This is a genomic window from Sphaerimonospora mesophila, assembly GCF_001417795.1.
GTDB lineage: Bacteria > Actinomycetota > Actinomycetes > Streptosporangiales > Streptosporangiaceae > Sphaerimonospora > Sphaerimonospora mesophila.
In genome coordinates this window covers 115,344-229,208 of the sequence record NZ_BCBX01000032.1, presented here as the reverse complement: position 1 = coordinate 229,208, position 113,865 = coordinate 115,344, and the positions used below count along the sequence as shown (strand labels likewise).

Below are 113,865 nucleotides of genomic sequence, written 5' to 3'. Positions count from 1 at the left end.
CACGATCGAGACGCTGGTGCTCCTGGTGCCGACGCTCACCTATCTGATCGTCATCGAGGGCAACGGCACGGGTGCGTTCGGCCACCAGGGCGCGGGACACGCGCTGCTGATGGCCACCACCGGCATCGTCACGGCCATTCCGCTGATGTGCTTCAACGGCGCGGCCATCCGGGTCCCGCTCTCGACGATCGGGCTCCTGCAGTACATCACCCCGACCTTGCAGTTCCTGTGCGGCGTGCTGGTGGCCCGCGAGGTCATGCCGCCGAGCAGATGGGTCGGCTTCGCCGTCGTGTGGCTCGCGCTGTGCGTCTTCACCTGGGACAGCCTCCGCGCCGCACGGGCCTCCAGGCGCGCCGACCGTACGGCTCCCGCGTTGGAGACGGTCTGAGCGAGGGTCAGCCGGTGCGCTCGACCACGTAGTCGCACAGGGCGATCAGCGCCGTCCTGGCGGGGATGTCGGGCAGGGTGGACAGCGCGGTCTTCGCCCGGTCCGACCAGCGGATCAGCTCCTCGCGGGCCCGGGTCATCGCCACATGGGCGCGCAGCAGGCCCAGTGCCTCCACCAGGTCCTCCTCGGCCACGGGACCGGACAGCAGCTCACGCAGCCGCGCGTCCGCCGGGTCGGTCGACGCGAGCGCGTGGAGCACCGGCAGCGTGCGTACGCCCTCGCGCAGATCGGTGCCCGGCGTCTTGCCCGAGTCCGACGAGGCCACGTCGATCAGGTCGTCGCCGAGTTGCCAGGCGACGCCGATGGCCTCGCACGCCTCGGTGACGCGGTCGGCCACCTCGGCCGGCGCGCCCGAGAGCATGGCGCCGAAACGGCCGGAGGTGGCGATGAGCGAGCCGGTCTTGTCGGCGAGCACCCGGATGTAGTGGGTGATGTCGTCGATGCCCTCGGCCGGCCCGACCGTCTCCCGGATCTGCCCCCTCACGAGGCGGGAGAACGTGCGTGCCTGGACCCGGATCATCTCGCTGCCGAGGTCGGCGAGGATCTCGGAGGCCTGGGCGAAGAGATAGTCGCCGGTGAGGATCGCCACGGTGTTGTCCCACCGGGCGTTGGCGGACGGCGAACCGCGTCGCACGCGGGCCTCGTCCATCACGTCGTCGTGATAGAGCGTCGCCAGATGGGTCAGCTCGATGACGACGGCCCCGGGCACGATGCCCGGGGCCCCAGGGTTGCCGAACTGGGCGGCGAGCAGGACGAGCATCGCCCGAAACCGCTTGCCGCCCGCCTCGATCAAATGCCTGGACGCCTCTGTGATGAAGGCGTCCTCGCTCTCGACGGACGACCGGAGCAGTTTCTCAACCGCTGCCAGACCGTCCGCCAGGTCCTCGGCCAGCCGCTCATCTACTACGGGGATGTCCACAACGGGCGGCGCGGCCATACGGAAAGCTCCTAACGGACGAACAACGACTGAGCAGCGGAGTGCGCCAGGTCCAGCACCGGCTGCGGGAAGACCCCGAGCACTACGGTAGCCAATGCCGCGAGACCGACCACAGCCGCCGTGCCGCGTGAAGGCAGCACCACGGAGGGGCCGTCGGCCGCCGGATCGCTGAAGAACATCAGCACGATCACGCGGACGTAGAAGAACGCGGCCACGGCCGAGGCCACCGCGCCGACGATGACCAGCGACAGCGCGCCTCCGGTGACCGCCGCCTGGAAGATCGCGTACTTCCCGAAGAAGCCGCTGGTCAGCGGAATCCCGGCGAAGGCGAGCAGGAAGAAGGCGAACACGCCGGCCAGCAGCGGCGAGCGCTTGCCCAACCCGGCCCACCGGGACAGGTGCCAGGCCTCGCCACCCGCGTCGCGCACCATGGTGACCACGGCGAACGCGCCGACCGTGGTGAAGCCGTACGCCACCAGGTAGAACAGGATCCCCGACAGGGCCGAGGTGTTCTGGGCCTGCGCGCTGCCGGTGGCGATCACGCCGATGAGCAGGAAGCCGCCGTGCGCGATCGACGAGTAGGCCAGCATCCGCTTGATGTCGGTCTGCGTGATCGCGAGGATCGCGCCGACCAGCATCGTGAGAACCGCCACACCGTAGAAGACCGGCCGCCAGTCCCAGTCCAGGCCGCCGAGGGCGACCCAGAAGACCCGCACCAGCGCGCCGAACGCGGCGATCAGCGTGCCCGACGCCATGAGCGCGGTGATCGGGGTGGGCGCACCCTGGTAGACGTCCGGCTTCCAGGCCTGGAACGGCGCCCCACCGATCTTGAACAGCAGACCGACGCTGATCATCGCGCCGCCGAGGTAGAGCAGCATGTCCTGGCCACCGACCGTGCCCAGGGTGGCGCCGATCTTCGCCAGGTCGAGCGAGTTGGCGTAGCCATAGATCATGGCGGTGCCGTACAGGAAGAAGGCGGAGGAGAACGCGCCGAGCAGGAAGTACTTCATCGCGGCCTCCTGCGAGAGCAGGCGGCGACGGCGCGCCAGACCGCACAGCAGGTACAGCGGCAGCGACATGACCTCGAGGGCCACGAACGCGATGAGCAGGTCGTTGGCGGCCGGGAACAGCATCATGCCGCCGACGGCGAACAGCACGAGCGGGTAGACCTCGGTGTGGGCCGCCCCCTCGTACAGCGCCTGCTCCTCCTCGGCCGAGCCGGGTACGGCCGCGGCCGAGCCGACGAAGTGCCCCTCGTCATTGATGAGCAGCACGCTGACGAACGCCAGCACCAGGATGGTGCCCCAGATGAACATCGCGGGGCCGTCGACCGCGATCGCGCCCATCGCGGCCGCCTTGGTCGGCACACCCTCGATCCACTGCCAGACGATCAGCCCGAACGAGATCAGCAGCGACAGCAGCGTGATCGGCAGGTGGATCGCGGAACGCAGGTAGCGCGGGGCGAACGCCTCGACCAGCACGCCGACGATCGCCGCGCCGAAGACGACGAGCAGCGGCGCCAGCATGCCGTACTCGATTGTCGGCGCTGGAATGGTGCCGTTCACTTGCCCTCCTTGACACCGGTTGCGGCAGCGGCCTGGTCAGCGGTGACCGAGACGCTGGACAGCGTGTCCTTCACCGCGGGATTGATGACGTCGAGCAGCGGCTTGGGGTAGAAGCCGAAGACGAGCAGCAGGGCCACCAGCGGCGCAACGACCCACTTCTCCCGCGCGTTGAGATCGGGCAGGGTCTTGACGGACTCCGCCGTCGGCCCGTTCATCGTCCGCTGGTACATCCACAGGATGTAGATGGCGGCCAGGATGACGCCGATCGTGGCGATCGCGGCGGCCGGGACGTGCAGTCGGAACGCGCCGGACAGCACCATGAACTCGCTCACGAACGTGCTGAGACCCGGCAGCGAGAGGCTGGAAAGACCCGCCACCAGGAACGTCCCCGCGAGGATCGGGGCGACCTTCTGCACACCGCCGTAGTCCGCGATGAACTGCGAGCCACGACGGTAGATGAGGAAACCGACGATCAGGAACAGCGCGCCCGTCGAGAAGCCGTGGTTGACCATGTAGAGCGTGGCGCCGGCGCCGGCGTCCTGCGCCCCGGGGTTGCCCTTGGTCATCGCGAACACGCCCAGGGTGATCACGCCGAAGTGCGAGACCGAGGTGTAGGCGATGAGCCGCATCATGTCGGTCTGCCCGATGGCCACGATCGCGCCGTAGATCACACCGATCACCGCCAGCACGATCACCAGCGGTGTGAAGTACGCCGAGGCCTCGGGGAACAGCTGCAGGCAGAAGCGCAGCATGCCGAAGGTGCCGACCTTGTCGAGCACGCCGACCAGCAGTACGGCGGCACCCGCCGGTGCCTGGGCGGCGGCGTCGGGCAGCCAGGTGTGGAACGGCCACAGCGGAGCCTTGATCGCGAACGCGATGAAGAAGCCGAGGAACAGCCACTTCTGCGTGTTCACGTCCTGCACGGTGCCGATCAGATCGGAGAGCATGAACGTGTTCTTGCCGGCGATCGAGTAGAGCGCGATCACCGCGACCAGCATCAGCAGTCCGCCGAACAGCGAGTACAGCAGGAACTTGACCGCGGCGTACGACCGCTGCGCCCCGCCGTACGACCCGATCATGAAGTACATCGGGATCAGCATGGCCTCGAAGAGGACGTAGAAGAGGAAGACGTCGGTCGCGGCGAAGACGCCGATCATCATGGCTTCGAGCACGAGGATCAGCGAGAAGTACGTCCGGACCGAGCGCTTGCCCTTCTCGGCGTCATGCCAGGAGGCCAGCACCACGATCGGCACCAGGATCACCGACAGCAGGATCAGCACGAGCGCGATGCCGTCGACGGCCAGGCTGTAGTTGATCCCGAACGCCGGGATCCAGCTGTGGTTCTCCTGGAACTGCCATTGGTCGCCGTTTGGGCTGAACTGCACCGCCATGGTGACGGTCAGCGCCAGGACGATAAGCGAGACCAGCAGGGTGAACTGCTTGGCGAGCTTGTCGTTCCGGATCAGGGTCACACCCAGCGCGCCCAGTACGGACACGCCCATCAGGGTTGAAAGCCAGGGCATCACAGGTTCCCTACGACGAACCAGGCACCGACCAGGACGGCGGCGCCGACGAATATCGACAGCGCGTACGAGCGGACGAATCCGGTCTGGATCCTGCGCACCCGGCCCGACGTGCCGCCGATGAACGCGGCGAGCCCGTTGACCAGGCCGTCCACCCCGCGATTGTCGAAGAACACCGCCAGCCGCGTCAGCCACTGGCCGGGCCGCATGAACAGCGCTTCGTTCAGCGCGTCGCCGTACAGGTCACGGCGGGCGAACGTGGTGAGGAACGAGCCGCGCGGTGCGGTCGCAGGGACCTCGGCCGCGCCGTACCGCATCCAGGCGAACACCGCGCCGACCGCGACCAGCGCGAGCGTGGCGAGCCCGGGGACGCTGAACGGGTTGAAGGCGGGCGAGTGAGCCGGCGCCCCGACCGCGGGCGACAGGAAGATCATGAACCGGTTGCCCAGGATCAGGAACGCGCCCAGGCCGATCGAGCCGATCGACAGCAGGATCAGCGGCCAGGTCATCACGGCGGGCGACTCGTGCGGGTGCGCCTTTGCGTCCCACCTCTTCTTGCCGAAGAAGGTCATGAACACCAGGCGGGACATGTAGAAGCCGGTGATGCCGGCGCCGAGCACGGCCAGCCAGCCGAGGACCGCGCTGTGCTCCATCGCGGTCTCGATGATGCCGTCCTTGGTGAAGTAACCGGACAGCAGCGGGAACCCGATGATCGCCAGGTAGCCGATGAGGAAGGTCGCGAACGTGATCGGCATGACCGTGCGCAGGCCGCCGTACTTGCGCATGTCGACCTCGTCGTTCATGGCGTGCATGACCGATCCGGCGCCGAGGAACAGGTTGGCCTTGAAGAAGCCGTGCGTGATCAGATGCGCGATCGCGAAGGCGTAACCGGCCGGGCCGACGCCCGCCGCGAGCACCATGTAGCCGATCTGCGACATCGTCGACCCGGCGAGGGCCTTCTTGATGTCGTCCTTGGCGGTACCGATGATCGCACCGGCGAGCAGGGTGGCCACACCGACGATCGTCACGACGAGCTGGGCGGTCCCGGTGCCCTCGAAGATCGGACCGGACCTGACGATCAGGTAGACGCCGGCGGTGACCATGGTCGCGGCGTGGATGAGGGCCGAGACCGGGGTCGGGCCCTCCATCGCGTCCAGAAGCCACGCCTGCAGCGGAAGCTGGGCCGACTTGCCGCACGCGCCGACCAGCAGGAGCAGGCCGATCGCGGTCAGCGTGCCCTGCGAGGCGTCGCCGGTCCGGTCGAGCACCCCGCTGAAGGTCAGCGAGTGGAACGTCGCGAAGATCGTGAACATCGCGATCAGCAGGCCGACGTCACCGACCCGGTTGACGATGAAGGCCTTCTTGGCCGCGGTGGCCGCCGAGGGCTTGTGCTGCCAGAACCCGATCAGCAGGTACGACGCCAGGCCCACGCCCTCCCAGCCGACGAACAGGATCAGGTAGTTGTCGGCCAGCACCAGCAGCAGCATCGCCGCCACGAACAGGTTCAGATAGGCGAAGAAGCGCCGCCTGGCCGGGTCGTGCGCCATGTAGCCGATCGAGTAGATGTGGATCAGTGAGCCGACACCGGTGATCAGCAGGCAGAACGAGATCGACAACGGGTCGACCAGCAGGCCCACGTTGTCGACGAGGCCGGGGATGAACTCGAACAGCGTGACCCCGCGGCGGCGCTCGCCCGGCGCGAAGCCCAGCAACTGGACGAAGACCAGCGCGCCGACCACGAAGGACGCGACGGCCATGAGGACGCCCAGCAGGTGGCCGAACTTGTCGGTCCTGCGTCCGCCCAGCAGGAGGACGGCCGCTCCCACCAGGGGCAGGGCGATCATCAGCCAGGCGACGCCGATCGCCCCCCCGGAGTGCTGGGCGATCGATGCGATCTCAGCGGGTTCCACGGCTACCTCTTAGTGCTTCAGCAGGCTCGCGTCATCGACCGACGCGGACCTGCGGGTTCGGAAGATCGTCACGATGATGGCCAGGCCGATGACGACCTCGGCCGCGGCCACGATCATCACGAAGAACGCGATGACCTGCCCGTCGAGGCTGCCGTTCTGCCGGGCGAAGGTGACGAACGCCAGGTTGCAGGCGTTGAGCATGAGCTCCACGCACATGAACACCACGATGGCGTTGCGCCGTACGAGCACGCCGACACCGCCGATGGCGAACAGCAGCGCGGAGAGCACGAGGTAGTGCGTCGTCACTTGGCGTCCTCCTCCACCAGCGGTTCGGTGTCGGCCAGCGGCTCGGTGTCCCCGAGCTCGTCATCGAGCGGCTTGGTCGGCCTCGTGTCGGCCGCCTGCTGCTCGGCGAGCGCCTCCTCCTGGAGGATCCGCGCGATCTCGGGGTCGATGGTGCCCTCGATGGCCTCGTGCCGGGCGATGATCCGGTTGACCGACAGCGGCGAGACGGCGCCGTCGGGCAGCAGCGCCGGCATGTCGATCGAGTTGTGCCGGGCGTAGGTGCCGGGTCCGGGCAGCGGCGCCGGGTTCTTGCCCGTCTTGCCGAAGGCGAGGAACCTGGCCCGCGACAGCTGCTTCTGCGTCGGCTTGCTCTCGGTGCGCTCCCGGTGGGCCAGCACCATCGCGCCGAGCGCGGCGGTGATCAGCAGCGCCGAGGTCACCTCGAAGGCGAACACGTGCCGCGTGAAGATCTGCTCGGCCAGGGACGGCACGTTGCCGGCCGCGGTGACCCCGGCCAGCCCCTTGGGCGCCGTCAGCAGCACGTTGCCGATGCCGAGCCCCAGCAGTACGGCGAAGCCGATCCCGGCGACGATCGCCCAGAACCGCTGGCCCTTGATCGTCTCCACCAGGGAGTCCGAGGAGTCGACGCCCACGAGCATGAGCACGAACAGGAACAGCATCATGACCGCGCCGGTGTAGACGATGATCTGCACGACGGCCAGGAACGGAGCGTCCTGGACCGCGTACAGCACCGCCAGCGAGATCATGACGACGCCGAGCATGAGGGCCGAGTAGACGGCCCTCCGGCTGAAAACGAGTCCGAGTGCGGCGGTCACCGAGACGACCGCGAGCACCCAGAACGTGATGGACTCACCCATTGCTACGACCCAACCGGTAGTAGTCCTCTTCGGTCTCGCCGAGACGCATCGGGTGGGGCGGCTGCTCCATACCTGGTCCCAGCGGCGCGAGGAGCATCTCCTTGGTGAAGATCAGCGATTCGCGGCTGGAGTCGGCCAGTTCGAACTCGTTGGTCATCGTCAGCGCCCGGGTGGGACACGCCTCGATGCACAGGCCGCACAGGATGCACCGCAGATAGTTGATCTGGTAGACGCGCCCGTACCGCTCACCGGGCGAGTACCGCTCGGAGTCGGTGTTGTCCCCGCCCTCGACGTAGATCGCGTCAGCGGGGCAGGCCCATGCGCACAGCTCACAGCCGATGCACTTCTCCAGCCCGTCCGGCCACCGGTTCAACTGGTGCCGCCCGTGGAAGCGCGGCGCTGTGGGCCGCTTCTCCTCCGGGTACTGCACGGTCACCGGCTTCTTGAACATGTGGTGGAAGGTGACGCCGAATCCCTTGATCGGGTTCAGCCAATCAGTTGCTCCCACTGGTCACCTCCTTGGCGTCAGCGTGAAGGCGCGCTTGTCGCGGCACGACTCCGTGGTAGTGCGGGAGGTCGAGCGGCGGCACCGGGAACCCGCCCGCCGTCGGTTCCTCGCGCAGCTGCTCGAACTCCGCCTCCATCTCGGCGGCCTTGGCCTCTCTGCGCCGCTGGTTGACCGTATCGAAGCGCAGCCAGATCGCGAAGGCGCCGACCAAAATCACCGCTCCGATGGCCAGAACCGCGCCGCGGGTGGTCTCCGGCATCCGCATGGCCTTGAAGGTGGCGGCGATCATGATCCAGCCCAGGTTGAACGGGATCAGCACCTTCCATCCGAAGGCCATCAGCTGGTCGTACCGTACGCGAGGCAGCGAGGCGCGCACCCAGACGAAGCACGCGAACACGAGGACCAGCTTGATGAAGAACCACAGCATGGGCCACCAGCCGGTGTTCGCCCCGTCCCACAGTGAGATCGGCCAGGGCGCCCGCCAACCGCCGAAGAACAGCGTGATCGCCATCGCGGACACGGTGAAGATGTTCACGTACTCGGCGAGCATGAACATCGCGAACTTCAGCGACGAGGCGTACTCGGTGTGGAACCCGCCGACCAGCTCGCCCTCGCCCTCCGGGAGGTCGAACGGCACGCGGTTCGTCTCGCCCAGCATCGTGATCGCGTAGATCGCGAACGACGGGGCCAGCGAGAAGACGTACCACGAGGGCGTCGGAATGCTCAGCCCGAAGACGTCCCATGTGCCGCCGTGTGCCTGGGAAGCCACGATCTCCGAGGTGGACAGCGAGCCCGCGTGGAGGAAGACCGCCACGAAGGACAGGCCCATCGCGACCTCGTACGACACGACCTGGGCCGCGGAACGCAGACCGCCCAGCACGGCGTACGGCGAACGCGAGCCCCAGCCGGCGAGCACGATGCCGTAGACGCCGATCGAGGCGGTGGCCAGCACCAGCAGCACCGCGACCGGAAGGTCGGTGAGCTGCAGCGGCGTCTTGTGGCCGAACATCCAGACCATCGGCCCGAACGGCACGACGGAGAAGGCCAGGAACGCCGGCACGGCGATGATCACCGGAGCCAGGAAGTAGATGACCTTGTCCACCGTGCGGGGCATGATGTCTTCCTTCAGCCCCATCTTCAGACCGTCGGCCACCGACTGGAGCAGGCCGAACTTGCCCGCTCGGTTGGGGCCGTAGCGGTGCTGCATGCGCCCGATGAGCTTGCGCTCGGTCCACACGCCGAACAGCACGCCCAGCATCAGGAACACGAAGATCGCGACGGCCTTGATGATGGTGATCCACAGGGGATCGTGGCCGAAGTCGTTCAGCGTGGGTACGTTGTTCACGACACGCTCCCGATCGTTACGACGTCTCCGCCCACGGCACTCAGGTCGCGGGTGACGGACAGGCCGGCGGAGTTCGACGGCACCCAGACCACGCGGTCCGGCAGGTCGGCGATCCGCACCGGCAGGACCACGCCGTCGCCGATGGTGATCTTTCCGCCGTCCACCGCGCCGATCTCGGCCGCGGTTGCCTCCGACAGCAGCGCCGCCGCCGGGCGGGCCGTGCCGGCCAGGTAAGGCTCGCCGTCCTGGAGCCGACCGTCGTCCAGCAGCAGGTGCCAGGTGGCCAGTACGGCCTCGCCGGCGCGCGGCTCACGGACCGGGCGGCCGGTCACCGCCGGGGCGGCCGGCCGGGTGCCCCGCCAGGCCCGCAGCTCGGCCATCTCACGGCGGGCGGCCGCGGCGTCCGGCAGGCCGAGGTGCACGTCCATGTAGTCGGCGATCGACGCGACGACCCGCAGGTCGCTCATCAGGCCGGGGACGGCGGTGGCCACCTCGAACTGGCGGCCCCTGCCCTCCCAGTCGACGAACGTGCCCGACTTCTCGGCCACGGCGGCGACCGGCAGCACCACGTCGGCGCGGTCGGTGACCGCGCTCGCCCGGATCTCCAGGCTGACGATGAACGGCATGTTCTCCAGCGCCGCCAGGGCCCTGTCCGGATCGGGCAGGTCGTAGGGGTCGACGCCGGCGACGACCAGCGCGTCGAGCTCCTCGCTCAGCGCCGCCTCGATGATGCCGGCGGTGTCCCGGCCCGGGGTCTCGGGCAGGGCGGCCACATTCCAGACGCGGGCGACCTCGCCGCGCGCTGTCTCGTCGTCGACCGGGCGGCCGATCGGCAGCAGGCCGGGCAGCGCGCCCGCCTCCAGCGCGCCCCGCTCGCCCGCTCGCCGCGGCACCCAGGCGATCCGCGCCCCGGTGGCCTGCGAGAGCCGTACCAGCGCCGTCAGCGCGCCGGGTGCGGTGGCCAGGCGCTCACCGGCGAGCACGATGGTCCCGGCGGGCAGTGACTCGCCGGAGATGAGGTCGCCGAGCGCCGCGGCCTCCGCGCCGGGGATGGTCCGGATCAGCGTGCCGTTCATCTTGGTCAGGCCGGGCGTCGTGTACGGGGCCAGCGCGTAGACCTTGAGCCCCTTCTTCCGCGCGGCCTTGCGCAGCCGCAGGAAGACGATGGGCGACTCCTCCTCGGGCTCGAAGCCGGCCAGGAGCACCGCCGGGGCGTTCTCCAGGTCGGCGTAGGAGACCTCGATGCCCCGGCCCGCGATGGCGTAGGCGAGGAAGGCCGCCTCCTCAGCCGAGTGCGGGCGGGCCCGGAAGTCGATGTCGTTGCTGCCCAGGGCGATCCTGGCGAACTTGCTGTAGGCGTAGGCGTCCTCGACGGTGAGCCGCCCGCCGACCAGCACACCGGCCCGGCCGCGTGCCCGGGCGAGGCCGTCGGCCGCGACGCGCAGCGCCTCCGGCCAGGAGGTCGGGACCAGCCTGCCCTCCTCGTCGCGGACGAGCGGCGACTTCAGCCGGTCGGGCTGGGTGGCGTAGGTGAAGGCCCAGCGGCCCTTGTCGCAGTTCCACTCCTCGTTGACCTGCGGGTCGTCCCCGGCCAGGCGGCGGGTGACCTTGCCGCGCCGGTGGTCGGTGCGCAGCGCGCAGCCCGAGGCGCAGTGCTCGCACGCGCTCGGCGTCGACACCAGGTCGAACGGCCGGGCGCGGAACCGGTAGGCCGCGCCGGTCAGCGCACCCACCGGGCAGATCTGCACGGTGTTGCCGGAGAAGTAGGACTGGAACGGCTCGCCGTCCGCCACGCCCACCTGCTCCTTGGCGCCGCGCTCGAAGAAGTCGATCAGCGGGTCGCCGGCGATCTGGTCGGAGAACCGGATGCACCGCGCGCACTGGATGCACCGCTCACGGTCGAGCAGCACCTCGCTGGAGAGCGCGATCGGCTTGGGGAACGTCCGCTTCTGCTCCTCGAACCGGCTCTCGCCCTGACCGTTGGACATCGCCTGGTTCTGCAGCGGGCACTCGCCGCCCTTGTCGCACATCGGGCAGTCGAGCGGGTGGTTGATCAGCAGGAACTCCATGACCCCGCGCTGTGCCTTCTCGGCGACCTGCGAGGTGAACTGCGTCTGCACCACCATGCCCTCGGCGACCTCGATGGCGCACGAGGGCTGCGGCTTGGGGAACCCGCGGCCGTTGCCCGCGTCGGGGATCTCCACCAGGCACTGGCGGCAGTTGGCCGCCGGGTCGAGCAGCGGGTGATCGCAGAACCTGGGGATCTGGATGCCCAGCAGCTCGGCCGCCCGGATGATCAGCGTGCCCTTCGGGACGGACACCTGAAAGCCGTCGATGGTGAGCGTCACCATGTCCACCGGCCGCTCGACCGGCCCGGTCGAGGTCGTCTGGATGCTCACTTGGCCCCCCACAGGGTGGAAGCAGCGGGATCGAACGGACAGCCGCCGATCTCGAAGTGCTTGAGGTATTCGTCGCGGAAGTACTTCACCGACGAGTAGACGGGGCTGGTCGCGCCGTCGCCCAGCGCGCAGAACGCGCGGCCGAGGATGTTGTCCGCGATGTCGACGATCTTCGCCAGGTCCTCCTCGGAGCCCTGGCCCTTCTCCAGCCGCCGGAGCATGAGCTTGAACCAGTAGGTGCCCTCGCGGCACGGCGTGCACTTCCCGCAGGACTCGTGCGCGTAGAACTCGCTCCAGCGCAGTACGGCACGCACCACGCAGGTCGTCTCGTCGAAGATCTGCAGTGCGCGGGTGCCCAGCATCGAGCCCTTGGCCCCGACCGACTCGAAGTCGAGCGGGACGTCCAGGTGCTCGGCGGTGAAGATCGGCGTCGAGGACCCGCCGGGGGTCCAGAACTTCAGCTCGTGCCCCGCGCGGATGCCGCCCGCCATGTCGAGCAGCTCGCGCAGCGTGATGCCGAGGGGCGCCTCGTACTGTCCCGGCCGGGTCACGTGCCCGGACAGGGAGAAGATCCCGAAGCCCTTGGACTTCTCGGTGCCCATGCTCGCGAACCAGTCGGCGCCGTTGGCCACGATGCTCGGGATCGAGGCGATCGACTCGGCATTGTTGATCACGGTCGGGCACGCGTACAGGCCGGCGACCGCCGGGAACGGCGGCTTGAGCCTGGGCTGGCCGCGGTAGCCCTCCAGCGAGTCGAGCAGCGCGGTCTCCTCACCGCAGATGTACGCCCCGGCGCCCGTGTGCACGACGAGTTCGAGGTTGTAGCCGGACCCGAGGATGTCGGCGCCCAGATATCCCTTCTCGTACGCCTCCCGGACCGCCGCCTGCAGCCTGCGGATGACGTGGAGCACCTCGCCGCGTACGTAGATGAACGCGTGGGAGGCCCTGATGGCGTAGGCCGTGATGATGACGCCCTCGACGAGCGAGTGCGGGTTGGCCATCATGAGCGGGATGTCCTTGCAGGTCCCCGGCTCGGACTCGTCGGCGTTCACCACGAGGTAGTGGGGCTTGCCGTCGTTCTGCGGGATGAAGCCCCACTTCATGCCGGTCGGGAAGCCCGCGCCGCCGCGGCCGCGCAGCCCCGAGTCCTTGACCATCTGGATGACGGCGTCGGGGTCCATGCCGAGGGCCTTCTTGGCCGCGGCGTACTCGCCGTATCCGTCGATCGTGAACGAGTCCGGCCGGTCCCAGTTCCTGGTCAGCACCGGAGTCAGCCGCGTCATGAGGCGTCGCTCCCCTCGGTCTGCTCGCCCGGCTTGGGGGCCTCCCAGCCGTTGGCCTTGGCGATCTTCAGGCCCTCCAGCGAGGGGCCGCCGGCCGGCGGGCCGTCACCGGCCTGGCCGTCGGGGAACCCGGCGAGGATCCGCGAGGCCTCCTTGAACGTGCACAGCCGCCTCGGCCCGCGGGTGGGCGAGACCTCCTTGCCCGCCTGCAGGTCGTCGACGAGCTGCTTGGCCGACTCGGGAGTCTGGTTGTCGAAGAACTCCCAGTTGACCATCATCACCGGGGCGAAGTCACAGGCGGCGTTGCACTCCAGCCGCTCCAGGGTGATCTTCCCGTCGGAGGTCGTCTCGTCGTGGCCGACGCCGACGTGCTCGCTGAGCTCGTCCCAGATCTGGTCGCCGCCCATGATCGCGCACAGCGCGTTGGTGCACACGCCGACGTTGTACTCGCCGGCCGGCTCCCGCTTGTACATGGTGTAGAAGGTCGACACGCCGACCACCTCGGCCTTGGACAGGCCGAGCATCTCCGCGCAGAACTCATGCCCGTCGTCGGAGATGTAGCCGTCCACCGACTGCACGAGGTGCAGCAGCGGCAGCAGCGCCGACCGCGGCCGGGGGTAGCGATCGATGATCTCCTTGGCGTCCGTCTCCAGACGCTCGCGGACTTCGGGTGAGTACGTCACCGATCCACACCTCCCATGACGGGGTCGATCGAGGCGACCGCCGAGATCACGTCGGCGACCATGCCGCCCTCGCAGGTCGCGGGGATCGCCTGCAGGTTCGTGAAGGACGGGTCACGGAAGTGCACACGGTAGGGGCGGGTGCCGCCGTCGCTCACCACGTGCGCGCCGAGCTCGCCGCGCGGTGACTCCACCGCGGCGTACGCCTGCCCGGCCGGCACCCGGAAGCCCTCGGTCACCAGCTTGAAGTGGTGGATCAGGGCCTCCATCGAGGTGCCCATGATGTGGGCGATGTGGTCGGGCGAGTTGCCGAGACCGTCGGGGCCGAGCGCGAGCTGCGACGGCCAGCCGATCTTCTTGTCGTCGATCATCACCCGGCCGCCCTTGAGCGGGCCGGACAGCCGGTCGAGCGTCTGCTCGATGATCTTCAAGGACTCCTCCATCTCGTCCATCCGGATGAGATAGCGGCCGTACACGTCGCAGGTGTTCTGCGTCGGGACGTCGAACTCGTAGGTCTCGTAGCCCGAGTAGGGCTGCGACTTGCGCAGGTCCCAGGGCAGGCCGGCCGCCCGGAGCACGGGCCCGGTGACACCGAGCGCCATGCACCCCGTGAGGTCGAGGTAGGCGACGTCCTTGGTGCGGCGGGTGTAGACCGGGTTGGCGTCGAGGAGCTTGCGCATGTCCTTGATGCGCTTCGGCATGATCTTGAGGAACTCGCCGACCTTGTCGACCGCGCCGGCCGGCAGGTCGACGCTCACGCCGCCCGGCCGGACGTAGGCCATGTTCATCCGCAGGCCGGTGATGTACTCCATGATGTCGAGCACCATCTCGCGCTCGCGCAGCCCGAAGAGGAACGGAGTGGTCGCGCCCAACTCCATGCCGTAGGTGGCGACCGCCATCACGTGGGAGGAGATGCGCGTGAGCTCCATCATCAGGACCCGGATGGCCTGCGCGCGGTCCGGCACCCGATCGGTGATGCCGAGCAGCCTCTCCACCGCCATGCAGTACGCCGTCTCGTTGAAGATCGGCGAAAGGTAGTCCATCCGGGTGACGAACGTGACCCCCTGGGTCCACGTACGGAACTCGAGGTTCTTCTCGATGCCGGTGTGCAGGTAACCGATCACCGGGCGGACCTCGGTGACGTTCTCGCCGTCGAGCGTCAGCACGAGCCGGAGCACGCCGTGGGTCGACGGGTGCTGCGGGCCCATGTTGACGATCAGGCGCTCCTCGGACGACTCGGTGACGGTCTGCACCAACTCGTCCCAGTCCTGGCCCGCGACGTCGTAGATCCGGCCCTCGGCTTCGGTGGCAGTCACGAGTAAGACCTCCTCTGGTCGGGCGCGGGGATCTCGGCGCCCCGGTACTCGACCGGGATCCCGCCGAGGGGATAGTCCTTACGCTGCGGGTGGCCCTCCCAGTCGTCGGGCATCTGGATCCGGGTCAGTGCCGGATGGCCGTCGAAGATGATCCCGAAAAAGTCGTAGGTCTCCCGCTCATGCCAGTCGTGCGTGGGGTAGACCGAAACCGTGGAGGGAATGTGCGGGTCGGCGTCCGGGCAGGCGACCTCCACCCGGATGCGCCGATTGTGGGTGATCGAGCACAGATGGTAGACAGCACGCAGCTCCCCACCCGTTTCCCCAGGGTAGTGCACCCCGGAGACGCCGAGGGACAGCTCGAACCGCAGCGCCGGGTCATCGCGCAGATGCCTCATGACCTCGGGCAGACGCTCTCGCGCCACGTGGAAGGTGATCTCGCCGCGGTCGACGACCACCCGCTCGATCGCGTCGCCGACGGTCGGCTCCAGGGCGTCGGCCACGTCGTCGAAATACGACCCGTACGGCCGGGCGCTGGACGGCTTCGGCGGGCGCCGTACGACCAGGCGGCCGTAGCCGGAGGTGTCGCCGGTGCCCTTGGCGCCGAACATCCCCTTACGGACGATCGGCTGCTCGCCCTGCACCACGGGCAGATTCGCCGGGCTCGCGTCCTCGGGACGTACGTTCTCGTCGCTCACTTACCGGCCCCCTGATCGATCAGCGGCAGCGTGCGCAGTGCCCGGCGTTCGAGTTCGTCGATCTGCCTGGCCCGGTGCGCGCCGAACTTCACGTTCTGGATCTTGTCGTGGAGCTTGACGATGGCGTCGATCAGCATCTCCGGGCGGGGCGGGCAGCCGGGCAGGTAGATGTCGACCGGCACCACGTGGTCCACGCCCTGCACGATCGCGTAGTTGTTGAACATCCCGCCGCTGGACGCGCAGACGCCCATCGAGATGACCCACTTGGGCTCGACCATCTGGTCGTAGATCTGCCGGAGGACCGGTGCCATCTTCTGCGACACCCGGCCCGCCACGATCATCAGGTCGGCCTGGCGGGGAGACGCGGAGGCGCGCTCCATGCCGAAACGGGCGAGGTCGTGCTTCGGGCCACCGGTGTTCATCAGTTCCATCGCGCAGCACGCGAGGCCGAAGGTGGCCGGCCAGACGGAGTTCTTCCTGGCCCATCCCGCCACCTGCTCGACGGTGGTGAGCAGGAACCCGCTCGGGAGTTTCTCTTCAAGACCCATGGCTAATCCCAATCCAGTCCGCGACGGCGCCAGACGTAGGCGTACGCCACAAGCACGGCGACGATGAACAACACCATCTCGACCAGCCCGAACAAGCCGAGCTTGTCGAAGGCGACGGCCCACGGATAGAGGAAGATGATCTCGATGTCGAACACGATGAACAACATCGCCGTGATCATGTACTTCAGCGGGAAGCGGCCACCGCCGACGGGCTGCGGCGTCGGATCGATGCCGCACTCGTAGGCGTCCAGCTTGGCGCGGTTCCAGCGCTTCGGCCCGGTGAAGGGCGCGATGCTTACGGAGAACACGGCGAACCCCGCCGCGAGGACCGCGAGCACCAGGATCGGCACATACAGCTGCATGGCTACATGTCCTCGCTTGCTCGATGGATCAGGGCGGTCTGAGTGCAGAGAATGTCGTTCATGCGGATGGAGCCACCTTGGACAGGGCGTTGATGATGCGGTCGGAGGCGTCGCCCCGCCGGTCTGTGAGATTAGCCAGAAGCTTGAAGGCGAACCTCATCAGGGTGGGGTGGGGCAGACCGTGCCGCGTGGCGAACTTCATCACCCCAGGTCTGCCGATCGCCTCGACGAACATGCGGCCGAGGGTGAAGTATCCGCCGTATGCGTCTTTGAGGATACGCGGATAGGCGAGCAGCACTCGCTCTCGCTGAGCTGCGGTCCCGCGGGCCAGCGCCTGCACGATGACGTCGGCGGCGATCCTGCCGGTCTCCATGGCGTACGCGATGCCCTCGCCGTTGAACGGATTGATCGTCCCGCCGGCGTCGCCGACGAGCACCAGCCCGCGAGTGTAGTGGGGCTGCCGGTTGAAGGCCATCGGCAGCGCCGCACCCCTGATCGGGGTGGTCATGTTCTCTTCCTTGTAACCCCACTCGGCCGGCATGTTCTTCACCCAGCGCCTGAGCAGGTCGCGGTAGTCGATGCTCTTGAACGCCTCGCTGGTGTTGAGCAGGCCGAGACCGACGTTGGAGGTGCCGTCGCCCACGCCGAAGATCCACCCGTAGCCGGGCAGCAGCCGGTCGCCGTCCCACAGCTCCAGCCAGGTCTCCAGGTAGTCGTCGTCGTGGCGTGGGCTGCGGAAATAGGTCCGTACGGCCACGCCCATCGGCCGGTCGGTCCGCTTGTGCAGACCCATCGCGATCGACAGACGGGTGGAGTTGCCGTCCGCCGCGACCACGAGTCTGGCCGTGTAACTTTCATCCTCACCGTCGCGCCGGACCCTGACCCCGGTGACGTGTCCGCTGCGCTCGTCCAGGATCGGACCGGTGACGTTGGCGCCCTCGATCAGCCGGACGCCCGCGCGTTCTGCATGCCTGACCAGGATCTCGTCGAAGTCCGCGCGGGTGCGCACCATGCCGAAGTCGGGAAAGCTGTGCAGCTCCGGCCAGTCGAGCTGCAGGCGCAGCCCTCCGCCGACGACTCGCAGGCCGCGGTTCCTGATCCAGCCGGGGCCGTCGATGTCGACGCCCATGGCGACGAGCTCCCTGACCGCACGGGGTGTGAGCCCGTCGCCGCAGACCTTCTCCCGGGGGAACCGCGTCTTCTCCAGCAGCAGGACGCTCAGGCCGGACTTGGCCAGGTGAAAGGCGACCGCGGAACCGGCAGGTCCCGCCCCGACGACGATGACGTCGGCGTCGATCCCCCGCTGTACGCGGGCTTCCACGCCACGCCTACTTGTTCGCTCGCTTCGCTCGCCGCGGCTACTTCTTGTTCGCTCGCTTCGCTCGCTCACGGGGACCTGTCCTGTCAGGAAGGAAGGCCTCGGGGGCCCTTCGTGCCTTTGTGAACAACTTCACAAACTGTCGCGCTGCAGTCTAGCCCCTTTCAACTAGACGGTGTCAGACGGGTGGTCGCACCGCTCTATGGAGCGCCACGATGCCGAGGGTCAGGTTGCGCCAGGCGACCCTCTCCCATCCCGCTTCCTGGATGATCTTCGCCAGCGTGGGCTGGTCGGGCCATGCCCGGATCGACTCCGCCAGGTATTGGTAGGAGTCGGGATTCGAGCTGACCAACCGGGCCACCGGTGGCAGCAGCTTCATCAAATACTGATGATAGACCAGGTCAAAGGGCCTTACGACCGGCGTGGAGAACTCACAGACCACCAGTCGGCCACCCGGTTTGGTCACCCGCATCAGCTCTCTCAGAGCCTGTCCCGTGTCCGCCACGTTCCGCAGCCCGAACGAGATCGTCACCGCGTCGAACGTCCCGTCGGCGAACGGCAGCCGCAACGCGTCCCCCGCGACGAAGGTCACACCGCGGACGCCACCGCCGTACAGTCCGGAGCCGCCGCGCCGCGCCACGCCGGTGCGCAGCATGCCGAGGGAGAAGTCGCACGCGATGGCCCGCGCGCCGAGCGCGGTGAACGCCTCGGTCGAGGTGCCGGTGCCGGCCGCGAGATCGAGCACGAGCTCGCCGGGGCCCGCGTCGACGGCTCCGGCCGTGGCCTTACGCCACGCCCTGTCCATCCCGAGCGAGAGGACGTCGTTGACCAGGTCGTACCGCTGGGCCGTGCGATCGAACATCGCGGCGACCTCGTGCGGCTGCTTCTCCAGCGATGCGCGCGTCATGGACGCAAGCCTAGGTGTACGGCCCGCGCCGCGCGGCGGCCGCCATCCGGCCACCGGCGCCCGATGAGCGGAACGTAGTTCGCCGATTACGCTCAGTCTGCTAGAACTTGGGGAATGCGCGCGAGAAACGTACTGGTCACAGCACCGGCGACGGCACCCCTGACGGCACGGGTCGCCCCGACCCCCTCTCCCGCGATCTCACCCGGCGCCCCTGCCGCGCCCGGGAGGCAGCCGGCCCGCCCAGGTCGGGGGCGGGTCGCCCGGCCCCGGAGTCGGGATCATCGATCCCATCACCGGCCGAGCTCCGACTCGGACCCGGACGTGAGAAAGGGGAATCTGGGTAAAGGCGTTCCTGACCGTATAGAAGGAGCTTTTGGTGGGAAGCGACACAAGGAGACTCGAGCATGAGTACCATGCCCGAGTCGGCCTGTTCCTGGCCGCCTAGTCCTCTCTCGCTCTCCGGCGATTCCCGGCGATCCGCTGGCTGACCGCGTCGCGCTGCTTGGACAGCAGCACGTAGCTGGCCAGCCCACTCACCAGGAGGGCCACTGCGAGCAGCAGGAGGCTGCGCATGCCGACGAGATAGAGGACTCCGAGGGCGACGGCGAACAGGCCGAGCCGCGAAAGGGTGTAAACGACAACCGGGTGCACAGCGTCGAGGTTACGTCACCCTGTCGACACGGCTGTCTCTCTTCGCATCTGGTGCGAGCACTGCTAGGGTTCACATCAAGGTGCTTTTGTAAAGAAACACCCATGAGCGCCCCAAAGATGCTCTATCATATAACAATCGGGCACTGAGCCGGTAACAACCCGTGATCTTCTGCGAAAACCACGGATAAATCAGGCTTCGCTCGGCACACTGGTTAACCTGTCCGCCCGCTGCAGGACGCGGGACGCGAGGGGGAGAGATTGTGGAGAGTAGCAGCGAGCGACTGCTGACTCCTGGAGAGGTTGCCGCCCTCTTCAGGGTTGACCCGAAGACCGTGACACGTTGGGCCGCGGCTGGGCGCATCAGCAGTATCCGTACCCCCGGGGGGCACCGGCGCTTCCGCGAATCGGAAGTGCACGCCCTCCTTCGCGGCGAGGACGTTCTGACGGCTGACCGGCCGAACGGCGACTCACCGCGAGTCTGACACAGGTAAGTGGCAGCATCAGGTGATCCTGCGCGGCACCCGGAAGGCGCAGGGTCACCAGGTCAGTCTGCCCGACCGGCATCGTCCTGCTCCCCTGCCGGTCGCCTCGGCTCCGATCACTCCTGGTCTGCCTTGAACGCCAGGAACTCCCGTTCGAGTTCGTCGTTCTCCGCCAGCCAGCGGCTGCGCCGTCGCGCCGCCTCCTCCTCAGTGATCGACTCGGCCGCCCAGCGCTCGTACTCAGGCTCCCCCGGGGCGACCTCCACGTACGCGTTGCCGATCAGGCGGCCGTCATCGCTCGTCAGCGATTGAGGCACCCGCAGCGTGCCGTCACCGAGCCGGATCACATACATCCGAACCACCTTGGGAGTGTCCTGAGGATCTTTGCCGTGGCGAGGATCGGCCAGATGGATGCCTCGCGAGGCCGAGGAGAAGCCCATGGTTGAGCCATGGGTGAGGAGCGGAATGCGGCGAGGCGCCCTCTGGACGGCCCCGGTAGGCCAAGAAGATCCATAGGACACCCCCCTAGATCCCGTAACGCCGGTTGAAGAACAGCATGACGCCCAGCGCCGTCCGCGTGTCGCCGCCGAGCATGTCCACCAGGGCGGGGCGCTGCCGGGACGCGATCGCCGCGAACGCGTCGGCGAAGAACTCCTTACGCCCGAGGCCGCCGGGCTGCCGGTGGAACGACGACGCGAGGAGCGGCAGGCACTCCTCATAGAGGGCGGCGAACTCGGGCGAATCCGACACCCACTCCCCGGAGCCCGCGTCCACGTCGTCCAGCGCGTGCCCCACCTCGTGCATCATCACGTCGGGCGTCGGCGACGGCCGATCTCCCACCACGATCTTGCGATCGCCGTACGCACCGGCGCAGACGTCCCACGTCGCCCGTCCGGACGGCAGCGGCGCACCGCGCAGGTAGCCCATGTCGTCCAGGTCGGGCACACCGCCGCGGCCCACGTAGATGCCGTCCAGCCCGATCGCCAGTTTGGCCTTGAGCTGCTCGGGCAGCCGCGCCAGGCTGTCGATCGCCCGGACGGCGTCGGCCGAGGGAGGACCGTCCACCGCGTCCCACTGCCGGTAGAGGATGCGCTCCAGCGGTCCGCAGTGCCGGCGGCCGTCCCCCAGATCGGGGGCGTCCGGCGGATGCGGCCGTGCCCGCAGGGGCTGGTCGTCCAGTTCGAAGTCGTCCCACGTGTACTGCGGCCGGTCGTCCACCACGGGTGCGGTCACCGTGTGCATCCGCTCGACGGACCGTTCCGCCGGCCGCTTGCCCGGCCACTCGGTCGGCCAATCGCCCGGCCACTCGGCCGCCCAGTCCGCCGATCGCTCAGCGGCCCGTTCCGAGGTCCGCTCCGAGGTCCGCTCCGAGGTCCGCTCCGAGGTTCGTTCTGGGGTTCGTTCGCGCTCGCGTGACCGCTCCGGGACATCGACCCTGCGGTGCGACGACATGTACAGCCCGCGCTGCCACCACCGAACCCCTCGCCGGTGGCGGCCTCTGTCGGCCGGCTCCGCCATCAGACCCCACTTATGCTTGACGATCGTCTCCGCACGCTCTGTACCGGTCCACCGTACGATGCCGACCCGGCCACGTCACCGGGAACGGCTGTTCGGCCCGGGCGTGACGATCACGTGGTGGTATGGCTTACCGTGATGGGCATGCCTAGCGTGGTTATCGGTCTGGCGCTGCTGGCCTTCTGGCTCTACTGCCTGTTCGACGTGATCACGACCCCCGATCAGGCCGTACGAAACCTGCCCAAGGTTCTGTGGGTCCTCATCGTGGTGCTCCTCGTCGACCTGGGCGGCCTGTTCTGGCTGCTCCTCGGCCGTCCGCTCGCCGCGGCCGGCGCCGTACGCGAGCCGAAGGAGACCTTCGGCCCACTGGCCAGCCGGGGAGGTCAGCGCGGCCCGGCCCCGCGTGGTCCGGAGGACGACCCGGAGTTCCTCCGCCACCTGGAACGCCGCCTCCGCGACGAGGACTGACCCCCTACCCGGGAAGCTGCGAGGGACGCCGGTCACATCGAGAGATCGAACTGACGACCGCTGCGCCATTCGACCAGCAGCACGGTCGCGTCGTCCTGCAGCCTGCCGCGCTGATGCCGCAGGATGGCGTGGATCAGGCGCCGGACGGTCTCCGGAGCGGAGATGCCGTCGGCCTCCCGCTTGATGATGAAGTTGGTGAACCGCTCCAGCCCGAACCTTTCCCCCTCCGGGGTCTCCGCCTCGGTGATGCCGTCCGTGTAGAACAGCAGCCGGTCGCCGGGTTCGAGCTGATAACGGGGGAGCCTCCTGGCCGGGCTGAGTGCGAAGCCCATCGGCAGATCGGGCGAGCTGTCCAGCACCGCGGCGACCCGTCCGTGCCGCAGGACCAGCGGAGGAGGATGCCCCCGGTTCACCCAGGTCAGCCAGCCGGTGGGCAGGTCCAGGTCGGCCAGGATGCCGGTGGCGAACCGCGACCCGGCGAACTGCTCGGAGATCGCCTCGTCGATCGCGTCGCTGACCGCGAGCAGCCCGATGTCCCTGCGGCGGTTGTTGCGGTACGACCCGAGGGCGATGGTGGCGGTCAACCCCGCCGAGGTGTCGTGCCCCATCGCGTCGAACACCGCCAGATGCAGGGTGTCGTAGTCGAGGCCGTAGTCGAAGGCGTCCCCGCCCACGGAGTAGGCGGGCTCCAGCGCCGCGCTGACCGTCAGCGTTTCCGTGGCGAAGGTTCTGATCGGCATGAGCGTCCACAGCACCTCGGCGGACAGGTGCATGTCCTCCGTGCGCGCCAGCCGCGCGTAGGCGTCGCTCGGGTCGCGCTTGCTCATCACCATCAGGGCGATCAGGGCGCTCAGCTCGGCCACCCGTCGTTTGGTGGTCTCGTCGACCCTGGGCACCGTGACTCCGAACACGCCCACCCGCTCTGTGCCGTCCAGCAGCGGTGCCCACAGGCGGCGGGCGCTGCCGCTCCCGACCGGCTCGGCGACCTCGGCGACGTCGGGGTCCGTGTCAGAATCGCCGTCGGGGCCGCTGTTGGCGCCGCCGTTGGGGCCGGCGGCGGGACGGACCTGGACGATCTCCACGTTGCGATAGGCGCGCCCCGCCAGAGTCGTGTCGATGGGGACGCGCTTGAGCGGCTCCCCCGACGCGTCGCGCTGGCCGGGCAGCGGTATGAGCAGGCGTCCCTGCAGGTCGGCGACGTAGATCATGACCTCGGTCAAGCCGGCCGACCGGAGACGCTCACCGACCACACGCGCCAGATCCTTGAGCGGGGTCAGGTGGTGCGCGCGCACCAGGTCGCCCAGGATCCGCTCGTTGTCGCATCCGTGCGCGGGCATGCCTTCCCCGCCCACCTGCCTCAGCCCCCCGGCGGATGCCAGTCGGCCAGCAGCACGGCGGCGTCGTCCTGCGGGCCGCCCTGCTGATGGTCCACGACCGCGTGGATCAGCCGACGCACGATCTCCGCCCTCGGCAGCGCGTCCGCCTCGCCGCGCAGGACGAAATCGGCGAAGCGCTCCAGGCCGAACCGCTCGCCGGTGGGCGACCTCGCCTCGGTCACGCCGTCGGTGTACATCAGCAGCCGGTCGCCGGGCTCGATCCGGCGGCGGGCGAGCCCGGACGCCGGGCCCAGGCTGAAGCCCATCGGCGGATCCGGCGGGCTCTCCAGGACGGCGGCGACCCGCCCGTCGCGCAGCAGGAGCGGCGGGGGATGCCCGCGGTTCACCCAGGTCAGCTCGCCGGTGCGGATGTTCAGGTCGGCCATGATGCCGGTGGCGTACCGGGACGTGGAGAACTGGTCGGCGATCGCCTCGTCGATCGCCTCACTGGCCACGATCGGACCGGCCTCCCGACGGCGGCTGTCACGGTACGACCCCAGAGCGATGGCCGTGGTCAGTCCGGCGGAGGTGTCATGCCCGATGGCGTCGAAAATCGCCATGTGCAGGACGTCGCCGTCCAGCGCGTAGTCGAACGCGTCCCCGCCCACGATGTAGGCGGGCTCCAGGGCGGCGCTGACGCCCACCGTCTCGGTGGCGAACGTCCTCGGCGGCATCAGGGTCCACAGCATCTCGGCGCCCACCCGCATTGACCGGCCGCGCACGAGCCGGGCATAGGAGTCGCTGGCGCGATATTTGCTCATCAGCACCAACGTGAGCAGCGTGGCCAGGTCGCTGATCCGCCGCTCTGCGACCTCGTCGGCCTCCGGCGTGGTCACGCCGAGCAGGCCGAGCCGTTCCATGCCGTCCACCAGCGGCACCCACAGCCGTACGGGACCGCCGGACGCGGCCGCCGACGGCTCTCCGGCCACCCGGGCGGGATCGGCTCGCATGATCTCCAGGACGCGAAAGGCCCGACCGGCCAACGTCGCGTCGATGGGAATCGGCTCAAGCGGCTTCCCGTCCGCGTCACGCTGACCGGGCAGCGGCAGCAGCACGAGCCGCCGCAGATCCGCCACGTAGATCATCACCTCGGAGAAGCCGAGGCGCGCGGCATGCTCGGCGGTCACGGCCGGCACGCGTTCCAGGGGGATCAGCGGGTAGGCGCGCACCAGGTCGGCCAGGACCAACGCGGCCTGGTGATCGGAAACCGGATGATCGGCCACAGGAACTCCCCCGACTTCGCTCCTGTCCACATCCTTCCTACCCAGGATTCCCCGGTGGAAGCTACTGGGGCACGTCGGCGTACGAGTGGAGACCGGGCAGGAAGATGTTCACACCGACCAGGTTGAACAGCAGGCACACGAACGCGATGAGCGACACGATGATGGCGGCCTTGCCGCGCCATCCGGCGGTCGCCCGAGCGTGCAGGTAGGCGGCGTACACGATCCAGGTGATGAAGGACCACACCTCCTTGGGATCCCAGCCCCAGTAGCGGCCCCACGCGCGGTCGGCCCACAGTGCGCCGGCGATGACGGCGAACGTCCAGATTGGGAAGGCGATCACGATCGCGCTGTGCGCGATGCGTTCGAGGTCGGCCCTGACGGGCAGGACGGAGGGCCGCCCGTCCCGGCGGATCAGGTAGAGGACCCCGCAGACGCCCGCCAGAGTGAACAGCCCGCTCGCGGCGATGGCAGCGCTGACGTGGATGGCGATCCAGTACGAGTGCAGCGCGGGCATCACCGGCCCGGCCTGGACGTGCAGGAAGAGTACGGCGAAGCCGAGGCCGAGGGCGACGGTCACCGTGACGAACGCGCCGAGGAAGCGGATCGGCCGCCGCACCAGCACCACGAGGAACGTCGTGACCGCGGCGAAGCACAGCGCCACCACGAACTCGTACATGTTGCCCCACGGCCACCGGTCGGCCGCCAGACCACGGGCGAGGATGCCCGCGAGGTGGCCCGCCCACGCGATCCAGGTGAGGACGACCGCCACGACGCCGGCCCGCACCGCCCAGGCGGCGGGCGCCGGCTCAGCATGGTCCTCGGCCTCGTCGGTGGAGGCCGCGTCGGCGGAAGCCGTGTCGGCCGGCCCGCCGTCGACTCCGCCACCGCCGCCGGTCCGGGCACCGGCCCCCACCAGCTCACGTTTCGCGGCGACGGCGGTGGCCGTACGGGCCCGGCCGAAGGCGAGCTCCAACGCGAAACCGATCATGGCGACCAGATAGAGCAGGACGGTGACCAGGATGAGCTGATCGCTCAACGTGGCCAGTCCCTCATTGGTGGGCATATTCGCTACTCCTCGCGAAGCATGGTGACGATCTCGGCGAACTCCGTGGAGAAGGCCGCGCCACTGCCTTCGGTGCGGGTCAATCCTCCCACCGTGACCTTCCCGTCCCTCATCCGCACCCAGACGCGGCGGCGCCGGACGGTCAGCGACAGCACCAGTCCGAGGACCGCGGCGCTCGCGGCCAGCAGTGCGGGCAACCGGCCCGGGTCATAGGTGATCTGGAGACTGATCCACTCCTTGACCCCGGTGAACTGGATCTTCCCGGCGCCGTCGGCCAGTTCGAGGGTGTCGCCGACGGCCAGCGGCTTGGGCTCGGCCGACATCTTGCCCAGCGGCTTCAGCCCGTCGGTGTCGAGCTGGTAGACCGACTGCGGCACGCCCGACTTCATGCCGAGGTCTCCCCCGAACGGGAAGATCTGCACCGTCGGGTTGACCGCGCCGGGGAACACGGAGACCCACGCCTCGCCGTTCGGCACGGTGGTGGGCAGGAAACGACCCAGGAAGCCGAGCTGCATCGGCTCGGCGTCGGGGGCCTTGATGACGCACTCGGACGTGTAGGTGGCCTGATTCTCCGCGAGGCACGGCACCGGCCCCTCATAGGCGACCTGGCCCTTGCCGTCGGTCACCTTGAACGTGGGGGCGTAGCCGTGGCCGATGAGGTAGGTGAGTGTGCCGTTGACGTCCAGCGGCTCGTTCACCTTGAGCTCGAAGTCGCGCGGCGCGGACGTCGGGGAGTCCTGCACCGAGATCTTCGCGCTGTAGTCGATCGGCTGGCCCTGCTTGGCCCCGGCGGCCACATAGCTGGCCTGGAAGTCCTTCAACGTGAACGAGTACGGCTCCAGCGACTCGGCCGACACCCGCTGCCCCGGCATGAACCGGTCGTAGGCCGCCACCGCGTTGGCGAAGCCGTCGCCCTCCACCACGAGCACGTTGCCGCGGTAGCCGTACAACGCACCGGCGCCCACCGCGAACAGCAACGCGAGCAGCGCGAGGTGGAAGAGCAGGTTGCCGGTCTCGCGCAGGTAGCCCTTCTCGGCCGCCACCCAGTCGGGTCCGGTGACGACGCGGAACCGCTTGCGGCGCAGCCGCCTCGCCGCCTCCTCGACGGTCAGTTCGCCCTCGAAGGCCTCGCCGTACGGCAGGCGCAGCAGCTTGCTCGGGGCGGCCGGGGGTTTGCGGCGGATCTCCTTGATGTGCAGCATGGCGCGGGGCAGCACGCACCCGGCCAGCGAGATGAACAGCAGCAGGTAGATCGCGGCGAACCAGGGCGAGCCGAACACGTCGAACAGCCAGAACCTGTCGAGCCATTTCGCCGCGGTCGGATTGTCCTGGAAATACCGCGCGACCTGGCCGGGGTCGACGCCGCGCTGCGGGTAGATCGATCCGGGGATCGACGCGAGCGCGAACAGGAACAGCAGGATCAGCGCGGTACGCATCGAGGTGAGCGTCCGCCAGCCCCAGCGGAGCCAGCCGACCAGTCCCAGCTTGATCGATCCCTGCCTGCCCGGCCTCTGGCCGGAGGGCGGACCTTGCGTGGTGGGCTCGGGTTCCGCCGGCGCCTGCCCGTCCGGTTTCGTCGTCTCGACGTCGCGGGGGGTCGCCATCAGATCACCGGCTCGAATCCGCCGATCCAGCCCTGCAGACCGGCGATCATGCCGCCCCACAGGCCGGTCACGAGCAGCACGCCCACGGTGACGAGCATGGCACCCCCGATGCGAGTGATGAGCGGCGTGTGACGGCGCACCGCCTTGAACGCGTGCAGCGCCTTCCGGTAGACGAGCCCGGCCAGCACGAACGGCAGGCCGAGACCCAGAGCGTACGCGAAGGCGAGCACGGCGCCGCGTACGGCGCTGCCCTGGTCGACCGACAGCGTGAGGACCACGGCCAGCGTCGGCCCGATGCAGGGCGTCCAGCCGAGACCGAAGACGATCCCGAGCAGCGGAGCTCCGGCGAGGCCGGCCGCCGGAAGCCGGTGGATCCGCAGGTCTCGCTGCAGCCCCGGGATCAGACCGAGGAACGCGAGACCGAGGACGATCGTGATCGCCCCGAGCACCCGCGTGATGACCTCGGCGTTGCCCAGCAGCATGCCCCCGAGGCCGCCGAAGAGCGCGCCGCCGAGCACGAACACGGCCGCGAAACCGAGCACGAACAGGGCGCTGCCGAGCACCATCCGCCCCCGCTTGGGGTCCCCGCTCATCCCGGTGACGTACGACAGGTAGCCGGGGACCAGCGGCAGCACGCACGGCGAGACGAACGACACCAGGCCGGCGATCACCGCGATCGGCACGGCCACCAGCAGCGAGCCGGTCGCGACCGTCGTGCCTATGTCACCCATCGTTCACCGGCCGCCCTCGTCGGCCACCTTGGTGACGGCGCCCAGCAGGTCGTTGTACTTGACGGCGCCGAGCGCGCGGGCGGCGATGCGGCCCTTGCCGTCGATGATCAGGGTCGACGGGATCGCGGCCGGGGGCACGGTGCCCTGGAAGGCCAGCAGCACCTTGCCGGTCTTGTCGAAGATGCTCGGATAGCCGGGCTGGACGCTCCGCTCGAACGCCTGGGCGGAGGCCTCGAGGTCCTTGAAGTTGACCCCGACGAACTCCACGCCCTTCGGTTTCATCGCGGCCGCGATGTCCTTGAGCACCGGTGCCTCGGCCCGGCAGGGAGCGCACCAGGACGCCCAGAAGTTCAGCACGTAGGTTCTGCCCGGCTCCAGCTTCGCCGTGCCGCCGTCCAGCGTGGGGCCCTCGACCGCCGGGGCCGCGTGGCGCTCGGCGGCGTCGAAGAACTCGACCCGGCCGTCACCGGCGACGAACCGCGTGTCACCGGATTTGGGCTGGCCGGCCTGGCTGCCGGCGCAACCCGTCAGGGCCGCGGCGGCCGTCACCGCCAGCACTGCGATCACGGTCCGGCTCTGGGCGGACCTGGTGGCGGACCTCTTGGCGGACACTGGAGGAGGATCTCCCTACACTACGACCGGTAGAGCTATCAGCCTACCGATCGACTGCCGTGCCCCATCCGCGAGCCCCGCGTGACGGTCCCGTCCGCGAGCCTGGTCAGCGGCCCCCTGGTACGTACGCCCGGCCCTGTTGTGTACGGCTTCGAGGCGTACGGCCCGGCCGGCTCAGCCGCTCTCTTTGAACAGCGCGGCCTCGCCCTGCGGCGGGGTGCCCCTGAGCAGTGCCCCGGCGGGCTCGCTGTAGCCGACGCTGACGAGGCGGTCCCCCTCGAAGGTGAAGCTGGTGAGGCTCGCCAGCGCGCACTGCCTGCGCCGCGGGTCGTGCCAGAGCCGGCGGCCCTCCGCCGCCAGCCGGGTGACCCAGATGGGCAGTTGGTGGCTGACGAGCAGCGCCTCGTGGCCGCGCGCCTGCGCGCGCGCGTCGTCGATGACCGACTTCATCCGCGCCACGACCTCGATGTACGGCTCGCCCCACGACGGCCGGAAGGGATTGGTGAAGTGGCGATAGCGGCGGGGATCACGGAAGAGCGGGCCGCCCCCGCCGACGCGCACGCCCTGGAAGACGTTGGCCGCCTCGGTCAGCCGCTCGTCGAGGCCGATCTCCAGGCCGAGGGCGCGGGCCGACGGCTCGGCCGTCTCCTGGGCGCGCTCCATCGGAGAACTCCAGACCACGGCGATGTCCCGGCCGGTGACCGCCTTGGCGACCGTCTCCGCCATCCGCCGCCCGAGTTCGGACAGGTGATAGCCCGGCAACCTGCCGTACAGCACACCGGTGGGGTTGTCGACCTCCCCATGGCGCAGGAGGTGGACGACGGTCGTCTCAGTCATCGTCACGACAGCCTACAGCGCACGCGTGACGGAGTGCCTCGACGGCCGCGCGGATGGCGGGTCGGCGGGCCGCGTCGGTCCGCCAGACGGCGTAGATCTGCCTCGTGGGCGGCGGATCGATCTCCAGTACGGCGACGCCCGGCGGCAGCGGGCCGCGCCCCAGCCGGGGGATCAGCGCGCACCCGTGCCCGGCGGCGACGAACGCGAGCTGGGTCGGATACTCGTCGGCGACGCAGACGACCCGGGGTTCCAACTCGGCGGAGCGGAGCAGGAACACCAGGAAATCGTGGCAGATCATGCCCGGCGTCGAGCTGATCCAGTCGTCCCCGGCGAGTTCCGTGAGCGACACCCTGCCCGCGCCCGCCAGCGGATGGCCGGTCGGCACCGCGACGTCGGCGATGTCGTGGAGCAGTGTCGCACGCGACAGGCCGTCGGGCAGCGCCATCGGACGGTTGAGCCAGTCCGGCACCACAGCGAGGTCGATCTCGCCCCGGGAGACCTCGCGGACCTGCCGCTCCGGCTCGCGCTCGTACACGAGCAGGTCGAGGTCGGGATGACGCTCCTTCAGCGTGGACAGCGCACGCGGCAGGATGCCCCGGGCGCCCGTCGGAAAGGCGGCCACCGTCAGCTTGCCGACGACCGTGCCCCGCAGCGCCTCGAAATCGGCCTCGGCTATCTCCACCAGGGCGAGGATGCGCTGTGCGTGATCGGCCAGCAGGCCGGCCGCGTCGGTCAGCCGCACCCCGCGCCCGTTGCGCTCGACGAGCACGCTGCCGGTCTCGCGTTCGAGCTTGGCGATCTGCTGGGAGATGGCCGAGGGGGTGACCATCAGCGCCTCGGCCGCCGCGCCCACCGATCCGTACACCGAGACCGCGTGCAGCGCCTTCAACCGATTCAGATCCAACACATAAGTCACCCTAAATCCAAATCCCGAAAAAATCTCACCGGCACTCAACCGTCGCATGATGGACTCGCCGTGACAGGCCGACCGGGAGACAATGGGGTGTGGACACGGAGATGAGCGGGATGACCACGCAGGGCGACGACGACGCTGTTACCGTGCACGACGTGAGCAGCGCACTCGAGTACTGGCCCGCCCCGCCTCCGTGGGGATGGACAGCGGACGACCTCGATCATCTGCCTTCGGACGGCCCGAACGGCGAGCCCGACTTCTTCAAACACGTCGAACTGATCGATGGAGCCCTGATCTTCATGTCCCCCCAGTGGCGATTCCACGAGTGCCTCATCCGAGGCCTGACCGAAGGGCTCGACTCCCAAGCTCCCGACCACCTGGCGGCAGTGCAACAGATGGATGTCAAGCTCGGCCCCCGGACCCGCCCATGCCCGGACGTGATGATCATCGATGCCGAGGCCGCGGCGGACATGGCCCGCACCTGTTATGAGGTGCCGGAGGTCCATCTCGTGATCGAGATCGTCTCCCCGGAGTCGGTGGAACGCGACCGCAAGCTCAAACCGCCACGGTACGCGGAGGCGGGCATCCCCCACTTCTGGCGGGTGGAGGAGAACGAGGGCAGGCCCGTCGTCTACGTCTACGAGCGTGACCCCGCCACCGGCTCGTACGGCCTTACCGGCATCCACCACGGCCTGCTGACCGTGTCCGTACCCTTCCGGATCGAGATCGATCTCGCTCGGCTGGTGAAGTGAGTTTCAGGCGCCAGTGGCCTGGGCGGCCGCCTTGGCGGCGGTGGGAAGCGCGTCGGCGATTCGACCGATCGCCTCCTCGTCGTGGGCGGCCGACAGGAACCACGCCTCGAACGCCGACGGCGGCAGGTAGACCCCCCGGTCGAGCATGCTGTGGAAGAACGCCCGGTACGCCCCGGAGTCCTGGGCCTTCGCCGAGTCGAAGTCGACCACCGGCCCGTCGGTGAAGAAGATCGAGAAGAGGTTGCCGGCCCGCTGGAGCCGGTGGGGCACGCCCGCCGCGCTCAGCGCCTCGGCGGCGGCCTGCCCGACCGCCTCGGCCGCCGCGTCCACCCTGTCGTAGACGTCCTGGTCGCAGGCCCGGAGCGTGGCCAGCCCGGCCGCGCAGGCCAGGGGGTTTCCGGACAGCGTGCCCGCCTGGTAGACGGGCCCCTCGGGGGCGAGGTGCGCCATCACGTCGGCCCGGCCGCCGAACGCCGCCGCCGGCAGTCCGCCGCCCATCACCTTGCCGAACGTCATCAGGTCGGCCTCGACCGGATCGATTCCGTACCAGCCGGAGGCGGAGACCCGGAAGCCGGTCAGGACCTCGTCGACGATCAGCAGTGCGCCGTGCTCGGTGCACAGCTCCCGCAGGCGCCGGTTGAACCCCGCGGCGGGCGGCACCACGCCCATGTTCGCGGGGCACGCCTCGGTGATGACGCAGGCGATCTCGAACGTGCGGAACGCCTCCTCGACCGCCGGCACCGAGTTGTACGGCAGGACGATCGTGTCGGCCGCCGAGGCCCCGGTGACCCCCGGCGTGTCGGGCAGGCCGAAGGTGACCACGCCGGAGCCGGCGGAGGCCAGCAGCGCGTCCACGTGTCCGTGGTAGCAGCCCGCGAACTTGACGATCTTCGAACGGCCGGTGAAGCCGCGGGCCAGCCGTACGGCCGACATCGTGGCCTCGGTGCCCGAGCTGACCAGGCGGACCTTCTCGACCGGGCCCACGCGGGAGGCGATCTCCTCGGCGAGCAGGACCTCGCCCTCGGTCGCGGTGCCGAACGAGAAACCGCGGGCCACGGCCTCCTCCACGGCCGCCACGACACCGGGGTGCCGGTGACCGAGGATCATCGGACCCCAGGAGCACACCAGGTCGACGTAGCGGTTGCCGTCCACGTCCGTGACGTACGGCCCCTGGCCCGAGGCCATGAAGCGGGGCGTGCCGCCCACGGCGCCGAAGGCGCGAACCGGCGAGTTCACCCCGCCGGGGACGATCTCACCGGCACGTGCGAACAGGGCTTCCGAGGTCTGCGTTCGAGTCACGGCTCCCACATTACGGTCCCGGATCACCGGCCCGGCCCACGGGTCGCTCCCGGGGTCAGTCGCAGAAGTCGGCGAGCAGGTCGAGGACGCGCAGTGGGTCGGGGAGGGGACGGCCGTCCGGCGGCCGGATCCACCGCACGGTCAGGTCGTCGGGCAGCGTCGAGGGCGGCGCCAGGACGTAACTGTCCCGGCAGTGCCAGCGCAGGCCGGGGGTGGCGTCGATGGTCGCGGGCCCGGCGTCCAGGTGGCACGACCACCACTCGTCCTCGTCCTCGGGGGCTCCCCGGGTCGCGACGTAAAAAAGGGCCCGGTCGCCGTTTTCGGCGACCGGGCCCGAGTCGAAGTCGGCGGCGTCCATCGCGGCCAGCGCGGCCGTGCCGACCGTGACGGGTACGTCGAACACGTCGAACACGCGGCCGGTCGGCAGGATCACGTTGGCCTCGGGGTCCTGCCGCCACCATCGCGTGAGCAGCGCGGAGTCCGTCGTGGCCTGCAACTGCCAGGCGGGTGACAGCGGATGCCTGCCCGGATCGGGACAGCCCACCCGGTCACATGAACAGGCCCTGCCGCCCCCGCTCAGCGGATGGGCGCCGGGACAGCTCGGCCAGCCGAGCCGGGCGTAGTCCAGCACCGACGTGATCTTCCCTGATGTCCGGTGCGGACGCCGTTTCGCGCGCCGGGCCAGCGGCACCCCCACCATGCTGCTCCTCCCCACAATGCACTGATGACCAGTCAGGATAGTCGGCGCGCCATCTCGGTCGCCCAGTAGGTCAAAATCAGGTCCGCACCGGCGCGGCGAATCGCGATCAGCGACTCCATGATGATCCGCTCGCGGTCGATCCAGCCGTTCGCCGCGGCCGCCTCGACCATGGCGTACTCACCGCTGACCTGATAGGCGGCGACCGGCACGTCGACCAGGTCGCGCACCTGGTGCAGGATGTCGAGGTACGCCAGCGCGGGCTTGACCATCACCGCGTCCGCGCCCTCGGCGAGGTCGAGCCGCACCTCGCGCAGCGCCTCACCGACCGGCCCCGCCGGGTCCTGCTGATAGGCGGCGCGGTCGCCGAACTGAGGCGCGCACTCCGCCGCGTCACGGAACGGCCCGTAGAACCCGGAGGCGTACTTCGCGGAGTAGGCCATGATCGGGATCTCGGCGAAGCCGTTCGCGTCGAGCGCGGCCCGGATGGCCGCGACCTGGCCGTCCATCATCCCGCTCGGCGCGACCATCTGGGCGCCGGCCGCCGCCTGGGCGACCGCAGCCGCGGCGTAGCGCTCCAGGGTGGCGTCGTTGTCCACCTCGCCGGTGTCGGTCAGCAGGCCGCAGTGGCCGTGGTCGGTGTACTCGTCCAGGCAGGTGTCGGTCATCACGACCAGCGCCTCGCCCACCTCGCCGGCGATGTCCCGCAGCGCGACCTGCACGATCCCGTCGGGGTCGTCGGCGGCAGAGCCGCGGGCGTCCTTGTGCGCCGGGATGCCGAACAGCATGATGCCGCCGACGCCCGCCTCGGCCGCCTCATGGGCGGCCTTGCGCAGGGACTCCCGGGTGTGCTGCACGACGCCCGGCATCGACACCACCGGCTGCGGCTCGGCGATGCCCTCCTTGACGAACACCGGCAGGATCAGGTCGGCCGGGTGCGGCCGCGTCCCCGCGACCATGCGGCGCATCGGCCCGGTACGGCGAAGCCGGCGCGGCCGAACCTGCGGAAATCGAGCGTCCACTGTGGTCTCACCTCACCCTGCGGCGGGCGCCTCGGCGCATCTGGGACGGCCTGCGCGGCACCTCTCCCGCCGAGACGGCCGCGTGCCGCATCTTCGCTCCGTAGTCCGCCAGCGCGGCCGCGAGCGTGGAGGCCGAGGGCTTCTCGGACATCACGTCGACCCGCAGGCCGAACTCCTCGGCGGTCTTGGCCGTCTGCGGGCCGATCGCCGCGATGACCGTGACGTTGTGCGGCTTGCCGGCGATGCCGACGAGGTTCCGTACGGTCGACGACGAGGTGAACAGCACCGCGTCGAACCCGCCGCTCTTGATCGCCTCCCGGATGGGCGCGGGCGGGGGCGCGGCGCGCACGGTCCGGTAGGCCGTCACGTCGTCGCACTCCCAGCCGAGGCGGGTGAGCCCGGCGACGAGCGTCTCGGTCGCGATGTCGGCGCGGGGCAGCAGGACGCGGTTGATCGGGTCGAGCATCGAGTCGTACGGCGGCCACTCGGCCAGCAGCCCTTCCGACGACTGCTCGCCCGTCGGCATCAGGTCGGGCCGCACGCCGAACTCCACGAGCGCCTGGGCCGTGGTCTCGCCCACGGCCGCGACCTTGAGCCCGGAGAACGCCCGGGCGTCCAGGCTGTACTCCTCGAACTTCTCCCGCACCGCCTTCACCGCGTTGGCGCTGGTGAAGGCGACCCACTCGTAGCGGCCGTTGACCAGGCCCTTGATCGCCCGGTCCATCTGCTGCGGCGTCCGCGGCGGCTCGACGGAGATCGTCGGCACCTCCTCGGGCACCGCGCCGTACGAACGCAGCTGCTCCGACAGCCCCTTCGCCTGCTCCTTCGTGCGCGGCACCAGCACCCGCCAGCCGAACAGCGGCTTGGTCTCGAACCACGACATGCGGTCCCGCTGGGCGACGTTCTCCCCTACAATGATCATCGCGGGCTCGGTCATGCCGGCGTGCTTGAGATCGGGACCGAGGCGGCCGAGGGTGGAGACCACGGTGTACTGCTCGATCGTCGTGCCGTCGCTGGTCACCGCCACCGGCGTGGTGTCCGGCATGCCCGCGGCGATCAGCGCCTTGCCGATCGGTACGGCATCCGCCACGCCGTTGTAGATCACCATGGTGCCGGCGCAGGTCGCGTGCGCGGCCCAGTCGTCCACCTGGGCGGCGTCGACGACCCGGAACTCCGGCACGGCGGTGGCCGGCGGGATGCCCGCGTAGGTCGGCACGGCCGTCGCCGGCGGGACGCCGGGGACGACCTCGAACTCGATGTCGGCCTTGGCGCAGGCCGCGACCTCCTCGGTCACCGAGGAGAAGAACGACGGGTCGCCCGGGCACAGCCGCACGACGGTCCGCCCGGCCTTGGCCTCCTGGAGGATCCGCAGCGACACCGAGTTCTCCGCCGTTTCCGCATCGACGATCTCGACGCCCTTCCGGCAGTGGCGCAGCAGCGAGCCGTACGCCTCGCGGTCCAGGACGACGACGTCCGCCTTGCTCAACAGGTCGGCGCCGCGCAGCGTGAGCAGGTTCTCGTCACCCGGACCGGCGCCGACGAACGCGACGAATCCGGACCGGGACTGTGGACTGTGGTCAATAGCGGGGCTCAATGGGCCTGCTCCCCCATCAACGTGCCGGCCCCTTCGGCGATCATGGCGGTCGCGAGGTCGCGTCCCAGTTCCATGGCCGCAGAAGAAGGTCCGGAGGCGGACTTGCGCACCGACCGGAGACCGTCGACGGCGACGACGGCCGCGGTCAGATTGAGAATGTGCCCGTCACCGGAGGCGAAGGCACCTACCGGTGCCGAGCATCCGGCCTCGAGGGCGGCGAGCACCGAGCGTTCGGCCGTCACCGCCGCCCGCGTGCGCGGGTCGTCGAGGACGTTCAGCAGCTCGATGAGATCGGTACGGCTCGCCAGGCACTCGACGGCGAGGGCGCCCTGCCCGGGGGCGGGCAGCACCTCGTCCACCTCGAACACCTGGGAGATGTCGGCGTCCCGGCCGAGACGGCCCAGTCCGGCGGCGGCCATGACCACGCCGTCCAGCTCGCCGGAGGTGACCTTGCCGATGCGGGTGTCCCCGTTCCCCCGGATGGGGACGTACTCAAGGTCCGGCCTGAGCATGCGGAGCTGGGAGACCCGGCGCGGCGAGCCGGTGCCGATGCGCGCCCCGGCGGGCAGGTCGGCGAACTTGACGTTGCTGACGAGCGCGTCCCTGGGGTCGTCCCGCACCGTGATCGCGGCGAGGGCGATCCGCTCGTCGGGGGTCGTGGGGAGATCCTTCAACGAGTGGACGGCGAAGTCGATCTCCCCCTCGATCAGCTTGTTGCGCAGCTCGCTCACGAAGACGCCGGTCCCGCCGAGCTGGGTCAGATGGGCCCGGGAGACGTCGCCGAACGTGGTGACCCCCACCAGCTGTACGGCCCTGCCGGTGCGGGCGGTCAGCCGGTCGCCGACCCGGCCCGACTGGGTGGTCGCCATCACACTCTTGCGGGTGCCCATCCGCAGGGCGGTTTCCGCCACACCGCTCATTCGTCTGTCTCCATCCTGGAAACGGCTTCCGGAGTCGTGGGATCGAGGTCGAACAACTCGCGAAGCGCCTCGGCATAGTGGCCGCCACCGGGCGAAGCCGCCAGCTTCTTGACCCGTACGGTCGGCTCGTGCAGCAGCTTGTCGACCACCCTGCGTACGGTCTGGGTGACCTCGTCGCGCACCCGCCCGTCCAGCTCCGGCAACCGTGACATCAATCGGCCGATTTCGGCCTCCACCACGCCCGCGGCCATGTTACGCAGCGCTATCACGGTAGGGGTCACCACGGACGCCCGCTCGGCGTCCAGGTAGGCCGCGACCTCCTCGGCGATGATGCGCCGGACATCGCAGATCGCCTGGGTCCGTCCCCCGTCGGAGACCGTGCATTCGGGCAGGCCCCGCCCCCCGTCGGCCGATCCGGCGGCGCCGAGTCCGACCTGCTGCATCGACTCCAGATCGACCAGCGTCACGCCCGGCAGCGCTCGCACACCGGGCTCCACGTCGTGCGGCAGCGCCAGGTCGAGCAGGAACAGCGCGTCGTTCCGGCCCCGCATCGCGGCCTCGACCATGTCCACCGTGATCGACCGGTGGCCCGCCCCCACGCATGAGATGACCAGGTCGGCCTCGGCCAGCTCGGCCGGAACAGCCGCCGGCTCCACGGCCCGCCCGCCGACGGTCTCGGCGAGCCGGGCGGCGCGTTCGAAGGTGCGGTTGGCGATCACGATGTCGGTGACGCCGGCCCTGGCCAGGGTCGCGGCGGCCAGCGAGCTCATCGAGCCCGCGCCGATGACCAGGGCGCGTCTGCCCGCGACCGGGCCGATCACCCGCTCGGCGAGGGTCAGGCCCACCCCGACCAGCGAGGCCCCGGCCCGGTCGATGCCCGTCTCCGCGTGGGCCCGCTTGCCGACGCGCAGCGCGTGCTGGGCGAGCTCGTTGAGCATGGTCCCCGCGGTGCCCTCGTCCTGGGCCAGCCGCAGCGCCGAGCGGATCTGGCCGAGGATCTGCCCCTCGCCGATCACCATGGAGTCCAGGCCGCAGGCGACCGTGAACAGGTGCTGGACCGCGCGCTCCTGGTAGTGCACATAGAGGTGATCGGCGAGCTCCCCGGTCGACAGGCCGGAGTGCACGGTGAGCAGGTTCGTCACCGCCGTCACGCCGCCGTGGAAGCGATCGACGGCCGCGTAGACCTCCACCCGGTTGCACGTGGAGACGACGAGCGCCTCGGACACGTTCTCGTGCTGCCGCACGTCGTGCAGCAGCTTGACGAGCGCGTCACCGCTAACCGTGACACGCTCCAGCACCCCCACGGGGGCGGTGCGGTGGCTGAGTCCGACGGCCAGGAGACTCATGAGTTCGCTCCGTTCGATCGCTCACTCACATGACCACCCCGTCCGCCTTGCGCTGCTCATGAAACGCCAGGATCTGCAATTCGATCGATAAATCGACCTTACGTACGTCCACTCCGTCGGGCACGGAGAGGACGACCGGGGCGAAGTTCAGGATGCTGGTGACACCCGCCGCGATGACCCGATCGCACACCTGCTGGGCCGCGCCCGCCGGTGTCGCGATCACCACGATCGACACCCCACGTTTCTTGATGACCGATTCCAGCTCGTCGATGTGCTCGACGGTCAGGCCCGCGATCCGGTCGCCCACCATCTGCGGATCGGCGTCGAACAGGCCCGCGATCCTGAACCCCCTGGACACGAACCCGCCGTAGTTGGCGAGGGCTCGCCCGAGGTTTCCCACCCCGACGATGGCCACGGCCCAGTCCTGGGTGAGACCAAGCTCACGCGAGATCTGATAGATCAGATACTGGACGTCGTACCCAACTCCGCGGGTGCCGTACGAACCGAGGTGGGACAGGTCCTTGCGCAGCTTGGCCGAGTTGACCCCGGCGGCCGCCGCGAGATCCTCCGAGCTGACCGTCGGCGTGCCCCGCTCGGCCAGCCCGTTGAGCGCGCGCAGGTACAACGGCAGCCGCGCCACGGTGGCGTCGGGGATACCGCGGTCGCGTGCTTGCGGGATACGGCGGGTCACGTGCCGGAGCTCCAGGGGTGAGGACGATTGGACATCAGATTAGTGCCTTTGTGAAGGCATGCACAAAGTCGGCCTGTGTCTCCACTGTCCCAGGAGGGGAGCTCGATCGCGAACTCGGCCCGTACCCTTGGGCCCAATAAGCTGGGAGCATGACGAGGATCACGTTGCTCGGGAAGCCCGGTTGCCATCTGTGCGATGACGCCCGCGCCGTGGTCGAACGCGTGGCCGGGGAGCTCGGGGTGGGCTGGGAGGAGCGCGACATCACCCGATCTCCCGACGACCTCGCCAGGTATTGGGAGATGATCCCCGTCGTCCTGGTCGACGGCGTGCAGCAGGGCTACTGGCGCATCGACGAGGCACGCCTGCGCGCCGCCCTGGCCTAGCGGCCTGGAAGAGCGGCGTAGCGGCCCGGACTAGAAGAGCGCGGTCGGGAGGGGGATGACCTTGGCCGCGTTGACGGTGAGTTCGATGACGTTCGCCGCCAGCACCAGCGCCTGCCGTTCGTTGACGAAGCGCTCCATGTGCGGCTGACGCAGGTGCTCGGTGTAGCCCACCTCGTCCCGGTACAGCTCGTAGACGATCCGCTGGAGCGGCGCCGACTTGACCGCGTGGCAGATGAAGACCAGCGTGTCCGGCTCGTTGCGCCGCACGGCCTCGACCGTCTCCTCCGCCAGCTTGTCGAACGCCTCGCCCGACCCGTCGAGCAGCGTGAACACGGTCAGCAGGCCGTAGATCCCGGGCGCGGGCCGCACCGTACGGTCGCCGTGCATGGCCGCCTGCGCCGTCGAATGCGCCCCGGCGGCGTGCGCCCCCGTCGAATGTGCCCCCGTAGCGTGCGGCCCGGTCGGGCGCTGCCTGGCCGAGGCTCCGCCGAAGCCGACCCCGAAATTCGCCGCGAGCTCCTCGGGGATCGGCGGCGCCTCGGGGCCGGCCGGGGCGTCCGGTACGGACGGAGTCCCGGCCGGCATGCCGTAATCGGGCGAGACCATGAACTGACCGGTGGCGGGGCCGCCGAAGTCGTCCGGCTGAGGCTCGTGGGGAGCGAAATCCTGCTGGGGCTGGTGGTGACTGAAATCCTGCTGGGGCTGGTGGTGAGCGAAGTCCTGCTGGCCGTGCCGGGAAGGGAAGTCGCCCTGGGGCTGCCGGGGGGAGAAGTCGCCCTCCTGCGGGTGGTGGCGCATCCTGGCGGCGTAGTCGATCTCGCTCTGCTCGCCGGCCCGATACTCCGCCACGAGGTCGCCCAGGCCGGACCTGCGCGGGAGCGCACCCCCGGGGCCCGCGGGGGAACCCGCCGAAGCGCTCTGCGGGCCGCTCACCGGATGGGCCGCCGACGAGGCGGCCGAACGGGAGGCCCGGGCCCGCCCCTCGGGGACGTCGTAGCCGTCGTCGTCCTCGTCCTCCTCGTCGTCGTACGGCGCGAGCGGCCGGGCCACGGCGTACCAGATCCCGCCGGCGGTCGCGGCCATGAGCGCCACGATCAGGATCCCGGGGAGTGTGAGCTCCAGCGCGGCCGACAGCGCCATGCCGGCCGGGGCGAGCACGACGGACGCGTTCATGTTGTCGGCGTCGTAGTCGTCTCCGTCGCGCCAGCTCAGCAGGGCGATCGCCAGCGAGATCAGCAGCATCAGGATCACGAGCCCGTGGACGCCCCGCAGCAGCCACTCCGGCCAGATGTCCCAGTGCACGGGGCCGTTGGGAAGCTGCTTGGTGAACTCTCCCGCGAGGGGGTCGAGTAGCATGATCACCGCTCCGACCACCGTCACGGAGATGCCGATCAGCCACCCCGCGAACCGGGCCGAGGCCTTCTCGGCCAGCAGTTGCATCACGCCCACCGCCAGCCACAGCGGCGCCAGCAGCGATCCGGTGATCTGGAGCGCCCGGAAGGTCGGCCCGCCGAAGCCCGCGAGGTGACCGATGGCGATCGCACCGAGTGACAGGGTCAGCGCGCCCGTGGTGATGCTCCATGCGATCAGCCAGCCTGCGGGCTCACCTCGCAGGCGGTTGACGAGCACACCGGTCGTTATCCCGGCGAGCAGGGCGCCGGCGAACGCGAGGAGAGCGACAACGAGTTCCATGGTGGAACCCATGCTGCCGGACAATCCCTTTCCATCGGTAGCCGGTGCCGGGTCCCGTACGGGTAGAGTGTTCGAGCACGCCGACTCCCCTTCCCCCAAGGGATACCGGATGCCGAACACGTGGCCGTTGGCCGGGCTGTCCCCACCAGCCGCCGCCGCCCGCCGCATCACCCGCGAGCGTGAGAACGATCGTGACGAGATGCGAACACTGGTGCTGCGCGCCAAGATGGGCGACAGCGAGGCGTTCGGCATGCTCTACGACCGATATCTGGAACTCGTCTATCGGTACGTCTACTTTCGTGTGGGAAGCCACGCACTCGCCGAGGATCTCACCAGTGAAACCTTCCTGCGCGCACTCCGCGGCATCGCCGATTACACCTGGCAGGGCCGCGACTTCGGCGCCTGGCTGATGACGATCGCCCGCAACCTCGTCACCGACCACTACAAGTCGGGCCGCAACCGCCTCGAGGTGACCACGGCGGAGGTGTTCGACACCCCCCTCGACGGTCGGCACATCCCGGAGAACGCCGTCGTCACGAACATGGTCAACGAGCGTGTGATGCAGGCGATCAAGCAGCTCGGGGCGGAGCAGCAGGAGTGCGTGATCCTGCGGTTCCTGCACGGGATGTCGCTCGCCGAGACCGCGTTGATCATGGGCAAGAAAAGTGGGGCGATCAAGGCGCTCCAGTTCCGCGCGATCAAGTCGCTGGCCCGGGCGCTGCCGAAGGATCTCGATTAGACCTGGCGACCTGCCGTAACTCCAGTGGCGTCACCTCGTTGGGCAAGTGTACGAGTGGCCGATCAAACGGGGGATGGCGGAGAGCGTCATGGGCTGGTGGGAGAACTCACGCCGGGTCGCGGCACGCGTCGCCGATCTCGGCGCGATTCCCGGCCCGAGCCCGGACTTCCGCGCCCGGCTGCGCGCCGAACTGCTTCGCGAGCACGCCGCCGAGCAGGCCGGGAACGCCGCCGCCGCGCCAGGAAGGGCCCGGCTCCGGTCCCGGACGGCCCACCGGCGGTCCGGGCTCCGCTCCGCCCTCGTGTTCGTGCTGCTGCTGGCCGGCATGTTCGCCACCGGGTTCCACACCCATCACGCGATGCCGGGCGACCTGCTCTATCCGCTCAAGCGAGGCGCGGAGTCGACGCTGCTGTCCCTGGCGTACGACGACGAGGACCTGGCCCGGCGGGAGATGGCGGCGGCGCATCTGCGCGCGGCGGAGACGGCCTGCCTCATCCACGAGACCGCGCCGCGGGAGTCGGCACCGGAACTGCACCGGCTCATCTCGCAGGCTCTCGACGACATGGACACCACGACCAAGACCGCGCTGAACCATGTCGTACGCGATGATCCCGGGGAGGCCCGCCGCTTCGTGCGGCAGCAGCGCACGATGGTGGAGCCGCTGCTGCCGAAGCTCGACCGGAAAAATCGCGACAAGGCGCAGAAGTACTTGATCTATATCGACACATTCGCGGTTTCCGGACCATGACACGGCGTCGCCGCTCCGGCTGACGCCCGTCTCACGCACTCTCGGCGGTTAAGCTGATGAGCCATGAGGCGGCTATTGCGACGGCGGGAGGCGGCGGAGATGGCCGGTGAGGTGGCGGCCGCAGCGGCCGTCGCGGCCCCGGCGGTCGAGCCCGACCTCACGGCGGCCGCTTTCTTCGACGTCGACAACACGATGATGCGCGGGGCCTCGATCTACCACTTCGCCCGCGGCCTGGCCGCGCGGGGCCTGTTCACCACCAGGGACCTCACGAAGTTCGCCCTCGGCCAGGCGTGGTTTCGGATCCGCGGGAACGAGAATCCGGAGCACATCGCCAAGGCCAAGGAGATGGCCCTCGCGTTCGTCGCCGGTCTGAAGGTCGACGACGTCGTACGGCTGGGCGAGGAGATCTACGACGAGGTGATGGCCGACCGGGTCTGGGCCGGCACCCGCGCCCTCGCCCAGAGCCACCTGGACGCCGGGCAGCGGGTGTGGCTGGTCACCGCCACCCCGGTCGAACTGGCCCGGGTGATCGCACAGCGTCTCGGCCTGACCGGAGCGCTCGGCACGGTGGCGGAGACCTCCGGCGGCGCCTACACCGGCAGGCTCGTCGGCGACCTGCTGCACGGGCCGGCGAAGGCGGAGGCCATCCGGGCCCTGGCCCGCCGCGAGGGGCTCGACCTGTCCCGCTGCTCGGCCTACAGCGACTCGGCCAACGACCTGCCGATGCTCTCGCTGGTCGGGCATCCCCACGCGATCAACCCGGACAGCGAGCTGCGTGAGCACGCCAGGGAGCACGGCTGGGAGATCCGCGACTTCCGGACGGGCCGTAAGGCCACGATGATCGGCCTGCCGATCGCCGCGACCGCCGGGGCCGTCGCGGGCGGCATCGCCGCCGGCATCGCCCTGCGCCGGCACTACCGTTCCACGTTCTGACCTGGGAGAGGGACTCAGAAGATCCCGGAGAAGGCGGGGCCGCGGCGCACCCGCAGTTCGTTCAGCCGCTGCTGCATGGTCTCCCGAATGTGATCGGTCAGCTCGAAGACCACGGCCGGGTCGTCGGCGTCCTCCGTGTCGTACTCGTCGGTGCGGATCGGCTCGCCGAACTCGATCAGCCACTTCGACGGCAGCGGCACCAGCCCGAACAGACCGAGCCAGGGGAAGAACGGGGTGATCGGCAGGTACGGCAGGCCGAGCATCCTGGCCAGCATCGGCATGTCGCCGATCTTGGGGTAGATCTCCTCGGCCCCCACGATCGAGCAGGGGATGATCGGCACCCCGGCGCGGATCGCCGAGGTCACGAAGCCGCCCCGGCCGAACCGCTGCAGCCGGTAGCGCTCGGAGAACGGCTTGCCGATGCCCTTGAACCCCTCGGGGAACACTCCGACCAGCTCTCCCTTGCGCAGCAGCCGGTCGGCGTCCTCAGGACAGGCCAGGGTGTGGCCGCCCTTGCGGGCCAGGTGGCCCAGGACGGGAAGCTGGTAGACCAGGTGCGCGCCGAGCAGCCGGACCGCGCGGTCCGCCTCGTCGTGCAGCGCGACCTGCAGCATCAGCGCGTCGAGTGGCAGCGTGCCGGAGTGATTGGCCACCACGAGGGCGCCGGAGTCAGCGGGCACGTTCGCCATGCCGAGGGTCTCGACCCGGAACCAGTGCCGGTAGAGCGGCCGCAGCAGCTCGATCATGACCCTGTCGTGGAACTCCGGATCGAAGCCGAACTCGTCGATCTCGTAATCTCCGGAGATCCTGCGCCGCAGGAAGGCGAGCAGCTCGGCGGCCGCCTCGCTCGTGTCCCGGCGTGCCCCCGGCTCGCTCATCGCCGCACCGCCAGGAAGTCGTCGAACGCCGCCGCCGTGTCGTACTTCGGCCGATGGCCGAGCTCGACGGCGAGCCGGGCGGCGTCCACCACCCGTCCATGGGTCAGGAACGCCAACTGCTCCGAGGAGAAGCCGAGGAACCGCAGCGCCGGGGACGGCACCGGCAGCACCGGCCGGCCCGCCCGCCGCGCGCACTGGGACAGGAGCAGCACACCGTCCGCGGCCACGTTGAACACGCCGGGGTGGTCCTCCCGTGCCACGCGGGCCAGCACCTCGACCGCGTCGTCCTCGTGGACGAACTGCAGCCGCGGATCGAACCCGAACACGGTGGGCAGCACGGGCCGGGCGAAGTAGCGGGTCAACGGCGAGTCGACGCCGGGGCCCATCAGGGCGGCGAACCGCAGCGTGGTGGTCACCACGTCGGGCCGCCGCCGGGCGAACCCGCGGACGCTCGCCTCGACCTCGACCGCGTCCTTCTCGTAGCCGTGGTGCGACGCCTCGGCCGGCTCGGTGTCCTCGCTGAACACGGCCGGGGCGTTCGGCGACGAGCCGTAAACGGCCGTGGTGGAGCGCACCACGACCCTGCGCACCGTCTCCGATCGCTGGCACGCCGCCAATAACTGCATGGTGCCGATGACGTTGTGCTCCTTGACGGCTGAGCGGCTCTTCGCCGGGCCGCTCACCAGGCTCAGGTGCACGACGGTGTCGACGTCCGCCGCCGAGATGACCCGCGCCACGTCAGGGCTGCGCAGGTCGACGCGGACGAATTCGGTACGGCCGAGCGGCGGCGCGTCGTCTTCCCGCGACGGGGAAGAGGGCGGCACCGTGTCGACGCCGATGACGCGGTCGACGTCCGGGTCCGCTGCGAGAGCGCTCGCCACTCGCCGGCCGATATGGCGGGAGACCCCGGTGACGAGCACGTTGTGGGTCATCGACGCCTCGCATGAGTGTGGAACAGGTGCGCGCTCCGTCCGGCTACTTCTTGTTACGCCGCTGTATGCGCGTCTTCTTGAGCAGCTTGCGGTGCTTCTTCTTGGCCATACGCTTGCGGCGCTTCTTGATCACAGAGCCCACGGGACCCCCAGGTGAAGGTGGCGGATGTCGAACCGGCGCGCGAGCGCACACCGGCTCAACAGCCTACCGGCGATCCACGGTAGATCGCTCCCCCGGGGACCCCGCGTGGCCGCTGACCAGCGAGCCGCTTCATCCGGCTTCGATGAACGCGTCCCTCAAGTAGTCGTGCACCGCCTGCTCCGGCACTCTGAAGGACCGGCCGACCCTGATTGCCGGCAACTCGCCCGAGTGCACGAGTCGGTACACCGTCATCTTGGACACCCGCATGACAGTGGCCACCTCCGCCACCGTCAGGAACTTCACCTCGCTGAGAGGTCTTTCGCCTGCACCCATCGGACGCCTCTTCCGCACGTGTTTCCGGGTTATCCCCACTGGTGCCATCGCTCACGCACGTGTACTGCTGTCAGCGTAAGTCGGGACTCCGAGTAGGCAAACCCCCCACTTTGCCGCCATCCGACGGCCAAATCGGGAAAGTCGCTGGCAGCAGCCGTACCGCCCCTCACATCACAATGTTGGAACGGACCAACGCCTTACCCTTCAGCCTCGCCCAGGATCACCGAAAAGTTGGCAAACGGCGGGGCCAGGGGTGGAAAAGTGGCGGCGAAATACCCGCATTTGGGGTGTCCGGAATGGGATCAGGGCAGCGGATCCAGGCCATGGAGGGGGAACACGGCGTTCCTGGTCGCCATGATCGCCCGATCGATGGCGTCCGCCGGGTCGTATCCCTCGGAGATCTCGCGCCAGGACGGATCTCGCCCGTCGGTCATGGTCAGCGGCGCCGTCTCCCCCGTCCGCTCAGCGACCAGGGTGCGCCAGCTCTGCGGGGTTCCGGTCCGCGGGTCGAGGGGGGCGCCGGCCACCTCCGCGATCAGATGCGTCCACGTGCGCGGCACGACCCGCACGAGTTCGTAACCTCCGCCGCCGACGGCGATCCAGCGGCCGCCCGCGGTCTCGTGAGCCAGCCGGTGCAGCGCCGCGTAAGCCGTACGCTGGCCGTCGACGCTGAGCATGAGGTTGGCGAGCGGGTCGAGCGCGTGGCTGTCGCAGCCCTGCTGGGTCACGAGCACCTCCGGCGCGAACTCGCGCAGCAGCGGCGGCACGACGGCGTGGAAGGCCCGCAGCCAGCCCGCGTCGCCGCAGCCCGCCGGCAGCGCCACGTTGACCGCGCTGCCCTCGGCGCCCGTCTCCTGCGGGAGGCCGGTCCCCGGGAAGAGCGTGCGCGGGCTCTCGTGCAGGCTGATCGTGAGAACCCGCGGGTCGTCGTAGAACATCGCCTGGACGCCGTCGCCGTGATGGACGTCGATGTCCACGTAGGCGACCCTGGAGGCGCCCTGCGCGAGCAGCCAGGCGATCGCCACGGCCGGGTCGTTGTAGACGCAGAAACCGCTCGCCGCCGCCGTCATCGCGTGGTGCAGCCCGCCCGCCACGTTGACCGCGTGCTCGGCCTCGCCCCGCCAGACCGTCCGTGCCGCCTCCAGCGTCGCCCCCGTGACCAGTGCGGCCGCCGCGTGCATGCCGGTGAAGGTCGGATTGTCCTCCGTACCGAGCCCATGGCGCAGATCGGGACGGCCGGTCCTGGATGCGGTCTTGACCGCCTCGATGTAGTCCCGTTTGTGGACCAGTGCCAGCTCGTCGTCGGTGGCCGGAGCGCAGCCGGCCAGCTCCACCCCGCCGAGCACGCCGAGATCGCGGGCGAGGGCCATGGTGAGCTCGACGCGCACCGGCGCCAACGGATGCCCGGGACCGAAATCGTAGGAAACCAGGGCGTCATCCCAGATGACCCGCACCGCCTGACTCATGTCCACGACCGTACCGTGCCGGGCACGGCTCGCTCGGCGCGGAGTGCGACTCACTGGGCGTCGGGTCGACTCACTCGGAGCGGAGTGCGACTCACTCGGCGTCGGGTCGACTCACTCGGAGCGGAGTGCGACTCACTCGGCGTCGGGTCGACTCACTCGGAGCGGAGTCCGACTCACTCGGCGTCGGGTCGACTCACTCGGAGCGGAGTGCGACGACCGGGTCGAGGCGGCCGGCCCGCCGAGCCGGCGCGACCCCGAAGAAGACGCCGACCCCGGCCGAGACCCCGAACGCGAGCGCGATCGACCACCAGGTGATCACGGCCGGCACCGGGGTGAGCGCCCCGATCAGCAGCGCCCCGCCCACGCCGAGGGCGATGCCGATCGTGCCGCCGATGGTCGTGAGCAGCACCGCCTCGATGAGGAACTGCCCGAGGATGTCCCGCTGGCGGGCGCCCAGAGCCTTGCGCAGGCCGATCTCCCTGGTCCGCTCCCGCACCCCGACGAGCATGATGTTGGACACCCCGACGCCGCCGACCAGCAACGAGATGCCGGCGATGGCGGCCAGCACCCCCGTGAGCATGCCGAGCACCGTGCCGATCGTACCGAGGAGCTGCGTCTGGGTGACGGCCGAGAACTTCTCGTCGGGATATCGCTGCTCCAGCGCGGAGACCACCCGGCCGCGCAGCCGGTCGATCTCCTCCGGGCCCGACGCGCCCACCGCGATGCCGTTGATCCGGTCGAGCCCGATGAGCCGCTGCGCCGTGGTGACCGGGATGTGCACCTCCTGGTCGCGAGCGACGCCGAAGGTGGAGCCGACCGTCTCGTAGACCCCGACCACGCGGAACCGCACCCCGGCGATCGTCACCTGACGTCCCACCGGATCGACGTCGCCGAACAGCTTCCTCGCCGCCTCCGCGCCCAGGACGGCCACCCGGCGCCGGGTGTCGACATCGGTCCCGCCGAGGTAGCGGCCGCGATGCAGGGGCCGCTCGAATATGCCCGGCATGTACTCGTCCGTGCCGGTGATCGTGGCGAATACCTCGGTGCGTCCGACCCGGACCGGCTCGCCCGAGTTGACGGCCACCGTCACCTTCGCCGGGTCGCCGACCACCCTCCTCAGATAGGCCACGTCCGCCAGGTCGAGGCGGCTCTGCGTCGGGACGGCCCCCAGGCCCACCTCACCGGGCACCACCAGGATGATGTTGCTGCCCAGCCCGGCGATCTCCTTCTCCACCGCGTTCTTGGCGCCGGTCCCGATGGCGACCAGGATCACCACCGCCAGCACGCCGATGATCACGCCGAGCATGGTGAGCACGGTGCGCAGCCGGTTGACCCGGAGGGCCTCGACCGCCATCCGGAGCGCCTCGGCCGCCCTCACCGCGCACCTCCGTCGTGCCGGGCCGTACGGGCGGCCGTGTCGAGCTCCACGAGCCCGTCGCGGACGCGGATCTGGCGACGCGCCCGGGCCGCGACCTCCTGGTCGTGGGTGACCAGCACGACCGCGACGCCGCCCTCGGTGTTGAGTCGTTCCAGGAGGGCCATCACCTCCTCGCCGTTGCGCGAGTCGAGGTTCCCGGTCGGCTCGTCGGCGAGCAGCACCTGCGGATCGCCCACCAGCGCGCGTGCGATGGCCACCCGCTGCTGCTCGCCTCCGGACATCTGGGACGGCCGGTGTCCGAGCCGGTGCCCCAGCCCGACCGCCTCGAGCGCGGCCCGCGCCCGCGCCCGCCGCTCCGGCTTCGGTACGCCCCGGTAGACGAGCGGCAGCGCGACGTTGTCCAGCGCCGTGGTGCGGGCCAGCAGGTGGAACGACTGGAAGATGAAGCCGATGGCCCGGTTGCGCAGCTCGGCCAGCCGGGTGTCGTCGAGCGTGGACACGTCCACCCCGCCGACCCGGAGCAGCCCGGACGTCGGCCGGTCGAGGCAGCCGAGCAGGTGCATCAGCGTCGACTTGCCCGACCCCGACGGCCCCACGATCGCCACGAACTCCCCCTGGCCGATGCGCAGGGTCACGCCGCGCAGCGCGTCGACGCGGACGCCGCCGTCGAGCGGATAGGAGCGGACGAGGTCGACGGCATCGAACGCCGGCGCGGACTGCAAGATCACGGATGGCTCCGATGCGGGTCGCGCCGTGTCTCTGCGAGAATCTGCAAGATCACCGCACATGTCGCCCCAGGTCACCGGCCTTTCCTGCGAGAAATTGCAAGATCACCACAACGGGGGTCGGTGGTGGTGGGTGTCATGGGAGGGGCTGACCGGGGGTGACGGCGTCGGCGCCTTTGATCACGATGCGCTCGCCCGGCGACACCCCGTCGAGGATCTCGACGACCGCGTCCCCCTGCGCGCCCAGGCGGACCACGCGGCGCTCGGCCCTGCCGTCCCGCACGGCCCAGACGATCGTGTCCCTGTCGCTGGTCGCGACAGCAGAGGCGGGTACGGCCACCGCGTCGGGAGACCGCCGCACGGTGAGCCGGACCACCGCGCTCATGCCGGGCTTCGGATCGGGTGCGGCGGCGCCGCCGTCGTAGGTCCCCTTGCCGAGTTCGAGCCGTACGGGATAGCTGACCCCGCCGGTCGCACCCTCCTTGGGCGAGACGCCGACGCCCACCACGGTGGCGGGGTAGCTCGCACCGGTCACCGCGTCGAGCTCGACCTGGGCCGGGGTCCCCTTGTCGACCAGCAGCACGTCGGTCTCGTCAACGTCGGCGGAGAGCGTGAGCGTGGAGACGTCGGTGACCGTGACGACGGCGTCCCCGGCGGAGACCGGCACCCCGGTGGCGATGACCCCGGCCGATCGGCCGCCGCCCGGAGCCGCCAGGCGGCCGCTCAGCGCGCCGAGGTCGAGTGAGCCGGCCGTCCCGCCGGCGCCGCCGAGCGCGGCGCCCAGACCGCCGATGCCCGCCGTGCCGCCGGCGGAGGGTCCGCCGAGCGTGACCACGCCGCCGAACGGCGCCCGGATGACCAGCGCGCTCACGGTCCGCCTGGCGGCGAGCACGGCCGCCCTGGTCTGCGATCGCGATGCCTCCTGGAGCGACGACAGGGAGGCGGCCAACCCGTTCAGCCCGGATCGCAGCTGCCCGGTCAGCTGTCCTGTCACCTGCGAGAGCGCCTGTTCGAGCGATCGGTTGAGGCCCGCGACCACCTGGTCGAGAGCCCGCCGCTGGGCCCGGTGCCGTTCCTGGGCCTCATCGATCGCGGTCAGCAGCCGGTCCCTCATCACCCGGTCGTCGACCGCCTTCACCGCCTTCCTGGCCTTGGCGAAGGACAGCGCGACCTGTGACTCCAGCGAGGCCGAGGACAGGCTGAGGTGCGGCAGCCGTACGGCCGCCGCCTGGGCGCCCGCGCCCCCCATGGAGATCGGCCTGGCCGCCTTCCTGTCGGCCTTCCGCGCCTCGGCGAGCTGCTCCTTCGCCTGGGGGGAGCTGATCCGCGCCAGGATCTGGCCCTTTTTCACGGTGTCGCCGTCCTGGACGTACAGGGCGGCCACGGTGCCGGAGGCGGGGGCCGTCAGCGTGGCGGCGGCCCGCGCCGCGACGGTGGCGGGGGCCTCGACGACCTCGCTGACCGATGCGCGGGTGACCGTGCCGAGCACCGCCGTCGCCGGTTCCGCCGAGGTGCACCCGGCGACCAGGAGAGGCGCAACGGCGAGCAACGGGAAAAGTCCGCGACGAAGCCTCACCGATCAATGGTAAAGGGAGGGCCAAGAGCCCTCCCCGGGAACCCGCGTACGACGGGGTGGTCAGCCGGAGGCGAGTCGGCGGCTGCGGTCGCGGGCGGCCTCGATGGCGTCCAGGAACGCGGCACGCACCCGATGCCGTTCGAGCTCGGCGATGGCGGAGATCGTGGTGCCGCCGGGCGAGGTCACGGCCTCCCGCAGGATCACCGGGTGCTCGCCCGAGTCGCGCAGCATGATCGCCGCGCCGACGATCGACTGGGTGACCATGTCCAGCGCGGCCGCCCTGGGCATGCCCAGCAGGATCCCGGCGTCGACCATGGCCTCGACCAGGTAGAAGAAGTACGCGGGGCCGCTGCCGGACAGCGCGGTCGCCGCGTCCTGCTGCGATTCGGGGATGCGCAGCACCTTGCCCACCGGGCTGAGCAGCGCCTCGGTCCGCTCCAGGTGCTCCTCTTCCGCGTACGTCCCGGCCGAGATGACGCTCATGGCCTCGTCGACCAGGACCGGGGTGTTGGACATGACCCGCACGACCGGGACCTGTCCCCCCAGGCGGGACTCGACGAACTGGGTGGTGATGCCGGCGGCCACGGAGATCACCAGCCGGTCGGCCGGCACGAAGGGCGCGATCTCGGCCAGCAACGCCGCCATGTCCTGCGGTTTGACCGCCAGGATCAGCGTCTCGGCGCCCTTGGCGGCCTCAGCGTTGCCCGCCACCACCACGCCGTACCGCTCGCGCAGCGCGTCGGCCCGGTCCGGCCGCCGTGCCGTCGCTATGATCTGCTCGGGCCTGAACCCGGCGCGCAGCAGCCCCGAGAGCAGGGCCTCTCCCATCTTGCCGGTCCCGAGAATCGCGATCATGCCTCTACCTCACTACGGGGATCTTCCTCGCGGCTTGCCGAGCCCGTCGAGCTTACCGCCCGCATGACGGAGCGGCCGCGCTCGCGTTGCGATTGCGCAACCAACTGCATGTCGCGGCCGATTCTTACTCACGCTGTCAGGATGATCGCTCGATGGCGTCATAAGTCGGTTCCAACGGAGGAACCGCCGACGCCGAAGGGGTAACCAGGTGAAAAAGATCCTCATCGCGCTGGCCACAGCCGGCCTGGGTCTGAGCGGAGCACTGGTCGCGGGACCCGCGACAGCCGATGCCCGCCGGGCCCCCGAGTACACCCCGCCGACTCCCCAGTGGGCCCAGTGCGAGGACCTCCCGGCGGGAATCGAGTGTGCGATGGTCGAGGTCCCGATGGACCACCGCCGGCCGAACGGCCAGAAAATCAAGATCGCGGTGTCGCGCAAGAAGGCGACGGACACCGCCCACTACCAGGGCGCGCTGCTGTTCAACCCGGGCGGCCCGGGCGGGAGCGGCCTGGCCTACCCGTCCATCATGGGAGCCCGGCTCGGCGACGAGCTCGCCGCGCAGTACGACCTGATCGGCTTCGACCCGCGCGGCGTCGGCGCCAGCGAGCCCTCGCTGAGCTGCGACCCGCACTACTCCGATCCCGTGCGGCCCGACTACGTGCCGGCCGATCTGACGGAGGAGCTCGCCTGGGCCAAGCGGGCGCGCGGCTACGCGACGGCGTGCGGCGAGAAGTACGGCGCGCTGCTCAAGCACATGACCACGGTCGACGCGGCCAACGACATGGACCTGATCCGCAAGGCACTCGGCCAGCGGCAGATCAGCTACGTCGGCTACTCCTACGGCACCTACCTCGGCGCGACCTACGCGACACTGTTCCCGAACAGGGTGCGCCGCCTGGTCCTGGACAGCATCGTCAACCCCGAGCGGATCTGGTACGGCCACAACCTCGACCAGAACCAGGCCTTCGAGGCCAGGGCCAAGGACTTCTTCGCCTGGACCGCGAAGTACGACTCCACCTACCACCTCGGCACCACCGCCGCCGACGTGGAGAAGGCGTACTACGCGGCCCGCGCCAAGCTGAAGGCGACCCCCGCCGAGGACAGGGTCGGGCCGGACGAGCTCGACGACACGTTCCTCGCGGGCGGCTATCTCAAGACCCGCTGGCCGCGCCTGGCCGACGCGCTGTCGCGGTACGTCACGGCCGGCGACGCGGCCCCGCTGGTGAGCACGTTCGGCGTCTACGGCGACAGCAGTGGTGACGACAACACGCTGGCGGCCTACTCCGCCGTCGAGTGCACCGACGCGCGCTGGCCGCGTCAGTGGGCCGCCTGGCATCTCGACTGGTGGCGGTCCTACCGTACGGCTCCCTTCCTGACCTGGGGCAACGCCTGGTTCAACGCCCAGTGCGCCTACTGGCCCGTCCGGGCGACGCACCAGCAGCGCATCGACGGTCGGGGGATCCAGAACGCGCTGTTCTTCCAGGACACCAAGGACGCGGCCACGCCCTATCAGGGCGGTGTCGAGATGCACCGGCTGTTTCCCGCCTCGCGCCTGGTGGTCATGGACGGCGGCGGCAACCACGGCCTGACCGGCCGCGGCGACGCGTGCGTCGACGACATCTGGAAGGCGTACCTGACCGACGGCACACTGCCCGCCGGCCGGCCCGGCCCGGACGTGCACTGCGCGCCGTTCCCCGACCCGGTGCCGCCGTCCGTGTCGGCGACGTTCAAGTCGGCGGCGCCGCAGCCGAGCGACGACTGGGTGCCCGGCGAGCGCTGACGCCCACCCGCCGGAACCACCGGGAGCCCCCGGCCCGTCGCGGGCCGGGGGCTCCGCGCCGGTCATCGGGCCCGGCGTCGGTCATCGGGTCCGGCGTCGGTCATCGGGTCCGGCGAGGCAACGTGGCGGCCCCGAGGACGAGGGCCAGCACGGCGGACCCCGCGACGATGAGCACGTCGCGCCAGAACTCCCCGCTCAGCTCGCCGCCTGCCGCGGCGCCCCGCATCGCGTCGATCGCGTACGACATCGGCAGCACGTCGGACACCCATTGCAGCACGGTGGCCATCTGATCACGCGGCACCAGGATCCCGCCGAGGAACGCCTGGGGGAGCATCACCACCGGCATGAACTGCACGGCCTGGAACTCGGTGCGGGCGAACGCGCTGCACAGCAGCCCCAGCGCGGTGCCGAGCACGGCGTTGAGCAGCGCCACGAGCACCAGCGGCCACACCTTCCCCGCCGGGTCGTAGCCCAGCCACGTGAGCGAGACCACGAGGGCCAGCACCACCTGGACGCAGGCCAGCAGGCTGAACGCGATGCCGTACCCGAGGAGGAGGTCGAGCTTCCCCAGTGGCATCGCCATCAGCCGCTCCAGCGTGCCCGACGAACGCTCGCGCAGCGTGGCGATCGAGGTGACGAGGAACATCGTCAGGAAGGGAAAGACGCACAGCAGGATCGGCGTCCAGTGGGCGAAGGCCCGCTCGTCGCCGATGACGTAGTAGAGCAGGATCATCACCAGCGTCGGCACGAAGACCATCAGCGCGACCGTGCGGTGGTCGTGCCGCAGCTGGGTCATGATCCGCCGGGCCGTGGCGATCGTTATCGCCGCATTCACGCCGCAGCCGTCCTCTCCTCGATCAGGCGCAGGAACGCCTCCTCCAGATCCGTCGTCCTCGTCCGCTCGCGCAGGCCGTCCGGCGTGCCGTCGGCGAGGATCTCCCCCTGGCGCAGCACGATGAGCCGCTGACAGCGCGCCGCCTCGTCCATGACATGGCTGGAGACCAGGAGCGTCACCCCGGCCTCGGCGAGACGGTGGAAGAGCGCCCACAACTCCTGACGCAGCACGGGGTCGAGCCCGACGGTCGGCTCATCGAGGATCAGCAGTTCCGGACTGCCCAGCAGGGCGACGGCGAGACCGGCCCGGCCGAGCTGTCCGCCGGAGAGCGTGCCGCCGAGCTGGTGACCGGCGTCGGCGAGGCCGACCTCCGCCAGCACGCGCTCGACGTCGTCCTTCGGCGCGCCGAGGACGGCGGCGAAGTAGCGGAGGTTCTCCCGGACCGTGAGGTCGCGGTAGATGGCGGGACTCTGCGTCGAGTAGCCGATGCTGCGGCGCAGTCCGGCGCTTCCGGCCGCCTCGCCGAGGACGGTCACCTCTCCCCCGGTGACGACCTGCACCCCGACGATCGCGCGCATCAGCGTCGTCTTGCCGCACCCGCTCGGGCCGAGCAGGCCGGTGACCTGGCCTCTCGGCACGGTGAACGTGAGGCCGTGCAGCACCTCGGCCCCACCCCTGCAGACCCGCAGATCTCGTACGGCTATCGCGGGTCCGGACAAATTCATCATGCGTTGAATTTAGAGGGTGGGCCGTACGCGCGTCAACGGGTGCCTGAACCCGCGGGGCGCCGTGTCCGTTTCACAGGTATGCGAACGCTCTGGCTGGTGACACTCCTGTGCATGGCGGCGGCCTGCGGACAGACCCCGTCCACCTCCACCTCCGCTTCGCCGGGCGGGCCCGACCGGCCGGTCGACACCCAGGCCGCGCCGTCTCCGGCCGTGCCCGTCGGACACACGCTCGACCCACGCAAAGTGCCGTGGAGCAGCGCCACCCCCGGCGAAGGCGGGCGATCGCTGGACGTGGTCTGGTGGTCGGGCGTCGAGCCCTGCCATGTGCTCGACCGGGTCGAGGTCGACGAGCGGACGGACAAGGTGATCGTCACGCTCTACGAGGGGCAGGACCGGCGTTCCCCCGACGCGGTCTGCATCGAGATCGCGATCCAGAAGACGACCAAGGTGGAGCTGCGCTCCCCGCTCGGCGACAGACAGGTGGTCGACGGCGCCAGTTGAGTCCGCTCCGGTCGTCGGCTCGGCGGTGCCTGGACGGATCGCCGATCACGTTGAACCGGGACGCCGCCGGGTCCGTACTAAGGGGCATGCGTACCATCCACGGCATCACCACCACGGTCGCCGGTGTGGCTTTCGCGGCGATCGCCACCGCGGTCGTCACCGTCACGGCCGCGCCCGGGGCGCAGGGCGCGGCGAGACACCTCTCACCCTCGTCCCCGCCCGGGCCGGTCGCCCCCGCTGTGGGCCCCTCGTCCCCCGCCGAAACCGTCCCGACGAAACCGCACGGGCGCACAATCGGCACGCACAAGGTGCGGTGGATCAGCGCCAAGCCCGTCGCTCACGGCAAACGCCTGCGGATCACCTGGTGGTCGGGCGCCGCCCCGTGCACGGTGCTCGACCGCGTCAAGACGAAGGAGACGGCCAAGAAGGTGGTCGTCACGGTCTACGAGGGCGCGGATCCGGCCGCCGAGAACACGATGTGCGCCGCGATCGCCATCAAGAAGTCCACCACCGTGAAGCTGCGCACCCCGCTCGGCAAGCGGAAGCTCGTCGACGGCGCCGAGCCGAAGACCAAGAAGGCCCAGGGGAACTGACCACCCCGGGTCTTCCGGTGGGGAATGCGAAGGGCGACTTCCGGCGCGGGCATGCGAAGGGCGACTTCCGGCGCGGGCATGCGAAGGGCGACTTCCGGCGCGGGCATGCGAAGGGCGACTTCTGGTGCGGACATGCGAAAGGGGGCCGCGTGAACGGCCCCCTTCATTTCGCAGGGATCGCTGGTCAGGGGAGAAGCCGCCGGCCCGTCGCGGCGGCGAAATCGGCCAATGGGCCTGTCGCGGCGGCCCGGGCCAGGGCGGGGGCGGTGATGTCGCCGGGGCTCGACGTGACGACGTCCAGCTGCTCGGTCGACGCCTTCGGATACACCCGGCCCTCACGCTTGGCGCGGCGTGGGGAGGCCGCCGAGTCGGGGGTGGTGGAGGCGGCAGCCGCCCGCCCCTTCTGTCCTGCCTGTCCTGCCCGTCCTGCCCGTCCCGCCTGTCCGGTCTGCTCGGCGGGCCGCTGGCGGCGCTGCCGCTTGTCGCGGGTCGTGGCCGCCTGTGCCGCGCCCGTCTGAGCCGTACCTGACTGAGCCGTACTCGACTGGGCCGTGCCGGGCCGGGCCGCGTTTGATTGGGCCGCGTTTGATTGGGCCGCGTTTGATTGGGCCGCGTTCGATTGGGTGGGGCGCGCGTGCCGCGGGGCCGGCCGGGTCGCGTTCCTCTGCCCGCCGACGGCCTGCGCCTGGTTCGCCTGCTGGTGCGGCTGCGTCGTCTCCGGCTGCGCGTGCGCGCCCCGGTTCCTGCGGTGCGGGCGGTCCTGCGCCTGTCCCGGCAGCGCTCCCGCCGCACCGGCGTCCGCCCTGTGCCGCCCCTCCCCGCGCCTGTGCGGCCGGTTCGCGGCCCCCGTGGAAGCGCCGGTCGCGTCAGCGGCGCCGGCGGCGTTCGCACCGGCCCGGGCTCCCGACTCCCCTGGCGCCTGCGGCTGCCCCGGCTGCGGGTTCGTGATGGGGTGCACCCGATCCTGCGGCCGCGGATGATGCTGGGCCGCGGACATCGGGGCGGAGGGCAGGCAGACCGCGTTGGGCACGCTCGGACGGGCGGGCGCGACGGAGAGGAGCGGCATGAGCGGTGACTTCGCCGCCGGGAGGACGGCGTTCCCGCCGGTGGAAGGCAGGCCCGGGAGGGCCGGGATCGCCGGTGCGCTGCCGGTCGGAAGCGCCCTGGCCGAGCGGCCGGGGAGCGAGGGCATGCCCCGGCCCGCGGCCGCTCCCGCCGCGTCGGCGACGCTGAGCACGCCCGTGGCCGGCGCGAGGGTGGTGCGCCCGGTCCGGGCGAGACTGCTGGGAATGGCCCCTGCCTGGGCGCCCCCTGCCGTCGGCTCGCAGACGAGGTTCGCGGCCGCGCCGTCGCCCGTCACGGCCGACCCGGCCATCGCCGGGCCGGTCGTGAGCCAGCTCACCCCCGCGGTCACCGCCGCCAGCGCGACACACCGCCCTCGTCTACTTCGCGTTGTCCTGGACATCCACGTCCCCCTGATTGCTTGCGGTAGTCCGACGAACGCCGAACGTAGCCAGCGGTGGGGACTCACGGGGTCGGCTTGCCTGAATGGTGGCGAAGACCTTACCTAACGGCGCGGATGCTCAGCGTGTCACCGGCCGGATCTGAGTCGACGATTACCTCGTCGCCGTCGCGGATCGCTCCCGACAGCAGCTCCTTGGCGAGTTTGTCGCCGATCGCCGACTGGATCAGCCGCCGCAGCGGGCGGGCGCCGTACAGCGGGTCGTAGCCGGTCAGCGCCAGCCATTCGCGGGCGGCCGGCGTGACGGTCAGCTTCAGCCGCCGGTCGGACAGCCGTTCGGCGAGCCGCGAGACCTGCAGGTCCACGATCTGGGCCAGTTCCTCGGTGCCGAGCGCGTCGAACAGGATGACGTCGTCGAGCCGGTTGAGGAACTCCGGCTTGAACGCCCCCCGCACCGCGGCCATCACGGCCTCGCGCTTGGCGCCGGCCTCCAGCTTCGGATCGACGAGGAACTGCGAGCCGATGTTGGAGGTGAGGATCAGGATCGTGTTGCGGAAGTCGACCGTACGGCCCTGGCCGTCGGTGAGCCGGCCGTCGTCGAGCACCTGCAGGAGGATGTCGAAGACCTCCGGATGCGCCTTCTCGATCTCGTCGAGGAGCACCACGGTGTACGGCCTGCGGCGGACGGCCTCGGTGAGCTGGCCGCCCTCCTCATATCCGACATATCCGGGCGGGGCCCCGACCAGCCGTGCGACGCTGTGCTTCTCGCCGTACTCGCTCATGTCGATCCGGGTCATCGCCCGCTCGTCGTCGAACAGGAACTCCGCCAGCGCCTTGGCCAGCTCGGTCTTGCCGACGCCGGTCGGCCCGAGGAAGAGGAACGAGCCGGTCGGGCGGTCGGGATCGGCGATCCCGGCCCGGGCCCGCCGCACCGCGTCGGAGACGACCTGTACGGCCTGCTGCTGGCCGATCAGACGCCTGCCGAGCTCGTCTTCCATCCGGAGCAGCTTGGCGGTCTCCCCCTCCAGCAGCCGCCCGGCCGGGATGCCGGTCCACGACGAGATCACCTCGGCGATGTCGTCGGGGCCGACCTCCTCCTTGACCATCGGCTCGTCCTCGGCCTCCTCGCCGCCCCTGCTCTCCGCGAGCTCGGTGGCCTTGGCGAGCTCCTTCTCCAGCCGCGGCACCTCGCCGTACATCAGGCGGGAAGCGGCCTCGAAGTCGCCGTCGCGCTGAGCCCGCTCGGCCGCGCCGCGCGCCTCGTCGAGCTGCTTCTTCAACTCGCCGACCTTGTTGAGCCCGGCCTTCTCCCGCTCCCAGCGGCCGATCAGGCCGTTCAGCTCCTCCTGCTGGTTGGCCAGTTCCTCGCGGAGCTTCTCCAGGCGCTGACGGCTCGCCTCGTCGGTCTCCTTGGCGAGCGCGAGCTCCTCCATCTTGAGGCGGTCGACGCTGCGCTGGAGCTGGTCGATCTCCACGGGGCGCGAGTCGATCTCCATGCGCAGCCGCGACATCGACTCGTCGATCAGGTCGATCGCCTTGTCCGGGAGGAACCGCGCGGTGATGTAGCGGTCCGACAGCGTGGCCGCCGCGACCAGCGCGCTGTCGGAGATCTGCACCTGGTGGTGCGCCTCGTAGCGTCCCTTGAGGCCGCGCAGGATCGCGATCGTGTCCTCGACGGTCGGCTCGCCGACATAGACCTGCTGGAACCGCCGTTCCAGCGCGGGGTCCTTCTCGATGCGCTCGCGATACTCGTCGAGCGTGGTCGCGCCGATCATCCGCAGCTCGCCGCGCGCCAGCATGGGCTTGAGCATGTTGCCCGCGTCCATCGCCCCCTCGGCCGCGCCGGCGCCCACCACCGTGTGCAGCTCGTCGATGAACGTGACGATCTGACCGTCGCTCTTCTTGATCTCGTTGAGCACGGCCTTGAGGCGTTCCTCGAACTCACCGCGGTACTTCGCGCCGGCCACCATCGCGCCGAGGTCGAGCGCGACCAGCCGCTTGTTCCGCAGGCTCTCCGGCACGTCACCGGCCACGATCCGCTGGGCCAGGCCCTCGACCACGGCGGTCTTGCCGACACCCGGCTCGCCGATCAGCACCGGGTTGTTCTTGGTGCGGCGGGACAGCACCTGGACGACCCGGCGGATTTCGCCGTCCCGGCCGATCACCGGGTCCAGCTTGCCGGACCTCGCCCGTTCGGTGAGGTCGACCCCGTACTTCTCCAGCGCCTGGTAGGTGTCCTCGGGGGTCTCACTGGTCACCCTCGCATGGCCGCGAACCTTCTCGAAGGCCTCGAGCAGCGCCTCCGGGCCGGCGCCCTCGGCCTTGAGCAGCTCGGCCACCTGCCCGCCGTCCGTCGCGAGCCCGACCAGCAGGTGCTCGGTCGAGACGTACTCGTCCTCGATCTGCTTGGCACGCTGAGCGGCGGTGTTGAGCGCCGACAGGAGCTGGCGCGAGCTCGACGGGGCGCTCACCGTCGAGCCCTGCGCCTTGGGCAGCCTGTCGAGCAACTCCTCGGTCCGGGTCCGCAGCCGCTTCCAGTCGGCTCCGACCGCGTCCAGCAGCGGTACGGCGACACCGCCGTTCTGGGTCAGCAGGGTTGCGAGCAGATGAGCCGGCGCCACCTCGGGGTTGCCCTCCGCCGCCGCGCGCCGGACGGCCCCGGACAGGGCCTCCTGGCTCTTCTGCGTGAGCTTGTAATCCATGTTGCGATCCCTCGATTCGCGAACGTCAGGCAGGTGGTAGCTCGTAGCGCACGAGCGCGCGCATCATGGTGACCTCGCCCCTGAGCCGGGTGACCTCCTCACGCAGGCGGACGTTCTCGGTTTCCAGTTCGAGGATGCGCTTGATGCCGGCGAGATTGATGCCGTGTTCCTGGGACAGCCGCTGGACCTCCCGGAGCAGCAGGATGTCCCGGGTCGAGTAGAGCCGCCCGCGACCCGCCGTACGACCGGGACTGACGAGGCCGAGTCGGTCGTACTGGCGGAGGGTCTGCGGGTGCAGCCCGGAAAGCTGCGCGGCTACCGAGATGACATAGACGGGTGTGTCGTCGGACAGGTCGAAAAAGTTCGCATCCATCGGCTCACTCGCTTCTGGCCTGCTTGATCAACTCTTCGCGGAGATCGGGGCCCTCGGTCGCGTCGCGGAACTCCTCCAACGCCGCGCGGGCCTTGTCGTCGAGGTTCTGTGGCACCGTGACCTGGACGGTGACCAGCAGGTCGCCCTTGGTCCCGTCCTTGCGCGCGGCGCCTCGGCCGCGCACCCGGAAGGTGCGTCCGTTGGGGGTGCCCTCGGGGATGCGCAGGGTGACCGGCATGCCCTTGAGCGTCGGCACCTTGATCTCGGCGCCGAGCGCGGCCTCCGGGAAGGTCACCGGGACGGTCACCGTCAGGTTCTCCCCGCTGCGGCCGAACACCGAATGCGGTTTCACGTGGACCAGCACGTACAGGTCGCCGGACGGGCCGCCGTTCTCCCCCGGAGCGCCCTTGCCCTTGATCCGGATGCGCTGGCCGTCGCCCACGCCCGCGGGAATCCGGGCCTGGATGGTCCGGGTGCTCTTGCCCCGGCCGCTGCCGTCGCACACGGGGCAGGGGTCGTCGACCAGGAGACCCCGGCCACGGCAGTCGCGGCACGGCTCGGAGAACGCGAAGTTGCCGAGGTTCCGGCTGGCCGCCCCGGTGCCCTCACACGTCGGGCAGACCCTTGGCGTGGTGCCGGCCTTGGCCCCCGTGCCGGAGCACGCCTGACAGGCCGCCGAACTGGTCAACCGGAGGGACACCGTCGTTCCGTCGACCGCCTCGCCGAACGCGAGCGTGACCTCCGACTCGATGTCCTGGCCCCGCCGGGGCCTGCTCGTGGTGGTCGTACGGGCACCGCCACCCCGGTTGAAGAGACCGCCGAACAGGTCGCCGATCCGGTCTCCGGTCCCCCCCGTCCCGCCGGAGAACAGGTCCCCGAGGTCGAAGTTGAAGCCTCCACCTCGGTGGCCGCCGGCTCCGGCGAAGCCGCCGGCACCGGAACCGAACAGCGTGCGAGCCTCGTCGTACTCCTTCCGGCGCTTGACGTCGGAGAGCACATCGTAGGCCTCGGAGACCCCCTTGAACCTGTCCTCGGCCGCCTTGTTCCCCGGGTTGGCGTCGGGATGATACTGCCTGGCGAGCTTCCGATAGGCCTTCTTGATGTCTTCGGATGTCGCGTTCTTGGGCACACCAAGGACGGCGTAGTAGTCCTTCTCCAAATAGTCCTTGGTGCTCATCTATCGCTTCCTTCGCAAGGTTCTCGACTGTCTCCCCCGATCATCGCTGACCGGGGGAGACGTCCTCGAATTCAGTTGTCGTCCGGGTCACCGGACGCGCCGGTTTCCGCTGATCCGGCCGGCTCGGTCGCCTCCGCCGCGCCGACAGAGGCCTCGCCCTCCGGAGGTTCGGCGACGGCCACGCGTGCCGGGCGCAGGACGCGGTCACCGATCCGATATCCGAGCTGGAAGATCTCGACGCATGTCGGCTCGGTCACCTCCGGTGAGTAGCTGTGCATCAGCGCCTCGTGCACCTCCGGGTCGAACGGGTCGCCCTTGGCGCCGTACGGGCTGAGGCCCAGCTTGCCGAGTGTCGCCTCCAGCGACTCGCTCACCTTGGCGAAGCCTCCGGTGAGCTCGCCGTGATCACGAGCCCGGCCGATGTCGTCGAGCACGGGCAGGAGCTCGGCGAGCACGTTCGCGGTGGCCTGCTCCCTGACCGCGACCCGGTCCCGCTCCACCCGCTTGCGGTAGTTGCTGTACTCCGCCTGCAGGCGCTGCAGATCGGCCGTCCGCTCGGCGAGGAGACCCGACACCTCGGTGTCGGTCTGGGCCGCGGCCTGCTCCTCCACACCGGGCTGCTCCGTGACCGACGTGTTCCCGGTCGGCGTGCTCTGCTCGGGCTTATCGACGGACTCGCGGACCTTGCCCGTCTCCGGGTCGATCTTGCGATTGTCGCGGATCACCGGCCCCTCCTCGGAACCGTTCTCACGCGGGGTCACTTGCTGCCGCCCTCCTGCTTCGGCTCGTCATCGACGATCTCCGCTTCGACCACGTCCTCATCGGCCTTGCCCTGCTGGGCGTCGGAGGCCGACGCGCCGTCCCCACCGCTCGCGCCCTGGGACTGGGCGTAGATGGCCGAGCCCATCTTCTGGCTGACGGTCGCGAGCTTCTCGGCAGCGGTGCGGATGGCGGCCGTGTCGGTGCCCTCCAGCGCCTTCTTGAGCTCGGCGAGCGAGTCGTTGACCTCGGTCTTGACGTCGGCCGGGATCTTGTCCTCGTTCTCCCGGAGGAACTTCTCCGTCTGGTAGGCCAGCGCGTCCGCGTTGTTGCGAACCTCGGCCTCCTCGCGGCGCTTCTTGTCCTCCTCGGCGTACGACTCCGCCTCGCGCATCATCCGGTCGATGTCGTCCTTCGGCAGCGCCGAGCCGCCGGTGATCGTCATCGACTGCTCCTTGCCGGTGCCGAGGTCCTTCGCCGAGACGTTCACGATGCCGTTCGCGTCGATGTCGAAGGTGACCTCGATCTGCGGGATGCCGCGGGGCGCCGGCGCGATGCCGGTCAGCTCGAACGTGGCCAGCTTCTTGTTGTACGCGGCGATCTCACGCTCACCCTGGAACACCTGGATCTGCACCGACGGCTGGTTGTCCTCCGCCGTGGTGAACACCTCCGACCGCTTGGTCGGGATCGTGGTGTTACGCTCGATGATCTTGGTGAAGATGCCGCCCTTGGTCTCGATGCCGAGGCTGAGCGGGGTGACGTCCAGCAGCAGGACGTCCTTGACCTCGCCCTTGAGCACGCCGGCCTGGAGCGCGGCGCCGATGGCCACGACCTCGTCCGGGTTGACGCCCTTGTTGGGCTCCTTGCCGCCGGTCAGATCCTTGACCAGATCGGTCACGGCCGGCATACGGGTCGAGCCGCCGACGAGCACCACGTGGGCGATGTCGGAGATCTTGATCCCGGCATCCTTGATCACCTGGTGGAACGGGCCCTTGCAGCGCTCGATCAGGTCTGCGGTGATCCGCTGGAACTCGGCCCGGGTCAGCTTCTCCTCCAGGTGCAGCGGACCCTCGGAGGACGCGGTGATGTAGGGCAGGTTGATCGTCGTCTCGGTCTGGGCGGACAGCTCGATCTTGGCCTTCTCCGCCGCCTCACGCAGGCGCTGGAGGGCCATCTTGTCCTTCGACAGGTCCACGCCGTGCGCGTTCTTGAAGCGGGTCACCAGCTCGTCGACGACGCGCTGGTCCCAGTCGTCACCGCCCAGGTGGTTGTCGCCACTGGTGGCCTTCACCTCGACGAAGCCGTGGCCGTCCTCCTGACCGACGTCGAGCAGGGACACGTCGAAGGTGCCGCCGCCGAGGTCGAAGACGAGGATCGTCTGGTCCTTCTCCTTGTCCAGGCCGTACGCCAGGGCGGCGGAGGTGGGCTCGTTGATGATGCGGAGCACGTTCAGGCCCGCGATCTGACCGGCCTCCTTGGTCGCCTGCCGCTGGGCGTCGTTGAAGTACGCCGGCACGGTGATCACCGCGTCGGTGATCTTCTCGCCCAGGTAGGCCTCCGCGTCCTGCTTGAGCTTCTGCAGAACGAACGCGCTGATCTGCTGGGGCGTGAACTTCTTGCCGTCGATCTCGACGGACCAGTTGGTGCCCATCTCGCGCTTGACCGAGCGGATCGTCCGGTCCACGTTGGTCACCGCCTGCCGCTTGGCGACCTCGCCGACCAGGACCTCCCCGTTCTTCGCGAACGCGACCACGGACGGTGTGGTCCGCGAGCCCTGGGCGTTCGCGATGACCGTGGGCTCGCCACCCTCGAGAATCGAGACGACGGAGTTGGTCGTCCCCAGGTCGATACCTACCGCACGTGCCATGAGTACGTCCTTGTAGTCAAAGTTGAGTCGGTCAGGCTCAATATTCTGTCGCCGACCGGCCTTTGTCAAACGACTTGAGCCTACTGGACTCAACCTCGGAACGCGCAAACTCATTCCCACCCGACCCGGGCGACGGCGACCTCCCGGAGGTCTTCACAAGCGGCGAGACCAGGGAAGACATCGCCGGCGACCGCCAAGTGCAAGATCACCAACGACGGAACGCCTGGTCGTAGCGCCGACGAACGAGTTTCTGCAAGATCACGAAGGGCATCGGCGCAGGTGAACGGCCATCTCTGCGAGCAATCGCAAGATCACGTCTTGGGGTTGGGGGGGAGGGAAGGGGGGTCAGCAGAGCAGGGCGTCGAGGTCGTCCTCGGGCAGGCCGAGATCGACCCTGATGCGGTAACGGGTGCGCAGCAGGGCGTCCCTGATCGTGATCCCGGCCGGACAGGCCAGCACCCCGTCGGTCGCCCACTCGAGGGCGCCGTCCAGATCACCGTAGGCCGCGAGCGTCTCGGCGATGGTGAGCGCGGTGGCCGGATTCCAGCCGCGGGCTCCGACCTCGGCTATCACCTTCCTGGCCTCATCGGCTCGGCCCAGCTCGAACAGGGTGTCGGCGATGCCGGCACGAGGATCGACCGGGACTTCACCGCCGTCTTCGAGCGCGTCGCGGAACCGGTCGAGGGCGGTCGCGGGCCGACCGGCCTGGCGCCACTCCTCGGCGGCGAGGACGAGGATCGCCGCCCTCGACATCTCCCCGGACTCGTATCCCCGGGCCAGTGCGTCGAGCCGACAGGCCAGGGCGTCATGGTCATCGAGCAGCAGAGCCTGATCGAGCAGTCGGTCCAGCTGCTCCCGCGTCACGTGGGCCACACAGCCGAGGCTACCCAGGCGAATCCGCCTTCGCAGGACAACGGCTGGCATTTACGAAGCAACGGTTAGTACACGTTCGACCGCGCATCGTGTTCCTTCGCAGCTAACCGGGCATATTGCCCACGCCTGTCCCACCGTACGAACCCGTCGAGGAGCGATATGCGATGTCCAAGCGCGTGATCCTGGCCCTCGCTTCCGCCGCGGTGCTGTCCGCCGTGCTCCCCGGCATGGCCGGTTATGTGACGGCTCAGTTCCAGGCCCTCGACCGGGCGCACGAGGAGCTCTCCCGGCTCAGAGCCCAGTTGCGCATGATGGAGCTGACCGTGGAGCCGGCGTCCGCGGAGTGCCCCGACCGCCCGTCCACCGGCCGCCGTCAGGAAGAGAACGGCATGCAGGTCCCGACGCCCCCGCGAACGGACAGCAGGCCCTGGCAGGACGCGGCATACGAGCAGCCGGCCGAGGCGCCGACCACGTGGACCTCGCTCGTCGGCCCCAGCCTCGTGGCGCGGCCCGCGCCGCAGCGGCCGCCGTCCCGTCGCCGCGGCGGACCCGGCTGCCCGGTCGCCGGGGCGTACCTCGCTCAGCTCGGGTTCGGCGCCTCCTCGGACAGCAACTGCCGGGAGAGGTAGCCCCGTACCAGCTGCTTCGCCTCCGCGACGATCTCCGGCGCGCCGTTCGGGTCGTGCCTGAAGGCGAGCTTCAGTACGGCGTCGCCTGCCTCGACGGCGACGAGAATGGCACGATCCAGGTCTTCACTGTCCACGAGCCCGAACTCGGCGAGCAGCAGCGCCCGGAGGCGTCCGGCGATCACGGTGTTGTTGTCGGCCACCGAGTCGAGGAGGTTGAGATCGAAGACTTCGCCGAAGTGGAGCGAGCGGAAACCGGGGACGTTCCGGTGCATGTCGACGTACTCGTCGATGATCGCGTCCACCGCGTCCCACCATCCGGCGTAGTCTTCACTGATGAAGCGGCGGCCCACCCTGGCGACGAACACCTCGACGTTCCGCCTCGTCACGGCGTCGTTGAGGGCCCGCTTGTCAGGAAAGAACTGGTAGACGGAGCCGACGGCGACACCGGCCCGCTCGGCGACCCGGGTGGTGGACAGGGCCTCGTAACCGACTTCGTCGAGCAGCTCCGCGCACGCGTCGAGCATCCGCTCCACCCTCCGCGCGCTTCGGCGCTGGGAGGGCCTGCGGCGCAGAGGATCTACCGACCGCTGACTTTCCCCAACAGGCTGGCTGGACATTCATCCATCTTGCCCTCTTCCCGCCGCCTCGGTCAGCGCTTATCCGTCAGCCGCCGGATTTGCCACCGATTGTGTTGCCGACAACCCGGTGCAGCCCCGCAACGCCCGGTAGTTGGCGAGCGCCTGCCGCTTGGCGTCGCCCGTCAGGGGGATCGGGACGCCGCCGTCGATGCGGGCCGGCGTCCACTGGTCGCTGAGCACCTTTCTGCCGTTGATCCGCAGGGTCAGCACGCCGGTCGCACCGGTCTCCGGCCCCCAGTTGTAGAAGACGAAGTTGCCCAGGCCGTACTGGACATAGGCCCGGCCGGAGTATCCACCGCCGAGCAGGATGTGCGCGTGGCTGCCCACGATCACGTCGGCGCCCGCCTTGATGAGCTTGTCCGCCAGGCCGCGCTGCACCGGAGTGGGGCACTTGACCAGTTCGGCCCCCCAGTGCAGGAAGACGATGACCGTGTCGGAGTTCTTGCGCGCCTGCCGTACCGCGCGGATGAGACGGGGCTCGTCCTTCGCCGAGGCCAGGCCCGCCTTGCCCGGCCCCGCCGTCCAGGACTGGATGAACTCGGTGTCGAGCACCTGGGTGGCGCCGATGATCGACACACGGTTGCCCTTCACCGTCGCACGGAACGGGCGGAAGGCCTCGGTGTCGTTCTTGCCGACGCCGATCACCGGGAACCTGGACTTCTTGATCGCGGCGAGCGTGTCGGCCAGACCGCTCTCCATGTAGTCCATGCCGTGGTTGTTGGCCATGGTCACGACGTCGACCCCGGCCGCCTTCAACGCCGTGAAGGCCGAGGCCGGCGCCCGGAACGTGTACTGCTTGCCCGGGGCGGGCCTGCCTCCGGTGGTGATGGCCGTCTCGAGATTGAGCGCCGTGAGATCCGACTTGCGTAGGACCGCGGCGATGGGGCCGAGAGCCGTTCGCGGGTCGCGGTCGAGCCGGGTGCGCAGGATGCCCTCGAAGTGCACGTCTCCGGCGAAGGAGATCGTGTACGGCCGGGGCCGCGGCTTGGGAGACGGCGCGGCGCTGGTCGCCCGCTGTTCCACCGGCGTGGGCGTGGGCTCCCCTTCGGCAGCGGTGCACGCTGTGGCGAGGAGGAGGGCGAGGAGGGTAACGGCAAGGGGCTCACGTCTCACGGCACCCGAGCATGCCATCTCCGGGTCACGACCTGCTCACACCGACGTTCCGCGCGTCGAAAACTTGGTTATTTCCTTTACTTGAACTGTTCAGGTTTGCTGCTAACGTGGACGTGTGCAGGACACCGACCGACTCAGACAGGCCGGGCTCCGGGTGACGGCCGCCCGCCTGGCGATTTTGCAGACCGTGCGTGAGGGCGACCACCTCGATGTGGAGGCCATCCACCGCGGTGTCTGCCGACGGGTCGGACAGGTGTCCCTGCAGGCCGTCTACGACTCGCTGAACGCGCTGCAGCGCGGCGGACTGCTTCGCCGGATCGAGCCCGCGGGAAGCCCGACGCGGTACGAGACGCGGGTGGGAGACAACCATCACCACCTCGTCTGCCGGCGGTGCGCGAGGGTCACGGACGTCGATTGCGCGGTCGGACACGCACCGTGCCTCGAACCGGCGTACGACGCCGGATACCTGATCGACGAAGCAGACGTCATCTATTGGGGCTTTTGCCCCGACTGCCAGCTCACCAGCACCGCTCCAGCCGATTCGACGCCTGTCGAATCCGTTTCACCCCAGCAGAAGCCCCGGAGGACGGCTCTATGACCGACAGGTCGATCACCACGTGATCCATCGGGTCCGTCCTGCATGATCATCGCATCCAGCGGTGAACGAGCACCCCGAACACAACCAAGAGGAGCGACCTTGCCTGCGAACAACCAGAAGCCGCTGACCACCGTCGCCGGCGCACCGGTTCCCGACAACCAGAACTCCCTGACCGCCGGGCCCCGCGGCCCGATGCTCCTCCAGGACGTGTGGTTCCTGGAGAAACTCGCCCACTTCGACCGCGAGGTCATCCCGGAGCGCCGGATGCACGCGAAGGGGTCGGGCGCGTTCGGCACCTTCACGGTGACCAACGACATCACCCAGTACACCTGCGCCAAGATCTTCTCCGAGGTCGGCAAGCAGACCGAGATGTTCGCCCGCTTCTCGACGGTCGCCGGCGAGCGCGGCGCGGCCGACGCCGAGCGGGACATCCGCGGTTTCGCGGTGAAGTTCTACACCGAAGAGGGCAACTGGGACCTCGTCGGCAACAACACCCCCGTGTTCTTCTTCCGCGACCCGCTGAAGTTCCCCGACCTCAACCACGCGGTCAAGCGCGACCCGCGCACCAACCTGCGTGACGCCGAGAACAACTGGGACTTCTGGACCAACCTGCCCGAGGCCCTGCACCAGGTCACGATCGTGATGTCGGATCGCGGCATCCCCGCGTCCTACCGTCACATGCACGGGTTCGGCTCGCACACCTACAGCTTCTACAACGCCCAGGGCGAGCGGTTCTGGGTGAAGTTCCACCACCGCACCCAGCAGGGCATCAAGAACCTCACCGACGCCGAGGCCGGGGCGCTGATCGGCCGGGACCGCGAGTCCCACCAGCGCGACCTCTACGAGGCGATCGAGAGGGGCGACTTCCCGAAGTGGAAGCTCTACGTCCAGATCATGCCGGAGGCCGAGGCCGAGACCTACCGCTATCACCCCTTCGACCTCACCAAGGTGTGGTCGAAGAAGGACTACCCGCTGATCGAGGTCGGCGAGTGGGAGCTGAACCGCAACCCCGACAACTACTTCGCCGACGTGGAGCAGGCCGCGTTCTCCCCGGCCAACGTGGTGCCGGGCATCGGGTTCTCGCCCGACAGGATGCTGCAGGGCCGGCTGTTCTCCTACGGTGACGCCCAGCGTTACCGCCTGGGTGTGAACCACCACCAGATCCCGGTCAACGCGCCGAGGTGTCCGGTCAACTCGTTCCACCGTGACGGCGCCATGCGCGTCGACGGCAACCAGGGCTCCACGCCGGGCATCGAACCGAACTCGTACGGCCGCTGGCAGGAGCAGCCCGCCTACCGCGAGCCGAGCCAGGCCGTCGGGGCGGTCGCCGACCGGTTCAACTACCGCGAGGACGACGACAACTACTACGAGCAGCCCGGCATCCTGTTCCGGAACATGTCTCCGGAGCAGCAGCAGGTGCTCTTCGAGAACACCGCCCGGGCGATCGACGGCGCCTCGCAGGCGACGATCGAGCGGCACATCGCCAACTGCACCAAGGCCGACCCGGCGTACGGCGAGGGCGTGCGCAAGGCGATCGAGGCGCTGGCCGCCGGCCGGATCTGAGGCTCCGCCATCAGCGGATCCCCCTCATCCCGGTGAACACCATCCCGGCGTGGTGCGCGTCACGTGCACCACGCCGGACTCGATTTCGCAGGCGTGATCAGGAGAACACCCATGAGCGGCGGCGGGCCGAGCGGACTGACCCCGGAGCAGGTCGAACGGGTCGTGGCGATCGCCATGGACCTGGCGCGCGGCGGCGACACCGAGCAGCTGATGGAGTTCATCGACCACGGGCTGCCGGTGGACACCGCGGACGCCGATGCCAACACCCTGCTCATGCTCGCGGCCTACCACGGGCACGCGGGGACCGTACGCGCGCTGCTCGCTCGCGGCGCCGATCCTGACCTGCGCAACGCGCGCGATCAGGCGCCGATCGCCGGCGCCCTGTTCAAGGGCGCTGACGAGGTCGTGACCGTGCTTCGCGACGCGGGCGCCGACCTCGATGCGGGCACACCGAGCGCGCGGGCAGCGGCCGCCATGTTCGGCCGCGCTCACCTGCTCGCCGACTGACCGCGACGCCGCGCCACCCCGTCAGAGGCACCCGATCAGAGGTCGAATTCACCGTCCTTGACGCCGCCGATGAACGCGTCCCATTCGGCCGGGGTGAAAACGAGCACGGGGCCGCTCCGGTCCTTGCTGTCGCGCACCCCCACATGCCCGTCGGGCAGGGGGGCGACCTCGACGCAGGCACAGTTATTCGCACTCCGGCTGCTCTTCCGCCAGCCGGACAGCTCAGTTGAATTCATGAAATATCGATCTCCCCGCCGCGGGCTCGTCACCAGCGGCTGATGGTCTTCTCTATACGTTTCCGGGAAGCGCCCACGTCGAGGGCCTTCGTCTCGAGATAGTCGAAGGCGACCTCATAGCGATAGACGATCGCCTCGTCCTCGATCAGACGCCCGCCCAGAAGTGCCTCCAGGTACACGACATCGTGAAACTCCGGCAGCTTGAGGTGGGAGAACGCCCCGGTGTTTATCGGATGCTCCGCGTCCAACGGGAGCACCCGCAGCGCGACGCGCGGGAGTTCGGAGACTTCGACCAGACGCCGGAGCTGTTCCCGCATGACCTCGTCTCCGCCGAACGGCCGCAGCAGGACGGACTCCTCCAGGACGACTGAGATCTCGGGCGGGTTCTCCCCGTGGAGTACGGCTTCCTGACGGGCCATCCGGACCTCGATCCGGCTCCGGAGACCGCCGGGCGGATCCAAGGTGCTCCGCTGTCCGCTCTCCATCATGGCCCGGACGTACGACTCGGTCTGGAACAGACCCGGCACCACCTGGGGTTCCCAGTTGCGTGCCATCACGGCCTCGGCCTCCAGCCCCAGGAAAGTCGTGTATTCCTTGGGCAGGGAGTCCCGATACTCCTCCCACCAGCCTTTTCTGTTGGCGTCCCGATGAAGGGCCAGCAGCTCTTGGCGCTGGTCAGAATCTACCATGTAGATCACCAGAAGCGCCTCTATGTCGCTCTCGCGTGGCGAGGTCCTGGCCGTCTCGATCCGGCTGACCTTCGCGGCCGACCAGCCCAGTCGGGCCGCGACCTGGTCCCCGGTCAGCTCGGCGCGCTCCCTCAACCGGCGGAGTTCCTGACCGAGCCGCCGCCTGCGGACGGTGGGACTGCCATGACCCGGCATCCCGACCGACCCCCTTCGCCGCGCTGCAACTACCTCCGAAGGCTACCCGTTCCCCGTTGGTGCAACTTGCACCGCACGGTACGGCGTACGCCGAGAAGAACCTTGCAAGTTTCCTTTCGTCAAGTATTGCAGCGATATCCGTCCTGCGTCACGATCGGTAGAGGGAAGGTGTCTCGCGGTCTCAACGGGACACGATCGACCGGGGGCACGATCCGATGCGGGGATACGGTCCGAGAACGGTTCCGCGGGGAAGTCGGCACAGTCCCACCGGAAACCGACATGGCCGGGCCGAAGGCCGCCACCTCCGGCCCGGAGAAAGCACATGAGCACTCCACCTCGATGCCACCCGAAAAGGAGTCTCCTATGCATCCCCACGGTAGCAACTGGCTATTACTAATCAAGACCCACATGAATCTGGCAGACCGGGCATTATGCGCGGATCAGGACAGATGGGCGCGAGAGTTGCAGTGGACGGTCAACCGTACCGGCTTCGGTGCCCGCCTCTACCGCGACCCGCGCTTCGACCTGGTCCGTGAGGTCGAGGAGGTCGGCCGCAGCTTCTCCGCGTGATCCAACCGTGAAGGCTCCTCTATCGGGGGTAAGTGCTCGGGTGTTAGGGGGGCTGAAGATGGAAGAGACGACCAGGTCGCGGCGCGCGGGCCGGCCCCGGATGATCCGGTCCGCTGATCTCCTCGACGGGCTCGAACGGACCACCACCCTCGACCGGCCTATCTACAAGATCTCCAAGGCGGTGTGCCGCAGACTCGGCACGGGCAGGTTAAGGGACGTCCTGCACGGGGTCCCGATCGGACACCCCCTGCATCCGGCCGGGGCGATGGTCACCTTCGGCTGCTGGATGGCCTCCGCCATGCTGGACTTCTCCAGGGCCGACCCACGGGCCGCACGGATGCTGATCGCCACCGGACTCGGCTCGGCACTGCCCACGGCGGCGGCCGGTCTCACGGACTGGTCGGCCCTCCACCGGGAGCAGCAGCGTGTCGGCCTGGTGCACGCGCTCACCAACATCACGGCCGCCGCGTTCTACACGGGCTCGCTGCTCCTGCGGATGGCCGGGCGGGAACGGGCCGGACGCTTCCTGGGGTACGCCGGGCTCGGCGCGGCGAGCGCGGGCGGCTATCTCGGCGGTCACCTCGCCTATCGGCAGGGTGCGGGAGGCAACCACGCCCAGCCGGTCAGCCACCTCATGCCGCTCGGCTGGCACGATCTGTGCGCGCTCAAGGACCTGCCCAACGGCCGGCCGGTCCGGCGGCGTCTGGGCTACATCGACCTGTTCGTCCTGCGCCTCGGCGACGGGGTGAGCGTGCTGGCCGACGACTGCGCCCATCTCGCCGGCCCCCTGCACCAGGGGCACGTCACGGTCAACGGGGGCGACCCGTGCGTGGTCTGCCCGTGGCACGGCAGCGTCTTCCGCATCTCCGACGGCTCCGTGGTGCACGGCCCGGCCACCGCACGCCAACCGTCCTTCAAGACGCGCCTACGTCAGGACGGCATCGTCCAGGTGCGTCCCGCCGACTGACGGACGGTCGCTGGTCAAGCCAGCAGTTTCACGATCGCGGCGACTCCGACGACGACGATGAAGCCGCGCAGGACCATCGGGGGGAGCCGACGCCCCAGCCGTGCGCCGAGGAAGCCGCCGACGGCCGTGCCGAGCGCCACCAGCAGCGCGGCCGTCCAGTCCACCGGTGCGATCACCGCGAACAGCACCGCGGCCGTGCCGTTGACGAGCAGCGAGAGCATGTTCTTCGCCGCGTTGATCCGCTGGAGGTCCTCGTCGAGGAAGAGGCCGAGCAGCCCGATGAGCACGACTCCCTGGGCAGCGCCGAAATAGCCGCCGTACACCCCCGCCAGGAGCACGCCCAGCCACAGCCACGGCCCGCCGTTGGGGTGCACCCGCAGCCGGACCAGCCATCGGCTGAGCCTCGGCTGAGCCACGACCAGGACGCAGGCGAGGCCGATGAGCACCGGCACGATCACCTGGAACGCCTTCTCCGGAAGGAACAGCAGCAGCACGCCGCCGACGAGCGAGCCGAGCACCGACGCCGTCCCCAGCCGGATCAGCCGGTCGCGCTGCCCCTTGAGCTCGGGCCGATAGCCCACCACGCCGGTGACGCCACCCGGCACCATGCCCACGTTGTTGGAGACGTTGGCCACGATCGGCGGGAATCCGAGGGCCAGCAGCGTCGGAAACGTGATCAGTGACCCCGATCCCACCACGGCGTTGATGCCCCCGGCCCCTATCCCGGCCGCGAACACCGCGACCACCTCTAACGGCGTCACTGGCTTACTCCCTCATACGTCTTTTCCCGACTCTAGGGAAACATCCGTACGAGAGGTCACTGCGGGCGGGCGTACCAGCGGCCCTCCCGGCCCCGGTCGACGGAGAGGGGCACGCCGAAGGTCTGGGACAGGTTGTCGGCGGTCAGCACCGACTCAAGCGGCCCCTGGTCGACCACCGAGCCGTGCCGGAGCAGCAGCGCGTGGGTGAACCCAGCGGGGATCTCCTCGACATGGTGGGTGACCAGCACCATCGTGGGGGACTTGGGGTCCTTGGCCAGCGCGCCCAGGCGGCGTACCAGATCCTCCCGGCCGCCCACGTCGAGCCCGGCGGCCGGCTCGTCGAGCAGCAGCAGTTCGGGGTCGGGCATCATGGCCCGGGCGATCTGCACGCGCTTGCGCTCGCCCTCGGACAGCGTGGCGAACCTGCGGCGGATCAGATGCGCGCAGCCGAACTGGTCGATGAGTTCCACGGCCCGGGTCACGTCATGTGAGTCGTACTCCTCGGTCCACCGGCCGAGGATCGCGTACGACGCGGTCAGCACGAGATCGATGACCTTCTCGTCCGGCGGGATCCGCTCGGCGAGCGCGGCGCTGGCCAGTCCGATCCTGGGCCGCAGCTCGAACACGTCGGTCTGGCCCAGCCGCTCTCCGAGGATCTCGACGACGCCCTCGGACGGGTAGAGCAGCGCCCCGGCCACCTGCAGCAGGGTCGTCTTCCCCGCGCCGTTGGCACCGATGACGACCCAGCGCTCATCCTCCCGGACGCTCCAGTCGATGCCCCGCAGCAGGACGGCTCCGTCCCTGCGGACGGCCACGTCCTGAAACCGAAGCACCTGACCGCCCATGTGGCCCCCCTCCCAAGGTTCTTTGCCATAAAACTATGGCAGGTGAGCGCATATCGTGGATCGGGTGCGCATCGATTCACCGGTCTCCGCGACGCTGGTCTCCTGGGGCAACTCCTGGCTGGCCGGACATACCGGGCTGGACGACGTGGTGGACCGGCTGGAAGCCGCCGCCGGCCCCCAGGTGACGGCCGGCGACACGGCGGCCGGCGGGGGCGAGTGCACGCTCCGCGCGTTCCTCGCGGACCGGCGGATCGAGGGGCTGCGCGCGCTGCGGCTGGCCCTGCCCGCTCCCGGTGATCCTCTGGGGCTCACCGGTCCCCCCGCGTTCAACGGCATCGCCATCGACGCGGGTCAGGCCGTGATCGCCGTACTGTCCGGCCGGTGCCTCGGCCTGGTGCCGGCCGCTGACCGGCGCGGCTCGTCCTACTCGGGGGTTCGCTGGACCGTCCACGAGGCGTCCGCTGCTCCGCCCGACCTGCCATCGCTGGCGGAGGCGGAACGGGCGCTCTCCACCGCCATGCGGTCGGCCACCGACGCGCTGCTGGCCGTCGCAGGACCGGCGCAGGGCCTCCCGGCGGCCGTCCAGGGCGAGGACGACGCCGAGGTCCCGCTGGCGCCCGGCTATCCGGGGCGGGCCCACCGAGTCGGCGTCCTCGCCGCCCGGCTCGCCCTCGCGCTGCGCCTCGCCGACGAACGCGGGCTGACGGCCGGGCAGATCGCCGCACGCGGGGAGGCACTGCGCGATCTCGACCGGGCCGTACGACGCGCCCGCATCGCGGCCCACCACGCGATCTTCCAGATCTGAACGCACCGGCCTCGCCCCGGCCGGCGACGGCCGTACGGCGATGCCCGCGCGTCGGCATGCCGCGGCGCGTTGTGCACCCCGACATCGGCGAGCCGTCCTGGACGGGTGGGAACACCGCCCATCGCGGGATCGCGGCACTCCTGTCGGCGGCCCGGTCCTGTGAACGACCACATTGATCGAATCGTTATGCGGATCGTAAAAGCTGACGGGCATGCGAAACCTAATCGGCAAGTCCGCGGCGGTTGTGATCGTTCCGCTGGCGGTGGCGCTGGCCGCCCCCGGCCCGGCCGCCGCCGTACCCGTCCCCGCCCACTCCCTCGCCCACACCGGCGCCACGGCCGAGGCCGGAGCGCGTACGGCCGCCGCCGCTCCCGTCCGGATCCAGGTCAGCTATCCCTCTCGGGTGCGTGCCGGGCGCACGGTGTCGTCCTACAAGGTCAAGTTGGTCAACAACCTCAGGACCAGGACTGACGAGATCTTCTTCGCGGTCAAGTTCCCCAAGAACGCCTCGAAGGTGCGGATCTACGTCCCCAAGAACTCCCGTTATCGCGAGAAGTGCACGCGGGAGCTGACCCGGGCCCTTTGCGTGCTCCCCGGCCTCAAGAAGGGCAAGAGCTACACGTTCTGGGCCAAGGTCTGGGTGAAGGGATCGGCTCGCGGAAAGCTCTATGGCTATTTCGGCGGCGCCGTGGTGGACACCCCCCTCAACACCGATCCGGCCGAGCTGATGAGCGAGTTCGGTTCCGACATCCGGTGGGTCAAGACGGGCAGCACGATCGTCCGTTAGCCGGCTACATGAGATCTTGATCTGAAATATCTTTCCGGTCTAGGCAAAAAGATGGTAAAAATCCCCTTTCACGGGGGTTCATCAGCTCCCCCTTGTTTCAGGGAGACAAACCACACATGCACAACCCGATCGGCAAGATAGCCAAGATCGCCTTGGTCGCCCCGCTCGCGGGCGCCGTGTTCCTCACCACCGCGCCGGCCGCCTCGGCCGCTCCCGCCGCGCCTGCCGCGGCGCGGGCGGTGGCCGCGAAGCTCGACGACCCCTACTCCGTTTTCAAGGTCAAGGTGAGTCACCCCAAGGCCGTCAAGGTCAACAGGAAGATCACGTACAAGATCCGCGCCGTCAACACGGGGCCGCACCACGCCGACTACTACTGGATGACCGGAATCCTGCCCAAGGGGGTCAAGAAGGTCTGGTACTCCGGTCCCAAGGACTCGGCCTGTGAAATCGAAGGTCGTGCGGTCGTCTGCTGGAGTCCGTACGTCCTGGAGGTCGGCGACTACGACTGGCTCAACCTCACGATCCAGATGAAGAAGGGCTACCGCGGCAAGGCGGAGGCGACCCTCGGGGCGATCGTCTTCGACGTGCCGACCGGTGCGGAGAACCTCGACCCCCGGGCGCTGAAGGAACTCGGCTACAAGAGCTGGTTCTACGGCAAGAAGGTCACGACCAAGGTCGTGAAGTAGCCGAGTGGCGTGGATGACGTCCTGACGCCGGGCGGTTCGGGCACCTGCTGTACGGTCATGAAAGCCCGCACAGTAACCTCAAACAACGTGAACCAGCGCACGCTCCTGATCACGCTGACGGGTCCGGACCGCCCCGGCGTCACCTCACGGCTCTTCGCCGTACTGACCGCTTTTCCCGTGACCGTAGCCGACGTGGAGCAGGTCGTCATCCGCGGCCGACTCACCCTCGGCGTGCTGGTCGCGTACGCCGGGGGCCCGCCCACCGGCACCGGCGGCACCATCGGCGGCCTGTGGACGGCCGTCGAGCAGGTGGCCGCCGACCTCGACATGGACGTGGAGATCGCGTCGGGCACCGTGTCCAAGGAGAAACGCCGCCGCCGCGGCCGTCTCCACGTCACCGTGGTCGGCGCGCCCCTGATGCCCGCGGCGATGGCCGGGATCACCGGGCGGATAGCCGCGTGCGGCGCCAACATCGACCGGATCGAGCGGCTGTCGAGCTACCCGGTGACCTGCATCGAGATGGCGGTCTCCGGTGCGGACTCGCAGGCCATGCGGGTGGCGCTGGCGGCCGAGGCAGCCGTACAGCAGGTGGACGTGGCCGTCCAGCGCAGCGGACTGCACCGCCGCGCCAAACGGCTCATCGTCATGGACGTCGACTCGACCCTCATCCAGAACGAGGTCATCGAGCTGCTGGCCAAGCACGCCGGCTGTCTCGACGAGGTGTCCCGGGTGACCGAGGAGGCCATGCGGGGCGAGCTCGACTTCGCCCAGTCGCTGGTCAGGCGGGTCTCCCTGCTGGAAGGACTGTCCGACGAGATCTTCGAGAAGGTCGCCAAGGAGCTCGTGCTGACGCCGGGGGCGCGCACGCTCGTACGAACACTCAAGCGTCTCGACTACCGCTTCGCGGTCGTCAGCGGCGGCTTCACCCAGATCACCGACATGCTCGTCCAGGACCTGGGCATCGACTACTCGGCCGCCAACACGCTGGAGGTCGTCGACGGCAGGCTCACCGGCCGGGTCATCGGCGAAATCGTCGATCGGCCGGGCAAGGCCCGCGCGCTGGAGCGCTTCGCCGCCGAGTCGAACATCCCGCTCAGCCAGACCGTGGCGGTGGGCGACGGAGCCAACGACCTCGACATGCTGGCCGCCGCCGGTCTCGGCATCGCGTTCAACGCCAAACCGGTCGTACGGGAGGCGGCGGACACGGCGCTCAACGTCCCCTACCTCGACACGATCCTCTACCTGCTCGGCATCTCGCGCGAGGAGGTCGAGGCGGCCGACGCCGAAGACGGCATGCCGCCCATGCCCGTCTGAAAGGCTCCCGTTCGACCCCGTCCGAAGTTTCAGCCGGCCTCGAAGGCGGAGGGGGCCGCCTCGCACAGCTGGGACGCGTCCGCGTACAGCGAGCGCAATGCGTGGTCCACCGCCGCGAGATGCACCAGCGCGAAGCGTGTCGGCGTCTCGTTCTCGTCCGCCGCGATCTCGGCGAGACGACGCTCCGCGAGTGCCCCGAGCCGCTCCGCCTCTTCGGCGAGCCCGCGGTTCGCCTCGCCTGTCATCGCGTACGGCACCCTGGCCTGTACCGCGTCCGCGGCCTCCGTGATCCGGTCCGCGAGCGTCTCGAGCACGTACGGCACCCCGCCCTCGCCGCCCGTCTGGTCGCGCAGCACCGAAGTCAGCGTGAACATGTCGTCGCGTACGTGCTGTGCCGTGCCGAGCACCTGCTCGACGTCCTCCGACACCTCTTTGCCGCCCGGCGCCCGACCGGCCCGAGTTCTGCCCGCCGGTGCCTTCCCGGTCGGGCTCTTCCGGCCGGGCGCCATCATCCTGGTGGGCTCATGAACGACATAGGTCAGTGAGTCTGTGACCGCGTTCGCGTCCCTCGCCGCCTCGACGATGGCCTCCTCCGCTCGCTCCGCGGCCGTCCTTCCCCGGCTGAGCTGCGCGAGCACACGCGCAGCCGCCGCGTGGGAGTTCATCATGCGGGCGACCCGGTCGGCGAGCCGGGCCGTCTCGCCTCGGGGCCACAGCAGCCGGGTGCAGGCGACCGCGATCAGTCCGCCGATGATGGTCAGTACGATTCGCGACTCGGCCACCACCTCCGTCTGCTGGACCTGGAAGTCGAGCAGCAGCAGCACGCACATGGTCATGAACGTCGCCCAATAGGCCTGATGCGTGGCGGCGAGACCGAAGGCGAACGCCGCTGAGACGCCGATCAGCAGCGCCAGCGGCCAGTGCTCGGGCGCGAGATGCAGAATCACCGCGGCCACCAGCCCGCCGACCGTGCTTCCGGCGATGCGGGCCCACGCCCTCGACCGGGTCTCCCCGTACGTCGGCTGCAGCGTCACCAGCACCGCGATGACCAGCCACTGCGGGAAAGGAGGGCGGTACAGCACGATGATCAGGGTGGCGAAGGCCGTGCCGAGCACGACCCGGAGAGCGTGCCGTACCCGCGGGTTGTCGAAGCCGAGCCGCGATCGCAGCTCCGCGGTGGGCGGGACCGCCAGGTCGGCGATCGCCGGCAGGAAGAGCCCCGGCGCACAGGCCATCCGTGCGCTCACCGCCGACCCGGCCAACGCCTGGTCGATCCGCTCGGCGGCGTGCACGATCTGCCGCAGGATGACGAGTACCAGCATGTCGTGCTCGCTGCCGGCGGATCCGGCTCGGAGGTCGTGCACGCGTACGGCGAAGCCGGAGACCGCTTCGCGCGCCCGGCATGAACGGCGCACCGCATCCGACGGCGTCATGAACGTACGCAGCGCACAGGCGACAGCGGCGGCGAGCTCGCGCATCCCGACCTTGTCCCCCACCCGTCCGGCCTGCCGGTTGAGCGACCCGCACAGCCCATGCAGGGCCGCCACCTCGTGAAACACCCGTCGCAGCGTGGCGACCACATCGTCGACCACCTGCGAGCGTCGCTGCCGGCGGCTGCGTGCCCGCGCCCGCCGGTCCGCGTCGACGAGCGCGGCGGCGGCCCGGCGGCGCAGGACGTCCCATTCATCAGCGGCGAGATCGGGCTGGGCGACGGCCTCGGCCAGCTCGGCCAGCGCATCGGCCAGGTCGGACAGCACCGTGACGAGCGGCCGCGTCTGCCGCCACCACCACGGCAGCGTCAGGATCATGCTCGCCAGCAGTCCCCCGAGCATCTGCAGGGCGGTGTGTGCGAGCGGATCGAGCGGCAGCGGATTCGCCGCGGTCAGCAGCAGGGTGAGCGTGGGCGTGACCCCGATCGACGGGATCAGCCCACTGAGCCCGGCCACGGCCGCGGCGGACAGCACCATGAGCCAGTTCTGACCGGCGACGAGGATCCCCAGCGCGGTGCCGACACCGATCGAGACCACCACACCCAGCAGGTACGGCAGGCGGACGGCGGCCGGGTTCACGACGGCCCGGCCCGTGACCAGCCACGCCCCGAGCCCGACGACCGCACCGCTCGTGGCGTGACCCGTGAGCAGGCCGACCATCAGGGGGATGACCACGCACGCGGCTCCGGTCAGGCCGAAACCCAGCGCGAGGCGTCCGTCCTGTGGCTTGAGCAGTCGCACGACCTTCATGCCGAGAGGCGCCCGCCCTTCCTCAGGTCTCCCCTAGCTCTCTCTCAGGTCGCCTCTTCCCGAAAACGGTCAGGATGGCACATTTCGACCAGCTGTTCTGTGCCGAACCGGACCTCGGCCCACGACTCCCGGAGCCGGATCACGGCGACGGCCCCGGGCGGGAAGCCATCGCCCGTCGTGCCGGTGAGACCCAGGACGAGCTGGTGCACCCCCGGGTTGTGTCCGACCAGGACGAGCGTGTGCACGTCCGGATCGGTACGGCGCAGCAGGTCCAGCAGCTCCTCCGGGTACGCCTCCCAGATCTCCCGCTCGGTCTCGACGGGCGCGTCGAGGCCCAGCAGCTCGGCGGTCCGCAGAGTGCGCACCGCCGGCGAGCAGATCACCAGGTCCGGCTTCAGGCGTCCGATGAGCTCGCCCGCCTCGCGGGCGTCGCGTTCGCCCGCCTCGGTGAGCGGGCGTTCCCGATCCGACAGGCCCGGAACGTGGCCCGCCTCCGCGTGCCGCATCACGACGAGCGTCCTCACCGCACCGCCGTGGCCGGCCCCGCTCACCCGGCCGCCCAGACGGCGAGGCCGATTATCACCGCGAACATCACCGCCATGGTGAGCAGGATCAGCCCCAGAGTCCGCGCGCCGCTCGGCTTGTCCATAGCGACCCAGTCTAGGAAGAAAGGTCCCCCGCTCCGGGAGCGGGGGACCTTTCCTTCGGTCTGCCGATCAGGCGGGACGATCAGCCCGCGACGGCCTCCGAGGCGCGGCTCTCGCGGTCGCCCTCACCGGAGGGGACGATGCCGCTGGAGCGCCGCTTGGAGATGACGACGGCGGCCACCACGATCGCCACCGCGACGACGGTCGCGCTCGCGCGGACCGCGACGTTGTCGGCGTAGGCGACGACGGCCGGGGCGATCAGCAGCGCGACCAGGTTCATGACCTTGATCAGCGGGTTGATCGCCGGGCCGGCGGTGTCCTTGAACGGGTCGCCGACGGTGTCGCCGATCACCGTGGCGGCGTGGGCCTCCGAGCCCTTGCCGCCGTGGTGACCGTCCTCGACGAGCTTCTTGGCGTTGTCCCAGGCGCCACCGGAGTTGGCCAGGAAGACCGCCATCAGCGTGCCGGCCGCGATGGCGCCGGCGAGGAAGGCGCCCAGCGGCGCGTACCCGAGCGCGAAGCCGACCGCGATCGGCGTCAGCACCGCGAGGAGACCGGGCGTGGCCAGCTCGCGCAGCGAGTCACGGGTGCAGATGTCGACCACCCGGCCGTAGTCGGGCAGCTCGCTGCCGTCCATGATCCCGGGCTTGCTACGGAACTGCTCGCGCACCTCGTAGACCACCCGGCCGGCCGCGCGGCCGACCGCGCTGATCGCCAGGGCCGAGAAGAGGAACACCACCGCCGCGCCGACGACCAGGCCGACCAGCACATTCGGCGCGTCCACCGACAGGCTGAAGTCCGCGAACGAGCCGAGTATGTCCTTGACGGCCTGCGTCGCCCGCCCGAGCTCACCCTCCACCGCGGTGCGGAACGCGCCGAACAGGGCGGTGGCGGCCAGCACGGCCGTGGCGATCGCGATGCCCTTGGTGATGGCCTTGGTGGTGTTGCCCACCGCGTCCAGGGAGTTGAGCACGCGGGCGCCCTCGCCCTCGACGTCGCCGGACATCTCCGCGATGCCCTGGGCGTTGTCGGCGACCGGGCCGAACGTGTCCATGGACACGATGACGCCGACCGTGGTCAGCAGGCCGGTGCCGGCGAGCGCGACCGCGAACAGGGCGACGGTGACGTTGCCGAAGCCGAGCAGGAACGCGCCGTAGACCGCACCACCGATCAGCAGTGCCGAGTAGACGGCGGACTCCAGACCGACCGAGATGCCGGACAGGATGACGGTCGCCGGACCCGTGAGGGAGCTCTCGCCGATCTCCTTCACCGGGCGGCGGTTCGTCTCGGTGAAGTAGCCGGTGAGGATCTGGATCGCGCTGGCCAGGACCAGACCGATGAGCACCGCACCGATCGCGATCAGGCGCGGGTCGGAGGTGACCGCCGCGATCTCCTGGCTCACACCGGACAGCTCGGCGAAGGTCGCCGGCAGGTAGGCGAAGGCGGCGACGGCCACCAGGACCGCCGAGATGGCCGCCGAGATGAAGAAGCCGCGGTTGATGGCGGACATTCCGGAGCGGTCGCGGCTGCGCGGCGCGGTGGTAAAGATGCCGATGATCGCGGTGATGACACCGATCATCGGAACGATCAGCGGGAAGACCAGTCCCTCGGTGCCGAAGGCCGCCTTGCCGAGGATCAGGCTCGCGACGAGCATGACGGCGTACGACTCGAACAGGTCGGCCGCCATGCCGGCGCAGTCTCCGACGTTGTCGCCCACGTTGTCGGCGATGGTGGCCGCGTTGCGCGGGTCGTCCTCGGGGATGCCCTGCTCGACCTTGCCGACCAGGTCGGCGCCCACGTCGGCGGCCTTGGTGAAGATGCCGCCGCCGACCCGCATGAACATCGCGAGCAGTGCGGCGCCGAAGCCGAATCCTTCGAGGACCCTCGGCGCGTCGCCCTTGTAGACGAGCACGACGATGGCCGCGCCCAGCAGGCCCAGGCCGACCGTGAACATGCCCGCGACGCCGCCGGTGCGGAACGCGATGCGCATGGCGACCTTCTCGCCGGACTCCCTGGCCGCCGCGGCGACCCGTACGTTGCCGCGTACCGCCAGCCACATGCCGATGAAGCCGGTCAGCGCGGAGAACAGCGCGCCGACCACGAAGAAGACCGAGCGGCCGATCCGCTCGCCCGTCGACTCGGCGGGCAGCAGCAACAGCAGCAGGGGAATGATGACGACGAACGCGGCGAGCGTGCGGAACTGACGCGTCAGGTAGGCCGCCGCTCCCTGCTGTACGGCTCGCGCGATGTTCTGCATGCGTTCGGTGCCCTGTCCCGCGGCGAGCACCTCCCGTACGAGGCCTCCGGCGACGGCCAGGGCCAGGAGGGCCACCGCGGCGACCACGACGACCAGTGTGAGATGAGATCCGTTAAGAGCCACCGCTGCGCCTTCGCCAGCGGCTTGGTAGGCAGACATCCGTCCTCCTCGGCCAGACGGGGTTCGGTTCCTGCCCGGAGGCGCTGCGATGTTGTCTGGCCTTTACGGCGCACATCCGGGTGGTTGGCAATGCCGCTTCCGGTTGCATCCGCAATACCTTGGCCGGTGCCGGGAGTCTACGCAGCGAGGCCGCGGATATGAAGGCCCCCCTGCATGGTAATCGAGACCTCACCCAGTAATGGAACAACATTTGCCGGGTTTTGTCGGCCTCTTGACCGGGTTGGTCAGGCCGCGGACCCACCGACCGTACGGCTGGCCGGAATAACATTTTCAGATGCCCCAAATGTACCCGGACACGCCAAAACCGGGCGCCACCCCGCAGGGCGGCGCCCGGATTCCCGGTCAGGCGGTGGCGGTGACCCCGTCGGAGGACGCCGGCCAACTCATCCGAATGCACATGCCCTTGGGCCCGGGGAGCACCTCGACGTCGTCCGCCAGTCCCGCGATGACCGCGAGCCCGAGACCGGCCATCTCAGGCATGGGGTTGCCGTTCGCCGCGAGGACACGCGGCGCCACGTCATCGCTCGGGGCGACGTCGGTGACGGTCACCTCGAAGCGCCCCTCGTCATCGCGCAACTCGATGCGCACGGGCTCGTCCGGGCAGTGAAGGCGATGCGCCTCCACCGCCCGGGAGCACGCCTCTCCGACGGCGAGCCGCACCTCGTCCAAGATCGCCTCGTCCACCCCGGTGCGCCTGGCGATCGCCGTGGCGACCAGCCGTGCCGTACGCACATGGGCGGGCAGAGCACTGAACGTCAGCTCGACGGTGGCCATGTCGCAGGCTCCTACGCCGTCACTTGTCCCGGCCGTGCATTTCCTTGGCCTCGTCTACAGAGGAGTAGATTCCGAAGACCTTGGTCAGACCGGTGATGCGGAAGATCTTCAGAATGCGCTCCTGGGTGCAGACGAGCTCCAGCGAACCGTCATGCGCCCGCACCCGCTTGAGCCCACCGACCAGCACCCCGAGGCCGGTCGAGTCGAGGAAGTCCACCTTCTCCATGTTCACGAGCAGGTGGAAGTTGCCCTTGTTGACCAGATCGATCAGCAGCTCACGCAGTCTGGGCGCGGTGTAGACGTCGATCTCACCCTCGACATCGACGATGGTGAGATTGTCCTCGGAATGGTGGTCCAACTTCAGATCCACAGATCCTCCAGCGCCTTACGTGCGTTCGTCTCGATGGGGGTCGAGCGGTCCCGGTGGTTCCAGGACCCACGACCCCGACGCGCGGCATTCAACCACGCCCCGACTCCGTGTCTATACGAAATCACGACTCCTGGGCGACTCTCCCCAGAGATGCCAAACTGGAAACCAGTGACTCCGACTTCTTCCTATACCCAGCGAACAGGCACTCTTCTCACCCGCTTGCTCGCAGTTTCCGCGCGCCGACAGCGCGTCACCCACGTGGAGCATGTCCCCGCACGTCAGGCAGGTCAGGTCCGATGGCCGGACTGGGCGCCGAAACCCCTGGTCGCGCAGCTGGAGGACCAGGGCGTCTCGGGCCTGTGGGAGCACCAGCTCGCCGCCGCCGAGCACGTCCACCGTGGCCAAAACGTGATCCTCGCGACGGGTACGGCCTCCGGGAAGACCCTCGCCTACCTGGTCCCGGCGGTCGCGGAGATCTTCTCCGGCGGCACCGTGCTCTATCTGACCCCCACCAAGGCGCTCGCCGCCGACCAGGTCAGGGCCGTCCAGGGACTGCGTCTGACCGAGGTGAGGGCCGCGACCTTCGACGGGGACACCCCGATGGAGGAACGCCGATGGGTTCGCCAGAACGCCAACTACGTCCTGACAAATCCGGATATGCTGCATCGATCGATGCTGCCCCGGCACCAGTCCTGGTCCTCGTTCTGGCGACGGCTGCGGCTCGTGGTCGTGGACGAGTGCCATGGCTACCGGGGCGTTTTCGGGTCACATGTCGCCCAGATCCTGCGCCGGCTCCGCCGGGTCTGCGCCAGGTACGGGGCGAACCCCGTGTTTCTGCTCGCATCGGCGACCGCGAGCGACCCCGCGGTGGCGGGGACACGCCTCACGGGCCTGGAAATGGCCGAGGTGACCTCGGATGCCTCTCCCCGGGGTTCGACCACGTTCGCGCTCTGGGAGCCGCCCCTGACCGATATGCGCGGTGAGGGAGGCGCTCCCGTACGGCGCACGGCCACCGCCGAGGCGGCCGACCTCCTGACCGACCTGGTGATCGAGAACGTCCGCACGCTCGTCTTCGTCCGGTCGCGGCGCGCCGCCGAGACCGTAGCGCTCACCGCCAGGAGGAACCTGGAGGAGGCCGACCCCGAGCCCTGGCACCCCGGTTCGGCCGCCGACCGGGTGGCGGCCTATCGGGCGGGCTATCTGGCCGATGACCGCCGCTCGCTCGAAAAGGCGCTGCGATCCGGCGCGCTCACCGGGCTGGCGACCACGAACGCGCTGGAACTCGGCGTGGACGTCTCCGGGCTCGACGCCGTACTCATCGCCGGATGGCCGGGCACCCGGGCCTCGCTCTGGCAGCAGGCCGGCCGCGCCGGACGGGCCGGGCAGGACGCGCTGGCCGTACTGATCGCCCGCGACGATCCGTTGGACACCTATCTCGTCCACCACCCCGAGGCGTTGTTCGGCCGGCCCGTGGAGGCGATCGTCCTCGACCCGGACAATCCGTACGTGCTGGCGCCGCACCTGTGCGCCGCCGCCGCCGAGATCCCGTTGACCCCCGCCGACCTGGAGACCTTCGGACCGGCAGCGGCGGAGGTGCTCGACGAGCTGGTCGACCGCGGGCTGCTGCGCAGGCGGGCCGCCGGCTGGTTCTGGACCAGCCGGGAGCGCGCCACCGACCTGGCCGACATCAGAGGCTCGGGCGGCGTCCCGGTCCAGGTCGTGGAGGCCGCCACCGGGCGGCTGCTGGGCAGCGTGGACGAGCCTTCGGCCCACTCGATGGTGCACGCGGGCGCGGTCTACCTGCACCAGAGTGAGACCTTCGTGGTCGATCTACTCGATCTCGACGCCGGAGTCGCGCTGGTCTCGGCGGCCGAGCCGGACTACTCCACATTCGCGCGTGACGTGACCGACATCAGGGTCATCGAGTCGCTGCGGTCCCGGCCCTTCGGTCCGGGCGAGCTGCACTTCGGCTCGGTCGAGGTCACCCGGCAGGTGGTCTCGTACCTGAAGCGGCGCACCCAGACCGGGGAGATCCTGGGTGAGGAACCCCTCGACCTGCCGCCGCGCACCCTGCGCACCCGCGCCGTCTGGTGGACGCTGCCCGACTCGGCGCTGACCTCGGTGGTGCGCGCTCCGGCCGGCGGACCCGTCGACCTCGGCGGCTGCGCCCACGCGGCCGAGCACGCCGCCATCGGTCTGCTGCCGCTGTTCGCGACCTGCGACCGATGGGACATCGGCGGGGTCTCCACCGAGCTCCACCCCGACACGGGCCTGCTCACGGTGTTCGTCTACGACGGCCACGACGGCGGGGCCGGCTTCGCCGAGCGTGGTTACACCCGGGCTTCCGAGTGGCTCACCGCCACCAGGGACGCGATCGCCTCCTGCGAGTGCGACCACGGCTGCCCGTCCTGCATCCAATCCCCGAAGTGCGGCAACGGCAACGAACCGCTCGACAAGGCCGGCGCCCTCCGCCTTCTCGACGTGCTGCTGGGGAGCGTCTGAGGAGGCATCAGGGGTCGCGGCTGCTGCGGGCCGGGTACGCGGGATCTCCGCCGTCCTCCTCGTCCGCCGCCCAGTAATCGGGCTCCGGCTGCCTGGGCCTCTCCCCCAGCGCGTCACCGCGTAGAACGTAGGGCCGGGGCAGCAGCGGATCGCGCGGAGCGCCGCCGCTGTTGGACAGCACCACCCCGCCGGGAGGGCCGGTGACCGAGCCGGGCCGTTGATCGACACCGGCCGACCGGAGGGCGGCCGTCTCGAAGGCATTGCGGCCGAGCACGGCCGGACCCGGGGCGATCGGACCCGGCCCGGCCGGATCGAGTCTGGCCGAGTCGGGACCGACCGGGCTGGGGCCGAGTCCGGCCGAATCGGGGCCGGGACCGACCGGGCCGGAGCCGGGGCCGGGGCCGGGGCCGGGGCCGACCGGATCGTCGGCGGTCGGGCTGTCGTGGGCGACCGGATCGTGGGCGACCGGGCCGGGAGGGACCGGGCCGGGAGGGATGCCCCTCGCCGCGGCCTCGCTCGGCGCATGCGCGGTTCCCGGCCCTGCGGCGGTCACCGGCTCCCCGGAGACGGCGACAGCGCGCCTGCGGTGGAACCACGCGCCCATATACGCCCCGATGAGGAGCAGGGCGACCGCCACCACGATGTAGATCCCGTAGTTCAACCCACCGGATCGCGAGCCGGAAGACCGGGCGCCCGCGGCGACCAGGTCCGTCGCCTGCGGGGCGGGCTCCTCCCTCGGCACCGCCTCCGGCTCGCTCTGGTCGCCACCGCTCCTGCGCGCGTCCGGCGACCTGCGCTCGTTCTTGGGGCCGTCGGACGACTTGGGCACCGCGTTAGGAGGCACGGTCGTGGGTGGGCTCGCGGTCGAGGGAAGCCTCGCGGTCGTGTCCTCCCGCGGCGCCGACGTCCGCTCCCGCCCGAGCGCCCTCTCATCGGGCTTCGGTGACGGAGACGGAGGCGGAGTGGGCTTGGCCGGCGGCACGCCCACGAAGGCCGTCCCCGAGAGGGACGACCTGATGGTGCCGCCTCTGCCGTCGGAACGGAACGCTCGTACGGACACGTCGACGTTCCGGCCGACGGTCCTGCCGGACAGCGGCAGGCTCGCCTGGCAGAACGAACCCTCGCACGCGGCCGCCACATCGACCGAGGCCGTCCTGCCCGCCTCCTTCGAGGTCACTTCGTATGACGTCAGGTCGGGCTCGTTCCCCCTGGCCCACCTCACGACGACCGTGGATTCGTCCTTGAGCCGGACGTCCACTCCGGACGGAGCCTCAGGCGGGCGGCTGAGCGTGAACGTCGAGGTTGTGTAGGTCTTCTTCGTGATCTCTCCGGCCAGTGTCACCGTGAAGGCCCCGTTCGGAGCGTTCCCCGGATCGAACGAGCCGGTGATCGTCTGGTTGCCGCCCGCTGAGCCGATCTTCTGGCGGGGCACCGACGGCCCCTCGACGTACAGGGCCATTTTGACCTGATACCAGTCGGTCTTGGCCGAAACGGTCACCGGCCCGGTCGAGCTGATGACCTCCCCATCGGCCGGGGAAAGGATCTCGCCGTCCCCGGCGCTCGCGGGTGCGGCGCCGACGACGAGAGCGGACGTCACCACGAGCGGTACGTACACCGCCGCGGCGGCCAGCCTGCTAACCGTGGTCACGGCGGCACTCCTTCCCGCGGAGCCGCCGGCCCTCCGCCCGAAGGAGTGCGTACGGCCCCGGGCGGAGCCTAGTCCAGTGATCCGCTCTTGGACGTATTGTCCAAGAGGTCGTGATCTCATCGCTATCGACCGCGCCGCCGCGCTGACCGGCCCCGCCCTGGCGGTCCCCGTCACCGTACGGCTCCCGGTGAGCGGGAGGGTGATCGCCACTATGACCGAGACGGCGGCGACGCCGTCGGACAACGAACACGACCTCAGCCGGGCGCCGTTGGCCATCGCGACCGTCCGCGCCCGCTCACAGGCCCGGCCCGGCTCGGCGAACATCCAGGAGGCGGCGGCGAGCGCACTGAGGTCGGCCGCGCTCTGCGCCCGATGCCGGACCACGCCGGCCGCCCCGATCTGGACGACGACCAGGGCCGCCACGCAGATGAGCGCCATCATGGCGACGGCCCAGACCGTCGCCGACCCGCGCTCCGCGCGAAGCGCCGTCCCGACCTCCGTCATCTCCGTCATCGGAACACCCCGCTCTCGGTGGCCGACGCGGCCGAAGCCGTGACCTCCACGGAGGCGAACCCCGATTTCCACGGCGGCCGGACGGAAACCGAGACATCCACCCGGGTGACCTCCGATCCCGGCTCGACCGTGACGCGGGATCCCGCCGGAGCCGCCTGAAGCACCGCCAGGCGTACGGCCTCCAGTGCCTCACCGCGGGCCGCGGCCCGAGCACCCGCCCGGGCCGCGTCCACACATCTCAGCTGAGCGCCCACCACCGTGACCGCCCAGAGCGCGACGGCGAGCACCATCACGAGGACCGGAAGCACCACCGCCGTCTCCGCCGTGACCGACCCCCGTTCCCGCGGCCCGGCCCGCCGCCGGCCCTGCACCGTCCGCGCCATCATCCGGCCAGCTTGAGCGCCTTCTGAACGAGCGCGGACAGCATGGATCTGACCTCCCCGCTGGTGAGGATCTTCCAAAGCAGGGCCGCGAAGCCGCAGGCGGCGATCGTCCCCACGGCGTACTCCGCCGTCGACATGCCCGCCTCGGCTCTCGTCCGGGCGATCAAGGCCATCCGTAGCGCCGTCGCCCGGACGCGTCCGCGCACCGAGCGGCTCCGCCGCCGGAGCCACGACCCCGAGCGCGGCGCCGCGCCCATCTCCGGCGCTTCCCGGTCGGCGAGGGTCATGTCACCGCCCGTGGCCGCCGAGACGCCGTCTCCGGACGTCCTGCCACCGTCCCCGGACGTCCTGCCGCGGTCTACCGGCGGGTGCGCTCCCGATCGGGCCCCGGACGCCGTGATGCCAATCCGGGAAACAGCCGCGGTCGGCTCGGCCGTCCACTTCACCATCGATCCTCCCCAGGCTTGGGGGCGGCTCCTCCGCCCACCGAGCCAAGGTTGCGGCACTGCGGCTCCCTGTGGAGCAGGCGAACCACGCTCTGTGGATAACTAGCAAATTGTGGATAACTTCAGCAGTCGAGTCGCTTCTGCGCACAGGCGACGCCAAGATTTCCACAATTGTGGATAACTTTACCCACAGGACGCGGAGAAACAGCGATCACGGTAGCAAGATCTGGGCGGCCAGACCCGCGACCACGGGAACGATTCCGAGGAACACGAAGGCCGGCAGGAAGCACAGCCCGAGAGGCGCCACGACCTGGACACCCGCCCTCCTGGCCGCGGCTGAGGAGGCCGCACGCGCCGCACGCCGGGCGTCGTCCCCGAGCCGAAGCAGCACGTCGGCGACCGGCGCTCCGCTCTGCGCCGCTCGGCTCATCGTCCGTGCGAGCGCGGCGAGCGGCGGCTCAGTCGCGAGCGCGGCCCAGGCCGTTTCCGGATCGGCCCCGAGCCGCATCTGCGCGCCCACCCACGCCAGGCGTTCTCCGAGGGGGCCGCCGACGGCCTCTGCCACGGTCTCGACGGCGCCGGTCAACGGACGGCCGGCCCGCAGGCAGGCGACCATCAGGTCGGCTGCGAAGGGAAGGTCTTCCGCCATCCGCTCACGGCGGCGGCGCAATTCGGCCGGCTCCCGTCTCGCCGCGACCACGAGCACACAGCAGGCGAACAGCCCGCCCACGACCAGCCCGGAGAACCCGCCCACGACGAGAAACCCGGCGATCCCCACTGACGTGGCGAGCATCGGCCCCGCACCGCGGGTCCGCGCTGACGTGCCTGCCGTCTCATCGACGGTCTCCGCTTCGCGGGTCACCGCGAGGAACCGATCTGCGGGTGACCGCGCCGACGCCCAGGTCCAGGCGGCGAGTCCGATGAGGACGGCCGCCATCACCGTCGTCACGGCCATGCTCGGTCCGCTCGCCGTCTTCGATCGATCGGCATCATGCCTTCGCTCGCCACCTTCACTCCGGGTGCCCGGTCCCCGCCGGGCCCCCGGCTCCCCGCGCGGGGACCCGGCGCGTTCCGGGCGGATTCCGTGCTCTCCGCCCGGGCGACCAGACGGTGCGTCCACCAGACGCCCGCCGCGTCGAGCGCCAGCCCGACGAGCAGGCAGGAGAATCCGGCCGGACCGCCCAGCAGGAAGGACAGCGGGTCCATGCCGAGGGCGGTGCCCATGAGCAGGCCGAGGACCGGCAGCGCGGCCAGCATCCGGGCGGTCGCGCGAGGCCCGGCGAGTTGGGCGGCCAGGTCAAGCCGGTGCGCCTCGGCATCGCGGAGCGACACGGTCACCCGCTCGATGAGCCCGGCCAGCCCGCCGCCCACCATCACGCTCACCCGCCAGCAGGCGGCCAGCCGCATCAACCCCTCCCCGCCGCGGGCCGGTGCGGCACGCAGCAGGGCGGCGGCCACATCGCCGCCGTCGCGGGCGACCACCGCGACCGGCGCGAGAGCCGCCGGGTCCGGTGGGCTGACCGCGGCAATGGCCCGCGCGAGCGCGTCCCCTGCGGTGCGGCCGGCCGAGAGCTCGGCCACGACGCACTGACACAGCTCGATGGATGCCGCCCGCCACGCGGCCGCGCGCGCCGCTGCGGCCCGGTGCCGTCTCCACCGCGGCCACACCGCCCGTCTCCGGCGGAGCGACCCGTGGACCCACGGCACCAGCAGATCGGCGGCCCTGGCATAGGCGCCGTCCGGGCCGGCCCACACCCAGGCGGCGACTCCCGCCGCCAGCACTGCTAGCGCGTCCATGTCTCCTCCAGTTGCGGGCACCGGGACGTGAGCGCGGCCAGGGCGGGCCCCGGTACGACACCGCCGTCTGGGGAGAAGGCGAGCGCGGGCACCGCCGCCACCAGACCGGACGGTTCACGCTCCAGGAGGCAGATCTCCGCCACGCGGCGCGGCCCGCCCGGGAGCCGGACGAGATGCACGATGACGTCGAGAGCCGCCGCGATCTGACTGTGCACCGCCTCCCGGGACAGACCGGCCGCACAGGCGAGGGCCTCGAGCCGGGCGGGCACGTCGGCCGCGTTGTTGGCGTGCAGCGTCCCGCAGCCTCCCTCATGCCCCGTGTTCAGGGCACTCATCAGATCGATCACTTCACGGCCGCGCACCTCTCCCACGACGAGACGGTCGGGACGCATCCGCAGGGCCTGCCGTACGAGATCACGAAGGCCGACGCCGCCCGCGCCCTCCAGGTTGGGCGGCCGGGCTTCCAGGCGCACGACGTGCGGATGCCTTGGGTTGAGCTCGGCGGAGTCCTCGACGAGCAGCAGCCGCTCGCCCTGGCCGGCCCGCGAGAGCATCGCGGAAAGGAGCGTCGTCTTCCCCGTGCCCGTTCCACCTGTGACGAGGAAGGCCAGCCGTGCCGTCATGATGGCGGTGAGCACGGCCGCGCCGACACCCGGCACGAGCTCCTCGATCTCGAAAGTGCGCCGCGGCGGCAGGCGCAGCGACAGGCAGGTGCCCCCCGGCGCGATCGGCGGCAGGACGGCGTGCAGCCGCACCCCGCCCGCCAGCCGTGCGTCCACGTAGGGACACGCGTCGTCCAGACGCCGTCCGGCCGCGGCCGCCAGGCGTTGGGCGAGCCGCCGCACCTCGTCGTCGGTGGAGAAGGTCACCGCGGTCCTGCGCAGACCGTGACCGTCATCGATCCACACCTCGGCGGGCCCGTTCACCAGCACGTCGGTCACCCCCGGTTGGGCCAGGAGCCCTTCGAGCGGGCCGGCGCCGATGAGGTCGGCACGCAGGGTCCGCGCGATGGCCAGGACCTCGGCGTCGCCCAGGACCGCCCGTTCCGCCCGCAGGGCCGCGGCCACCTGTGCCGCCGTGGGCGGGGCCCCGGCCAGTGAGAGCCGTACCCGCACGGCCTCGACCAGTTCCGCCGGAACCGGCTGAACGGGCTGAACGGGCTGAACGGGCGGGACGGGGAGGGCAAGCCGGCCGGGCGGCGCCGGCGGGTCCACCGGACCGGCGGCGGGTCTGTTCATGCGGCCTCCACCAACCCGGTCAGCAGATCGGAGCAGAACCGGCCGAGGGGAGCGCGGCCGAGCGGCGGCGGATCGCCGCGGTCGAGGGTCGCGACCAGACCGCGAAGCTCGGGAAGCACCCCCACGCAGGGGACGTCGAGGGAAGCGCGGATCACCTCGGGGTCGATGCCACCCGGGCGTACGACCACGCGCAACTCCCCGGTGTGGCGGCGCAGCAGGGCGAGGGTCTGCGCGGCCGCGAGCGCTCCCCTCAGGTCCGCCTGCACGACGACCAGCGTCACGGCGGCTCGGGCCAGCGCCTCCGCGACACCGTCGTCCTCCACCACATGGCGGGGCAGATCGACGATCACCAGGTCGCAGCCGCGCCGCGCCGCGCCGAGCACGGCCCGCATCGCCTCACGCGGCACCCGCTCCGGCTCCCCGCGATGCCAGGACAGCACGGTGAGCTCGCCGAACGTGGGCAGCGCGTCCTGGAGGGCCGCGAAGCTCACCCTTCCCTCCCTGCCGGCGATGTCCGGCCATCTGGCGCCCATGGCCTCCTCCTGACCGAGGACGACGTCGATGCCGCCGCCCAGCGGATCGGCGTCGACCAGCAGCGTGCGCAACCCGCCACGCGAGGCGGTCAGCGCGAGGGAGGCCGCCAGCACCGTGGCGCCCGCGCCGCCCTTGCCGCCGACGACGCAGACGACCAGGCCCGCCTTCATCGCCGGCTCGGCCACCTCGCCCAACTCCTCGACCAGCAGCCGTTCCGCCTGGGGCAGCTCCAGCACGGTCTGCGCGCCCACCGCGACACAGCGGCGCCACATGTCGGGATCCGCAGCGCTTCGCGTGACGAGGACGATGTTCTGCCGGGGAGGAGGTCCGGTGGCCGCGAGGCCCTCGGCGGCATCGCCGCCCACCACCACGAGCGGGGCTCGGTTCCAGTACGGCCTGGCCCGGGTCGGCGTGTGGACCACATCGAACTCCACGCCCGCCGCCGCCCCGATGCGCAGCAGGTCGTCGAGTAGTTCCCGATCACCGGTGATGGCCAAGGGCCGCGGCTGCATCGTGCCTCCCTGTCTGTCGTGGGAGACCACTTTCCGGGACCGGAGCCGCGGCCCGAGGGGCCGAATCACGTTCTGTGGATAAGCCGGCCGCCGTGCCCGTACTACAAGGTCACCGAAGCCGTTCGCGCAGTTCAGCCGTAAGGTCTGCGAGTTTCTGCAAGATCAGCGAAGGCATTTCGGCTGGTCGGGGGAGCCCATTGCGAGAATTCGCAAGATCACGCCAAGGGGGGTGGGGGGGCCTGCCAGGGAGGAATGGAGGAGGTGAGGGCGGGTGAGCCGAGCGAAGGGGGCGGGCCCGGGCCGAAGATAGGTGAGCCGGTAAAAGGGGGCGACCCCCGCCGGGGGGGAGAGCGGGGGTCGCCGACTGGCCCGGCTCTGGGGGGGTAGAGCCGGCCCTTACCGGAAGAAGCCTCAAAGAGCAGGTCAAGGCGTCACAACGGTCCGTTCATCCCCGACCTATGCACAATCTTCCGGAAGCAGGGACACACCGTATGTTGCCTGACAAGCGTGGAGTTAGTCGAGAGCCCCGCAAAATCTGAGCAAGATTTTTGCCTCGAGTAAGGCTCTCTGTCGGCGGTGGGCTGCAGGGAGTAAAGGGAGAGCTGGAACGACAGGTGACGGAGATCCCCCATATCGACCAGTCGCCATCTGCCTATATGACCCCTCTACAACCAGGCCTTGGAAGGGATAAAACCGACAATTCGGGAAGGTTGGCGACCTCCGTAATGGTCTTGGTCCCAGGGGTTTCCAAGACGGGGAATCGGACGTAGAAAGGGGTTACGGACTCACGAGTCCGGCGTACGACCACCGGGTACCCACGCGCGACCAGCCGCGGGAGGCGTGCCGAGACGGGCTTGACCCGATCCGGCAAAAGAGAGGTGCACGCTTGGTAACCCGGGAGGGACGTACTCTCGACGGCGTTCCATACCAGGAGCGCCGTCGGCTTTTCCAGGACCGCCCGGCGGCGCCCCAGAACTCCCTCCCCGGCCAGAACCTCTTATCTGGACAGGGCCTCGCAGATGGCGGTCGTCTCCCGGGCGCCGACGACGACGGCCTCGGCGCAGTGCCTGACCCACTCCCCCACGCCATCGGCCGTTCCCGTGAGATAGGCCCGCAGCCCCGCCGCGTACGCGTCGCCGAGCTCGAGATGGCCCACCTCGACCGCTATCAGCGACTTGGGATCGAGTCCGTGCTCCACCAGCGTCAGGCGACCGGCCGCCCGCGCGACGAGTCCGTCCGCCACGCCGAACGGCCGCAGCACGGCGAGCTCGGCGTGGACGATCGCGGCCAGGACGAGGGCGGGGGCCTTCGTCGTGGCCGACAGCAGCCCGGCCAGCGCGGACATCCGTGCCGCGGTGTCCTCGGGACCGGGGGCGGGGCCGATCCCGAGCGGGTCGGCCGTCGTCGGCGCCGTCCTCGGCCGGCCGGGATCGGCCATCAGGCCGGCGGCGGCGAGAGTGTGCAGCCGGGCCAGAACCTGGCGGGGCGCCGAGCGCCATGTCGCGCCGAGCCGGCCCAGCTCGGCCGAGACCCGCAGGGCGCCCTGCGGCACCGCGTCGGCCGCCTCGCCGAGCCGCAGCGCCTGCAGCGGCACGTCGACACCCTCGAGCGCCGCCGAGGCTCTGGCCCCGCGCAGCGCCGATTCCGCAGACACCTCGGGGCTTCGCCGCCGCAGCACCCGATGCCGGTAGAGACGGTCGGCGGCCGCACGGGCCTGCTGCACGGCTTCGGGCACTCCGGGGAGTTCGGCTATGACAGCCAGCGGGTCGTTCACAGGCACCGACCATACCGAGCGGTAGAAAGTCGTTCGGCGAAGAGGTCGGGCCGTTGAGCGCAGGGAAGAGCACCTCGCCTGCTCCTCATCCCCAGATATCACTAAATTCTGCCACATAGCACTAGTTGTGCTGATCGCGATGGGAGGCGCCTCGCTTACTTGTACTTGACGCCCCGAGCCTGGTGAAGTGGGACAGGGCATACCCCAGCTTGGCCGAGGCGGCCGAACAGAAGTCGATCCATGAGATGCGGTAAGGAGCACGGAGTGGCCACCGAAACCCCCGGTCAGGAAACCCAGCAGACGTTGTCGAACCTGATGAGCGAGACGCGGCGGTTCGCCCCGCCGGCCGACCTGGCGGCGTCCGCGAACGTCACGGCGGAGACCTTCGAGGAGGCCGACCGGGACCCGCTCGCCTTCTGGGACAGCGCTGCGGAACGACTGACCTGGACCCGACGCTGGGATACCACGCTCGAGTGGAACGCCCCCTTCGCCAAGTGGTTCGTGGGCGGCGAGCTGAACGTCGCCTACAACTGCGTCGACCGCCACGTCGAGGCCGGGCTGGGCGACCGGGTCGCCTACTACTGGGAGGGCGAGCCGGAGGGCGACAGCCGTACGATCACCTATGCGGACCTCCAGAAGGAGGTCTCCAGGGCGGCGAACGCGCTCGAGGAGCTCGGCGTGCGCAAGGGCGACCGGGTCGCCGTCTACCTCCCGATGATCCCCGAGCTGCCGATCACGCTGCTCGCCTGCGCCCGCATCGGCGCGATCCACTCGGTGGTGTTCGGCGGATTCTCCTCCGCCGCGCTCAAGAGCCGTATCCACGACGCCGACGCCAAGATCGTCATCACGGCCGACGGCGGCTACCGGCGCGGCAAGCCCAGCGCGCTCAAGCCGACCGTGGACGAGGCACTGGAGGAGTGCCCGGGCGTCGAGCGCGTCGTCGTCGTCCGCCGGACCGGGCAGGACATCGCGGTGAACGACCGGGACATCTGGTGGCACGACCTCGTCGACCGCCAGTCTTCCGAGCACGAGGCGGTCCCGCACGGCGCCGAAGACCCGCTGTACATCCTCTACACCAGCGGCACCACCGGCACGCCCAAGGGCATCCTCCACACCACCGGCGGTTACCTCACCCAGACGGCCTGGACCCACTACGCGACCTTCGACCTCAAGCCGGAGACCGACATCTACTGGTGCACGGCGGACATCGGCTGGGTGACCGGGCACTCCTACATCGTGTACGGCCCGCTCGCCAACGGCGCGACCAGCGTGATCTACGAGGGCACCCCCGACACCCCGCACCGGGGCCGCTTCTGGGAGATCGTGCAGAAGTACAAGGTCACGATCCTCTACACGGCGCCCACGGCGATCCGGACGTTCATGAAGTGGGGCGACGACATCCCCGCGAAGTTCGACATGTCGTCCCTCCGGGTGCTCGGCTCGGTCGGCGAGCCCATCAACCCCGAGGCGTACGTCTGGTACCGCGAGAACATCGGCGGCAGCCGCTGCCCGGTGGTGGACACCTGGTGGCAGACCGAGACCGGCGCCATCATGATCAGCCCGCTGCCCGGGATCACCGCGGCCAAGCCGGGCGCCGCGATGCGGCCGCTGCCCGGCATCGCCGCCGACGTCGTCGACGACCAGGGCAACTCGGTGCCGAACGGCGGTGGCGGCTTCCTCGTGATCCGCGAACCGTGGCCGGCCATGCTCCGCACGATCTGGGGCAACGACAAGCGCTACATCGACACCTACTGGTCCCGGTTCGACGGGATGTACTTCCCGGGTGACGGCGCCAAGCGCGACGAGGACGGCGACCTGTGGCTGCTCGGCCGGGTCGACGACGTGATGCTGGTCTCCGGGCACAACATCTCGACCACCGAGGTCGAAAGCGCACTGGTCAGCCACCCCAAGGTGGCCGAGGCCGCCGTCGTGGGCGCGACCGACCCGGTGACCGGCCAGGCCATCGTGGCGTTCGTGATCCTGCGCGGCACCGCGGAGGAGAGCGACGACATCGCCACCGAGCTGCGCAACCACGTCGCCAAGACCCTCGGACCGATCGCCAAGCCGCGCCAGATCCTGGTCGTGCCCGAGCTGCCCAAGACCCGCTCCGGCAAGATCATGCGTCGCCTGCTGCGTGACGTGGCGGAGAACCGCTCGCTGGGCGACGTCACCACGCTGACCGACAGCTCGGTGATGAAGCTGATCGCCGAGAAGCTGCCGTCCACCAAGAACGAGGACTGAGATCGACAGCGGCGGGGCCCTTCGGCGAAGGCCGGGGGCCCCGCCGCTGTGCGTCGAGTTCGGCTGCGCGTTCTCCGGGCAGGCACGACATGATGTTTGATAGGCGCTGATAGGAGGTCACCGATGCCCGAGGACGAATCGCTCGGCGCGCTGGTCGCCCAGGCGAGCCATCAAATCTCGACCCTCGTACGCTCCGAGATCGAGCTGGCCAAGGCCGAGCTCAAGTTCGACGCGAAGCGGGTGGGCACCGCGGCCGGGCTGTTCGGCGCCGCCGCGTTCATCGCGCACCTGTGCCTGATCCTGGCCTCGTTCGCGATCGCGTACGGCCTCATCGCGCTCGGGCTGGCGCAGTGGCTGGCGTTCGCGATCGTCACCGTGTTCTACCTCCTCGTGGCGGCGCTGCTGGTCTTCATCGGCTACCGACGGCTGAAGGGGCTGGCCGGCATGCGCCGGACGACCCGCAGCCTGCGCAACCTGGCGGGCGGCGCCGAAGCCGAGATCGCCGCCGAGGCCGGGCCGGAGGAGGCCCCGCCCGCGGCGGTGCGCGAGCCGTACACGGGCCCCACCGCAGGACAGGTGGGCGCCCACAGAGAGCCTGTGGGCGCCCAGCAGCAGAGCGTGGGCGAGCCCGGCAGGGAGTCGTCGGCCGATGCCTCCTGACGAGTCCCTGGTCCGGGTCGACGGGCCCTGGACCCACCGGGAGGTGCACGCCGGGGGCACCCGCTTCCACGTGGTGGAGGCGGGCGAGGGCCCGCTGGTGCTGCTGCTGCACGGGTTCCCCCAGTTCTGGTGGACCTGGCGCCACCAACTGGTCTCGCTGCCCGCCGCCGGCTATCGGGCCGTCGCGGTGGACCTGCGCGGGTACGGCGCCAGCGACAAGCCGCCACGCGGATACGACCTGCCGACCCTCGCCGTGGACGCGGCCGGTCTCGTACGCGCCCTCGGCGAGACGGGCGCCATCGTGGTCGGCCACGACTGGGGCGGGCTGATCGCCTGGACGATGGCCGTGCACGATCCCAAGGTGGTGCGCCGGCTCGTCCCGGTGTCGGCGCCGCATCCGCTGCGTCTGCGCGCCGCCCTGTTCGGCGAGCCCTTCGGGCAGCTCAGGGCCAGCCGGTACGCCCTGGGATTCCAACTGCCGTGGCTGCCGGAGCGGCGGCTAACGGCCAGGGGAGGCGCGCGCGTGGGCCGCCTCATCCGCCGGTGGGCCGGCCCAGAACGGCCGTCCGACGACGCGATCCACACCTATCAGGAGGCGCTGCGGATCCCGGGGGTCGCACACTGCGCCCTGGAGTACTACCGCTGGTTCGCGCGATCGCAGTTCCGGCCGGACGGCCTCCGCTACGCCCGGCACATGCGCACCCAGATCGAGGCGCCCACGCTGCAGCTGCACGGCGCGCTCGACCGCTGTCTCCTGCCGCGCACCGCCCAGGGCTCCAGCCGTTACGTGGCGGCGCCGTACCGGTGGCGGCTGATCGAGGGAACCGGCCACTTCCCGCACGAGGAGCGTCCAGCGCAGTTCGACGGCGAGCTGATCGCCTGGCTCGCCGACCCCGAGCCCGACCGCTGACCTCGACCGGCCTCGGCGTAACCTGACCTCGACGTAATCCGACCACGACGTGACTCAGACCTCGGCGTAACTCAGACCTCGGCCTGACCCGGCCTCGGCGTGACCCGTTCTCGATTTCATCCGCATCGCGTAAGCAGTCGGGCAGGGTCTCCCAGACGGCCCGCCGGGACGAACTCCAAACGTGATCTTGTGGAATCTTGTAGAAAAGTGCCCTGAAGTGCCGCGATCCCGCGACGTGATCACAGCGTGATCGTGGCGTGACCCTGTAGTGCGGAGAGACCATATGCGTGACCGTGATGAAGCGGGCCGGCCCCGGAACTCCCGTCCCCGGGACGAGTACGGCAGGCCGCTTCCCCGGGGCGCGATAGGAGTGCCCCGGGTCCCCGACGACTACTCGCCCGGAGCACGACAGGCGATCGAGGAGGCGCGGCGGCTGCTGGCCGTGGAGCGGCCGTTCCACGCCCACGAGGTGCTGGAGGCGCGCTGGAAGTCCGGCCCGGCCGAGGAGCGTGAGCTCTGGCAGGGCCTGGCCCAGATCTGCGTCGGGCTCACCCACGTGCAGCGCGGCAACCTCTCCGGGGCCGCGGCGCTCCTGCTGCGCGGATCCGCCCGGCTCGGCGGGTACGGCTCCCGCAGGCCGTACGGACTGGACCTGCGCGCGCTGGCGCTGGCCGCCGACGGCGTCATCACCGAGATCGACTCGGGCGGCATCGACGCCTCGACGGCGATCGCGGTGATCCTCGATCATCTACAGGACGCCGAAGGCGTACGCTCCGGCCCGCCGGACTGATCCCCTGCCGGAACCCTCATCAACGCGGGAGTCAGTCGCACTCCCCCGTGCTGACCCTGGAGACGGCGACGATGCCGTCCTCCGCGTCGGGCAGGACCTCCTCGGCGGTGAGGGCGAAGCCCGTCTCCTTCTTGTCGATCGCGGCGGCGAAGATCACGCCGTACACCTTGCCCTCCGGGCTGAGCAGCGGACCACCGGAGTTGCCCGGCTGGACGCTGCCGCGGATCGCGTAGACCTCCCGGTTGACCTTGCGCTCGTTGTAGATGTTGAAAGACTCCGCCCGCTGCTTGACCCTGACCCTCGCGGCGGTCGGGGTGAAGCCGTGGCCCTTCGGATAGCCCGCGATGATCGAGCTGTCCCCTCGTTCCGCCGAGTAGTCGAACCGCAGCGGCGCGGTCCGCAGATCGGGGACGAGGAGGACGGCGATGTCCCGGTCCGGGTTGTAGAGCACGACCTTGGCCTCGTGCTGCTCGCCTTGGGAGTCGGTTACCCTGAGCCCGTCGGTGACGCCCGCGACGACGTGGGCGTTGGTCATGATCCGATGCCGGGCGTAGACGAAGCCGGTGCCCTCTATGCGCTTGCCGCAGCTCGGCGCGGTGCCCTGGATCTTGACGATCGCACTCCTGGCCCTGACCAGCCCGGCGCTGCCGCGGAGCACGCCCTGGTCCGGCGGGGCCACGTTGCGGCCGCTGATCGCGGTGATGACCTGGGGCCACTCCGACGCGTCCACGAAGTCCCGGAACGGCTTCTGCCAGGCACGTACGCCATCGGGGATGGCGTCGTCCACGGTCTGCCACACGACCGAGCGGCTGACCTGGTCCTTCACCACCTCGACGCTCATCGACACCAGCAGCGACCCGAGCAGCCAGGCGACGGCCAGGACCGACAGCCCACCGGCCACCGACCCGCCGAACGCGTCGACGATCCGGGCGGGCTCCCACGTCACGTGGCTGCGCACCACCACGCCGATCGTGGAGAACGCGAAATATCCGATCGTCGCGGCCAGGAAAACGATCACGATGGCCAGCAGCGCCCGCTCGACCACACCGGTGACGATCGCCCCGACCACGGACGGCGCGACGAACATCCCCAGAACCGCGCCGCCGAGGAAGCCCACGAAGCTGAAGGCCCCGATGATGAAGCCCTGCCGGTATCCGGAAACAGCGAAGGCCACCACCAGGCCGATCAGAATGAGATCCAGGAGATCGCCGCGCACATCTCCACGGTAGCCAGCCACGCTGCGCATCGTGCGGGCGTCGGCAAGGTCTCATCGATATCGTGACGTCATGGGGGAATCGGAGGGGCCACGTCACGGAGTCGAAGGACGGCAGAACGAGCCCGCCGACGAGCGGCTCGACCAACTAATTCAAATCGCCCTGTCTGACACAGATCCGGATGGACCGGTCAGGTGGCAGGTGATCACAGCGCTACAGGAACGCGGTGACGTGGAGACGTTCACCCTGGCCAGACGGCTGTGCGCGAGCGAGGCGACCGCCGAGCGGGTGCTCGGTGCCGACATCCTCGGCGAGCTGGGCCGGGACCGGCCCTTCATGGACCGCACACTACCCGTGCTCCGCTGTCTCGCGGCGAACGAGACCGACCCCCGCGTGCTCTACGCGGTGCTGCTCGCCTTCGGCCATCTGCGCGACCGGCGCGCGCTGCCGTCGGTGATCGAGCTGGCGGAGCACACCCATCCCACGGTCCGGTACGGCGCGGCCTACGCTCTGCCCCACGTGATGGGGGACCCACCCGATCCGGCGGGCGTGGCGGCGCTGCACCGGCTCGCCGGCGACCCCGACGACGACGTGGCCGACTGGGCGTCGCTCGGCCTGACCCTGGGCGGCGGCGGCCGCTCAGCCGCGGATGCGGTCCCGGGAGGCGAGGGCGATGACATCGGGGGGCAGGTCCTCGACCCGTGAATGGTCCCAGGGCCGTTCGAAGCCGGCGGCGGACAGCACACCGTCGAGCACTCCGGCGGTGAAGCCCCACACGAGCAGGCCGCGCACGCGGAAGGCGACCGATGGCATGACCCCGGCGGGGTGGCGAAGCCGCAGCCGGTTGGCCGGATCGACCAGCTCTGCGATGGGGACGCGCTCCACGGACTCGACCTCGTCCGGTGAGGCGGCGTGCACGGCACTGGGCGTGCGCCACCAGCCGAGCACCGGCGTCACCCGGTTGTCGCTGCGCCACAGGTAGAGCTCCGGCATCGTGCCGAGGACCTCGACGCCGCCGGGGTCGAGACCGGTCTCCTCCCTGGCCTCCCGAAGGGCCGCCGCGACCGGTCCGCCGTCCTCGGGGTCCACGCCCCCGCCGGGGAACGCCGGTTGGCCCGCGTGCACGCGTCCCCGGGAGCTGCGCTGGATGAGCAGGACGTCGGGTCCCTGCGGCCCCTCCCCGAACAGCAGGAGCACCGCGGCGCGCCGTCCCTCGCCGTTAGCGGGCGGCCGCATCGCCTTCGGCAGCGGCATGTGCCCGGCCTTCGCCGCGAGGTCCGTCAACCACCCGGGAGCCACGACCACCTCCGATGTAACTGCCCCAACGCAGGTTACGCCCGTTACCCCGTAAGCATGCCCTATCGGCAGAGGAACGGCGGTCTCAGGAGAACGGCCCCGGTTTGACGAGCTTGGCGGCCTCGGCAGGATCGGTGGGGCCCGTGCCGTACGAGGGACACAGAGACGCGGCCGGGCAGGCGCCACAGGCGGGCCTGCGGGCATGGCAGATCCGCCTGCCGTGCCAGATGAGCCGATGGGAGAGCATCGTCCACTCGGCCTTGGGAAAGAGGTCGCCGACCTCGTGCTCGATCTTCACGGGGTCGGTCTCCGTGGTCCAGCCGAACCTTCGCACCAGCCGCTGGAAGTGGGTGTCCACGGTGATGCCGGGGACGCCGAACGCGTTGCCGAGCACTACGTTGGCCGTCTTGCGGCCGACACCGGGCAGCTCGACCAGGTCGGCGAGCCTGCCGGGCACCTCGCCGCCGTGCCGCTCGCACAGGGCCTGGGCCATGCCGATAATGCTGTTCGCCTTCGCCCGGTAGAACCCGGTCGACCTGATGATCTCCTCCAGCTCCTCGCGATCGGCGGCGGCGTAGTCATCCGCCGTCCGATACTTGGCGAAAAGTACCGGAGTAACCATGTTGACCCGTTTGTCCGTACACTGCGCCGAGAGGATCGTGGCGACCAGCAGCTCAAGAGGGGATCCGAAGTCGAGCTCGCAATGGGCGTCAGGATAAGTTTCGGCCAGAATTCTGTTGATCCGCCGAGCGCGGCGTACGAGCGCGAGCCGGGACTCACCCGCCGATGGGACTTTACGGGGCACCCCGTAAGCCTACGCGGTGGACAGGGGTCCACAATGGCAAGCAAGGGAGGCACCGTGAGCACCGAAGAAATCCTGAGCAAGGCGCCCCTGTTCTCCGCACTCGACCGCGAGAGCGCCGCGGCGCTGCGAACGAGCATCACCGTCGTCGAACTGTCCAAGGGACGCACGCTGTTCAGCGAGAACGAGACGGGCGACCGGCTCTATGTGGTGCTCGAAGGTAAGATCAAGCTGTCGCGTGCCGCGCCCGACGGCCGCGAGAACCTGCTGAGCGTGCTCGGCCCCGGCGAGATGTTCGGCGAGCTGTCGCTGTTCGATCCCCGCCCGCGTACGGCATCGGCCATCGCGCTGACCGACGTCCGCCTGGCCGGCCTCGGCCACGACGACCTCAGGCCGTGGTTGACCGGCCGGCCCGAGGTGGCGCTCCACCTGCTGCGCGCCCTGGCGCAGCGGCTGCGCCGTACCAACGACGTGCTGGCCGACCTGGTCTTCACCGACGTGCCCGGACGGGTCGCCAAGCAGCTGCTCGACCTGGCCGACCGCTTCGGGCAGAAGACCGAGGACGGCATCCGCGTCCACCACGATCTCACCCAGGAGGAGCTCGCCCAGCTCGTCGGGGCCTCCCGGGAGACCGTCAACAAGGCGCTGGCCGACTTCGCCCAGCGCGGCTGGCTGCGCATCGAGGCCAAGGCCGTCGTCATCATGGACCGGGAACGGCTCTTCAACCGTTCGAGGTAGGCCGCCCCCGGCCGGGCTTCACAGGTTCTTGAGGTAGTCGAGCTGGGCCGCGACCGACGCCCGCGCGGCCGGCCACAGCGACCTGTCGACGTCCGCGTAGATCATCTCGACGATCTCCCCGGCGTCTCTCGCCCCGTCTCGTATGGCCTGGCGGATCTGGTCCAGACGCCGCCGCCGGTGGGCGATGTAGCCGTCGATCGCCTCGATCGGGTCGGGCAGCACCGGCCCGTGCCCCGGCAGCAGCGCCGCCGCCTCCAGCGCCTCGGCGCTCGACCTCAGCTTGTCGAGGCTGCGCAGGTAGTCCGCCAGGTTCCCGTCCGGGGCGATCACCGTGGTGCCCCGGCCGAGGATGGTGTCACCGGTGAGCATCGCCCGGTCCTGGGACAGCCAGAAGCAGAGCGAGTCGAACGAGTGGCCGGGGGTGCCGACCACCCGGACCTCCAGGCCGTCGACGGTGAGGACGTCGCCGTCGCCCAGCCCCTCGTCGCCCAGCCGGTGCCGGGGGTCGAGGGCCCGGACCGGGGCGCCGACCATCTCGCCGAACCTCGCCGCGCCGCCGCTGTGATCGTGATGGCCGTGCGAGAGCAGGATCGCGGCCACCCGTCGCTCGCCGAGATGGCCGGCCACCCGCCTGAGATGGGCCTCGTCGTCCGGTCCCGGGTCCACGACGAGCACGCTCTCCCCCCGGCCCAGGACCCAGGTGTTCGTGCCGTCGAGCGTCATGGGCGACGCGTTGGGGGCCAGGATGTTGGTCGCGTGCTCCGTACCCGAGCCGTCCGGCCCGTCCACGGGGATGCGCAGGCCGCTCATGCTCTCTCCTGCTCCCCGCCGAGGCCGCCCGGGACGCTCGAGCCGCCGGGGACGCCGGGGACTCTGGGGATGCCGGGGACTCTGGGGATGCCCGGCTCACTCGGGATGCCGGGGCCACTCGGGATGCCCGGCTCACTCGGGATATCGGGGCCGCTCGGGATGCCGGGGCCGCCGCCGTCCGGGAAGACCAGGACGAGCCGTCCGTCCACCTCGGCGGCGGCGGGCTGGATGGTGCTGATCCTCCGCTCGGCCGCGAAAACCTCGTCAAGCGCCCCGAATGCCGAAATTTCCAGTAATGTGCGGCTGGTCGGCGGCATGAGGAACACCTCCCCCTTCACGGCCGCGTCGAGAGCCGACCTCGGGCTCAGCCAGACGACCCGGTCCGCCTCACCGCCCACGTCGCGGGTGCGCTGCCCCGGCGGGAGCGCCGCCACGAAGAACCGGGTGTCGTACCGTCTCGGCTCGACCTCCGGGGTGATCCAGTGCGCCCACGCCTTGAGCAGGTCGGCCCTGAGCACGAGGCCGCGGCGGTCGAGGAACTCGGCGAACGAGAGCGTCCGCCCGATCAGCGCCAGGCGGTCGGCCTCCCAGTCGTCCCCGGTCGTGTCGGCCACGACGGTCGCGGGGTCGGGCCCGGCGAGCAGGACGCCGGACTCCTCGAAGGTCTCCCGTACGGCGGCGCACACCAGGCCGCGTGCCGTGGCCTCGTCGGCGCCGAGCACCGCCGCCCACTCGGCCGGCGATGGCCCCGCCCACGCCACCGCGCGATCGGAGTCGCGGGGGTCGACGGACCCTCCGGGGAACACGTACGCCCCCGCGGCGAAGGCCATCGTGGCCTTGCGGCGCAGCAGGTACGCCTCAAGGGGGGCGTCCCGGAGCAGCACCACGGTGGCGGCGTCATGGGCGCGGGCGGGGGTGGCGCGGCCGGCGAGGATCTCGCGAGCCCGCTCCCCGAACTCCTGCGGCAGCGGAATCCTCATGCGGGTCTTCTCCGAACAGAACGAAATTCGGTTAACCGTCCCGATACTTCACCATGGGTCCCCACCAGCGCAATGTCAGTCCCACCCGCACCCCGGGCATATCCCGTACGTCGGCCCGACGGTCAGCGGACCTCGGCGATGAGCTCCACCTCGACCGGGGCGTCGAGGGGCAGCGAGGCCACGCCCACCGCGCTCCTGGCGTGCCGGCCGGCGTCGCCGAAGACCTCCCCGAGCAGTTCGCTCGCGCCGTTCACGACCACGGGCTGCCCGGTGAAGTCGGGCGCGCTCGCCACGAACCCGACGACCTTCACGATCCGCACGACCTTGGACAGGTCGCCGACCACGGACTTGAGGGCCGCCATCGCGTTGAGCGCGCAGATGCGGGCCAGTTCCTTCGCTTCCTCGGCCGAGACCTCGGCCCCGACCTTGCCGGTGACGCCGAGCTTGCCGTCCACCACCGGGATCTGGCCGGACGTGTAGACGTAATCGCCCGTCCTGACCGCCGGCAGATAGGCGGCCACCGGGGGGACGACGTCGGGCAGGGCCAGGCCGAGCTCGGCGAGGCGCTCCTCCGGGCTTCCCGCACTCATGACTTGGCCCGCTTCATGTAGGCGACCAGCTGCTCGGGGTTGGGGCCGGGAATGACCGAGACCAGCTCCCAGCCGTCCTCACCCCAGTTATCCAGAATCTGCTTCGTGGCGTGCACGAGCAGCGGCACCGTGACGTACTCCCATTTGGTCATGGGGCCAAGAGTAGCGAGCGATTTCCCGGGTCCGCGGGTGGGATCACACGCCTTCGCCGTCGGCCGTACGGTGGTGCCACGCGGGCGGCTCGATCCGCGGCCCGGCGAGCGGAACGTCCGGCGACTCGACCGAGGGAAGCTCCCGGATCGCCTCCTCCAGCGGCTCGGGCTCCGGCTCGGCCGAGCCCTCGGGTACGGCGGAGCCGGACTCGTCCGCCGACGATGCCGCGACCGCCGCTGCCGGGGCCATCCGGTCGAAGAAGCGCAGCATCTCGACAGGCAGCGGCATGACGAGCGTGCTGTTCTTCTCGGCGGCCACCTCCACCACCGTCTGCAGCATGCGAAGCTGCAGCGCGGCCGGGTCCGACGACATCTGGCGCGCGGCGGCGGCGAGCCGCTTGGACGCCTGGAACTCGCCGTCGGCGGTGATGATGCGCGCGCGGCGCTCCCGCTCGGCCTCGGCCTGACGCGACATCGAGCGCTTCATGCCGTCAGGCAGCGCCACGTCCTTGATCTCGACCCGCTCGATGCGGATGCCCCACGGGCCCTCGGTCGGCTCGTCGATCACCGCCCTGAGCCTGGCGTTGAGCGCGTCGCGGTCGGACAGGAGGTGGTCGAGCTCCGACTGACCGATCACCGACCGCAGCGAGGTCTGGGCCACCTGCGACACGGCGAACAGGTAGTTCTGCACGTTGACGACCGCCTTGATCGGGTCGATCACCCGGAAGTAGACCACCGCGTCGACCCGGACCGAGACGTTGTCGCGGGTGATGCCGTCCTGCGCGGGCACCCCCATCGCGACGATCTGCATGTTCACCTTCTGCATCCGGTCGACGATCGGCACGATCAGATGCAGGCCGGGGCCCCGTACGTTCGGCTGGATCCGGCCCAGCCGGAAGACGATGCCCGTCTCGAACTGCTGCACGACGCGTACGCCACGGGCCACGGCGATGAGCAGGAGAACGCCCAGGACGACGATTAACGCTGACAGCACCGACTCCATGGGCGGTACCTCCTATGCCGAATACCGATTGCCGGACGGGCCGTGGTGACAGGCATTCCATACCCAACCGGGTGCCGGGCCGTACCGCAACAGACACAGCGGAGACCGCCGCGAATCTCGACGTGGCCCTTGGGTAGCCTTCGAGACATGGGCACTCGGGACGCTCAGGACACCGACTGGGAGGGCGTGCGGCTGCACGTCGTGAGCGGTAAGGGCGGGACGGGCAAGACCACCGTCGCGGCGGCGCTCGCGCTCGCCCTGGCCGCCGGGGGCCGCAAGGTCCTGCTGGTGGAGGTGGAGGGCCGTCAGGGCATCGCCCAGATCTTCGATCTGCCCCCGCTGCCCTACGAGGAGCGGAAGATCGCGGTGGCCCCGGACGGCGGGGACGTGTACGCGCTGGCGATCGATCCCGAGGCGGCCATGCTCGACTACCTCGAGATGTTCTACGGGATGAAGCGCATGGGCAAGGCGCTGACCCGCATCGGCGTGGTCGACTTCGCCACGACCATCGCCCCCGGCCTGCGCGACGTGCTGGTCACCGGCAAGACCAGCGAGGCCGTACGGCGACGCGATCCCCGGACCGGCACGCGGGTGTACGACGCGGTCGTGATGGACGCGCCGCCGACCGGACGAATCGTGCGATTCCTCAACGTCACCCAGGAGATCGCCGGCCTGGCCCGGGTCGGCCCCATCCGGCACCACGCCGACCTGGTGCGGGGCGTCCTCACGTCGCCGGAGACCGCGGTGCATTTCGTGACTTTATTGGAGGAGATGCCGGTCCAGGAGACGCTCGACGGCATCGCCGAGCTGCGCGAGACGAAGCTGCCGGTCGGCGGGATCTTCATCAACATGGTCCGACCGGCCGGTCTGCCCGACGCGGCACTGGAGGCCGCCTTCCAGGGCCGGTTCGACACGGCTGAGCTCGCGGCCGGGCTGAAGGCGGCCGGGCTGGCGGAGCGGACGGGGGACGCCGGGCCGCTGGCCGAGGCCCTGACCAAGGAGATCGCCGAGCACGCCCGGCGGGTCGAGCTCGAAAACCAGGAGCGCGAGACGCTGGCCTCCGTCGGCACGCCGCGCTACGACCTGCCGCTGCTGCCCGACGGCGCCGACCTGGCCGGGCTGTACGAACTCGCCGAGGCCCTGCGCGCGCAGGGCGCGGCATGAGCACCTTCGAGAGAGGTTGGGCTGTGACCAGGACGCCTCCATCGCTGGACATCGACGCGATGTTGGATGATCCCGGCACCCGGATCATCGTGTGCTGCGGGTCCGGCGGCGTCGGCAAGACCACGACGGCCGCCGCCCTCGGGTTGCGCGCGGCCGAGCGCGGCCGGTCCGTGGTCGTGCTGACGGTGGACCCGGCCAAGCGGCTGGCCCAGGCCATGGGTCTCACCGAGCTCGACAACACCCCGCGCCGGGTCGACGGCTGCGACCTGGACGGCGTCGGCCGGGAAGGGGGTGAGCTGCACGCGATGATGCTCGACATGAAGCGGACCTTCGACGAGATCATCGAAGCGCACGCCGACCCCGAGCGAGCCCGCCAAATCCTGACAAATCCCTTTTATCAGTCGCTGTCGTCCAGCTTCTCCGGCACCCAGGAATACATGGCGATGGAGAAGCTCGGCCAGCTCCGCCGCTCCGGCGACTGGGACCTGATCGTCGTGGACACGCCGCCATCGCGGTCGGCGCTGGACTTCCTCGACGCCCCCGAGCGGCTCGGCCGGTTCCTGGACGGACGACTCATCCGCATCCTCATGGCCCCGGCCAAGGTCGGCGGCCGCAGCGCGTTCAAGCTGCTCAACGCGGGCTTCGGCATGGTCGCCGGCATACTGACCAAGGTCCTGGGGGCCCAGGTGCTGAAGGACATCCAGATGTTCGTGTCCGCGCTCGACGCCGTCTTCGGCGGCTTCCGCCAGCGGGCCGAGCAGACGTACCGGCTCCTTCAGGCCCCCGGCACGGCCTTCCTCGTCGTCGCCGCGCCGGAGCGCGACGCGATGCGCGAGGCGTCCTACTTCGTGGAACGACTGGCCGAGGAGGGCATGCCGCTCGCCGGGCTCGTCGTCAACCGGGTGCACCGCACGCCGGCCGCGTCCCTGTCGGCGGCGCGGAGCTGCGCGGCGGCCGAAGACCTGGAGTCCAACGGCGAGCACGCACTGACCGCCGCCGTGCTGCGGCTGCACGCGAGACGTATGCAGCTCGCCGCCCGCGAGGAGCGGGAGCAGGAGCACTTCACCTCGGTCCATCCGACGGTCCCGGTGACCCGGGTCCCCGCGATGCCGGAGGATGTGCACGATCTGGCGGGACTCCGCCAGATCGGGCAGCTCCTGTCATCGAACGGAGCGAGCTCCGTCAGCCGGTCGGCCTGATCGCCGCGCGGTCTGACGACCGGCCGACCCGGCCGCGTCCGTCAACCGGCGATCAGTTCGTTGGCTCGCTCGTACTCCTCCTTGGCCGCCTCGAGCAGCTCACGCCAGGAGGTCACCTCGGGCCGGCGCCTCAGCAGCGCGCGGCGTTCCCGTTCCGTCATCCCGCCCCAGACGCCGAACTCGATGCGGTGGTCCAGCGCATCGGCGAGGCACTCCGTACGGACAGGGCATCCCCGGCAGATCATCTTTGCCCGGTTCTGTGCGGCGCCTTGCACGAAGAGAGCGTCAGGATCCGTTCCTCGGCAGGCGGCACGGGAGGTCCAATCCGTGATCCACATGTTCGACCCCACTCCCCTTAGGTGGTCAGTCGTCATTTCGGCCGACGGGCGCGGGCGTCGAGCCTCCTTGCTTGCAGTTGCCGCAGAGGAGAACGTACGCAACCAGACGATCGAGACGACAGTCCCCGGGGGGACCAAATTCTCACATGGTCAAGTCAGGCCATGTGGCCGGGAATGACTAGTCCTCTCCCCTGTGACCTGATGGAAGTCCGTTGAGCCGGTGGCTGGAGAGCCTTGACTTCGACGTAGGCTTGTACCGTGCAAGCTCAAGGCAAAGCCAAAGGTTCGGCCGCCGGCAACGTCCTCAAGCTCGCCGCCGCCGCTGTGGTGGCGGGAGTGCTGACGGCCGCGATCGCGCTGCCCGCGGTGGGCGGGGCGGGCATGACGGCCAAGTCCGGCATCGACGCTCTGCACATCGGGCCGGAGGAGCTCGACGAGCCGCCACTGCCCGAGAAGACCACCCTGCTCGACGCGGCCGGCAAGCCGATCGCCCAGTTCTACTACGAGAACCGGGAGTCCGTCTCCCTGGACAAGATCGCGCCGATCATGCAGAAGGCCATCGTGGCCATCGAGGACTTCCGCTTCTACCAGCACGGTCCGCTCGACATCGAGGGCACGACCCGCGCGCTGGTCAAGAACATCACCACGGGCGGAGTCACCCAGGGCGGTTCTTCCATCACGCAGCAGTACGTCAAGCAGGTTCTGTACAACAAGGCCGAGACCGACGAGGAGAAGGCCGCCGCCGTCGCGCCGACGGTCGGGCGCAAGCTCAACGAGATCCGGTACGCGATCGCGCTCGAGCAGAAGTACTCCAAGGACGAGATCCTCAACCGTTACCTCAACATCGCCTACTTCGGCGCCAGCGCCTACGGCGTCGAGGCCGCGTCCAAGCGCTTCTTCGGCAAGCACGCCTCCCAGCTGAACCTCGCCGAGGCGGCCACGTTGGCCGGAGCCGTACAGGATCCCAACGCCACCGACCCCAACCGGGGCAAGTCGTTCCGCGACCGCCTCCTCTCCCGGCGCAACGTCGTCCTCGACCGGATGGCCGAGTTGAAGATCATCACGGCGGAGGAGGCCGCGGAGGCCAAGAAGAAGAAGCTGGGTTACAAGGACAAGCCGATCCCCGGCGGCTGCGAGGAGAGCGAGTTCCCCTACTTCTGCCTGTACGTGCGCAACGAGATCGAGCACGACTCGCAGTTCGGCAAGACGGAGAAGGCGAGGAAGCAGTTCCTCGCCAGGGGCGGTCTCACGATCAGGACCACGCTCGACCGGAAGATGCAGCAGGCCGCCGAGAAGGCGATCAGGAAGTACGTCCACCCGTCCGACAAGCCGGTCGCCTCCGAGGCGCTGGTCGAACCCGGCACCGGCGCGATCAAGGCGATGGCGGCCAGCCGGAAGTTCGGGCGGAACCGGAAGAAGAACGAGATGTCGATCAACGTCGTCGCCGACACCCTGCACGGCGGCGGCACGGGCTTCCAGCCCGGATCGACCATGAAGGTGTTCACCCTGGTCACCGCCCTCAAGGAGGGCATGAAGTTCGGCGACGGCATCAGCACGGGCGGGACGTTCACGGCCAACGCCTACTCCGACTTCAAGAACTGCAAGGGCCAGAACGTCGGCGACCCGGTGACGCCACTGGGCAACGCCGAAGGGGGCAGCGGCGGGTTCAGGACCCTGCAGACCGGCACCTGGGGCTCGGTGAACACGTTCTTCCTCGCCCTGGAGCGCAAGGTCGGCCTCTGCGACGTGATCAAGACGGCCAAGGACCTCGGCATCAAGCGTGCCGACGGCCAGCCGCTGCACGAGGTGCAGACCTTCACCCTGGGCGCCAACGAACTCGACCCGGTGACCCTCGCCACCGCGTACGCCGCGCTCGGCGCCCGCGGTAAATACTGCGCGCCGATGGCGATCACCGAGATCACCGACCGGTTCGGCAAGGTCACCTCGTTCAAGCCCAAGTGCAAGCAGGTGCTCGAACCGGAGATCGCCGACGCGACCAGCAACATCCTCGAGGGCGTGTTCACCAAGGGCACGATGAGTGGGGTCGGCGGCATCGGACGGGACGCCGCCGGCAAGACCGGAACCGGCGACGTGTCACGGACCGTGTGGTTCGCCGGTTACACCCCGGACCTGGCCGGCGCGGTCAGCCTCGGCGACCCCCGTGGGCCGGTCCGCTACCCGCTGAGCAACCGGGTCATCGGCGGCCAGCACTACGGCTCGGTCTTCGGCGCTTCGATCCCCGGCCCGATCTGGAAGGACACCTTCCTGGCCGCGCTCAAGGGCGTCCCGGCCTCGAAGTTCGTCTCGCCGGACATGTCGAGGTTCGGTGGCTGCACCCAGGCGTGCGCGCCCAAGCCGAAGAAGAAGGACCCGTCCGGCGACGACGACGGTCGTGGCCGCGGTCGTGGCAACGGCCCCGGTAACGGCCCGATCGACATCTTCAGCCCTGACGGCTCGCCCTTCGGCGACCACTGACGACTGAAAACCGACAACGCGACGGGCCCGTCCTCGAAGATCCGGGGGCAGGGCCCGTCCGCGCGTCAGGCGGAGTGACGCGGGCGCGGACCGCCTGAGCTAATCGCCCCCTCCTTACGTCAGGCGGTGAGGCGTGCGCGGACCGCCTGAGCGACTCGGCCACCCTCCGCCCGTCCGGCGACCTTCGGGGTGAGGACCTTCATGACCTGGCCCATCGCCTTGGGACCGGCGGCGCCGCTCTCCGCGATCGCCTCGTCCACGAGCCGGCTCAGCTCCTCGTCGGAAAGCTGCGCGGGGAGGTACTCCTCCAGGACGGCCTGCTCGTCCAGCTCCCCCTGGGCCTTCTCCGCCCGTCCCGCGCCGGCGAAGGCGTCGGCGGCCTCACGGCGCTTCTTCGCCTCCCTGGTCAGCACTTTGATGACCTCGTCGTCGGAGAGCTCACGGGCCTGCTTGCCCGAGACCTCCTCGACGTTGATGGCGGCGAGGGCCATCCGGATCGTGCGGACGCGCACCTCGTCGCGGGCCTTCATCGAGGCCGCCAGGTCATCCTTCAGCTTGTCCTTCAACGCACTCATGCGTTCCATCTTGCCGTGCCGCCGGGGCGATTCTCGCCAGGTTAACCAGAGGAGGAGCGGGCGTCGGGCATGATGAC

114 protein-coding genes (1 of these 114 cut by a window edge) are annotated in these 113,865 nt (G+C 70.0%); 31 read left to right on the top strand and 83 right to left on the bottom strand.

Features of this window, described 5'->3' with window-relative positions:
- Positions 1-388, top strand: the 3' end of a protein-coding gene (gene rarD / locus AP234_RS08730; RefSeq protein WP_055479067.1) for an EamA family transporter RarD. 524 nt of this gene lie to the left of the window's left edge; 388 of the gene's 912 nt are visible here — the last part of the coding sequence; its start codon lies beyond the left edge, outside the window; the stop codon is at positions 386-388.
- A gap of 7 nt (positions 389-395) precedes the next feature.
- Here rarD and AP234_RS08725 read toward each other — a convergent pair whose 3' ends face one another.
- The 18 genes from AP234_RS08725 to AP234_RS08640 all read right to left on the bottom strand — a co-directional run bounded on the left by AP234_RS08725 (position 396) and on the right by AP234_RS08640 (position 19,558).
- A complete protein-coding gene (locus AP234_RS08725; RefSeq protein ID WP_055479066.1) occupies positions 396-1,385 on the bottom strand; it encodes a polyprenyl synthetase family protein in 990 nt (329 codons plus the stop codon).
- 11 nt (positions 1,386-1,396) lie between these two features.
- Entirely contained in the window at positions 1,397-2,950 is a 1,554-nt protein-coding gene (gene nuoN / locus AP234_RS08720) for an NADH-quinone oxidoreductase subunit NuoN (RefSeq protein ID WP_055479065.1), read from the bottom strand.
- Positions 2,947-4,473, bottom strand: a complete 1,527-nt coding sequence (locus AP234_RS08715) for an NADH-quinone oxidoreductase subunit M (protein WP_055479064.1) — start codon at positions 4,471-4,473, stop codon at positions 2,947-2,949. Before AP234_RS08715 ends, nuoN begins: the two co-directional genes overlap by 4 nt.
- Complete coding sequence (nuoL, locus tag AP234_RS08710) at positions 4,473-6,317, bottom strand: NADH-quinone oxidoreductase subunit L (RefSeq protein WP_055479323.1); 1,845 nt, start codon at positions 6,315-6,317, stop codon at positions 4,473-4,475. The genes AP234_RS08715 and nuoL overlap by 1 nt, the downstream gene beginning before the upstream one ends.
- Positions 6,318-6,392: 75 nt before the next feature.
- Positions 6,393-6,689, bottom strand: a complete 297-nt coding sequence (gene nuoK / locus AP234_RS08705; protein ID WP_055479063.1) for an NADH-quinone oxidoreductase subunit NuoK — start codon at positions 6,687-6,689, stop codon at positions 6,393-6,395.
- Positions 6,686-7,546: an NADH-quinone oxidoreductase subunit J gene (locus tag AP234_RS08700; protein ID WP_055479062.1), complete on the bottom strand. Its 861-nt coding sequence runs from the start codon at positions 7,544-7,546 to the stop codon at positions 6,686-6,688. Before AP234_RS08700 ends, nuoK begins: the two co-directional genes overlap by 4 nt.
- Complete coding sequence (gene nuoI, locus AP234_RS08695) at positions 7,539-8,054, bottom strand: NADH-quinone oxidoreductase subunit NuoI (RefSeq protein WP_083501916.1); 516 nt, start codon at positions 8,052-8,054, stop codon at positions 7,539-7,541. Before nuoI ends, AP234_RS08700 begins: the two co-directional genes overlap by 8 nt.
- Entirely contained in the window at positions 8,041-9,399 is a 1,359-nt protein-coding gene (gene nuoH / locus AP234_RS08690; RefSeq protein ID WP_055479061.1) for an NADH-quinone oxidoreductase subunit NuoH, read from the bottom strand. Before nuoH ends, nuoI begins: the two co-directional genes overlap by 14 nt.
- Complete coding sequence (locus AP234_RS08685) at positions 9,396-11,750, bottom strand: NADH-quinone oxidoreductase subunit G (protein WP_431998374.1); 2,355 nt, start codon at positions 11,748-11,750, stop codon at positions 9,396-9,398. The genes nuoH and AP234_RS08685 overlap by 4 nt, the downstream gene beginning before the upstream one ends.
- Positions 11,751-11,794: 44 nt before the next feature.
- Positions 11,795-13,081: an NADH-quinone oxidoreductase subunit NuoF gene (gene nuoF, locus AP234_RS08680; protein ID WP_055479059.1), complete on the bottom strand. Its 1,287-nt coding sequence runs from the start codon at positions 13,079-13,081 to the stop codon at positions 11,795-11,797.
- Entirely contained in the window at positions 13,078-13,764 is a 687-nt protein-coding gene (gene nuoE, locus AP234_RS08675) for an NADH-quinone oxidoreductase subunit NuoE (RefSeq protein ID WP_055479058.1), read from the bottom strand. The genes nuoF and nuoE overlap by 4 nt, the downstream gene beginning before the upstream one ends.
- Complete coding sequence (locus tag AP234_RS08670) at positions 13,761-15,077, bottom strand: NADH-quinone oxidoreductase subunit D (protein ID WP_055479057.1); 1,317 nt, start codon at positions 15,075-15,077, stop codon at positions 13,761-13,763. The genes nuoE and AP234_RS08670 overlap by 4 nt, the downstream gene beginning before the upstream one ends.
- The gene (locus AP234_RS08665) at positions 15,074-15,772 is read right to left on the bottom strand and encodes an NADH-quinone oxidoreductase subunit C (RefSeq protein ID WP_083501915.1); all 699 of its coding nucleotides are present in this window, start codon (positions 15,770-15,772) and stop codon (positions 15,074-15,076) included. Before AP234_RS08665 ends, AP234_RS08670 begins: the two co-directional genes overlap by 4 nt.
- On the bottom strand, positions 15,769-16,320 hold the full coding sequence (locus AP234_RS08660; protein WP_055479056.1) for a NuoB/complex I 20 kDa subunit family protein: 552 nt from the start codon (positions 16,318-16,320) through the stop codon (positions 15,769-15,771). The genes AP234_RS08665 and AP234_RS08660 overlap by 4 nt, the downstream gene beginning before the upstream one ends.
- Positions 16,321-16,322: 2 nt before the next feature.
- Positions 16,323-16,682 (bottom strand): NADH-quinone oxidoreductase subunit A, encoded by a 360-nt coding sequence (locus AP234_RS08655; protein ID WP_055479055.1) that lies wholly within the window; start codon positions 16,680-16,682, stop codon positions 16,323-16,325.
- Positions 16,683-16,740: 58 nt separating this feature from the next.
- A complete protein-coding gene (locus AP234_RS08650; protein ID WP_055479054.1) occupies positions 16,741-18,003 on the bottom strand; it encodes a geranylgeranyl reductase family protein in 1,263 nt (420 codons plus the stop codon).
- A 175-nt stretch (positions 18,004-18,178) separates the two neighbouring features.
- Positions 18,179-18,907 (bottom strand): demethylmenaquinone methyltransferase, encoded by a 729-nt coding sequence (locus AP234_RS08645; protein WP_055479053.1) that lies wholly within the window; start codon positions 18,905-18,907, stop codon positions 18,179-18,181.
- Positions 18,908-19,348: 441 nt separating this feature from the next.
- Positions 19,349-19,558 (bottom strand): DUF4229 domain-containing protein, encoded by a 210-nt coding sequence (locus AP234_RS08640; protein WP_055479052.1) that lies wholly within the window; start codon positions 19,556-19,558, stop codon positions 19,349-19,351.
- Between the two features lie 260 nt (positions 19,559-19,818).
- Here AP234_RS08640 and AP234_RS34755 point away from each other — a divergent pair, with 260 nt between their 5' ends.
- On the top strand, positions 19,819-20,040 hold the full coding sequence (locus tag AP234_RS34755; RefSeq protein WP_036325312.1) for a BldC family transcriptional regulator: 222 nt from the start codon (positions 19,819-19,821) through the stop codon (positions 20,038-20,040).
- 116 nt (positions 20,041-20,156) lie between these two features.
- Here AP234_RS34755 and AP234_RS08635 read toward each other — a convergent pair whose 3' ends face one another.
- Positions 20,157-20,393: a hypothetical protein gene (locus AP234_RS08635; protein ID WP_055479051.1), complete on the bottom strand. Its 237-nt coding sequence runs from the start codon at positions 20,391-20,393 to the stop codon at positions 20,157-20,159.
- Between the two features lie 172 nt (positions 20,394-20,565).
- Entirely contained in the window at positions 20,566-21,558 is a 993-nt protein-coding gene (locus tag AP234_RS08630) for a hypothetical protein (protein ID WP_055479050.1), read from the bottom strand.
- A 141-nt stretch (positions 21,559-21,699) separates the two neighbouring features.
- Here AP234_RS08630 and AP234_RS08625 point away from each other — a divergent pair, with 141 nt between their 5' ends.
- Positions 21,700-22,023, top strand: a complete 324-nt coding sequence (locus AP234_RS08625; protein WP_063842844.1) for a PLDc N-terminal domain-containing protein — start codon at positions 21,700-21,702, stop codon at positions 22,021-22,023.
- A 32-nt stretch (positions 22,024-22,055) separates the two neighbouring features.
- Here the strand turns inward: AP234_RS08625 and AP234_RS08620 are convergent, their stop codons facing one another.
- The 8 genes from AP234_RS08620 to AP234_RS08585 form a co-directional block, all read right to left on the bottom strand.
- On the bottom strand, positions 22,056-23,360 hold the full coding sequence (locus AP234_RS08620) for a PP2C family protein-serine/threonine phosphatase (protein WP_055479048.1): 1,305 nt from the start codon (positions 23,358-23,360) through the stop codon (positions 22,056-22,058).
- A 20-nt stretch (positions 23,361-23,380) separates the two neighbouring features.
- Positions 23,381-24,622 (bottom strand): PP2C family protein-serine/threonine phosphatase, encoded by a 1,242-nt coding sequence (locus AP234_RS08615; protein ID WP_235558039.1) that lies wholly within the window; start codon positions 24,620-24,622, stop codon positions 23,381-23,383.
- A gap of 61 nt (positions 24,623-24,683) precedes the next feature.
- Positions 24,684-25,685, bottom strand: coding sequence for a c-type cytochrome biogenesis protein CcsB (gene ccsB, locus AP234_RS08610; protein WP_055479047.1), 1,002 nt, complete (start codon positions 25,683-25,685; stop codon positions 24,684-24,686).
- Between the two features lie 5 nt (positions 25,686-25,690).
- A complete protein-coding gene (resB, locus tag AP234_RS08605; protein WP_083501914.1) occupies positions 25,691-27,289 on the bottom strand; it encodes a cytochrome c biogenesis protein ResB in 1,599 nt (532 codons plus the stop codon).
- Entirely contained in the window at positions 27,289-28,020 is a 732-nt protein-coding gene (locus AP234_RS08600; protein WP_055479046.1) for a cytochrome c biogenesis protein CcdA, read from the bottom strand. Before AP234_RS08600 ends, resB begins: the two co-directional genes overlap by 1 nt.
- 3 nt (positions 28,021-28,023) lie before the next feature.
- Positions 28,024-28,632: a TlpA family protein disulfide reductase gene (locus AP234_RS08595; protein ID WP_235558038.1), complete on the bottom strand. Its 609-nt coding sequence runs from the start codon at positions 28,630-28,632 to the stop codon at positions 28,024-28,026.
- A gap of 174 nt (positions 28,633-28,806) precedes the next feature.
- A complete protein-coding gene (locus tag AP234_RS08590; RefSeq protein WP_083501955.1) occupies positions 28,807-29,469 on the bottom strand; it encodes a histidine phosphatase family protein in 663 nt (220 codons plus the stop codon).
- On the bottom strand, positions 29,462-30,376 hold the full coding sequence (locus AP234_RS08585; RefSeq protein ID WP_055479044.1) for a LysR family transcriptional regulator: 915 nt from the start codon (positions 30,374-30,376) through the stop codon (positions 29,462-29,464). The genes AP234_RS08590 and AP234_RS08585 overlap by 8 nt, the downstream gene beginning before the upstream one ends.
- 161 nt (positions 30,377-30,537) lie before the next feature.
- Here AP234_RS08585 and AP234_RS08580 point away from each other — a divergent pair, with 161 nt between their 5' ends.
- The gene (locus AP234_RS08580) at positions 30,538-31,134 is read left to right on the top strand and encodes a Uma2 family endonuclease (protein ID WP_063842843.1); all 597 of its coding nucleotides are present in this window, start codon (positions 30,538-30,540) and stop codon (positions 31,132-31,134) included.
- Between the two features lie 3 nt (positions 31,135-31,137).
- Here the strand turns inward: AP234_RS08580 and hemL are convergent, their stop codons facing one another.
- Genes hemL through AP234_RS08545 form a run of 7 tightly spaced genes read right to left on the bottom strand, consistent with a single transcriptional unit; the run spans position 31,138 to position 38,703 of the window.
- Entirely contained in the window at positions 31,138-32,433 is a 1,296-nt protein-coding gene (gene hemL / locus AP234_RS08575; protein WP_083501913.1) for a glutamate-1-semialdehyde 2,1-aminomutase, read from the bottom strand.
- Between the two features lie 55 nt (positions 32,434-32,488).
- Complete coding sequence (locus AP234_RS08570; RefSeq protein ID WP_055479043.1) at positions 32,489-33,133, bottom strand: bifunctional DNA primase/polymerase; 645 nt, start codon at positions 33,131-33,133, stop codon at positions 32,489-32,491.
- 32 nt (positions 33,134-33,165) lie between these two features.
- Positions 33,166-34,152 (bottom strand): porphobilinogen synthase, encoded by a 987-nt coding sequence (gene hemB / locus AP234_RS08565; protein WP_055479042.1) that lies wholly within the window; start codon positions 34,150-34,152, stop codon positions 33,166-33,168.
- Between the two features lie 7 nt (positions 34,153-34,159).
- A complete protein-coding gene (locus AP234_RS08560; RefSeq protein WP_055479041.1) occupies positions 34,160-35,746 on the bottom strand; it encodes a uroporphyrinogen-III synthase in 1,587 nt (528 codons plus the stop codon).
- Complete coding sequence (hemC, locus tag AP234_RS08555) at positions 35,743-36,666, bottom strand: hydroxymethylbilane synthase (protein ID WP_055479040.1); 924 nt, start codon at positions 36,664-36,666, stop codon at positions 35,743-35,745. The genes AP234_RS08560 and hemC overlap by 4 nt, the downstream gene beginning before the upstream one ends.
- Positions 36,663-38,012 carry a glutamyl-tRNA reductase gene (locus AP234_RS08550; protein ID WP_055479039.1) on the bottom strand — a complete coding sequence of 450 codons (1,350 nt, stop codon included), beginning with the start codon at positions 38,010-38,012 and terminating at the stop codon, positions 36,663-36,665. Before AP234_RS08550 ends, hemC begins: the two co-directional genes overlap by 4 nt.
- A 25-nt stretch (positions 38,013-38,037) precedes the next feature.
- Complete coding sequence (locus tag AP234_RS08545; protein ID WP_055479038.1) at positions 38,038-38,703, bottom strand: redox-sensing transcriptional repressor Rex; 666 nt, start codon at positions 38,701-38,703, stop codon at positions 38,038-38,040.
- Positions 38,704-38,852: 149 nt separating this feature from the next.
- Here AP234_RS08545 and AP234_RS08540 point away from each other — a divergent pair, with 149 nt between their 5' ends.
- Positions 38,853-39,086 (top strand): glutaredoxin family protein, encoded by a 234-nt coding sequence (locus tag AP234_RS08540; protein WP_055479037.1) that lies wholly within the window; start codon positions 38,853-38,855, stop codon positions 39,084-39,086.
- Between the two features lie 30 nt (positions 39,087-39,116).
- On the opposite strand, the gene AP234_RS08535 is transcribed toward AP234_RS08540, so the two are convergent.
- Positions 39,117-40,790 carry an antibiotic biosynthesis monooxygenase gene (locus tag AP234_RS08535; RefSeq protein ID WP_152990308.1) on the bottom strand — a complete coding sequence of 558 codons (1,674 nt, stop codon included), beginning with the start codon at positions 40,788-40,790 and terminating at the stop codon, positions 39,117-39,119.
- Positions 40,791-40,887: 97 nt separating this feature from the next.
- Between AP234_RS08535 and AP234_RS08530 the strand changes: the two genes are divergently transcribed.
- From AP234_RS08530 to AP234_RS08520, 3 genes are all read left to right on the top strand, one after another.
- A complete protein-coding gene (locus tag AP234_RS08530; protein WP_055479035.1) occupies positions 40,888-41,517 on the top strand; it encodes a sigma-70 family RNA polymerase sigma factor in 630 nt (209 codons plus the stop codon).
- A 73-nt stretch (positions 41,518-41,590) separates the two neighbouring features.
- Positions 41,591-42,265, top strand: coding sequence for a hypothetical protein (locus tag AP234_RS08525; RefSeq protein WP_152990307.1), 675 nt, complete (start codon positions 41,591-41,593; stop codon positions 42,263-42,265).
- 63 nt (positions 42,266-42,328) lie between these two features.
- Positions 42,329-43,198, top strand: coding sequence for an HAD family hydrolase (locus tag AP234_RS08520; protein ID WP_055479033.1), 870 nt, complete (start codon positions 42,329-42,331; stop codon positions 43,196-43,198).
- Positions 43,199-43,212: 14 nt separating this feature from the next.
- Here the strand turns inward: AP234_RS08520 and AP234_RS08515 are convergent, their stop codons facing one another.
- The 9 genes from AP234_RS08515 to proC all read right to left on the bottom strand — a co-directional run bounded on the left by AP234_RS08515 (position 43,213) and on the right by proC (position 51,483).
- Positions 43,213-44,076: a lysophospholipid acyltransferase family protein gene (locus AP234_RS08515; RefSeq protein ID WP_055479032.1), complete on the bottom strand. Its 864-nt coding sequence runs from the start codon at positions 44,074-44,076 to the stop codon at positions 43,213-43,215.
- Complete coding sequence (locus AP234_RS08510) at positions 44,073-45,008, bottom strand: NAD-dependent epimerase/dehydratase family protein (protein WP_055479031.1); 936 nt, start codon at positions 45,006-45,008, stop codon at positions 44,073-44,075. The genes AP234_RS08515 and AP234_RS08510 overlap by 4 nt, the downstream gene beginning before the upstream one ends.
- A gap of 43 nt (positions 45,009-45,051) precedes the next feature.
- Complete coding sequence (locus AP234_RS34750; protein WP_018654693.1) at positions 45,052-45,150, bottom strand: 30S ribosomal protein bS22; 99 nt, start codon at positions 45,148-45,150, stop codon at positions 45,052-45,054.
- A gap of 129 nt (positions 45,151-45,279) precedes the next feature.
- Entirely contained in the window at positions 45,280-45,483 is a 204-nt protein-coding gene (locus tag AP234_RS08505) for a helix-turn-helix domain-containing protein (RefSeq protein WP_030456159.1), read from the bottom strand.
- A 302-nt stretch (positions 45,484-45,785) separates the two neighbouring features.
- The gene (locus AP234_RS08500; RefSeq protein ID WP_055479315.1) at positions 45,786-46,949 is read right to left on the bottom strand and encodes an acetoin utilization protein AcuC; all 1,164 of its coding nucleotides are present in this window, start codon (positions 46,947-46,949) and stop codon (positions 45,786-45,788) included.
- Positions 46,950-47,142: 193 nt separating this feature from the next.
- Positions 47,143-48,327: an ABC transporter permease gene (locus AP234_RS08495; RefSeq protein WP_055479030.1), complete on the bottom strand. Its 1,185-nt coding sequence runs from the start codon at positions 48,325-48,327 to the stop codon at positions 47,143-47,145.
- Positions 48,324-49,055 carry an ABC transporter ATP-binding protein gene (locus tag AP234_RS08490; RefSeq protein WP_431998301.1) on the bottom strand — a complete coding sequence of 244 codons (732 nt, stop codon included), beginning with the start codon at positions 49,053-49,055 and terminating at the stop codon, positions 48,324-48,326. The genes AP234_RS08495 and AP234_RS08490 overlap by 4 nt, the downstream gene beginning before the upstream one ends.
- A 133-nt stretch (positions 49,056-49,188) precedes the next feature.
- Positions 49,189-50,628, bottom strand: coding sequence for an HlyD family efflux transporter periplasmic adaptor subunit (locus tag AP234_RS08485; protein ID WP_063842825.1), 1,440 nt, complete (start codon positions 50,626-50,628; stop codon positions 49,189-49,191).
- Positions 50,629-50,688: 60 nt separating this feature from the next.
- Entirely contained in the window at positions 50,689-51,483 is a 795-nt protein-coding gene (gene proC, locus AP234_RS08480) for a pyrroline-5-carboxylate reductase (RefSeq protein ID WP_055479028.1), read from the bottom strand.
- Between the two features lie 208 nt (positions 51,484-51,691).
- Between proC and AP234_RS08475 the strand changes: the two genes are divergently transcribed.
- Complete coding sequence (locus AP234_RS08475; RefSeq protein WP_152990306.1) at positions 51,692-53,263, top strand: alpha/beta hydrolase; 1,572 nt, start codon at positions 51,692-51,694, stop codon at positions 53,261-53,263.
- 100 nt (positions 53,264-53,363) lie between these two features.
- Here AP234_RS08475 and AP234_RS08470 read toward each other — a convergent pair whose 3' ends face one another.
- Both AP234_RS08470 and AP234_RS08465 read right to left on the bottom strand, forming a co-directional pair.
- Complete coding sequence (locus AP234_RS08470; RefSeq protein ID WP_055479027.1) at positions 53,364-54,098, bottom strand: ABC transporter permease; 735 nt, start codon at positions 54,096-54,098, stop codon at positions 53,364-53,366.
- Positions 54,095-54,826, bottom strand: a complete 732-nt coding sequence (locus tag AP234_RS08465; RefSeq protein ID WP_200926295.1) for an ABC transporter ATP-binding protein — start codon at positions 54,824-54,826, stop codon at positions 54,095-54,097. Before AP234_RS08465 ends, AP234_RS08470 begins: the two co-directional genes overlap by 4 nt.
- Positions 54,827-54,922: 96 nt before the next feature.
- Between AP234_RS08465 and AP234_RS08460 the strand changes: the two genes are divergently transcribed.
- Positions 54,923-55,327, top strand: coding sequence for a hypothetical protein (locus AP234_RS08460; protein ID WP_152990305.1), 405 nt, complete (start codon positions 54,923-54,925; stop codon positions 55,325-55,327).
- Between the two features lie 86 nt (positions 55,328-55,413).
- Complete coding sequence (locus AP234_RS08455) at positions 55,414-55,920, top strand: hypothetical protein (RefSeq protein WP_235558037.1); 507 nt, start codon at positions 55,414-55,416, stop codon at positions 55,918-55,920.
- Between the two features lie 184 nt (positions 55,921-56,104).
- Here AP234_RS08455 and AP234_RS08450 read toward each other — a convergent pair whose 3' ends face one another.
- The 7 genes from AP234_RS08450 to AP234_RS08420 form a co-directional block, all read right to left on the bottom strand.
- Positions 56,105-57,334 (bottom strand): hypothetical protein, encoded by a 1,230-nt coding sequence (locus tag AP234_RS08450; RefSeq protein WP_055479025.1) that lies wholly within the window; start codon positions 57,332-57,334, stop codon positions 56,105-56,107.
- A 149-nt stretch (positions 57,335-57,483) separates the two neighbouring features.
- The gene (clpB, locus tag AP234_RS08445; protein WP_055479024.1) at positions 57,484-60,084 is read right to left on the bottom strand and encodes an ATP-dependent chaperone ClpB; all 2,601 of its coding nucleotides are present in this window, start codon (positions 60,082-60,084) and stop codon (positions 57,484-57,486) included.
- Between the two features lie 25 nt (positions 60,085-60,109).
- Positions 60,110-60,457, bottom strand: coding sequence for a heat shock protein transcriptional repressor HspR (locus AP234_RS08440; protein WP_055479023.1), 348 nt, complete (start codon positions 60,455-60,457; stop codon positions 60,110-60,112).
- A gap of 4 nt (positions 60,458-60,461) precedes the next feature.
- On the bottom strand, positions 60,462-61,634 hold the full coding sequence (gene dnaJ, locus AP234_RS08435) for a molecular chaperone DnaJ (protein WP_055479022.1): 1,173 nt from the start codon (positions 61,632-61,634) through the stop codon (positions 60,462-60,464).
- A 71-nt stretch (positions 61,635-61,705) separates the two neighbouring features.
- On the bottom strand, positions 61,706-62,395 hold the full coding sequence (gene grpE / locus AP234_RS08430; RefSeq protein ID WP_055479021.1) for a nucleotide exchange factor GrpE: 690 nt from the start codon (positions 62,393-62,395) through the stop codon (positions 61,706-61,708).
- A complete protein-coding gene (gene dnaK / locus AP234_RS08425; RefSeq protein WP_055479020.1) occupies positions 62,392-64,260 on the bottom strand; it encodes a molecular chaperone DnaK in 1,869 nt (622 codons plus the stop codon). Before dnaK ends, grpE begins: the two co-directional genes overlap by 4 nt.
- Positions 64,261-64,605: 345 nt before the next feature.
- Positions 64,606-65,133: a tetratricopeptide repeat protein gene (locus AP234_RS08420; protein ID WP_200926294.1), complete on the bottom strand. Its 528-nt coding sequence runs from the start codon at positions 65,131-65,133 to the stop codon at positions 64,606-64,608.
- 164 nt (positions 65,134-65,297) lie between these two features.
- Here AP234_RS08420 and AP234_RS08415 point away from each other — a divergent pair, with 164 nt between their 5' ends.
- Positions 65,298-65,762, top strand: coding sequence for a hypothetical protein (locus AP234_RS08415; RefSeq protein ID WP_055479019.1), 465 nt, complete (start codon positions 65,298-65,300; stop codon positions 65,760-65,762).
- On the opposite strand, the gene AP234_RS08410 is transcribed toward AP234_RS08415, so the two are convergent.
- On the bottom strand, positions 65,714-66,286 hold the full coding sequence (locus tag AP234_RS08410) for a TetR family transcriptional regulator (protein WP_055479018.1): 573 nt from the start codon (positions 66,284-66,286) through the stop codon (positions 65,714-65,716). The two genes, AP234_RS08415 and AP234_RS08410, sit on opposite strands and share 49 nt — an antisense overlap.
- A 132-nt stretch (positions 66,287-66,418) precedes the next feature.
- Positions 66,419-67,513: a CapA family protein gene (locus AP234_RS08405; protein WP_055479017.1), complete on the bottom strand. Its 1,095-nt coding sequence runs from the start codon at positions 67,511-67,513 to the stop codon at positions 66,419-66,421.
- Between the two features lie 115 nt (positions 67,514-67,628).
- Here AP234_RS08405 and AP234_RS08400 point away from each other — a divergent pair, with 115 nt between their 5' ends.
- The 3 genes from AP234_RS08400 to AP234_RS08390 all read left to right on the top strand — a co-directional run bounded on the left by AP234_RS08400 (position 67,629) and on the right by AP234_RS08390 (position 70,181).
- A complete protein-coding gene (locus AP234_RS08400) occupies positions 67,629-68,111 on the top strand; it encodes a Fur family transcriptional regulator (protein WP_055479016.1) in 483 nt (160 codons plus the stop codon).
- Positions 68,112-68,153: 42 nt separating this feature from the next.
- On the top strand, positions 68,154-69,674 hold the full coding sequence (locus AP234_RS08395; protein ID WP_200926293.1) for a catalase: 1,521 nt from the start codon (positions 68,154-68,156) through the stop codon (positions 69,672-69,674).
- A gap of 111 nt (positions 69,675-69,785) precedes the next feature.
- Entirely contained in the window at positions 69,786-70,181 is a 396-nt protein-coding gene (locus AP234_RS08390; protein WP_055479014.1) for an ankyrin repeat domain-containing protein, read from the top strand.
- A gap of 35 nt (positions 70,182-70,216) precedes the next feature.
- On the opposite strand, the gene AP234_RS08385 is transcribed toward AP234_RS08390, so the two are convergent.
- Both AP234_RS08385 and AP234_RS08380 read right to left on the bottom strand, forming a co-directional pair.
- A complete protein-coding gene (locus tag AP234_RS08385) occupies positions 70,217-70,417 on the bottom strand; it encodes a DUF397 domain-containing protein (RefSeq protein WP_055479013.1) in 201 nt (66 codons plus the stop codon).
- Positions 70,418-70,446: 29 nt separating this feature from the next.
- Positions 70,447-71,301, bottom strand: a complete 855-nt coding sequence (locus AP234_RS08380; RefSeq protein WP_055479012.1) for a helix-turn-helix domain-containing protein — start codon at positions 71,299-71,301, stop codon at positions 70,447-70,449.
- Positions 71,302-71,709: 408 nt separating this feature from the next.
- Here AP234_RS08380 and AP234_RS37095 point away from each other — a divergent pair, with 408 nt between their 5' ends.
- Together AP234_RS37095 and AP234_RS08375 are read left to right on the top strand one after the other, a co-directional pair.
- Positions 71,710-71,871: a hypothetical protein gene (locus tag AP234_RS37095; protein ID WP_160330392.1), complete on the top strand. Its 162-nt coding sequence runs from the start codon at positions 71,710-71,712 to the stop codon at positions 71,869-71,871.
- A 58-nt stretch (positions 71,872-71,929) separates the two neighbouring features.
- Entirely contained in the window at positions 71,930-72,838 is a 909-nt protein-coding gene (locus AP234_RS08375) for a Rieske 2Fe-2S domain-containing protein (RefSeq protein ID WP_055479011.1), read from the top strand.
- A gap of 14 nt (positions 72,839-72,852) precedes the next feature.
- Here the strand turns inward: AP234_RS08375 and AP234_RS08370 are convergent, their stop codons facing one another.
- Positions 72,853-73,599, bottom strand: a complete 747-nt coding sequence (locus tag AP234_RS08370; protein WP_055479010.1) for a sulfite exporter TauE/SafE family protein — start codon at positions 73,597-73,599, stop codon at positions 72,853-72,855.
- Positions 73,600-73,655: 56 nt separating this feature from the next.
- A complete protein-coding gene (locus AP234_RS08365; protein ID WP_055479009.1) occupies positions 73,656-74,444 on the bottom strand; it encodes an ABC transporter ATP-binding protein in 789 nt (262 codons plus the stop codon).
- Positions 74,445-74,508: 64 nt separating this feature from the next.
- Between AP234_RS08365 and AP234_RS08360 the strand changes: the two genes are divergently transcribed.
- The 4 genes from AP234_RS08360 (at position 74,509) to serB (ending at position 78,036) form a co-directional block, all read left to right on the top strand.
- Positions 74,509-75,249 (top strand): hypothetical protein, encoded by a 741-nt coding sequence (locus AP234_RS08360; RefSeq protein WP_152990303.1) that lies wholly within the window; start codon positions 74,509-74,511, stop codon positions 75,247-75,249.
- A 211-nt stretch (positions 75,250-75,460) separates the two neighbouring features.
- Positions 75,461-76,036, top strand: coding sequence for a hypothetical protein (locus AP234_RS08355; RefSeq protein WP_152990302.1), 576 nt, complete (start codon positions 75,461-75,463; stop codon positions 76,034-76,036).
- 116 nt (positions 76,037-76,152) lie between these two features.
- Positions 76,153-76,722 carry a DUF11 domain-containing protein gene (locus tag AP234_RS08350; RefSeq protein WP_055479007.1) on the top strand — a complete coding sequence of 190 codons (570 nt, stop codon included), beginning with the start codon at positions 76,153-76,155 and terminating at the stop codon, positions 76,720-76,722.
- Between the two features lie 87 nt (positions 76,723-76,809).
- On the top strand, positions 76,810-78,036 hold the full coding sequence (serB, locus tag AP234_RS08345) for a phosphoserine phosphatase SerB (protein WP_235558035.1): 1,227 nt from the start codon (positions 76,810-76,812) through the stop codon (positions 78,034-78,036).
- Between the two features lie 29 nt (positions 78,037-78,065).
- On the opposite strand, the gene AP234_RS08340 is transcribed toward serB, so the two are convergent.
- From AP234_RS08340 to AP234_RS08320, 5 genes are all read right to left on the bottom strand, one after another.
- Positions 78,066-80,276 carry an FUSC family protein gene (locus tag AP234_RS08340; RefSeq protein WP_055479006.1) on the bottom strand — a complete coding sequence of 737 codons (2,211 nt, stop codon included), beginning with the start codon at positions 80,274-80,276 and terminating at the stop codon, positions 78,066-78,068.
- Between the two features lie 44 nt (positions 80,277-80,320).
- Positions 80,321-80,800, bottom strand: a complete 480-nt coding sequence (locus AP234_RS08335) for a histidine phosphatase family protein (protein WP_235558034.1) — start codon at positions 80,798-80,800, stop codon at positions 80,321-80,323.
- 205 nt (positions 80,801-81,005) lie between these two features.
- Positions 81,006-83,339 carry a sodium-translocating pyrophosphatase gene (locus AP234_RS08330; RefSeq protein WP_055479005.1) on the bottom strand — a complete coding sequence of 778 codons (2,334 nt, stop codon included), beginning with the start codon at positions 83,337-83,339 and terminating at the stop codon, positions 81,006-81,008.
- A gap of 363 nt (positions 83,340-83,702) precedes the next feature.
- A complete protein-coding gene (locus tag AP234_RS08325) occupies positions 83,703-84,134 on the bottom strand; it encodes an ATP-binding protein (RefSeq protein WP_055479004.1) in 432 nt (143 codons plus the stop codon).
- A gap of 19 nt (positions 84,135-84,153) precedes the next feature.
- Positions 84,154-84,504 (bottom strand): STAS domain-containing protein, encoded by a 351-nt coding sequence (locus tag AP234_RS08320; RefSeq protein WP_055479003.1) that lies wholly within the window; start codon positions 84,502-84,504, stop codon positions 84,154-84,156.
- A gap of 150 nt (positions 84,505-84,654) precedes the next feature.
- On the opposite strand from AP234_RS08320, the gene AP234_RS08315 reads away from it, so the two are divergent.
- Positions 84,655-87,006 (top strand): DEAD/DEAH box helicase, encoded by a 2,352-nt coding sequence (locus AP234_RS08315; protein WP_083501911.1) that lies wholly within the window; start codon positions 84,655-84,657, stop codon positions 87,004-87,006.
- A 7-nt stretch (positions 87,007-87,013) separates the two neighbouring features.
- Here AP234_RS08315 and AP234_RS08310 read toward each other — a convergent pair whose 3' ends face one another.
- The 8 genes from AP234_RS08310 to AP234_RS08275 all read right to left on the bottom strand — a co-directional run bounded on the left by AP234_RS08310 (position 87,014) and on the right by AP234_RS08275 (position 95,851).
- Complete coding sequence (locus tag AP234_RS08310; protein WP_055479002.1) at positions 87,014-89,167, bottom strand: Rv3654c family TadE-like protein; 2,154 nt, start codon at positions 89,165-89,167, stop codon at positions 87,014-87,016.
- A complete protein-coding gene (locus tag AP234_RS08305; protein ID WP_083501910.1) occupies positions 89,164-89,553 on the bottom strand; it encodes a TadE family type IV pilus minor pilin in 390 nt (129 codons plus the stop codon). The genes AP234_RS08310 and AP234_RS08305 overlap by 4 nt, the downstream gene beginning before the upstream one ends.
- Positions 89,550-89,999 carry a DUF4244 domain-containing protein gene (locus AP234_RS39425; protein ID WP_055479000.1) on the bottom strand — a complete coding sequence of 150 codons (450 nt, stop codon included), beginning with the start codon at positions 89,997-89,999 and terminating at the stop codon, positions 89,550-89,552. Before AP234_RS39425 ends, AP234_RS08305 begins: the two co-directional genes overlap by 4 nt.
- A gap of 208 nt (positions 90,000-90,207) precedes the next feature.
- Complete coding sequence (locus AP234_RS08295) at positions 90,208-90,951, bottom strand: type II secretion system F family protein (RefSeq protein WP_235558033.1); 744 nt, start codon at positions 90,949-90,951, stop codon at positions 90,208-90,210.
- Positions 90,942-91,793, bottom strand: coding sequence for a type II secretion system F family protein (locus AP234_RS08290; RefSeq protein WP_083501909.1), 852 nt, complete (start codon positions 91,791-91,793; stop codon positions 90,942-90,944). Before AP234_RS08290 ends, AP234_RS08295 begins: the two co-directional genes overlap by 10 nt.
- Complete coding sequence (locus tag AP234_RS08285; protein WP_083501908.1) at positions 91,781-93,031, bottom strand: TadA family conjugal transfer-associated ATPase; 1,251 nt, start codon at positions 93,029-93,031, stop codon at positions 91,781-91,783. Before AP234_RS08285 ends, AP234_RS08290 begins: the two co-directional genes overlap by 13 nt.
- A complete protein-coding gene (ssd, locus tag AP234_RS08280; protein ID WP_055478999.1) occupies positions 93,028-94,077 on the bottom strand; it encodes a septum site-determining protein Ssd in 1,050 nt (349 codons plus the stop codon). The genes AP234_RS08285 and ssd overlap by 4 nt, the downstream gene beginning before the upstream one ends.
- A 997-nt stretch (positions 94,078-95,074) precedes the next feature.
- The gene (locus tag AP234_RS08275) at positions 95,075-95,851 is read right to left on the bottom strand and encodes a Fic family protein (protein ID WP_055478998.1); all 777 of its coding nucleotides are present in this window, start codon (positions 95,849-95,851) and stop codon (positions 95,075-95,077) included.
- Positions 95,852-96,091: 240 nt separating this feature from the next.
- On the opposite strand from AP234_RS08275, the gene acs reads away from it, so the two are divergent.
- The 4 genes from acs (at position 96,092) to AP234_RS08255 (ending at position 100,452) form a co-directional block, all read left to right on the top strand.
- On the top strand, positions 96,092-98,092 hold the full coding sequence (acs, locus tag AP234_RS08270; RefSeq protein ID WP_055478997.1) for an acetate--CoA ligase: 2,001 nt from the start codon (positions 96,092-96,094) through the stop codon (positions 98,090-98,092).
- A gap of 123 nt (positions 98,093-98,215) precedes the next feature.
- Positions 98,216-98,752: a phage holin family protein gene (locus AP234_RS08265; protein WP_055478996.1), complete on the top strand. Its 537-nt coding sequence runs from the start codon at positions 98,216-98,218 to the stop codon at positions 98,750-98,752.
- A complete protein-coding gene (locus AP234_RS08260; RefSeq protein WP_055478995.1) occupies positions 98,742-99,662 on the top strand; it encodes an alpha/beta fold hydrolase in 921 nt (306 codons plus the stop codon). The genes AP234_RS08265 and AP234_RS08260 overlap by 11 nt, the downstream gene beginning before the upstream one ends.
- A gap of 283 nt (positions 99,663-99,945) precedes the next feature.
- Positions 99,946-100,452, top strand: a complete 507-nt coding sequence (locus AP234_RS08255) for a DUF309 domain-containing protein (RefSeq protein ID WP_055478994.1) — start codon at positions 99,946-99,948, stop codon at positions 100,450-100,452.
- A gap of 31 nt (positions 100,453-100,483) precedes the next feature.
- Here the strand turns inward: AP234_RS08255 and AP234_RS08250 are convergent, their stop codons facing one another.
- Positions 100,484-101,689: a MarP family serine protease gene (locus tag AP234_RS08250; protein ID WP_431998293.1), complete on the bottom strand. Its 1,206-nt coding sequence runs from the start codon at positions 101,687-101,689 to the stop codon at positions 100,484-100,486.
- 178 nt (positions 101,690-101,867) lie between these two features.
- Between AP234_RS08250 and AP234_RS08245 the strand changes: the two genes are divergently transcribed.
- Positions 101,868-102,371: a HEAT repeat domain-containing protein gene (locus AP234_RS08245; protein WP_431998291.1), complete on the top strand. Its 504-nt coding sequence runs from the start codon at positions 101,868-101,870 to the stop codon at positions 102,369-102,371.
- Here the strand turns inward: AP234_RS08245 and AP234_RS08240 are convergent.
- Both AP234_RS08240 and nth read right to left on the bottom strand, forming a co-directional pair.
- Positions 102,306-102,920, bottom strand: a complete 615-nt coding sequence (locus AP234_RS08240) for an NUDIX hydrolase (protein WP_055479302.1) — start codon at positions 102,918-102,920, stop codon at positions 102,306-102,308. The two genes, AP234_RS08245 and AP234_RS08240, sit on opposite strands and share 66 nt — an antisense overlap.
- A 127-nt stretch (positions 102,921-103,047) precedes the next feature.
- Positions 103,048-103,767: an endonuclease III gene (gene nth / locus AP234_RS08235; RefSeq protein ID WP_055478992.1), complete on the bottom strand. Its 720-nt coding sequence runs from the start codon at positions 103,765-103,767 to the stop codon at positions 103,048-103,050.
- A gap of 54 nt (positions 103,768-103,821) precedes the next feature.
- On the opposite strand from nth, the gene AP234_RS08230 reads away from it, so the two are divergent.
- Positions 103,822-104,502: a Crp/Fnr family transcriptional regulator gene (locus AP234_RS08230; RefSeq protein WP_235558031.1), complete on the top strand. Its 681-nt coding sequence runs from the start codon at positions 103,822-103,824 to the stop codon at positions 104,500-104,502.
- An 18-nt stretch (positions 104,503-104,520) separates the two neighbouring features.
- Here AP234_RS08230 and AP234_RS08225 read toward each other — a convergent pair whose 3' ends face one another.
- The 5 genes from AP234_RS08225 to AP234_RS08210 all read right to left on the bottom strand — a co-directional run bounded on the left by AP234_RS08225 (position 104,521) and on the right by AP234_RS08210 (position 108,037).
- Positions 104,521-105,312 (bottom strand): MBL fold metallo-hydrolase, encoded by a 792-nt coding sequence (locus tag AP234_RS08225; RefSeq protein ID WP_055478990.1) that lies wholly within the window; start codon positions 105,310-105,312, stop codon positions 104,521-104,523.
- The gene (locus AP234_RS08220; protein ID WP_431998289.1) at positions 105,309-106,292 is read right to left on the bottom strand and encodes an NUDIX hydrolase; all 984 of its coding nucleotides are present in this window, start codon (positions 106,290-106,292) and stop codon (positions 105,309-105,311) included. The genes AP234_RS08225 and AP234_RS08220 overlap by 4 nt, the downstream gene beginning before the upstream one ends.
- Positions 106,293-106,414: 122 nt before the next feature.
- Positions 106,415-106,882, bottom strand: coding sequence for a RidA family protein (locus AP234_RS08215; protein WP_055478989.1), 468 nt, complete (start codon positions 106,880-106,882; stop codon positions 106,415-106,417).
- Entirely contained in the window at positions 106,879-107,034 is a 156-nt protein-coding gene (locus AP234_RS36000; protein WP_152990300.1) for a DUF4177 domain-containing protein, read from the bottom strand. The genes AP234_RS08215 and AP234_RS36000 overlap by 4 nt, the downstream gene beginning before the upstream one ends.
- A 43-nt stretch (positions 107,035-107,077) precedes the next feature.
- Complete coding sequence (locus AP234_RS08210; RefSeq protein ID WP_083501906.1) at positions 107,078-108,037, bottom strand: slipin family protein; 960 nt, start codon at positions 108,035-108,037, stop codon at positions 107,078-107,080.
- A gap of 147 nt (positions 108,038-108,184) precedes the next feature.
- Between AP234_RS08210 and AP234_RS08205 the strand changes: the two genes are divergently transcribed.
- The gene (locus AP234_RS08205; protein ID WP_055478988.1) at positions 108,185-109,201 is read left to right on the top strand and encodes an ArsA-related P-loop ATPase; all 1,017 of its coding nucleotides are present in this window, start codon (positions 108,185-108,187) and stop codon (positions 109,199-109,201) included.
- Positions 109,202-109,260: 59 nt separating this feature from the next.
- Complete coding sequence (locus tag AP234_RS08200) at positions 109,261-110,400, top strand: ArsA family ATPase (protein WP_431998372.1); 1,140 nt, start codon at positions 109,261-109,263, stop codon at positions 110,398-110,400.
- Between the two features lie 41 nt (positions 110,401-110,441).
- Here the strand turns inward: AP234_RS08200 and AP234_RS08195 are convergent, their stop codons facing one another.
- Positions 110,442-110,738: a WhiB family transcriptional regulator gene (locus AP234_RS08195; protein ID WP_055478986.1), complete on the bottom strand. Its 297-nt coding sequence runs from the start codon at positions 110,736-110,738 to the stop codon at positions 110,442-110,444.
- 258 nt (positions 110,739-110,996) lie between these two features.
- Here AP234_RS08195 and AP234_RS08190 point away from each other — a divergent pair, with 258 nt between their 5' ends.
- On the top strand, positions 110,997-113,213 hold the full coding sequence (locus AP234_RS08190) for a transglycosylase domain-containing protein (protein WP_055478985.1): 2,217 nt from the start codon (positions 110,997-110,999) through the stop codon (positions 113,211-113,213).
- Positions 113,214-113,332: 119 nt separating this feature from the next.
- Here the strand turns inward: AP234_RS08190 and AP234_RS08185 are convergent, their stop codons facing one another.
- Positions 113,333-113,788, bottom strand: a complete 456-nt coding sequence (locus AP234_RS08185; protein ID WP_055479301.1) for a GatB/YqeY domain-containing protein — start codon at positions 113,786-113,788, stop codon at positions 113,333-113,335.
- Positions 113,789-113,865 lie beyond the last annotated feature (77 nt).

Coding starts and splice junctions, on each gene's coding strand:
- AP234_RS08240 (WP_055479302.1), bottom strand. CDS start 102,920: ATGCCGCTGCCGAAGGCGATGCGGCCGCCCGCTAACGGCGAGGGACGG.
- AP234_RS08570 (WP_055479043.1), bottom strand. CDS start 33,133: ATGGTGGGGGTGCCGCTGGCCCGGCGCGCGAAACGGCGTCCGCACCGG.
- hemC (WP_055479040.1), bottom strand. CDS start 36,666: ATGAGCGGTGTGGCGGAAACCGCCCTGCGGATGGGCACCCGCAAGAGT.
- AP234_RS08655 (WP_055479055.1), bottom strand. CDS start 16,682: ATGCAGCTGTATGTGCCGATCCTGGTGCTCGCGGTCCTCGCGGCGGGG.
- AP234_RS08325 (WP_055479004.1), bottom strand. CDS start 84,134: ATGGCCACCGTCGAGCTGACGTTCAGTGCTCTGCCCGCCCATGTGCGT.
- resB (WP_083501914.1), bottom strand. CDS start 27,289: ATGGCGACCCCCCGCGACGTCGAGACGACGAAACCGGACGGGCAGGCG.
- AP234_RS37095 (WP_160330392.1), top strand. CDS start 71,710: ATGAATCTGGCAGACCGGGCATTATGCGCGGATCAGGACAGATGGGCG.
- AP234_RS36000 (WP_152990300.1), bottom strand. CDS start 107,034: ATGACCAAATGGGAGTACGTCACGGTGCCGCTGCTCGTGCACGCCACG.
- AP234_RS08715 (WP_055479064.1), bottom strand. CDS start 4,473: ATGCCCTGGCTTTCAACCCTGATGGGCGTGTCCGTACTGGGCGCGCTG.
- AP234_RS08500 (WP_055479315.1), bottom strand. CDS start 46,949: ATGAGTCAGGCGGTGCGGGTCATCTGGGATGACGCCCTGGTTTCCTAC.
- AP234_RS39425 (WP_055479000.1), bottom strand. CDS start 89,999: ATGGTGAAGTGGACGGCCGAGCCGACCGCGGCTGTTTCCCGGATTGGC.
- AP234_RS08185 (WP_055479301.1), bottom strand. CDS start 113,788: ATGAGTGCGTTGAAGGACAAGCTGAAGGATGACCTGGCGGCCTCGATG.
- AP234_RS08330 (WP_055479005.1), bottom strand. CDS start 83,339: ATGTCTGCCTACCAAGCCGCTGGCGAAGGCGCAGCGGTGGCTCTTAAC.
- nuoF (WP_055479059.1), bottom strand. CDS start 13,081: ATGACGCGGCTGACTCCGGTGCTGACCAGGAACTGGGACCGGCCGGAC.
- AP234_RS08255 (WP_055478994.1), top strand. CDS start 99,946: ATGCGTGACCGTGATGAAGCGGGCCGGCCCCGGAACTCCCGTCCCCGG.
- AP234_RS08395 (WP_200926293.1), top strand. CDS start 68,154: ATGATCATCGCATCCAGCGGTGAACGAGCACCCCGAACACAACCAAGA.
- dnaK (WP_055479020.1), bottom strand. CDS start 64,260: ATGGCACGTGCGGTAGGTATCGACCTGGGGACGACCAACTCCGTCGTC.
- AP234_RS08520 (WP_055479033.1), top strand. CDS start 42,329: ATGAGGCGGCTATTGCGACGGCGGGAGGCGGCGGAGATGGCCGGTGAG.
- clpB (WP_055479024.1), bottom strand. CDS start 60,084: ATGGATTACAAGCTCACGCAGAAGAGCCAGGAGGCCCTGTCCGGGGCC.
- AP234_RS08510 (WP_055479031.1), bottom strand. CDS start 45,008: ATGACCCACAACGTGCTCGTCACCGGGGTCTCCCGCCATATCGGCCGG.
- AP234_RS08635 (WP_055479051.1), bottom strand. CDS start 20,393: ATGTATGTGATCCGGCTCGGTGACGGCACGCTGCGGGTGCCTCAATCG.
- AP234_RS08660 (WP_055479056.1), bottom strand. CDS start 16,320: ATGGGTCTTGAAGAGAAACTCCCGAGCGGGTTCCTGCTCACCACCGTC.
- AP234_RS08550 (WP_055479039.1), bottom strand. CDS start 38,012: ATGAGTCTCCTGGCCGTCGGACTCAGCCACCGCACCGCCCCCGTGGGG.
- AP234_RS08385 (WP_055479013.1), bottom strand. CDS start 70,417: ATGAATTCAACTGAGCTGTCCGGCTGGCGGAAGAGCAGCCGGAGTGCG.
- AP234_RS08410 (WP_055479018.1), bottom strand. CDS start 66,286: ATGCTCGACGCGTGCGCGGAGCTGCTCGACGAAGTCGGTTACGAGGCC.
- AP234_RS08530 (WP_055479035.1), top strand. CDS start 40,888: ATGCCGAACACGTGGCCGTTGGCCGGGCTGTCCCCACCAGCCGCCGCC.
- AP234_RS08455 (WP_235558037.1), top strand. CDS start 55,414: ATGCGTACCATCCACGGCATCACCACCACGGTCGCCGGTGTGGCTTTC.
- AP234_RS08590 (WP_083501955.1), bottom strand. CDS start 29,469: ATGACTGAGACGACCGTCGTCCACCTCCTGCGCCATGGGGAGGTCGAC.
- AP234_RS08210 (WP_083501906.1), bottom strand. CDS start 108,037: ATGGAGTCGGTGCTGTCAGCGTTAATCGTCGTCCTGGGCGTTCTCCTG.
- AP234_RS08285 (WP_083501908.1), bottom strand. CDS start 93,031: ATGAACAGACCCGCCGCCGGTCCGGTGGACCCGCCGGCGCCGCCCGGC.
- AP234_RS08600 (WP_055479046.1), bottom strand. CDS start 28,020: ATGGGTGACATAGGCACGACGGTCGCGACCGGCTCGCTGCTGGTGGCC.
- AP234_RS08365 (WP_055479009.1), bottom strand. CDS start 74,444: ATGGGCGGTCAGGTGCTTCGGTTTCAGGACGTGGCCGTCCGCAGGGAC.
- dnaJ (WP_055479022.1), bottom strand. CDS start 61,634: ATGAGCACCAAGGACTATTTGGAGAAGGACTACTACGCCGTCCTTGGT.
- AP234_RS08310 (WP_055479002.1), bottom strand. CDS start 89,167: ATGACGGAGATGACGGAGGTCGGGACGGCGCTTCGCGCGGAGCGCGGG.
- AP234_RS08355 (WP_152990302.1), top strand. CDS start 75,461: ATGCGAAACCTAATCGGCAAGTCCGCGGCGGTTGTGATCGTTCCGCTG.
- AP234_RS08195 (WP_055478986.1), bottom strand. CDS start 110,738: ATGTGGATCACGGATTGGACCTCCCGTGCCGCCTGCCGAGGAACGGAT.
- AP234_RS08340 (WP_055479006.1), bottom strand. CDS start 80,276: ATGAAGGTCGTGCGACTGCTCAAGCCACAGGACGGACGCCTCGCGCTG.
- AP234_RS08535 (WP_152990308.1), bottom strand. CDS start 40,790: ATGGGTTCCACCATGGAACTCGTTGTCGCTCTCCTCGCGTTCGCCGGC.
- AP234_RS08625 (WP_063842844.1), top strand. CDS start 21,700: ATGCCTAGCGTGGTTATCGGTCTGGCGCTGCTGGCCTTCTGGCTCTAC.
- AP234_RS08700 (WP_055479062.1), bottom strand. CDS start 7,546: ATGGGTGAGTCCATCACGTTCTGGGTGCTCGCGGTCGTCTCGGTGACC.
- AP234_RS08440 (WP_055479023.1), bottom strand. CDS start 60,457: ATGGATGCGAACTTTTTCGACCTGTCCGACGACACACCCGTCTATGTC.
- AP234_RS08265 (WP_055478996.1), top strand. CDS start 98,216: ATGCCCGAGGACGAATCGCTCGGCGCGCTGGTCGCCCAGGCGAGCCAT.
- AP234_RS08390 (WP_055479014.1), top strand. CDS start 69,786: ATGAGCGGCGGCGGGCCGAGCGGACTGACCCCGGAGCAGGTCGAACGG.
- AP234_RS08350 (WP_055479007.1), top strand. CDS start 76,153: ATGCACAACCCGATCGGCAAGATAGCCAAGATCGCCTTGGTCGCCCCG.
- ssd (WP_055478999.1), bottom strand. CDS start 94,077: ATGCAGCCGCGGCCCTTGGCCATCACCGGTGATCGGGAACTACTCGAC.
- AP234_RS08685 (WP_431998374.1), bottom strand. CDS start 11,750: ATGGTGACGCTCACCATCGACGGCTTTCAGGTGTCCGTCCCGAAGGGC.
- AP234_RS08415 (WP_055479019.1), top strand. CDS start 65,298: ATGTCCAAGCGCGTGATCCTGGCCCTCGCTTCCGCCGCGGTGCTGTCC.
- AP234_RS08620 (WP_055479048.1), bottom strand. CDS start 23,360: ATGCCCGCGCACGGATGCGACAACGAGCGGATCCTGGGCGACCTGGTG.
- AP234_RS08375 (WP_055479011.1), top strand. CDS start 71,930: ATGGAAGAGACGACCAGGTCGCGGCGCGCGGGCCGGCCCCGGATGATC.
- AP234_RS08525 (WP_152990307.1), top strand. CDS start 41,591: ATGGCGGAGAGCGTCATGGGCTGGTGGGAGAACTCACGCCGGGTCGCG.
- AP234_RS08505 (WP_030456159.1), bottom strand. CDS start 45,483: ATGGGTGCAGGCGAAAGACCTCTCAGCGAGGTGAAGTTCCTGACGGTG.
- AP234_RS08205 (WP_055478988.1), top strand. CDS start 108,185: ATGGGCACTCGGGACGCTCAGGACACCGACTGGGAGGGCGTGCGGCTG.
- acs (WP_055478997.1), top strand. CDS start 96,092: ATGAGATGCGGTAAGGAGCACGGAGTGGCCACCGAAACCCCCGGTCAG.
- AP234_RS08220 (WP_431998289.1), bottom strand. CDS start 106,292: ATGAGGATTCCGCTGCCGCAGGAGTTCGGGGAGCGGGCTCGCGAGATC.
- AP234_RS08630 (WP_055479050.1), bottom strand. CDS start 21,558: ATGGCGGAGCCGGCCGACAGAGGCCGCCACCGGCGAGGGGTTCGGTGG.
- AP234_RS08540 (WP_055479037.1), top strand. CDS start 38,853: ATGACGAGGATCACGTTGCTCGGGAAGCCCGGTTGCCATCTGTGCGAT.
- AP234_RS08645 (WP_055479053.1), bottom strand. CDS start 18,907: ATGACGCGCGCATCGCTGGAGAAGCAGCCGCACGAGGTCGCCGCGATG.
- nuoL (WP_055479323.1), bottom strand. CDS start 6,317: ATGATCGCCCTGCCCCTGGTGGGAGCGGCCGTCCTCCTGCTGGGCGGA.
- AP234_RS08295 (WP_235558033.1), bottom strand. CDS start 90,951: ATGGCCGTGACGACGGTGATGGCGGCCGTCCTCATCGGACTCGCCGCC.
- AP234_RS08260 (WP_055478995.1), top strand. CDS start 98,742: ATGCCTCCTGACGAGTCCCTGGTCCGGGTCGACGGGCCCTGGACCCAC.
- AP234_RS08380 (WP_055479012.1), bottom strand. CDS start 71,301: ATGCCGGGTCATGGCAGTCCCACCGTCCGCAGGCGGCGGCTCGGTCAG.
- AP234_RS08515 (WP_055479032.1), bottom strand. CDS start 44,076: ATGAGCGAGCCGGGGGCACGCCGGGACACGAGCGAGGCGGCCGCCGAG.
- AP234_RS08225 (WP_055478990.1), bottom strand. CDS start 105,312: ATGAGCGGCCTGCGCATCCCCGTGGACGGGCCGGACGGCTCGGGTACG.
- ccsB (WP_055479047.1), bottom strand. CDS start 25,685: ATGCCCACCAATGAGGGACTGGCCACGTTGAGCGATCAGCTCATCCTG.
- AP234_RS08315 (WP_083501911.1), top strand. CDS start 84,655: ATGCCAAACTGGAAACCAGTGACTCCGACTTCTTCCTATACCCAGCGA.
- proC (WP_055479028.1), bottom strand. CDS start 51,483: ATGATCGCGATTCTCGGGACCGGCAAGATGGGAGAGGCCCTGCTCTCG.
- AP234_RS08725 (WP_055479066.1), bottom strand. CDS start 1,385: ATGGCCGCGCCGCCCGTTGTGGACATCCCCGTAGTAGATGAGCGGCTG.
- AP234_RS08200 (WP_431998372.1), top strand. CDS start 109,261: ATGTTGGATGATCCCGGCACCCGGATCATCGTGTGCTGCGGGTCCGGC.
- AP234_RS08465 (WP_200926295.1), bottom strand. CDS start 54,826: ATGATGAATTTGTCCGGACCCGCGATAGCCGTACGAGATCTGCGGGTC.
- AP234_RS08305 (WP_083501910.1), bottom strand. CDS start 89,553: ATGATGGCGCGGACGGTGCAGGGCCGGCGGCGGGCCGGGCCGCGGGAA.
- AP234_RS08290 (WP_083501909.1), bottom strand. CDS start 91,793: ATGGACGCGCTAGCAGTGCTGGCGGCGGGAGTCGCCGCCTGGGTGTGG.
- AP234_RS08215 (WP_055478989.1), bottom strand. CDS start 106,882: ATGAGTGCGGGAAGCCCGGAGGAGCGCCTCGCCGAGCTCGGCCTGGCC.